This is a genomic window from Bacillus sp. MMSF_3353 (genome assembly GCF_030733445.1).
Lineage (GTDB): Bacteria > Bacillota > Bacilli > Bacillales > Bacillaceae_G > Bacillus_A > Bacillus_A wiedmannii.
The window spans coordinates 1-92576 of sequence record NZ_JASHJA010000016.1; the positions used below are offsets into that span (position 1 = coordinate 1).

Below are 92576 nucleotides of genomic sequence, written 5' to 3' on the forward strand. Positions count from 1 at the left end.
TTCCGCAGTAGCTCAGTGGTAGAGCTATCGGCTGTTAACCGATCGGTCGTAGGTTCGAGTCCTACCTGCGGAGCCATTATGCTTCCATAGCTCAGCTGGTAGAGCACTTCCATGGTAAGGAAGAGGTCACCGGTTCAAGCCCGGTTGGAAGCTTGGGAAGAGTTTTGAAATTTTTGGCCCGTTGGTCAAGTGGTTAAGACACCGCCCTTTCACGGCGGTAACACGGGTTCGAATCCCGTACGGGTCACCACTTTTGGAGGATTAGCTCAGCTGGGAGAGCACCTGCCTTACAAGCAGGGGGTCGGCGGTTCGATCCCGTCATCCTCCACCATATATATTTTAAATGTCGGAGGGGTAGCGAAGTGGCTAAACGCGGCGGACTGTAAATCCGCTCCTTCGGGTTCGGCAGTTCGAATCTGCCCCCCTCCACCATTTTATTTAAAATAACCTGAGAGGGTTTATTTTTTTGAAAAGATAACCATACTAGTAAATATTAATGGGCTATAGCCAAGCGGTAAGGCAACGGACTTTGACTCCGTCATGCGCTGGTTCGAATCCAGCTAGCCCAGCCATTTACGAGCCATTAGCTCAGTTGGTAGAGCATCTGACTTTTAATCAGAGGGTCGAAGGTTCGAATCCTTCATGGCTCACCATTTTCGCGGAAGTAGTTCAGTGGTAGAATACAACCTTGCCAAGGTTGGGGTCGCGGGTTCGAATCCCGTCTTCCGCTTTATTACTAAGGGGCCTTAGCTCAGCTGGGAGAGCGCCTGCCTTGCACGCAGGAGGTCAGCGGTTCGATCCCGCTAGGCTCCATCTAAATAAAAAAGCTTACATCATATGATGTAAGCTTTTTTTGTATTTAAAAAGACAACTTTCATACTTGTCGTTTAAAATGAAGAAAATGTAAAAGTAAAGGATGGGGGATAATTGTGAAAGTTGTTATTGCATCTGATTCATATAAAGAAAGCTTAAAAGCTATAAAAGTATGTGAAGCTATTGAAAGAGGATTTGGAGCAATTTTTCCTAAAGCAGAGTACGTAAAAATACCAATTGGAGATGGAGGTGAAGGAACGGTTGATTCACTTGTGGATGCTACAGATGGAAGAATGATACCTCTTCATGTGACAGGACCGCTTAGAGAACGTGTACAAGCCTTTTACGGTATGTCTAAAGATAAAAAGACAGCGTTTATTGAAATGGCAGCAGCATCAGGATTACAACATGTTCCGGTTAAAAAGCGAAACCCACTTATTACAACGACTAAAGGAACCGGAGAGCTTATACTACATGCGCTAGACGAAGGAGCTGAGCACATTATTTTAGGACTTGGCGGAAGTGCTACAAATGATGGCGGAGCAGGTATGTTGTCAGCTTTAGGGGTCAGGTTTATAAATGGAAAAGGGGAAGTAATAGAGCCATCTGGAGGAACGTTACATTCGATTGTCGCTATTGATTTTTCATGCATGGATTCACGCTTACTGCATATAAAGATAGAAGCAGCATGTGATGTAGATAATCCGTTAGTTGGAATAAGAGGAGCATCTTTCGTATTTGGGAGGCAAAAGGGTGCGAATGCAGAGATGATGAAAGAGCTGGATGAGAATTTAAAGCATTATGCGAATATCCTTAAACAATACTTATCTTGCGACGTATCTAAAATACCTGGCGCAGGAGCCGCAGGAGGAATGGGAGCAGCTGTTATTGCAGTGTTAAAGGGAAACTTGCGGAGAGGAATTGAAATTGTATTAGACTATACAAATTTTGATAAGCATATAGAAGGAGCAGATTTAATTATAACTGGCGAAGGGAGAATAGATGAACAAACAGCATATGGAAAGGCACCTGTAGGTGTTGCGGAGCGTGCAAAGCATTTTCGTATTCCTGTCATTGCTATTGGAGGATCTGTATCTCCGAATTATCCAGCTGTTCATGAAAAAGGAATCGATGCAGTATTTAGTATTACAGCGAGTCCTATGACATTAGAAGAGGCATATAAAGTAGCGGAAGAGAATATCGAAATGACAGCAAAGAATATTGCCGCAGTATGGAAAATAGCATCAGAAAAACACTTCTAAATGTAGGAGTGTTTTTTATTATTATTTAATAATAATGATGGTAGTTGTTTCATTAAGTTAACTTTATACATAGAATAGTCTTGAAATTGGGTTTTTAAGGCGAATACAAGTGAATAATTTGTATATCCATACAGAAAAATGTCGAGTTGAGTCAGACTATATAAAAGATTTAAAATATTTAGTGAAGGCATAAAAGGGGGATACTATCTATGAAAAAAGAAATCTCAGTTATTGGAGTTCCAATGGATTTAGGACAGATGCGTCGCGGGGTAGATATGGGGCCGAGTGCAATCCGTTATGCAGGCGTAATTGAAAGAATTGAAGAAATTGGATATAACGTTAAAGATATGGGAGATATATGTATAGAGAGAGAAAAAGAAATAGATGTAAATACAAGCTTAAGAAACCTTACACAAGTTGCAACTGTATGTAACGAATTAGCAAGTAAGGTGGATCATATTATAGAAGAGGGACGTTTTCCACTTGTATTAGGTGGTGACCATAGTATCGCAATTGGTACATTAGCTGGTGTTGCGAAACATTATAAAAATTTAGGTGTTATTTGGTACGATGCACATGGTGACTTAAATACAGAAGAAACTTCACCATCTGGAAATATTCATGGCATGTCACTTGCAGCAAGTTTAGGGTATGGACATCAAACGCTTGTAGATTTATACGGGGCATATCCAAAGGTGAAAAAAGAGAATGTTGTCATTATCGGTGCACGTGCATTAGATGAAGGAGAAAAAGACTTTATTCGCAATGAAGGTATTAAAGTATTCTCGATGCACGAGATTGATCGTATGGGTATGACGGCCGTTATGGAAGAAACAATCGCTTATTTATCTCATACTGATGGTGTACATTTATCATTAGATTTAGATGGTCTTGATCCTCATGATGCACCAGGAGTTGGCACGCCTGTAATTGGTGGCCTATCTTATCGTGAAAGCCATTTAGCAATGGAAATGTTAGCGGAAGCTGATATTGTTACATCTGCTGAGTTTGTTGAAGTAAATACAATTTTAGATGAGCGAAACAGAACGGCAACAACAGCAGTTGCTTTAATGGGTTCTTTATTCGGTGAAAAACTAAAATAAATGTAAGAAAAGCAACTGAGAAGTTGCTTTTTTTATTTGAAAATAAGCGTATAATAATGATTTATATTATACTGTACGATAATAATGTTTGACATCTTACCAATTTAGACTAAAGGAGGGTTGTTTGTAATTGTCGTTTGTTTCATGTATGGTATAATTAACTAGTTGTTGGAAATACATACAGATAGAGCATAAAACAATATTTCAATATATGGATAGAATTGCTCGTAAGTAGGAGGAAGGGTTAGCATGCCTTTTGAAGATACGACCATTTTGAAATATCTTAGTACGGTATTAGATATTGCCGTTGTATGGTTTATTATATATAAGCTAATTCTCATAATCCGAGGGACGAAAGCTGTTCAACTTTTAAAAGGGATTACAGTTATTATTGTCGTTCGGATGATCAGTATTTTCCTTGAATTACATACGCTTTATTGGCTAACTGAGCAAGTATTAACGTGGGGATTTTTAGCCGTTATTATTATTTTCCAGCCAGAATTGCGAAGAGCACTTGAGCAGCTAGGACGCGGGAGTTTATTTTCGCGTACTGGAACTCAGGAGGACGATGAGCCTGAAATCGTTGCAACAGCGATAGCGAAAGCGACGGAATATATGGGAAAACGTAGAATTGGTGCATTAATTACTTTGTCAAAAGAGACTGGTATGGGTGATTATGTGGAAACGGGTATTCCGCTAAATGCAAACGTATCATCGGAATTACTCATTAATATTTTCATTCCTAATACACCTCTTCACGATGGAGCAGTAATTATGCAAGGAAGTACCATTAAAGCAGCAGCGTGTTATCTTCCGTTATCGGAAAGTCCTTTTATCTCTAAGGAACTAGGAACTAGGCATCGCGCTGCAATGGGAGTTAGTGAAGTTACTGATAGTATTACAGTAGTTGTGTCGGAAGAAACTGGCCAAATTTCTTTAACGAAAAATGGTAAGTTGCATCGTGATTTGAAGACAGAACAACTGAAAGATATGTTGTTAGCTGAATTTAGTGTGAACGAAAAAACGACTTCTTCGTCTTTATGGAATTGGAGGAGAAAGCGTCATGGATAAGTTAATGGAGAATCATTGGTTTCTAAAAGGGATCTCATTACTATTGGCGTGTATGCTTTTTATGTCAGCGACTTTAACTGAAAAAAATACGACATCGGGGATAATGCCTTTCGCAAATGATGCGAAAGAAACCTTAACTAATTATGCCATTAACCTTAAGTATGATGAAGAGAAATATATTGTAAGTGGTATTCCGTCAGAGGGCGTTAAGGTGAAGTTAGAGGGCCCAAAAGCAGCAGTTGCTACAGCAAAAGCGAAAAAACAATTTGATATACCAGTTGATTTGAGAGATAGCGAAAAAGGAACTTATGAAGTTTCTTTGAAAACGAACGGGCTTCCAGATGATGTGAAAGGAACAGTTCAGCCATCAACAATTAAAATTACTCTACATGAAAAAGCGAGAAAATACGTCCATGTAGACTTAAAATTATCAAATGAGGATCAAATGCCAGCGGGTTCTACTCTCGAAAAATCAAACATTAAACCTGATACTGTTGAGGTAGTTGGGACGAAAGAAGAAATTGAAAGTATTTCATCTGCTAAGGCGTATATTGATTTAAAAGGTGTTAATAAAACTGTTACAAAAACAGCCGAAGTTACATTATACAATAGAGAAGGAAAACGTTTAAATGTAAGAACGAGTCCATCTAAAATTAGTGTAACATTGAATGTGGCGACGCAAGCTACGGCCAATAATACTGAAAAAACTGTTCCTGTAGCGTATACGAAAAAGGGGAGTTTACCAGAAGGATTGGCCGTTACAAATATTAGCATTGAGCCGAGAGAAGTAACGATAGCAGGTCCAAAAGATATCTTGGATAATATACAATCGATAGAGGGGGTCGAAGTAGATCTTAGTCAATTGACAGAGTCTACAACATTCGATACCTCTGTTTTATTGCCAAAGGGTGTAACAAGTGCAAAACCGAATCAAGTGAAGGTTTCGGTAGGAGTGCAAAAAACAAAACAAACGAAAACAAGAACGATTGATGGTATATCAATTCAAAAAAATGGACTTTCTAAAGATGTTACGGCCCAGCTACTTTCGCCGCAAGATGGGAAGATAAGCGTTGATATTTCAGGAGAAACAAGTATAGTAGATAAAATAACAGCTGCTCAAATAACAGCAGCCATTAATCTGCAAAATGTATCTCCGGGGACGAAGGATGTTTCTATTCAAGTGAGCGGTCCTGGTAATATTTCCATAGAGCCAAAGCAAAAAAGTGCTAAAGTCACAATTGTGAAGAAAGAAAATCCAGACAAAGAAGTACAGGGTAACGGTGAAAAACCAGATTCAAATAATAACCAAGATAATCAAACTGAAAAACCAAAAAATCCTGAAACTGAACCTAAGCCTGACACGGAACAGGAACAAAATAAAGAAAAAGAAAAAGAAAAAGAAACTAGTCAAGAGCCAACAAAAGAAACTAGTCAAGAGCCAACAGTAGATAATCAAAAAGAGCCAGAAAAAGGAGCGAATCATAATGGGTAAATATTTTGGTACAGATGGAGTACGCGGGGTTGCGAACCAGGAGTTAACACCTGAATTAGCGTTCAAAATTGGACGTTTTGGTGGTTATGTATTAACAAAAGATACAGATCGTCCAAAAGTAATTATCGGCCGTGATACACGTATATCAGGACATATGTTAGAAGGAGCTTTAGTAGCAGGTCTATTATCAACTGGAGCAGAAGTAATGCGCCTTGGCGTTATTTCTACACCAGGTGTTGCTTATTTAACAAAAGCGTTAGATGCACAAGCAGGTGTTATGATTTCTGCATCTCATAATCCAGTACAGGATAACGGAATCAAATTCTTCGGTTCAGACGGTTTTAAATTAACAGATGAGCAAGAAGCAGAAATCGAAGCTTTATTAGACAAAGAAGTTGATGAACTACCACGTCCAACAGGTACGAATCTTGGACAAGTGAGTGATTATTTTGAAGGCGGACAAAAATATTTACAATATATTAAACAAACTGTAGAGGAAGATTTCTCTGGTTTACATATCGCTTTAGATTGTGCGCATGGTGCTACGTCTTCTTTAGCTCCATACTTATTCGCGGATTTAGAGGCTGATATTTCAACAATGGGAACTTCACCAAACGGCATGAACATTAACGATGGAGTAGGTTCTACGCATCCAGAAGTATTAGCTAAATTAGTAAAAGATAAAGGCGCTGATATCGGTCTTGCCTTTGATGGTGATGGTGACCGTTTAATCGCTGTAGATGAAAAAGGAAACATCGTTGATGGCGATCAAATTATGTTTATTTGTGCGAAGTACATGAAAGAAACTGGTCAACTAAAGCATAATACAGTCGTTTCAACTGTTATGAGTAACTTAGGTTTCTACAAAGCACTTGAAGCTAACAATATCACAAGTGATAAAACAGCAGTTGGTGACCGTTACGTAATGGAAGAGATGAAGCGTGGTGGTTACAACTTAGGTGGAGAACAATCGGGTCATATTATCTTACTTGATTACATTACAACTGGTGATGGAATGTTAAGTGCACTTCAACTGGTAAACATCATGAAAATGACGAAAAAACCATTATCTGAGCTTGCAGGTGAGATGACAAAATTCCCACAATTACTAGTAAACGTTCGTGTAACAGATAAAAAACTAGCATTAGAAAATGAAAAAATTAAAGAAGTTATTCGTGTTGTAGAGGAAGAAATGAACGGTGATGGCCGCATTCTTGTTCGTCCATCTGGAACAGAGCCACTTATTCGTGTAATGGCAGAAGCACCAACACAAGAAGTGTGTGACGCATATGTACATCGCATTGTAGAAGTTGTGAAAGCTGAAGTTGGCGCTGAATAATTCGATAAATTTATTGAAAAGGAGCACAAAAAGTGCTCCTTTTTCATATGTTTTATAGACGATGAAAAAAATTTCATTGACGGTTTATCCATGTTTGTTATAAGATGGTCTTGTTCTTTTTCTCAAAGGAAATATTGTAAATTATAGAAGCGCCAGAACTACAAGTAGTGTAGTTGACGAGGTGGAGTTTATCGAGATTTCGGCGGATGACTCCCGGTTGTTCATCACAACCGCAAGCTTTTACTTAAATCATTAAGGTGACTTAGTGGACAAAGGTGAAAGTGTGATGAGAGAAAAGGAACGGATGAAAACTAGCTGTATAAGTATATACGGACTTAAACCCAATCGAGAGGAAGGTGAAAGCCGTTACAAGCTTACAGGGCTAGCAATATGTAATCCGTTTTTTAGTATAAATAAAAATGGTATCGGACTATGTCGTTACATGTTCGCAGAGCAATGTAAGCATTTGTAACGGCGACTAAACATGTGTGGAATCGTAGGATTTATTGGAGAGCAAGATGCAAAGGAAATTTTATTAAAAGGTTTAGAAAAGCTAGAATATCGTGGATATGATTCAGCAGGTATTGCAGTACAAACAGGTAACGGTGTTGTTGTATACAAAGAAAAAGGTCGTATTGCAAAACTTCGCGAAATCGTAGATGAGAGCGTAGCAGCAAGCGTGGGGATCGGTCACACACGCTGGGCTACACATGGTGTTCCAAGCAAAGTAAACGCGCATCCGCATCAAAGTACATCAAAACGCTTTACACTAGTTCATAACGGTGTAATTGAAAACTATGAATTAGTGAAAAAAGAATATTTACAAGATGTAACGTTCGTAAGTGAAACTGATACAGAGATTATCGTACAGCTTATGGAACAACAAGTGAGCACAGGACTAAGTGTGGAAGAAGCGTTCCGTAATACGCTATCTCTTTTACATGGCTCTTATGCAATCGGATTACTTGATGCTGAAAATCCAAACATGATTTATGTTGCTAAAAACAAAAGCCCGCTATTAGTAGGTGTTGGTGACAACTTTAATGTTGTGGCGAGCGACGCTATGGCGATGTTACAAGTTACAGATCAATTTATTGAGTTAATGGATAAAGAAATCGTAATCGTAACGAAAGAAAGTATTACAATTAAAAACTTACAAGGTGAAACGATTGAACGTGCACCGTTTACAGCGGAATTAGACGCAAGTGATATTGAAAAAGGAACATACCCTCATTTCATGCTTAAAGAAATCGATGAGCAACCACTTGTAATCCGTAATATAATTCAAAAGTATCAAGATGAAAATGGCGAGATTGAACTGAATGCAGACATCCGCAATGCGATTTTAGATAGCGATCGTATTTACATCATTGCATGTGGAACAAGTTATCATGCAGGTCTTGTTGGAAAACAATTTATCGAGAAGTTTGCAAAAATGCCAGTTGAAGTGCATGTAGCAAGTGAATTCTCTTATAATATGCCATTATTAACAGAGAGACCATTCTTCATTTACATTTCACAAAGTGGTGAAACAGCTGATAGCCGTGCAGTACTTGTACAAACGAATGAAATGGGTCATAAAGCATTAACGATTACAAACGTACCTGGTTCTACACTTTCTCGTGAAGCTGATTATACACTTCCGTTATACGCGGGACCAGAAATCGCAGTTGCATCAACGAAAGCTTACACAGCACAGCTTGCGGTACTTTCAATTTTAGCTGCGGACATTGCTAAAGCGAAAGGCGAAGTTCTTGATTTTGATTTAACACACGAATTAGGACTTGTAGCAAATGCGATGATAGAACTTTGTGATCAAAAAGAAGAAATGGACGCATTAGCAAAACAATTTTTAGCAACAACTCGTAACTGTTTCTTCATCGGACGTAGCGTAGATTTCTACGTAGGATTAGAAGGTGCGTTAAAGCTAAAAGAAATCTCTTACATCCAAGCAGAAGGATTTGCTGGAGGAGAATTAAAACACGGTACAATCGCCTTAATTGAAAATGGTACACCAGTTATCGCACTTGCTACACAAGAGCACGTAAACCTTGGAATTCGTGGTAACGTGAAAGAAGTAGTAGCACGCGGAGCAAACCCATGTATCATCTCAATGAAAGGCTTAGAAATGGAAGGTGACAGCTTCGTATTACCAGCTGTACACGAAGCATTAGCACCGCTAGTAGCAGTTATTCCATTCCAACTTATTTCATACTATGCAGCACTTCACCGCGAGTGTGACGTTGATAAGCCACGTAACTTAGCTAAGTCTGTTACTGTTGAGTAGGAGATTGGTAGGTTAATAAATATAGCTTTAAAATAAATTTACGAATTTGTACCCCTTTAGATATTTTATCTAAAGGGGTATTTTTGTGCTGAAAAAGAACATCTAAAATTGGTAAGTGGATAGAACCCTATAGATTAAATTTTAACTTTATCAGATTCACTTTTATTTATCTGAATTTTCCGTTATCATTTTAAGTATTCGTGAACAATTTCCTTTATTACGACAAGAAGAGACAATAGATTCATGGACATTACAAGGGGGCTTATTATATGAAAGTGAAAGCAAAAACATATTTAAGTATAGAAGAGATTATTTCATTACCGGTCTTATCAAGTGCAAACATAAGTGATGATGGCGAAAACGTAGCATTTGTTAAGAAGAGCGCTAACTGGGAAGATAATACGTATAGAAATCATGTATGGATATATGAAGCAGATAAAGGGCAGAGTTACCCACTAACAAATGGGGATATAGATAGTATACATCCATTATGGTCTCCAGATTCCAAGAGCATTGCATACCTTAGCCCAAGCGGTGAGGGGGCTAATACAAATCAGATCTTTGTAAAATCAATAGAAGGTGGTAGTGAGGTTCAAATTACGGATGAGAAGGAAGGAGTTAATACATTCAAATGGGAGCCTACTGGTAAAGGTTTTTATTATATTGCACAGTCAAAAGAATGTGAGGAAATAAAGAAACGTAAGGGACTATATGGAGATTTTCACCATGTAGGTAAGGAACATCGGAATAATTGTTTATACTACGTTGAAATAGAAAAAGTGATACAAAATGATAAACAGGAACGGAAAGTTAGCGGTATTTATCAACTAACGAATGGTAAGGATTTTTATATACATAACTTTGATATTTCAAATGATGGGAAAAAGGTTGTATGTATGGCTACACCAAGCTTAAACGATTATATGAATGGTGATATATATATATTAGATGTTAGAGCTGGGGAACTACAAAAGATGAATATAGATAAGTTGTTAGGAGCGAGCGTCTGCTTTTCTCCTGAGGACGATAAAATATGTTACGCAGCAAGCATAAGAGAGAAGGATTACTATAGAAATCATATACAAGATAATACATTAGAGATATATGATATGAATACTGGAGAGGTAATTCAACCTTTAACAAATTTTGATAGTACGGTTATGCCATTACAGTGGACAGCTAAAGGGATTTTAATTAGATGGCAGGATAAAACGAATTATCGTATTGGATTGCTATGTGAGGATGGCACTGTGGAAATGTTAAGCGAAAAAGTAGATGGCTTTATAATGGATGCCTCTATAACAAGGGATGGCAATCATATAACCTATAATAAGGCTATAACGAATGAAACCTTTGAAATCTATTTGGATGATAAAAAAGTAACAAATGAAAATAGCTTTTTCGAAGGAAGGCTTAAAAGTAACAGAGAAATCATCTCATGGAAAAGTAGTGATGGACTGGAAATAGAAGGAGTTTTATCAACCCCAGTAGAGTTTGACGCAAATAAAAAATATCCCTTATTAGTAGTAATCCATGGTGGTCCGAATTGGGCGTCCTTTCCGATATTTTCAGACTGTTTTAATGAGAAATATCCGATTGAACAGTTTATCGAAAAAGGCTTTATCGTTTTAGAGCCAAACTATAGAGGAAGTTCTGGTTATGGTAATGAATTTTTAAAAGCAAACTATAGAAAACAAGGACTTGCTGATTATGATGATGTTATATCTGGAGTGGATGCACTAGTTGAAAAAGGGATTGTAGATAAAGAGAGAGTAGGGGTTATGGGATGGAGTAACGGAGGATATATATCAGCTTTCTGTTCTACATGTAGCAGTAGATTTAAAGCTATTTCAGTTGGGGGCGGCATTACGAACTGGAGTACCCATTATGTAAATACAGATATCCCTTACTTTATTAGCATGTATTTAGGAAATACTCCATGGAATGATCCAGAGGTATATAAGAAAACATCACCAATGACATATATTAAATCAGCCTGTACGCCTACCTTAATTCAACATGGGGAAAAGGATGTAAGAATTCCAATTACAAATGCATATGAGCTATATGAAGGGTTAAGAGATATGGAAGTTGATACGGAGTTAATTATATTTAAAGGAATGGCATATAGTTCGAATCAGCCAGGAATGAATGTGGCTATTATGAAGCAGAACTTGATGTGGTTTTCACACTATATTCTTGGAGAAAGCATGAAAGATTTTCGTACTATATAATGGATATCCGCACAGGGATTTTTCGTTGTGCAATTGTATCAGATTGTTGTAAACTGTATGCAAACCATTATTGAGAAGATTTAAATGATTATAGGGAACGGAATTCGGAGGACTAATATGACAGAGAATAAAAATGAGTTATCTGTAGAACAACGTGAAGAACTATTAAAAGTATTACAAGCTCGTTTTGAGAAAAACATGAACCGCCATGAAGGTCTTGAATGGGATAAAGTTGAAGTGAAGCTGGCTACTAATACTGAAAAATTATGGTCAATTTATGAAATGGAAGTAACTGGCGGTGAGCCGGATATTGTTGCTTATGATGAAGAGAAGGACGAGTATACTTTCTTTGATTGTTCAAAGGAGAGTCCTAAAGGGCGCAGAAGCCTTTGCTATGATCTTGAAGCGTTAGAGTCAAGAAAAAAACATAAACCAGAAAATAACGTTATTGATGTGGCAACTGCTATGGGTATTGAATTATTAACGGAAGAACAATATCGAGAGTTGCAACAGCTTGGGGATTTCGATATGAAATCATCAAGCTGGGTACAAACGCCTTCAGATATTCGAGAACTCGGTGGTGCTCTATTTTGCGATTATCGATTTGGACACGTTTTTGTGTACCACAATGGAGCAGATTCATATTATGCTGCTAGAGGATTTCGTGGCTCGTTAAGAGTTTAAATTTGGAGTAAATAAGAAAAAGAGCCTATACTTAGGCTCTTTTTCTTATTTATATTTTAAAAATAAACTGTTACTACGCAGTTTTACTTAATTTATATGTTTTATGGTTGTTTTTACGGAAAAGTTTAGGGAAAACATAGCCATCTAATCCAATACGTCCAGCGTTGTGACCTGCAACTAAAATGAACATAGTTAAAATAAGTAGATTTGGGTTTACACTAACAGTTCCACTTAGTAAAAATGAAAGATTCATTATAATTCCAAAGAATGCAGCAGTTTTTGTTAATCCACCTAAAATTAAACCTAGACCTACAAAAATTTCTCCCCATTGAACTAAAAAGCTAAATAGGTCTGCGTTTGGAAGAACAAAGTGTTGAAGGAAATCTGCCCACCAATTTTGTACGGCAGGGTGGTCACCTGACGCTTGAGCGATAGCGCCCTTTAGAAAACCACTTGCATCAAAAGATTGTCCGAAAACTTTTCCTATCCCAGCAGCGAGCCATGCATAACCTATGTAAAATCGTAAAAATAATAATATGAAAGCAGCACGTTTATCAGTTCTTAAAAAATTGATAACCATTGAAATCCCTCCAATATTCTATTTACATGTTTATTATATATCCATTGTGAAAAAATTCACAATGGATAAAGTGTGAACAAAAATTATGATTTTTCATTTGTACATAAAGTATTTGTAAATGAATTGTTTGGAGGGTGAACAATTCATGAAGGGAGCTCTTCACTAAAATATGTAGCTCCCATAGTAAACAGATTCATGTATGTTCTTTTAACTAGCTATTATTAGTTTATCTTGTCTTTTCCTTATTATTTCTCCGGTTTTATATAAGGAACAACTTGTGCAGTAACCCCTACAGAAGCACCGCGAATAAAGTCTTGGTTTTCTAATGCCTTAAAGTTTTCTGTTTTTCCTGTTAGCATAACCCCTAAGATTTTCACTTGATCGAATGGTTTGTCCTTGTTTGATTTTAAAAACTTCTGGATATCTTCGTCATGTCCATCGTCATCGTATTGGTTAAGTGAATCAACGAACTCTTTGTACGCTTTTTCAGGGGACTTGTCTGGATTAAATCCGTAAATTGGCATACCAGCGGGTCCTTTACTTTCATCTCCAATTGGTGAGGTCATGTATAACCATACAATGTTTAAGTTGTCTGGAATCTTCTCTTTAATTTCTTGTAGTGTGTAGGGCTGGTTGAAAGAGATAGCAACTTCGGCAACATAGTTGTTCATTTGTGAAACTTCCCCTAATTCATTTTGGACACCATCAAAATATTCCTTAATAGCGGGATTATAAAATGTTGCAAATTTTTTCTTTGTTTGTTTATCGTACTCATAGAACTCTTTATTGGACCAATAAAAACCAGGCGTTAATTCATTGGAATCGATATTGATACGGATCCAACCATAGGAGCTTGTTAATGTATTCCAAGGGACTACGTAACCATTAATATTTTTAGAACGATTTGATATAATATTGCCGCCAAACATGGATGAATTACTCGTTACTTGAGAGTTAATTTGTACATTCGGTTCTGCAATTGCGTTATGTAAAAAGAGTCGTTCGTGAAGCTTCGTAGAGCTTTTTGCTGCGAAGTAATTGCCAACTTTATAAAGTATAGGGATAAGTATGATTACAACGATCATAGAGGTAATGATACTTTTAAATAAATGTTTCCTTTTAGCTTTTTTTAATGCATCTTTTAAAGAAGTATCCATTAAGATTTTCCTCCTATTTTTGAGTGAACTGCTTTACGTGCACGATGTAACTTTTGTTTGACACTGTTTACTTGAATATCTAGTATTAGGGCGATTTCCTCATATGAAAAGTTGTAGTAGTACTTTAAAAAGAAAGCTTCTTTATATTCTAGTTTTATATCTTTTAATAGATAGAAAATCTCATCTTTATTTAAAACAGCGTCTAATTCTCGGTCTGTATATTGTAATTTTGAATAAATCTCTTCAGTTAAATAAATGTTTTGTTGCTCTTTTTTCCTTTTCAAGTCAATGTATTCGTTTAATGCGACTCTGAAAAACCATGGACGTATGTTACTCTCGGTTAGATTATCTAGCAATGTGTATACTTTATAGAAGGTATTTTGGATGATGTCTTCTGCATCTTCTTTTATAGCCCCTTTCGCTAATAGTAGTTTGAACACTTCCTCCCCTAAATTGATAAGATAGGAGGTCAATATATTTTCTTTTCCCATCACTTTTCCTCCCTACACTTATACAACGGATAGGTAATGATAAATGTATACACTTAAATTAAAATTTTGTTCTTTATACAAATAGAAAAGGCATATAACAATCATATGTTATATGCCTTTTCTAATATATACTTAGTAATTTATTTAGGTAATGTAAATTTAACTTTTTTACCTTGTGAAATATCTTTAGCTTCTTTATTTCTCATAGGTCCTAACTCAATCTCAAAGCTTTTGTCTTTCCAAATCTTTTCATACTGCTCTTGATCTAAAATATATACTTGTAGTAACTCTCCGGATGTTCCTGTTTTGACTGAAGCATTATAGTCATAATTTAATAGCATACCTTCATTAATCGTATATTGTGTACCATCATTCACTCTTAATGTAGAGCTTATAGGAGATAGTGAAACGTCTTGAGCATCTTTGTTATCAAGCTTGAATTTTACTGTTAACAGAACAAGACCGTTTTTAAAATTTGCAAAGCGTGGAGCTTCGACGGAATTTGGTGTGAATTGAGTGAATTGGTATCCGTCTAATGTAACATTAACAGCGCCTAATTCTTGGCTGTTATTAATACTTGATTTCTCTTTTAACATTTTTTTATCGCCCATGTTATTAGCTGTAGCTTTATCTTGGTAGAAAGTGTTATCTGTTGCAACCTTTTCAGCACCTTGTTTGTTTAAACTTAATGAAAAGCTTCCAGGACTTCCGATTGGAGCATCAAATTTTCCTTTATTAGCTTGTGCAGTTGGGACTGTGACTGAGACTGTTGAGAGACTTGAGATTTTCGCTAGATCATCTTTTCCGAATGGATACGCGATATAACCAGAAATAGTTTCCCCTGCTTTTACTAAGTAATCATTCGTTGGAGCAAGCTTAGTTGGTAGCTGATCTTCTTTTGGAATTAAATCTTTATAGTTACTATACGCTTTCTGCGCACCAGTAAATGACATGTCCAATGCTGGCATATAATAAATATCTTTAGCTGAACTATTTTTTACGCTGTAGTTCACAAGAATAACTCCGCCCTCTGTTTGACGATTAAACGGAATGTCGAAGTTTGTATGGAATCCATTTAATTCAACTAATGTGTAACCGTTCATTGATACTGAAACATCTTCAGCTTTATACACTTGTGGTTCCTTATTTTCAAAAAGAACTTTTGTTTTACCACCTGTTTCTTTTTCCATATAGGAAATCAGCTTAGAGTAATTGCTTGAGCTAGTAGCTGTATTTTCAGGCTTTTTATCTTCAGTTTTTTTATCTTCGGATTTTTTTTCTTCAGGTTTATTTTCTTTCGTTGTATCCGTTTTTTCTGTTTTGCTTTCTTTTGTTGTATTTTCTTTTTGTTCTTTATTTGTCGTATCGCTTTGACCACAGCCAGTTATTACAAACGCTGCTACGATTACTGTAGAAAATAAAGAAAGTAATTTTTTTGACATGTTTCTTCCCCCTATTTGTTTAAAACTAGTTGAGTCTGTATAATCAGACCGTTTTCAACTCTCACATTAGCCCCACATTTTATTATAAAAAATGTAGCCAGTATTTACCAGTGTTTTTCTAATTATTTTAATTATTTAGTTATTGTAATATATTAAAATTAGTGGAAGATCGCCATGGAATATCGATTTTTATTTTTTTATCATTTGAAATATTACATCATATTGGTATGATAGAAATAGAGATATATGGAAAGGGGACAAGGACTTAATATGTGGATGAGCTTGTAATGATTAGAAAATAGATAGATAAATTTTTCTCTCATAAGTGAGGGTTTATTTAGTTATCTGTAAATCATTCAAGGACTGCATATTTGGCTTGTACATCCCTTTTGTAAGGATAATGTGTAGGGAAATTCATATCTCTTATATAAAGTATGCGTCCTTTAAATTGGAGGAGTATATGATGAATCAATTAAAAAATAAAATAGCAGTTGTTACAGGTGTAAGTCGTCTAGATGGTATAGGCGCAGCGATTTGTAAAGAATTAGCTGGAGCAGGATATGATATATTTTTTACGTATTGGACAGCGTACGATAAAGAAATGCCTTGGGGCGTTGATCAAAGTGAACAAACACAATTAAAAGAAGAGTTACTAAAAAACGGTGTGAAAGTATCGAGTATGGAGTTAGATTTAACTCAGAATGATGCACCGAAAGAGCTTATAAATAAAGTTACTGAACAACTAGGCTACCCCCATATATTAATTAATAATGCAGCGTATTCTACAAATAATGACTTCTCTAATTTGACTGCTGAAGAATTAGATAAGCACTACATAGTAAATGTTCGTGCAACTACATTGTTAAGTAGTCAATTTGCCCGAGGATTTGATAAGAAATCTGGTGGTAGAATTGTGAATATGACGTCGGGACAATTTCAAGGGCCTATGGTTGGAGAGCTAGCGTATGCAACAACGAAGGGAGCTATTGATGCCCTTACGAGTTCGTTGTCAGCTGAAGTCGCCCACCTAGGTATAACAGTGAATGCAATTAATCCAGGTCCAACTAGTACAGGCTGGATGACTGAAGAGATAAAGCAAGGATTAAAGCCGATGTTTCCTTTTGGTAGAATTGGTGAGCCGAGGGACGCGGCAAGACTCATTAAGTTTTTAGTAAGTGAAGAAGCAGAATGGATTACTGGACAAGTTATTCATTCTGAAGGTGGATTTAAAAGGTAAAAAGAAGGTATCTCACCCTAGTGAGATACCTTCTTTTTTAATCTTTCTTCAATCTTCGTGCAACACTATTTCCTAAAGACTGCAACCCTTGAACGAGGATAATTAAAATAAAGACTGTTGCATACATTACTTCAGGTTCGTAGCGTAAGTGCCCGAATCGATATGCTAAATCACCAAGACCACCAGCACCTACAAGTCCAGCCATTGCTGTTGCGCCAATTAAGCCGATTGTTGCGATTGTTAACCCAAGTACAAGGGAGGGACGAGCTTCTTTCACCATAACGTGCCAAATGATTTTTATAGTAGAAACGCCCATCGCTTGATAAGCTTCAATAACACCACGATCCACTTCTAATAAAGCTGTCTCCATTAATCGTGCAATATAAGGGGCCGTGAATACGACAAGTGGTACGATGACACCTTGCACACCAATGGATGTTCCCATTAGAAACTTTGTAAAAGGTAAAATAAAGAATAGTAGAATAATAAATGGAAGAGAGCGAATAACGTTAATAATTGTATTAAGAATTGGATAAATGATTTTATTTTCGTGCTGTCCACCAGGTCTCGTTAAAACAAGCGTGACGCCAAGTGGTAGTGCAATAAGGATAGAGATGAATAGTGAAATAGATGTCATTTGAAATGTTTGAATGGTTGCTTCCCATATGACTTTACCCCATTCATCCAAAAAGGACTTGTTTCCCATAATCTATTCTACCTCCTTCTACGATGATCCCTTGCTCTTGTAAAAATGATAAAGCACGGTCTATTTCAGTTTTTTCACCTTGCATATGAATAATCAGTTTCCCATATGCTTCATGTTTTAGCTGTGTAATATTACCGGATAAAATATTCGGATACACTTGAAAGCGCTTTGTAGCGATAGCTAACGCTGGTTCGCCAGAAGAGTTCCCTATAAATGAAAGTGTTACGATTTCACCGGTTCTTTGTAGCTCTTTCTGTACGTCTTCAGGAATCTTCGCTGCAAATGCACTATTTACGAATTTTTTTGTTGTTGCATGTTGTGGGTTTGTGAATATATCCTTCACAGTCCCGCTTTCAACTACTGCTCCATGTTCCATAACAGCAACTCGGTCACATATACGCTGGATAACATTCAATTCATGTGTAATTAATAAAATTGTGATCCCGATTTCTTCATTAATCTTTAATAATAGGTCGAGAATAGATTCAGTTGTTTCTGGATCCAAAGCACTCGTTGCTTCGTCGCTTAATAACACTTCCGGTTCATGTGATAGTGCACGTGCAATGGCAACACGTTGCTTCTGGCCGCCAGAAAGTTCGCTCGGATATGCATCTTTTCGGTTAAAAAGATCGACAATACGTAAATACTTTTCTACCCTTTTTTCAATTTCATTTTTGGGAAGACCAGATAGACGTAACGGTAATGCGATATTTTCATAAACTGTCACAGTTTTAAGTAAGTTGAATCCTTGAAAAATCATTCCGATTTTTTGTCTCGATTTTGCTAGTTCTTTTGCTGATAAAGTTGTTAAGTCTTGGCCGTTTAGAATGATATTTCCTGTCGTTGGTTTTTCTAATAAATTTACACATCGAATTAATGTACTTTTACCAGCGCCACTATATCCAATGATTCCAAATACTTCGCCCTTTTTTACTTGAAGGGAAGTAGGTTTAAGAGCTTCTACATTCCCTTTTTTTGTTGTAAATACTTTGGATACATTTTTTAATTCAATCATTATCGTCAGCTCCTACCAAGATGGTAAAACTGAACCATCAAATTTTTTCTCGATAAATTCTTTTACTTCTTTAGATTGATAAGCTTTCTTTAATTTATTTACAACAGCATCATCTTTATTTTCAGTACGAACAACAACCCAGTTTACATATGGTGAATCTTTTCCTTCACGGAAAATAGAATCTTTCGCAGGGCTTAATTTTGCACCTAATGCAAAGTTTGTATTAATTGCAGCTGCTTTCACTTCACTTAGTTGTGTCGGTAATTGAGATGCCTCTAATTCAACAATTTTTAATTTCTTTGGGTTTTCAATTACATCTTTCGCAGTCGCTTTTTCTGTAGCCTTTGGATCCACTTTTAAAACGCCTGCTTTTTCAAATAGTTTTAAAGCTCGAAGTTCATTCGTTGGATCATTTGGTACAGCGATTGCGTCGCCCTCTTTTAAGTCTTTTACATCTTTTATGTCTTTAGAATATACGCCCATAGGGAATGTTACTGTTGAAAATACTTCAGTTAATTTCATATTGCGTTCAGCTTTAAATACGTCTAAATAAGATTTCGTTTGATAGCTATTTACATCGAGGCTTTTTTCATCTAAAGATACGTTCGGTGCTACATAATCATTAAATACTTTTACATCAATTTCGAGACCGTCTTTCGCTGCCACTTCTTTTACCTTTTCAAAAATTTGTTCATGCGGTCCACCCGTTACACCGACAGTAATCTTTTTCTCATCTAATGCTTTTACCTCTTTATCAGAATTAGCACCACATGCACCTAACAATAATACCGCTCCACTTACAATGCTCAATAATACTTTTTTCATCTATAGTTCCCCCTTCATATACGTTCCAAAATAAAAAGCACCTCTCAAAAATAAGAGAGGTGCCGAATAGACAAAATAGGTTCCTCTCTTATCTTCCAAAACGAAAACTCGTTTTGCAGGAATTAGCACCTTAGCTTATACGTCATAAGCTCGGTTGCCGGGCATCATCGGGCCAGTCCCTCCGCCACTCTTGATAAGAGTATGTGTATGTAGTTTTTTAATATGGTACTAATAGTAAATCTTACAAATAGAATTGTCAATATTATTTTCTGAATATATTTTATTTTAAGGTAATGGAAACATTCCCTTTTTTATGTCCCTTTTCCACATGCATATGAGCTTCAGCAATTTCTTCTAATCGGTAAGTTCTATCAATAACGGGCTTTAGTTTTTCCGTTTCGACTAGTTTTTTTAATAGAATCATATCCTCTTTACTTACCTTGGCCATCATTCCATTAACAGATACATATTTTCCATTGGATGTTAATGTATTTGTACAAAGGGATTTTTTATACTTCCCAACTGCATCAAATATAATATCGTAGCGCTCGCCCGGCTTAGTAAAATCTTCTTTCGTATAATCAATTACTTTATCGGCTCCTAAAGATTGAACGAGTTCAAAATTTGAATTACTACAAACAGCCGTAACGGTCGTACCGAAATATTTAGCAAGTTGTACAGCAGCTGTTCCTACTGATCCGGAGGCACCATATATGAGCACTTGTTGCCCTTTTTTTATACGGCCCTTTCTCAGGAAATGCAATGCTGAAGTTCCACCAAAAGGAATAACTGCCGCTTCTTCATACGTCACATTGGTAGGTTTTAATGTTATTAATCCACTTTCATGTACACATGTATATTCAGCATAAGCACCAGCATGAAGGCCAGTTAATGCAAAGATAGGATCTCCCTCTTTAAATTGAGTTACATCTGTTCCTATTTCTTCGATTTCACCGGATAACTCTACGCCGAGTATAGGGTTTCTCGGTTTTCTGAAACCTAATATGATCCGCATAGGAATCCAAAATAAGAGGGGACTATTAAAACCGCGTATTCTACAATCTCCAGTCGATACACTTGTTGCGTGAATTTTAATTAATACTTCGTTCTTTTTAGGTGTAGGTTTCTCTATATTTTGAAGCTGAAGAACGTTAGGTGGTCCATACTGTGTGCAAATGATCGCCTTCATAATGACCTCCTGAAATGAGTTATTGTTATTTACATCATATTTAAAACCTTCATTAAACATGTCGCTATATAGCGAATATAGATTAAAAATTATATAGATTTCATAGGAAAAGAGGTGATATTATTTTGGGAAAGGGGGCGACATTATGAAAAAAATTATTTTTGTTTCAAGTTTAGTACTTGCAATCAGTCTAGGGGTAGGGTGTAGTAATGAGAAAACAGCAAAGACGGATGAACCGAAAAAAGAATCAGTTCAAAAAGAAAAAGAATTAGCAGCGAAGGATGTTTTCAAGAAAACGAACGAAGCTTTTAAAAATGAAGAGCATGTAACGATGACATATGGTGTAGGGGTAAAAGCTGAGGGAACAGAGATGGATATATTAAAGGCTAAGATGCAATTAGAGCCAAAGACAAAGAATTCTCGTTCTGAAATGAATATTTCCGGTACAGATGTTGTAGTGTATACTGTGGATGGTAAAGTTGCTGGTGAGGTAAAAAACCCTAATACAGGAGAAGTTATAACCGTACCAGAGGAGCAATTAAACGCTGGTGGAATGAAAGCGACTCAAGATATTATAGATAAGTTAGAAGTACCAGCGGTAGTTTTAGATAAAATGAAGATGGAGAAAAGCGGAGATAAATATAAACTGAAATTTACATTAAAAGGGCAAGAAACAGAAAGTATGTTAACTAGCATGGATGAAACACAGAAGAAAATGTTACAAGCACAAAATGCGAAGATAGAAGAAGTGGATGCAGAATATATCATTACAAAAGATTTTAAATATGAATCAGCAAAGATAGACATGATTATGAGTAGTAACGGCAAGGATAAAGTACACATTATTACGAACGCAAAATATACGTCGTACGAAAAGTTTGACCCAATACAATTGCCGGCAGCAAAGTAATAGTTTTGATGAGGGGGGACCTAAAATAAGGTGCCCTCTTTTTTGTATACTTTCTTCATAGGAAAATAGGTACAATATGAAGAGGGAAAACTGTAGAAGAGGAGAGTGTCATTTGAAAAAAAGAAAGATAGCGGTGGTCATTGTGGCTTATACAGTGTTGCTTGCAACATCTGTAAATACATATAAAGAGCAACTAAAGCACCCTATTATGAGCGATGTAGGAAAGTTGCTTCCGACGAAAATTAAACGTGTTGAAAATGCTGAGGATGAACGTTCATTAAAACAGGTAGTGAAAGATGCAAATACTTCCGGAGAGAAAATTTCCATTGCAGGTATGCAACATAGCCAAGGAGGACAGACGTATTATCCGAACGGCACGATGCTTGATATGAAGGGGTATAATAAAATATTAGAATTTGATCCGGAGGAGAAGAGGATTAGGGTGCAAAGCGGTGTCACATGGAATGACATTCAAAAGAAAATCAATCCATATGGTCTTGCGGTTCAAGTAATGCAATCTCAAAATATTTTTACTGTTGGTGGTTCATTAAGTGTGAATGTACATGGGCGTGATATTCGTCATGAAGCATTGATTGATACAGTAGAGTCATTCAGATTGTTAATGGCAGATGGTACGGTACGTAATGTAAGTAGAGAAGAAAATGCAGAGCTATTTCCATATGTCATAGGTGGTTACGGGTTATTTGGTGTCATTTTAGATGTGACATTAAAGTTAACTGATGATGAATTATATGAAATGCATACGAGAATGATAGATTATAAAGAATACACATCTTATTTCAAAGATAAAGTGAAAAGAGATGAAAATGTTCGTATGCACTTAGCCCGTATTTCTGTTGCCCCCAATTCATTTTTAAAAGAGATGTATGTGACAGATTATACATTGGCGAAAAATCAAAATATGAGGGAAGAGTACAGTGAATTAAAAGAGGAAACTATTATAGCTGCACCGAAATTTTTACTCGGATTATCCCGTTATAGCGATTGGGGAAAGAATACATTTTGGGATATACAAAGAAGTTATTTTGAGCGTACAGATGGAGCGTATGAGACGCGAAATAATGTTATGAGGTCAGATAGTGCCTTTATGGAATATGAAAATCCGAATAGAACAGAAGTGTTACAAGAATACTTTGTGCCTATAGATTTCTTCACGGAATACATAGATGATTTACGTAACGTATTAAATGAAGAAGAGTTTAATTTGCTCAATATTACGATTCGTTATGTGGAAAAGAATGAAAATGCAGTTTTATCCTATGCGAAAGATGATATGTTTGCGCTAGTTCTTTTAATTAACCAAGGACGCTCAGAGGGTGAAATAAAGAAAACAGAAGATGTCATTCAGAAAATGATTGATGTTACTTTAAAACATAATGGTAGTTATTATTTACCGTACTATTCGTATCCAACGAAGGAGCAGTTAAAGAGGGCATATCCTCGTATAGAAGAATTTCTTCAGAAGAAAAAAGAAGCGGACCCAAAAGAGAGATTTGTGAATTTATTTTATAGGGAGTATACGAAATGACATATAGAAGATTTGTAGCGTCACAAAGCATAATTATGATGGCGGGAAGTATGGTATTTCCTTTTTACATTCTATTGCTTCGGAATGTTGGGAATAGCTTCTCGCAGTTTGGCTGGGCGTATGGCTTATTTGCTTTAACTTCAGCACTTGTATATCCATTAGTAGGAAAGATGTCTGATCGAGTAGGCGATCAAAAATTATTAATTATATATGCTTGGTCCATGGCAATATTAATGCTTTGTTTCCCGATTGCCACGGAAGTCTGGCATGTGTATATTCTTCAAATTGTAATGGGAGTTTTAGGTGCTGTGCAGCGTAATACCGAGAAGACGTCGTTAGCACGAAAGGTTGTGCAAGAAAATGCTGGTTATGAGATTGGAAAATATCATGTGTGGACATCGATTGGAGGAGCAATAGCAATTATTGCAACGGGATATTTAGTAGATTTCTTTACGATTGGCACCATTTTTTATATTGCATCTATCTTATATGTAGTGAGTGGGATTGTATTAAGTAGTAAAAAAATATAATCATCCCCATTTTTACCTGAATACCCTTTATTTGTTATACTAAAAGGGAAAATAAAAGAAAAGGGGACATTGCCTTTGATGAAATTTTTAATTTTAGCTATTCTCACTTTGTTTTTGATTCCATGGACAAGAAGCGGTAGTAAACTTCGAGCAGTGGATAAGAAAGGGGATGAGAAGGTTGTAAAGGGTAAGAAATCATCCATTTTAGTTATTCCTGTATTATTTTGGATAGGTATTGCAATCTATGAATATCTTTGGCTAATCGATGATCGAGCAGATTCGATTCTTACTCATTATGCCGTTGCAGTAGCAGTTTTAATTGGGCTTGTTTTATTTTCACAAAATCAAATAGGGAAATTAGAAGGTACGTTAAAGGGACTTCTAATGTTTGTTTTACTCGCAAGTTACGGCTATTTTGGTTATTTACACGATATAGTAATCACGCAAAAAAAATATGATTCTGTTGTGAAGATCGAGAAAGATATTTCAGAGCCGTTTACTGAAAATGATCAACCGTTTACAGTGCCGCCAAAGACAGCGGAGAATAAAATGAAAAAAGTATTTGGGGATATTCCGAAAGTAGCTTATTTTGAGCTAGGGGAATTAACGCCACAAATGGTAAATGGTGAGGCTTTATATGTAGCACCGATTGAAGTTTCAGGCTTTTTTAAAGCACGTAAAGCTGAGACAATTCCAGGGTACGTAACGATGTCAGGTACGAATCCTGATGCGGAAGCGAAACTGCATCTTGGTTATAAAATGAAATATGTGCCGAGCATGTTCTTCGGGAATAATTTAGAGCGTGTTGTAAGGCAAGCAGAACCAAATCTAATCTTTAAAGGGAAACCTAAATTTGAAGTGGATGATAAAGGGAAACCGTATTATACAATGACGTATGGGGAATTTATTTCAGGAAGATCTGGATTTGAGGTAGAGGGCGTTGTAGTAGTAGATGCACAAACAGGTGAAGTGAAAAGATATGATAAAGGAAAAGCGCCTAAATTTGTTGATGGTGTATTAAATCACGAGACCGCATCTACATTAAATACATACTTCGGTAAATATATTCACGGATTTTGGAATACGAAATTCTCGCAAACGGATATGAAGATTCCGACTGAGTGGGGAACGAAAGAAGGAGTTACACCAATTTTCGGTAAGGATGGAACGTTATATTACTTTACTGATTTCACCTCTCCAAAAGAGGGAGTAGATTCTGCGTTAGGTTACTCGCTTATCGATGCGCGTACAGGTAAGTTGTATTACTATAACGGAAAAGAAGTGAAGGGGATTATGGATGGTTCAGCTGCTTCGGAAGTAGTGGATAATTCCTTTAAGAGAGAGAAATGGCATGGAACGATGCCGGTTATTTATAACGTGTATGGTAAACCTTCTTGGATTGTACCTGTTATTGATGACGGGGGATTAGTACGTGCTCATACAGTTATCTATGCTTCTAATGCGAAAATATTTGCAACAGGTTCGACGCAAAAAGAAGCGCTTGAGAATTATAAAAATGCGCTGAGTGGAAGTGGAGATTCATTTAGACCGACTTCAAATGGTAAAGAAGCACAAAAAGAAGGCGTTGTACAACGTGTATATAAAGAAAAATCAGGTGAAAATACAATTGTGTATGTACTGTTAGAGAATGAACAAAAAGTATTTATGATACCGGTGAAGAAATTCCCATATGCTATGTTTACAGAAGTGGGAGATCCAATTCAAATCACATATTTAGATACAGGAGAGGCGATGTCTTCCGTATCTAAATTTACAAATAGCAATTTGAAAAAGTAAAGCGATAGAAATTCTATCGCTTTTTTTTACGGTATAAAACAGGAAAATGCACTATACTTGACGTATGTTTATGTTGTAACTATAATTGTTACGATTTAGTATTTATCGGAAAGGGTGAACGGAAAAAGTGAATGGAGTTAATCACGAAATATATAAACCTGTAAAGACAAATAGGTTATGGATGATTCTTGTATTAGGGACACTTACGGCGATTGGGCCATTATCTATTGATATGTATTTGCCTTCTTTACCAAAATTAACAGATGATTTACAAACAGGCGCATCTCTTGCACAGCTTACATTGACAGCTTGTTTGCTTGGGCTTTCAGTAGGACAATTATTTGTTGGTTCAATTAGTGACATTTATGGAAGGCGCAAACCTCTTATTATCGCTCTTATTATTTATGTTGCTTCTTCTTTACTTTGTGCTATTGCACCATCTATTTGGAGTTTAGTGTTATTGCGCTTCTTACAAGGGGCTTCAGGATCGGCCGGGATTGTTATATCACGTGCAATGGTACGTGACATGTATTCAGGTTCTGAAATGACGAAGTTTTTTTCACTGCTCATGTTAGTAAACGGAGCAGCGCCTATTTTGGCACCGATTATTGGGGGACAATTACTACAGTTCACAACATGGCGCGGTGTCTTCATCGTTCTCGGAGCAATTAGTGTATTCATGTTAATATCAGCTACTTTCGTATTACGTGAAACATTACCTCCTGAAGAAAGAGAAACAGGTGGTTTGTCAGGGACATTGGCGACGTATGGAAAACTGTTAAAAGATCGTTTGTTTATGGGATATGCATTATCACAAGGGCTAGTAACGGCGGCGATGTTTGCTTACATTTCGGGCTCACCATTTGTGTTGCAGAACATATACGGAGCATCACCACAGCAATTTAGCTTATTCTTTGCGATTAACGGTATCGGTATTATTATTGCTAGTCAGGTTACAGGCCGTTTAGCAGGGAAAGTGAATGAGAAAACGTTATTCGTTTCCGGTATTATTATTGCAGCTGTTGGTGGTTTATCTTTACTACTGACAATTGTACTAGGAATAGGTTTAATTGGTGTTTTATGTTCGTTATTCCTTGTTGTATCAAGTGTCGGGGTTGTATCAACAACTGGTTTCTCATTAGCGATGAGAAACCAGAAACAAGCTGCAGGAACGGCATCGGCTTTATTAGGTTTATTACAGTTCATTTCAGGAGCACTTGTTGCACCATTAGTAGGTATTGGCGGAAGCAATACCGCATTACCGATGGGGGTTGTGATAGCTCTTTGTGAAATTGGTGCTGTATTATGTTATCTATTTATGGCCAGAAGAAGTGAAAAGCAGTTTGAACTACAACAAAGACAAAATTTAGAGGCTTAACAAAAAAGAACTGATTCAAAGGGAATATTTGAATCAGTTCTTTTTTTCATTTCTTTGAAATACCTCATACATATTATTCATGATCGTATCATATAAAACAGCAAGTTTATCCCACACCCAGCGATTACTATCGACTTCTTTTTCCCCGCAGTCGATAATATCGGTATGGTCGGTAATTTTATACGCTTTTTTAACGATAATAGGAGCAATTTTCGGTATACGTGGGATTTCTTTTAAGATATCTGCGAAGTTTCCAATGTAGACATGACCGATGATTTCGATTGTTAATGATTTATCTGATATATTTAGCACGGTATGAAATTGATTTGTATGTTGTTGTTTTAAATATTGGGCTAACTTAAATGGAGCATGTTTCTTTTTTAATACGCGGCGAAGGCTCTCTGTATTTTCGATATGAAGTGATTTTTCACGAATAAGGACACGAATATCTTCTCCCATAAAAGGCATTGTGTTGTACATAGATGATTCTCCTTAAAAACTTACATATGTTTGCGTTATGCATATGTAAGTCTAGCATGGTTTGTTCTTTATGTGTGCTTACAGTTTTGTAAGGTGATGTAGTAAAGCAGTGCAAAAGTTATTTGTATAAAGTGACGATACTGTGACAAACATGTTGGTATATATGTTACGATGTCGTCTTAAGTGTAAAAAGTAGGATGTTCTCGGTATAATAACAAGTGGAGATAAAAGAAACTATAATGAGTAGTAGCTGTAGATAAAAGGAGAAGAAGAGATGAAGAAGGTTTTGGGTATTGCTGTAATGGGAAGTATGATCCTTCTAGCAGGATGTAATGGAAATAAAGATACGAAAGAACCGAAAGAAAAGGTAGAGCAATCTACTGAGCAAACAGAAGAGATGAAAGAATACCGTGCAGTACATGAAAAATACGATATGAAAATGAATAAAGAAATTAATAAAGCACTACAGTTATTTGAAGTGGCAAAAGAAAAGGGCGGTAAGGAAATAACGAATGCTACATATAAAGAAGATGTGCAAAAGGTAACGACTAGCATGTTAGAAGATATTGATAATATACGTAAAGAAATTCGTGTTCCAAAGTCGAAAGAGCAAGAACATGAGGTATACGCTGGTTTCTTGAATGAATCGGAACAAGCAATGAAAAAATTACAGAAGTTAGCTAAAGAAGAAGACTCATCATTGATTCGTGATATAGAAATTAACTTTGCAACAGCATCAACATACTATAAACGTTTTCAAGCAGAAACGAAAAAATAACCTTGCGTACGCGCAAGGTTATTTTTTCTTCTTACCATCTCCGTCTTCATCCTCGGATACTAATACATTTTGTTTTTCGTGAAATTCAGAGATTGTTTGTCCGGTAATATTATCGAATGGAGTATAAAAAGAAGTGATACGTTTCTTTTTAATAAAGAGTTTATCCCGCTATTTGCCGGGCAGTAAGACCCCCACCTCAAAGTTCAGTGAAAGCAAAGAAGTTAGGTAGGGGATCCACTGCCCCTAAAAGCCCGATTGGTTCAACTAATAATCAGTGGGGGATGCCCCCCACTGATTAAAGTTTCACTTTATAGACCCCGATGATGACAAGTATAACGATTGTTAATGGTAATCCTATAGTAGTAAGAAGTAAGGGATCCATCTTATAACTTCTTTAATATTATTTCTTTTTATTATAAGAGAAAACTGTAATTTCGATAAAATAAGCAAAAAACTGATTTTTCTAAATATATCCAATTTGATTGACTTTTCATTTTTTCAGAATTATAATTCAAAATATACAATTTGAACCAAATAATAATATAGCAATTTACTTATCCAGAGAGGTAGAGGGACTGGCCCTATGACACCTCAGCAGCGGGTTCTGTAACAGGAACACCGTGCTAATTCCAGCAAGCAAGTCTTGAAAGATAAGTGATGGGCCTTCGTTTATTAAGCCTTGATCTTATTTTTTAAGATCAAGGCTTTTTGTGTTTTAAGAAGCGGAAAAGTAATAGGAACAAATATGTCAATAAAACAAAGTAAATACATTTGTTTAGGGGGTTATTGAAGTGTATGTTATTAAAAAACTATCGGTTATGGTGTTCACGCTATGGGTCATTACAACAGTAACATTTTTGATTATGCATATCATTCCAGGGGATCCATTTTCATCAGATGCGAAAATCTTTCCTGAAGAAGTGATACAAAACATGAGAGCGAAGTATCACCTTGATGAACCGTTATGGAATCAATATGTTGCTTATTTAGATGGCGTAGTTCATTTTGATTTTGGTGAATCTGTTCAATCCACAGGTCAAGGTGTATCAGAAATTATAACGACAGGATTTGGTCCATCAGCGATTATTGGTTTACAAGCACTTGTTATTTCATTATTAGTCGGAATTGCAGCAGGTACATTTGCAGCTCGATATCATGGGAAAGTAATTGATTATAGTGTGAGCTTACTTGCGATTCTCGGTATTTCTATTCCAAGTTTTATTTTAGCACCACTATTTATACAAGTATTTGCTATACAATTTGAACTTTTACCAGTAGCGTCTTGGGGCACATTCGAACATACGGTATTGCCATCCTTCGCATTAGCGTTAGGACCAATCGCGGTTATTACAAGATTTGTTCGCTCTAATATGATTGAAGTTTTGCAGAGTGATTATATTAAGCTAGCGAGAGCGAAAGGCATACCAATTAAGAAAATCATTATAAGACATGCTCTTCGAAATGCGATTGTTCCGGTACTTACATTTGTTGGACCGTTAATGGCTGGACTTTTAACAGGAACTTTCGTTATTGAAAAAATATTTTCCATTCCTGGTCTAGGAAAATATTTTGTAGATAGCATTTTTAACCGGGATTATCCGGTCATTATGGGAACAACGATTTTCTATAGTGCATTATTAATTTCTTGTATTTTCATTACAGATATTATTCACCGTATTGTGGATCCGCGTATTCGTTCTATTACGTAAGGAGGGGGGCATTTAAATGGGAGCTTATGAAATCAATAAACAGTTATTAACGAATGAGGAGAAAAAAGAATTAACGATAAATAAAGATCAGCAAACGATTAGTCGAAAGAAGGAAGTGTTTCGCAAGTTTATATCAAACCCTATAGCAGTTTTAGGGGCAGTGACGTTATTACTAATTATTATTTTCTCACTGGTTGGCGAAAGTTTAACGGCATTTACTGCGAGTGAACAAGTAAAAGAAGCAACAAACCTCCCACCTAGTAGTGAGCATTGGTTCGGAACAGATGATTTAGGAAGGGACATATGGGCGCGCACCTGGGCTGGAGGGAAAATTTCACTAACAGTTGGATTAGTGGCAGCGGCTCTTGATATAGGAATAGGTGTACTAATCGGGGGCTTTAGTGGATATGTGAGAGGACGTAGTCGCCTTGGAACGTTAATTGATGAGTGGATTGTACGAGGGATTGAAGTGTTATACGGTATCCCATATTTATTAATTGTTATTTTATTATTAATCGTTATGAAACCAGGGCTTTTTACCATTATTATTGCCCTTGCATTAACAGGATGGATTGGCATGGCACGTCTCGTTAGGGCACAAGTATTATCTTTAAAGCAAAGAGAATTTGTTATTGCAGCAGAGCGATTAGGTACATCGCATATGAAGATTATATACGGACACATCATTCCGAATTTAACAGGCATTATTATCGTAAATTTATCATTTACAATTCCAGCAGCTATTTTCTCAGAATCATTTTTAAGCTTTATCGGACTCGGAGTACAATCACCAGCAGCGAGCTGGGGAACGATGACGAACGATGCACTTGGGACATTACTAAGCGGAGAATGGTGGCAATTATTCTTCCCAGCAATCATGATTGCACTCATTATGTTTGCATTTAATGCAATTGGTGATGGTTTGCAAGATGCAATTGATCCGAAGATTGTAAAACGGAATCGAAAGGAGAAAAAACATGGGACAGCTCTTATCTTTAGAAAACGTAACATTGGTCGTTGAAAAAGAGAGTAGTAAGCAAGCAATTGTGAAGCATGTTTCCTTTTCTATTAATGAAGGTGAAATCGTTGCACTTGTAGGAGAAAGTGGTTCAGGAAAAAGTGTTACAGCACAATCTATTGTCGGATTAAATCAAGAATCTATTCACATTGATGACGGAAGCATCTCTTTCCAATCTCAAAGGTTGACGAATTTACAAGAATCAGAATGGAATCAAATTCGAGGGAAAGATATTTCATTTATCTTTCAAGACCCTCTGTCCTCTTTAAATCCGACGATGAAAGTAGGAAGGCAAATTACAGAAGTGATTTTGCAACATGAGAAAAAATCGAAAAGAGAAGCAAAAGAAATTGCGATTAACTTATTAAATGATTTAGGGATACATGAAGCAGAGAAACGTTTTGAACAGTACCCACATCAATTAAGCGGAGGCATGAGGCAACGTATTTGTTTAGCAATTGCGTTTGCGTGTCACCCAAAGCTCGTTATTGCAGATGAGCCTACAACTGCATTAGATGTAACGATTCAAAAGCAAATTATGGGGTTATTAAAAGAGCGCAAAGAAAAACAAAATACGAGTATTTTATTAATTACACATGATTTGGCGCTTGTACGTGAAGTAGCTGACCGAGTAGTTGTGATGTACGGGGGACGTGTTGTTGAAAAAGGGACGATAAAAGAAGTGATAGGTTCACCTAAGCACCCATATACGAAAAGTTTATTGCAAGCTATTCCGAATATGGATGATTCCGAAAAGGTACTTAGGGCCATTGAGGGAACAACACCATCAATTGAAACGTTAAATAGCTTTGGGTGCCCATTTGTAAATAGATGCCCAGTAGCAATACAAGAATGTGTTCATCGTTTCCCTGATAGAACAGCATATTCTGGGGAACACAGTTCACATTGTTGGCAACATGTTCTAGAGCATGACCAAGCGAAATCAAAAGAGAAGGTGAATGCCTCATGACGACAGATTTAATTACTGTAAAGCAAGTAACGAAAACGTATGGAAGTAAAAAGAAAGAAATCATAGCGCTAAAAGATATATCACTTTCTATCCCGAAAGGAACAACGCTTGGCATTATTGGAGAAAGTGGTTCAGGAAAGACAACACTTGGTAAGCTCATAGCTGGGATCGAGAGCCCAACGTCTGGTCAAATTGATTATAACGGTCAAGTTGTTCACAAGTTGAAATCAGCTCATAAGCGAGATTTCTTGCAGAAAGTACAATTCATTTTTCAAGATTCAACAGCTGCATTAAATCCGCGCTGGAAAGTACGCGATAGCGTAACAGAAGGATATATTTCATTCGGTTTAGGTGATAAAGGATTGAAAGATGAGGTAGCAGGTGATGCGCTAGAACGTGTTGGATTAGATAGACGATATACTGATCGATACCCACACGAATTTAGCGGAGGACAACGTCAACGGATCGCTATTGCAAGGGCGTTATTATGTGAGCCAGAAGTATTAATCCTGGATGAACCAATTTCAGCGTTAGATGTTTCACTTCAAATCCAAATTGTGCACTTGTTGCAAAAGATTCAAAAGGAACAAGGCTATACATATTTATTTATCGCGCATGATTTACCGATGGTTCACTACTTATGTGAAAAAGTGGCTGTCTTATATAAAGGAGAACTTGTTGAATTTGGAAATACGGACGAAGTATTCCGTAATCCACAACATTCTTATACAAAAACATTATTAGCATCAACACCAAAAATTTCGGGTTAAAGGAGAATGTAGGATGAAGAAGTTTTTACTGTTTGTCATTATGACTGTTTTAGCGATTACTTCTGTCGCTTGTGGTAAGAAAGAGACGCAACAAGCAAGTGCTGGTAAGGGAGAAGGAGATCGATTAGTAACGAATATTGGTAGCGATCCATATACACTGGATTCCGCTATTGCAACAGATAGCACATCAGGTTATGTAATTGGACATTTATTCTCAAGCTTATATACGCAAGATAGTGATGGGAAATATCAAAATGAATTAGCAGAGAAAGAAGAAGTAAATGCAGATGGAACTGAATATACAATCCATTTAAAGAAAGATATTAAATGGTCAGATGGTTCTCCTATTACAGCAAATGATTTTGAATTTGCATGGAAGCGGTTATTAAATCCGAAAACGGGTTCTATGAATGGGACAGAAATGTACTTTATTAAAGGTGCAGAGGCGTATAATACTGGAAAAGGTGAAGAAAGCCAAGTTGGTATTCAAGTTGTTGATCCTCAAGCATTAAAGGTAACACTTGAGCACCCAGTTGCTTCTATTAAACAAAAATTAGCGAGTTCATTATTTATTCCATTATCTAAAAAATCAATTGATGACAACAACAAATTAAAAACAGATCCAAAAGAGTTAATTACAAATGGGCCATTCACGTTAAAAGAATGGAAGCATAACCAAGCAATTACAGTACAAAAAAATAAAGAATACTATGATAAAAAGGTAACATTAAAAGAAATTGAGTTTCGTATTATTCCAGATTCTAAAACAGCGTACCAATTATACAAATCAAAAGAATTAGATTTACTAAGTGGTTTACCACAAGAAATGATTGAGAAAGAAAAAGGAAATAAAGAATATAAGCGTGTTGCGGGATTCTCATCTTATATTTATTCGTTTAACGTAGAAAAAGAGCCATTCACAAATGCGAAAGTACGTAAAGCATTTTCATTAGCAGTTGATCGTAAGTTTATCGTTGAAAAACTGTATAAAAACAATGCGCAAGAAGCATATGCATTCGTTCCAGAAGGAGCAAAAACACAAAGTGGTCGTGATTTCCGTAAAGAAAAAGGTGATTACGTAAAATTTGATACAACAGAAGCGAAAAAATTATTAGAAGAGGGTATGAAAGAACAAGGTTGGTCTACATTACCTGAAGTAACATTAAAATTCACAACGGATACACAGCATAAAAAAGTAGCAGAAGCAATGCAGGAAATGTTTAAGAAAAATCTTGGTGTAGATATTAAATTAGAAAATAAAGAGTGGAAGAGTTACATCGATACATATAAGCAAAGTGATTTCCAATTAGCTTATATGGGATGGGGCGGTTCTTTATTAGACCCAATTACTAAACTAGATTTATATGCAGGTGATGGTCCAAACAACTATGCAAAATGGCATAATAAAGAATTTGACGCTTTAATCAAAGAAGCAGAAGTTGAACAAAATGAAGATAAGCGTTTTGATTTATTGCATAAAGCAGAAGATATTATGTTTACAGATTCACCGTTAATTCCAATTATATTCCCTTCTGATTCTTACTTACAAAAAGGATCAGTATCTGGACTTCAATATTATGTTGGATCTAAACCAGATTTAAGATATGCAAAAATAAAGAAGTAGGCAACCGCCTACTTCTTTATTTTATTTCTCTTTTATATTCTTTTTTCGTTCCATCAGAGAAGACAACTTCTAAATCAAACTTTTGGTAGTCTTTATCAAGTTTGAACACATTTACTACTTGATCGATTACTTCTTGGTCGGGAGTATCTTTATTAAATTTTAATTCTTGTAGAAGTGGGCTTAATTTTGTGATAGCCTCGTCTCCTGTTAATTTTACATCTGCTTTATGATCTTCAATTTTTGCTTCCATTTTTTTATCTGCTGCTACATTTTTATAGTCAGCTTCGTAGTCTTTCTTTGTATCTTGGTAGTCTGCCTTTAAATCGAATTCATTGAAGTTTAGTTTTAAATCAGCAGGAGCTTCATTCTTTGCCTCTTCTGTAGTCTTTTTATTAGAAGTTGTGTCTTCTTTAACAGGAGCTTTACATCCTGTTAATGCAGGTACTAGCATAAGAGCTAATAAAACTGATAGTAAAATTCTCATTAAAAATTCCTCCTTATGTAAATTCGTTCTATACAAGTTTTTCCCAAAATCATGTAATTATGTATGAGGTGAAAATAAATTATTACCCTATAGCCACAAGGGATAATCCGCAATTTAAATCAAAAATGATTTGTATGTATATGGTAAATTGAAGTTGTGAGGGGGTACTAACATGCATGAAGAATATAAAGAGATGATAAAACAAGCAATTGAATATAGAGGATCATTTACATGAGGAGCTTACAACAGAAAGAGTGGCGTCTCACAGTGCAGTATCGATGTACCATTTTCATCGCATCTTTCAAAGATATGTTGGGATGAGTGTAACGGATTATATTCGAGAGAGAAGGTTAACTCATGCTGCGCAAGCTTTAGTGTCAACGGAGAGGGCTGTTATTGATATTGCAGTACAATACGGCTTTTCCTCACAAGAGGCATTTACGAGAGCCTTTAAAAGAATGTTTCAATTGCCACCGAAGAAATATCGAAAGTACTTCCAGTCATTTTATATAGAAAGAGAGGGTGTTTCAATGCAAAAAGGTATACCGAAAGGATGGATCTTAAGTGGGAGTCATCCTGCTGAATATGAGATGGGTTTAGACTATGAAGTTGCCCATCAAGGAAAAGTATCTGCATACATAAAGGCAAAAGAGAATGTTACACATGGAGGATTTTCAACATTAATGCAAATGTTCCGAGCGGATAAATATGTAGGTAAAAGATTACGTTTAACAGCATTTGTTAAGAGTGAGAACGTAAGAGATTGGGCAGGATTGTGGATGAGAGTAGACGGAAAAGATACAGAACCACTCGCTATGGATAACATGCAAAATCGCCCAATTAAAAATACGAATAACTGGCAATCGTACTCGGTTGTATTAGATATAAAAGAAGAAGCACTTGGTATAGCATTTGGTGTCTTATTATCAGGGGAAGGTTGTGTGTGGCTAGATAGTATTCGATTTGATGAAGTGGATGAAAAAATTCCTTCAACAGATTTGGCTGAAAATTTTTATGAAACACTACTAGAAGAGCCAATAAATCTGCAATTTGAAGAGATAGAAAAGTAAGGAGAAAAGATATGTTCAAATATGCAAAACTAATAAGTATTAGTTTAGTAGTATCGTCTTGTATTATGGGAATTAACTATTTCATTAGCTATCTGTGGTCAGGGCATATACCTTCTTTGACGTGGAGAACATATTTGATGTTTATGTTTATATTTATGATGAGTTTTAGTTCGATGCAAAAAAAAGGGGAAGAGGATTATTGACAATAGTCTTCTTCGCCTTTCTTTCATTAACACAAATGTTCATAACTGTTTTCGGAAATGCAGGTATGATCTTTAATATAATTTCACTATCATTACAACTTGTAAGTTCGGGTGTAATTGTACCACATGAGATGCTTTCTAAAACATATCAAACAATCGGTGAATTATTTCCCGCAACATATGCAGCGAATGGCTATTATACAATAATATTTGGGGGAGTAAGTTTAGAGAAAAATATTATTTCATTATTAGTCATTATATTAGTTACACAATTGGTAGCAGTAATTACTGTATCTATAAAAGGAATAGTAAAGAGAAGAAGCTATGTAGTTAAAGAAGTATAAAATAAAAAAGGTATCCTGCGATTGGATACCTTTTTTATTTTATTATTTTGTAACTTCTGTCCACTTGTAGTTAAATTCACCACCGAAGTCAGTTGTTACAAGCCCTTTAATAAATCCGCGTTGTAGGTAAGAACGACCTTGTTGGTATAAAGGAGCGACAGCACCATCTTGTAATAGGATTTTTTCAGCTTGCTTCATTGCTTCAAAGCGAGCCTTTTCATCGCTAGCTAAATCTGTTTTCACTTTATGAATGAGCTCATCATACTCTTTGTTAGAGTATTTATCGAAGTTATAAGCACTATCTGTTGTAAATAAATCTAAGAATGTAATTGGGTCAGCGAAGTCAGGGCCCCAGCCATCAATACCGATTTCATAGTCACCACTTAATAATAGTTTCAGCTGTTGTTTACGTGGTTGTGGTTTTAATGTCACTGTTAATCCATCTAGGTTCTTTTCTAGTTCACCTTTTAAATATTCACCAGTTTTTTTAGCTAAAGCATTATCACTTGTTAATAGTTCGATTGTTACTTTGTCAGTACCAAGTTCTTGTTTCGCTTTTTTCCAGTTTTCTTTTGCTGTTTTCACATCATCTTTGACTAGGTTTCCATTTTCTTTACGGAAGTCAGTGCCTTCTGGGCTTTTCGCGAATTTCGCAGGAACCATTCCTTCAGCTGGAACAGCACCGTTATTTAAAATTGTTTCTACGTATGCTTTTTTATTCATTGCTCCGTTAATAGCAAGGCGTGCATGTTGATTTTTTAATGTTTCATTTTTTTGATTGAGTCGTAAAAATTGAATACCAACTTCAGCACGGTCCTTGAAGTTTGGATCGCCCTTATATTTATCAACAAACTCTGCAGTTAAAGCAACGCGATCAATTTGTCCTGAATCGTATAAGTTAACTTCTGTAGATTTATCTTTAACGACATTGAAGTTGATTTCTTCTAATTTTACAGTTTTAGCATCCCAATAGTTGGGGTTCTTCTTCAATTGAAAGCTTTGCTCGTGTTTCCAGTTATCTAATATGAAAGCACCGTTGTAAATTAAATGATTTGTTTCTAAACCATATTTATTGCCCTGAGATTTTAAGTAATCTTCATTAATTGGTAAGAATGTTGAGAATGTCGTTAAGCTTAAGAAGTAGGGAACAGGACGGTCTAGTTGTACTTCTAACGTTTTATCATCAAGAGCTTTGACACCTAGTTGATCAATTGGCAATTGTTTCTGGCTTATTTGTTTCGCATTCTGTATATCGAAGAATAAGAATGCATATTCAGCTGCTGTATCAGGATTTACGGCACGTTGCCAAGCGAAGACAAAGTCCTTTGCTGTAACTGGAGTACCGTTTGACCATTTTGAATCACGCAGGTGGAATGTATATTTTGTTTTATCGGGACTAAGGTCAACCGACTCAGCAACACCAGGAATTGGTTTGTTATCTTCTCCCATTGCATATAAACCTTCAAAAACATTGCGCATTACGCTCATGGATTCCCCATCCGTTGCTTTTGCAACATCCATTGTTGGAATTTCTGAAGCGAATGATAAGTTAATTGCCTGTTTATCATTTGCTTTCGCTCCGCTTGCATGATCTTTATTTCCTCCGCAAGCAGTTAGTAATAGACTTGCCCCTAAAACAGATGCAACAACAGGTACAACTTTTTTCTTCATTGTTCGTTCCTCCCTAAATGTGTTGTTCGTAACGTCGTAATGTCCACGTTTTGAAGTGTAGCTATAGAAGAAGAGAAAACCTATTATAGATATGTGTATGTAGGTAATCAGGTGTTCTATATGTATATACATGTTGATCTATAATCTATCGTTATATGTTTCAACGTAGTAGACGTTATATTTTGATGGTGAAATATTTTGTTTCTTTGATTATTTAGAATATTAACACTGGAAAGAACTATATGTCAATAATAAAAATAGATTGTTAATTTCTTAGAATAATATATTAAAAAAGCAGATTTCCTCGCATTAGGGAATCTGCTTTTAATATGTTTTGCTAAAAAAACAATTGGTGTGGGCTAATAATCAGTGGGGGATGAAGAAAACCCCACTGATTAAAGTTTCGCTTTATTTTTCAATTTTGGCCCATTTGAAGTTTAATTGACCTGCAAAGTCTACTTGCACAATTCCTTTCACATAAGAACGTTCTAAATAAGATTCGCCTTTTTGGTAAAGAGGAGCGATAACAGAGTCTTTAAATAATATTTTCTCGGATGCTAGTAATGCTTCCCAGCGAGCTTTTTCATCACCGGCTAAAGTTGTTTTCACTTTTGCTATTGTTTCATCGAACTCCTTATTAGAGTAATGATCTAAGTTGTAAGGGTTATTCGTTGTAAATAGCTCAAGGAATGTAATTGGATCAGCAAAGTCAGGGCTCCAGCCGTCAATTCCAATTTCGTAGTCACCTTTTAATAAAAGTGAAACTTGTTGTTTACGTGGTTGTGGTTTCACATTTACTGTTAATCCATCTAAATTCTTTTCTAGTTGTCCTTTTAAGAACTCACCAGTTTTCTTATCAAGGTCAGCATCACTTGTTAATAATTCTAATGTTATCTTTTCAGAACCAAGCTCTTGTTTTGCCTTTTTCCATAATTCTTGAGCAGATTTTGTATCAACCTTTGTTAAATCGCCGTTTGCAGCACGGAAGTCTGTTCCGTCAGGTCCTTTTGCAAAGTTTTTCGGCACGAGACTAGAGGTTGGTGTAGAGCCGTCATTTAATAACGTATGTACAAAGGATTTTCGATCAATTGTTTGATCGATTGCTTGGCGTGCAGAAACGTTTTGAAGTACTTTGTTTTGTTGATTCATACGTAGAAACTGTACCCCTACGTTTGGCCGTTCTTTAAAGTTAGCATCCTTTTTATATTTATCAACGAAGTCAGATGTTAGTTTGATACGATCTAATTGTTTTGACTCGAATAAATTTACTTCTGTAGATTTTTCTTTTACGACGCTAAAATTGATTTCTTCCAGTTTGACAGTATCTTTATCCCAATAGGTAGGGTTTTTCTTAAATTTAAAGCTTTGCTCATGCTTCCAATCGCTTAGTGTAAAAGCTCCGTTGTACAAAATTGTATTGTCTTCTAAGGCATACTTATCACCTTGTGCTTTAAAGAATTCCTCGTTAATTGGTAGAAATGTTGGGAACGCTGTTAAGCTTATAAAGTACGGAACAGGACGTTCCAATTCTACCTCAAACGTATGGTCATCAATTGCTTTTACACCAAGTTGATCGGCTGGAAGTTCTTTGTTGTTAATTTTTGTTGCGTTTTTAATATCAAAGAATAGAAATGCATATTCAGAGGCTGTTGCTGGATCGACAGCTCTTTGCCAAGCGAAGACAAAATCTTTTGCTGTGACAGAAGTGCCGTTTGACCATTTTGAATCTCGCAGGTGGAATGTGTATTTCGTTTTATCGCCACTTACTTCATGAGATTTCGCAACGCCAGGGACAGGTTTGTTACCTTCACCAAGATTATACAAACCTTCAAATACGTTTCTCATTACTTGACCAGAATCAGTATCTGTAGCACGAGCTGTATCCATTGTTCGTATTTCAGTAGGTGAAGATAAGTTTAAAACCTGTTTACTAGGCGCCTCGTCTTTTGCATTTGCTCCGCTTGCTTCGTTTTTATAACTACCGCAACCAGTTAATAAAATACTTACTCCTACAACTGATGCAATACCGGGTACAAACTTCTTTTTCATTTGATTTTCCTCCTAAATAATTAAGTTTGGATGATGATGAGGGAAATGAAAAATAAAAAATCCCTCTTTTCATATTGAGAAAGAGGGATTTTTACGTACAAGTTATGCACCCGTATATAAACGAAGTCCCTCATTCTATCTTTCAAGCACAATGCTTGCAGGAAGTGGCACAGTATTCAAAATGAACCTGTTGCCGAGGTTTCAAAGGGCCAGTCCCTCCACCTCTCTTGATACAATGAGTAAACGAATAAATTTTATTAATTTTTGTGTTTCTTTGATAATTCAAAATCTTACACCTTGGATGATGAAGTGTCAACCAATCGGGATATAGTTTAAATTTTCAGTTTTATTTAACGAGAAAAACCACTGCATATGGCAGTGGTTTTTCTACTAGAAGTTAAAGTTATCTGGATCTGGACCAACGCGACGATCTTCATTTAGAGCTTGAATTGCTTTCATGTCATCAGCACTTAATTCAAAATCGAATATATTTGCATTTTCAATAATGCGATGTTCTTTAATAGATTTAGGGATTGTTACAACTTCATTTTGTAAATCCCAGCGTAAAATAATTTGTGCAGTTGATTTATTATATTTTGTCGCAATGTCTTGTAATGTGGAGTTATCCAGTAGTTGTCCCTGCATTAATGGTGACCAAGCTTCAAGCTGGATGTTATGTTCTTTACAGAAAGCGTGTAATTCTTCTTGTGCTAAACGTGGGTGGTATTCCACTTGATTGACCATTGGCTTAATTTCAGCGATTTCAAATACGTCTTGTAAGTGGTGAATGTGGAAATTACTCACACCGATAGCACGAACACGGCCATCTTTATAAAGTTTTTCTAACGCTTTCCATGATTCAGTATATTTCCCTTTTACAGGCCAATGTACTAAATATAAATCTAAATATTCTAGACCTAATTTTTCTAATGTAGTTTCAAATGCTTGGAGTGTCGTTTCATATCCTTGATCGCTATTCCATACTTTTGATGTAACAAATAATTCTTCACGTGAAACACCTGATTCACGAATCGCTTGTCCAACGCCTTCTTCGTTTTGATAGATTGCTGCAGTATCGATGCTGCGATAGCCATTTTTAATTGCTGCTTTTACAGATTCAATTACTTCTGAACCATCTTCTACTTTAAAAACACCTAAACCGAACCAAGGCATTTTTACACCGTTATGTAATGTTGTATAGTCTTTTAAACCTGTTAAATTCATATTATTTCCCCCTAGCTTTTTTGTTTGTTGCTTCTACTGCTTTTTGAATTGCCTCTGAAAAATTATATTCATATAAAGCTTTGAGACCTTCAGCTGTGGAACCACCTGGTGTTGTTACTTGTTCGCGGAGGTTAGCTGGATCTTGCGTTTGTTCAAGCATAGAAGCAGAGCCGGAAATCATTTGAATGACAAGGTGTTTTGCGGTTGCTTCATCGACTCCATAATTTTTTGTTGCTGCAATTAAGCTTTCAGCAAAGTAATAAAGGAAAGCTGGTGCACTTCCAGTAATTGCAGTAAGCTGATGAACTTCTTCCTCAGTGCAAAGTTGCGAAGTACCAATGCCTCTTAAAAGCAGTTGCAAGGTTTCTTGATGCATCTCGTTTACTGATTGTCCTGTTGTATATAAGGAGATTGACTTCCCAATTTCAGCAGCTGTATTTGGCATAATCCAAGCAACAGGCGTGTCCTTAGGGAGTCTAGCTTCTAAATAAGATGGACCAATGCCAGCAGCTACCGTTACGACAAGTTGATTCGATAGTAACGGAGATAGCTCCGCTAATAATTCTTCATGTGCAGAAGGCGGCATTGCTAAAACAATCGTATCAACAGATGTAACATGCTGCTTCCAATCTGTTGTGATAGACACATTATATCGCGCTCGTAATTGTTCTAGCTTTTCTACGTTGCTGCGGTTAGAAACGATAATTTTTTCGATGTATTCTTTGCTTGTTTTAAGTAATCCGGAAAATATAGCTTCTGCCATACGACCAGCACCAATAAATAGAATTCGATGTTTAGTTAGCATATCCTTTATTCCTTTCTAGTGGAGATATGTTATAAAAAACGATACCATTTTTAAGAGAATTTTGTAAAAAGAAAAGACTTATTGTGAAAAGGATGGAAATGGAGGGAGGAGGGTTAATATAAATAAGGTTATAAAAATTATTATACTTAAAAAATAGTTGTAATAAAAAATCCCTGAAGCATAACTGCTTCAGGGGTTAATAGATTATAAGTTTATGCTTTTGTCATACCTAACAATACAGCACCGCCGATAATTAAAACACTACCTAGTGCAATAAAGATCAATTGACGTTTTGTTTTCTTTTCACCTAAGAAGACAATCGCACCGAATGTTGAGATAACGATTCCAGTTTGAGATAATGGGAAGCTTGTTGCTACTCCGACACGTGGTAATGAAAGAAGTAAGAATAAGTTTCCAGTTCCCCATAGTAAACCAGATAAAGCATTACGGATTGCATATTTGTTAAATGGTTTATGTTTAGATGTCAGTACAACCGCACCAACAAACATACCAACTGCTTGTGGTAAAATAGCAGACCAACCATCGATATTATACCAACGAATAATAATTACATATACAAGGTAACCGAAAGTAGAAACAATTAAAGTAAGAAGTCCTTTTTTCAATTGTCCTGGTGGCTGTGCATTTTCTTTGTCATCTAGTGATGTGAATACAACACCAACTACGATTAATAGGATTGCAATCGTTCCCAGAACAATCGTTGTTGTAGTAGTCCACTCACGGAAAGCGATAACCCCAAAGATAGAAGTTGCAACAAGTTGCATACCAGTAGAAATCGTTACAGTAGTTGAAACACCTAGTTTTTCAACTGTTTTTAATTGGTTTACTTGTCCTAAAGCCCAGAATAAACCTGAAATAAAACCAACAATCAAGACTGTCATTGTTAAAGCTGGTTGAGTAAATACATACATAATTGTTGCGAAGAATAGAGCACCGATTGTCATACCTACCGTTTGGCTATATGCACCACCGCCCATTTTTACGCTTACTAATAAGATGTTTCCCCATGCAATTGCAGGAAGAAGCGCTAATAAAATGTCCATTACAAGACTCCCTTCGGTTTTCTATACCAATATAATTACATATCGTTCTAACGATCGGTAATGCCCCACTACTAGAGTAGAAGATTACCGATCGCTAAAACAGGATGAAGAATTCACGATATAAATGCGTTTTCATTTCTTCATTTTTTGAAACACCTCCATATAATAACAGGAAATTGCCTATTTTAGAAAGTGAATTCAAATAAAATGTATATTTTAATAAAAGGTAAAATTCAGTTATTTCCCGGTGGTATATTTTATTTCCTAAGAAATAAAGAAGCAGCTTCGATAAAAGCTGCTTTAAGAGTTAGTAATTCTTTTATTAATAAGCTGAATACATAGCAGAAATAGGAGTGACATACTAATAGTGATAACTACAAGTGTCCAAGCGAGCTGCATATTACTTGCATCAATCGCCATGTAAATTGCAGTTGGGATTGTTTGAGTTTTACCAGGAATGTTCCCAGCAAACATGAGTGTAGCACCGAACTCACCGAGCGCACGAACAAAGCTCAAAATCATTCCGCTTAGTAAGGCGGGAAATGCAAGCGGAAGTGTAACGTGCAGAAAAACTTGATATTCACTTGCACCAAGGTCGCGAGCACTTTCTTCAATTTGTATATTTGCAATAGAAAATCCCGTTTTTGCTGATTGATACATGAGCGGAAATGCAACAACTGTAGAAGCGATGATCGCAGCAGTAGATGTGAACATAATGGACTGCTGAAATATTGATTCTATCCACGTTCCAATGGGACTATTATTTCCAAAAATGATAATGAGAAAAAAGCCGATTACAGTTGGCGGAAGTACCATTGGTAATAAGAAAATAGTTTCTAATATTATTTTATATCTCCATGAGGAGCGTGCTAACACCCTTCCAATAATCGTCCCTAAAATTGTAACGATAATGGTGGCGCATGCAGCTACTCGTATAGATAGAAAGATTGGTGAAAAAATAGCATCAAAGCTCATGGCAATTATAATAGGACTGTAAATCCATATTTTTTAAAGATAGATTGTGCATCTTTTGACTGCAAATACTCATAAAATGAAGTCGCCTCTTTCTTGTGCTTAGATTCTTTTATAACACCTAAAGGATAGTGGATTGGCTCATGCGAAGTAGCTGCTGCTGTCTCACCAATCTTTACTTTGTTTGAAATAAGAGCATCTGTTTTGTATACAATACCAGCATCGACATTACCTGTTTCTACATATGTTAACACTTGGCGAACATCTTTTGTAAATACGATTTTATTTTGAATGTCATTCCAAAGATTTTCATGCGTGAGAGAAGCCTTTGCGTATTTTCCCGCGGGTACAGATTCAGGTGTACCAAGTGCGATTTTCTTAATTTTTTCATCTTTTAAATCTTGAATTTTCGTAAGAGAACTATCTTTTGGGACAACTAGAACAAGTTCATTTCCAAGAAGATTTTTCCCTTCTTTTTCATTAATGAATCCTTTTTTTACAAGAGTTTGGAATTTATCTTCGGCTGCTGAGAAGAATAAATCAGCAGGTGCGCCTTGTTCAATTTGTTGTTGAAGTGCACCAGAAGCACCGAAGTTAAAAGAAAGTTTAATATTAGGTTCTTTTTCTTTATATTTTGTTTCAATTTCTTTTAGTGCATCTTGTAAGCTTGCAGCAGCTGATATAGTAAGTTCTACTGCTTTTCCTTCTTTAGCAGTTGATTTCTCTTTCTTTTCGCCGCTTGTACATGCGGCACTAAATATAAGAAGAAAAGAAAGTATAAGTGCTCCGATGGATCGTAATGTAAACTTGTTCATAAAAAAATCCCCTTTCGTTTTGATATATTCAATCATATCTAATTATAACTAATTATAACTAGATATGATTAGTTATAATTGAATATAATTTGAACGATATAGTTGTTTTTTAATATAGGAGAAATATTCTTTTCTTTGTTACAATGAAGGAAGAAAGTGAGGAATCGTCTATGGATCATCATTCCTACACAACGGAAGAAGTAGCGAAGCGATTAAAGGTATCAAAATTAACTGTATACGATCTAATTAAAAAAGGAGAACTTCCTTCTTATAGAATTGGTAGACAGATGCGCATTGATGCAACAGATTTAGAACAATATATAAAGCAAATGAAAACAGGGAAAATACAAGGTACTCCTGTAAAGAGCGAAGATAGTAGGGGCTTGGATACATGTATTATTAGCGGACAAGAACTAACGTTAGATATGTTGGCAAAACGTATAGAAAATCGCCTGCTAAGTTCAAACATATTAAGGGCATATCAAGGTAGTTTAACGAGTTTAGTAAAAATGTATCAAGGAGAAGGAAATATCGTTAGCTTACATTTGTTTGATGGAGAAACAGGTACATATAATGTTCCGTATGTAAAACGTATTTTAGTGGGACAACCATGTACGATGATTAATTTATTAGCAAGGAACGTTGGGTTTTATGTGCAAAAGGGAAATCCGAAAAATATAAAAACATGGGCTGATTTATCTCAATCATCTATACGATTTGTAAATCGAGAAAAAGGTTCTGGCATTAGGGTGTTAGTGGATGAACAATTGCGCATTCAAAAATTAAATAAAGAGCGTATTAGTGGATATGAATGGGAAGAGTCGAATCATCTTGGTGTTGCCACGCAAGTCGCAAATGGAAAAGCTGACGTAGGAGTAGGTTCAGAAAAGTTTTCACAGATTGTAAATGTAGACTTTATTCCAATCATGAAAGAACAGTATGATTTAGTGATTTTGAAGAATAAAGAAAATGAAGAGCTGATCGAAGTCGTGAAAGATATTCTGCAATCGGAAGAATTTCATAATGAATTAAAAGCGATTGGCGGATACGATATGACGAAAACAGGTCAAGTTATATATGAAATAAAGTGAAACTTTAATCAGTGGGGGTTTTCTTCATCCCCCACTGATTATCAGCCCTCACCAATCGGACTTTAATGGGCAGCCCGACCCCCACCTAAATTCTTTGCTTTCGCTGAATTTTGAGGTGGGGGTCTTACTGCCCATTAAAGCGGGACAAACTAAAAAGCTGCTTGTCTATAAGACGAGCAGCCTTTTCTATATATAAAGGGGTTTGGGGAAACAAAGTATTAAACAAGACCTTGAGCAAGTGTGTAAATGAAGGCTGTAAGAAGAGTCGCTCCACTTGCAAGTCCGATAAAGTCTGATTTGTTAAATGTAATGTTGTTCATTATAATCTCTCCTTATTTATTTATTTATTTAATGTAGTTGCAACAGCTTTTGCATCGACAAGTGCGGATAGCACCATGCCCATTGTATTTAAAAATTTGTTTGATTTCATTTTGTTCATCATGCGTATCCGCTCCTTTTCGAATTGTTGTTGCCCTGCTTTATGTCTTAATTATAGGAAATATGATCGCCTGCAACTATCGAATTAGCTTACGGGAGACTTACATTTTTGTAAGAAAAAAAGACATTCATGTAAGAATGTCTTTTAAAGCATATTGATATGATGATGCTCTTCAATTGTTTTTAAAAAGCTACGCATTGAATTCATCATATAACTATCTTTACGGCGTATGAAAACCGTTGAAATACTACCATATTTTTCAGGGATTGCATGACAATGTACTTTACCAGCTTTAGAAAGATGGTGGACAGCAGACTGTGGTACGAGTGTAATTCCAAGGCCGAGTGCAACACTGTTTAATATCGTTTCTAATATATTAAATTCCATAATTCTTTTTGGGAGCAAACCTTCATCTTTAAGCCATCGTTCTAGTTTGGAACGGTATCCACATCCTTGGTTAAAAACGAGTAGGGGCGTTGTTGTAAATTCTTCTATATGAAAAGCTTTATTTTGTGTTACAAGCATTAATTTTTCTGTACTAACATCGTATTGTTCAATTAGTGGGTGTTTAATAGGCCCTGATATAAAGGCACCATCTAATTGATGATCAAGTACTTCTCTAATCAATGCTTCTGTTAGACCCGCTTGTAATGATAAATCGACATTCGGATAGCGTTTATAGTAAGAAGATAAAATGGTAGGTAATGTACTTACTGTTTCGACTGTACCGATTTTTAATATGCCAGAGGGAGTTTCACTATCTAAAAATACTTGTTTTAGCTCGTCAACATCTTGCAAAATTTTATTAACATAAACGAGCATTTTTCTTCCTTCAGCTGTTAAAGTCATGCCTCGTTTATGACGATAAAAGAGCGGTGTTTTTAGTTCGTTCTCTAGTTGTTTAATACGTGCAGTTACATTTGATTGTACGTAATTTAATTCCTTTGCTGCGCCACTTACACTACCTTTGTCGGCAACGTTCTGGAAGATTTGTAAATCTCTTAATTCCATAATGTGATCCTCCTTGATGTTAACTATCATTATAAATGATAGTTAACATCATTTTGAATCATTTTACGTGATATATTTTTTCTTTTACAATTCTCTTTGTGCAAATAGAAAGAAGTGGGGGATTGTGGTGAAAAAAGGTCAAATGATAATAGGGGCTTTAGCATGTTTAATTGCAAGTATGTCGTGGGGAGCAATGTTTCCGGTTGCTGATCATGCGCTAGAATACATAGATCCATTTTATTTTTCGCTTATTCGCTATGGAGCAGTGGCGATCGTACTGATTGTATTGTTGTTAATGAAAGAAGGAAAACAGGCATTTCGTTTAGAGGGAAGAGGAAAGTTACTCGTCTTTTTCGGAACGCTGGCGTTTACTGTATATAATGTACTTATATTTTTAGGTCAAATGTTAATGGGAAAATCAGGTGTGATGGTAGCCTCCATTATGGAAGCACTGATGCCGATGATTTCTATTTGTATTCTATGGGGATATAAGCATGTAAAACCGAAAAAGTATATGATAACGAGCATGATTATCGCTTTTGTAGGGGCTGTATTCGTTATTACGAAAGGGGATATGAGTTTCTTTTTAACATTGAAAGATAACATGTTTTCGCTGGCCTTTATATTTGTTGGGGTTGTAGGTTGGGTTATTTATACGATGGGTGGTCAAACGTGTAGCGATTGGTCAACATTACGTTATTCTACGTTGACGTGTGTATTCGGTACGACTGTCACAGGGATTATAACTGTAATCATTACATCGTTTGGATACGTATCGGTTCCGAATATGGGAACGATTTCTATCGTGAAATATGATTTATTGTTTATGATGACATTACCAGGTATCGTAGCGTTACTTGCTTGGAACTATGGTGTGAAAATTTTATCGTCCATTAATGGGATTTTATTTATTAATTTTGTACCAATCACGACTTTAGTTATTATGATGATGCAAGGATATCGAATAACAATGTTTGATATTATAGGGACTTTACTTGTTATTGCAGCACTTATTCGCAATAACGTTTGTCAGAGAAAAGAAGAAAATATAAACAAGCGAAGTTTACAAGAAGAGCAATTACGTCAAGCTGTTTAATAGGCAATTGGAGGATTTCACATGTTAGAAAGTTTATTGTTTTTCTTCGCCGTCGGAGTTGCCTGCGAGCTTGCAGCAATTAACCGAAATGGTCGTAAAAAGATAAAACAACAAGCTGAGCTGATACAGCTTTTAAAAGAATTGAAAGAAAGAAAAATGTAAAAAGACGACCGGGCATAGACGGTCGTCTTTTTCTATATAAAGGGGAAAGGGGACACAAAGTTATACAAGCGTAGCAGCGTAAATAAAAGCAGTAAGAAGAAGAGAGCCACTAGCTAATCCTAAAAAATCTAATTTGTTAAAAGTGATGTTATTCATGATGCATTCTCCTTACTTGTTTAATGTAGAAGCAACAGATTTTGCATCGATTAGAGCGGAAAATACCATGCCCACTGTATCTGAAAAATTGTTTGATTTCATTTTGTTCATCATATGAATCCGCTCCTTTTCGAATAGTTGTTGTTTCTTTCTGACTTAATTGTATGAAATATTTGGGGAAGTAACTATCGAATTAGCTTACAAGAAAATTACACTTTTGTAAGAATTGAAATGTAACAATTAATACTTAAAATTATTACCAACTCCTAAAACTTAGTGTTATAATCGTTATAAGAAAATGATTATAATTCGGATATTCAGAAAGGAACGAAACAAATGTATAAACCAATTACATTTTTGTTGAAATATATATTTAAAACAGCTGGGAAAGTAGAAGTGCAAGGAAGAGAAAAGTTACCAGAAGGTGGCCCATATGTTGTTGCATGTACACATACAAGTTTTATGGATGTATTAATGTTAGCCACAGGGATGTACCCGACCCAAATTCATTACATGGCAAAAAAAGAGTTATTTGAAGGGAAGTTCAAAAATTGGTTCTTTAAAAATGTGAATGCATTCCCTGTAGATCGTACGAATCCAGGACCGAGTACACTCAAAATTCCGTCACGCCTATTAAAAGAAGGGAAAGTAGTAGGGATTTTTCCGAGTGGGACACGATCAACAGAAGACGTTTCATTAAAAGCTGGGGCTGTTACGATTGCATTGCGTTCTAATGTCCCGTTAGTACCGGCAGCTTATGTTGGTCCATCAAGTGTAAAAGAATTAATAAAAGGGAAAAAGGCACAATTAATTTTTGGCGACCCAATTCAAATTGATGCTGAAGAACAAATAGATCGAAAGACAGCTATGAAAATGATGACAGATCAATTAAATGAGAAGTTTGATGAGCTAAAGGAAACTTTGCAATCAAATCAAAAGTAAGAAAAGACGACCGGGCATAGACGGTCGTCTTTTCTATTACTATTTATAATAAAGGGGAAAGGGGACACAAAAGTTATACAAGCGTAGCGGCGTAAATAAAAGCAGTAAGAAGAAGAGAGCCACTAGCTAGTCCTAAAAAATCTAATTTGTTAAAAGTGATGTTATTCATGATGCATTCTCCTTACTTGTTTAATGTAGAAGCAACAGCTTTAGCATCGATTAGAGCGGAAAATACCATGCCCATTGTATTTAAAAAATTGTTTGATTTCATTTTGTTCATCATATGAATCCGCTCCCTTTCGAATAGTTGTTGTCCTGTTTCTGACTTAATTGTATGAAATATTGAGGAGAGTAACTATCGAATTAGCTTACAGGAAAATTACACTTTTGTAAGAAAAACGAATGAAGGTGTAATGATGAGAAAGTTTGACATATGTTCGTGGAATTCATTAAGTTAAAAGTAGAGGTGAGTGTATGGCCAATATTAAAGATATTGCAAAGATGGCGGGAGTTTCAGTTACAACTGTTTCGAGAGTGTTGAATGATCACCCATATGTAAGTGAAGAAAAAAGGAAAGCGGTTATGGAGATAGTTGAGAAGTTGAATTACTCACAAAACGCAAATGCCGTTCATTTATCAAAAGGGAAAACGAATATTGTTGGTGTAATTTTACCGTATATTAATCATCCATGTTTTGATGCGATGGTGGGCGGGATGATGGAGGTGGCGTTAGCTCATAATTACAGAGTGCTACTTTGCCAAACGAATTATAATAAAAAAGAAGAAATGAAAAGTTTACATATGTTAAAAACAAAACAATTGGATGGCCTTATTATTTGTTCTCGTGCGAATGATTGGGAAACGATAGAGCCGTATGCTTCCTATGGGACAATCGTTGCTTGTGAAGATAATGATATTTCAAATATCTCAAGTGTATATACGAATCATTCGGCAGCTTTTCAATTAGGAATGGATTATTTGATTGAGAAAAGTTATAAAAAAATTGGTTATTGTACGGGGAGGAAATTAGGTCCGAGTAGTCAAAAGCGTTTTGATGTTTATAAACAGCAATTGCAATCTATAGATGAAGAAGTGAATGAAGAATGGATTTTTACAGAATGTTTTACATTAGAAGATGGTGTGAAAGTGGCTCATAAATTAAAGGGGATGCAGCATCTTCCCGAAGCATTAATAGTAGCAGGAGATGAAGTTGCGATTGGGGTTATGACAGAAGCTGAAAAATTAGGTATTCAAGTTCCTGAGGATTTAGCGATTATTGGCTTTGATAATCAACCTATTTCGCAAGTGTTACAACTTACAACCATTGATCAAAATTTAAAGGAGATAGGTAAAAAGGCTTTTGAAATGTTTTATAGGCAAATAAGTGGTGAGAGTTCTAAACAAGAAAAGGTGGAAATTCCATACGAACTTGTGGAACGCTCTACTGTTTAGTTTTAATCCGTTATGTGTAAATTGCATAACGGATTATTTTTTTGAAATATCTTTGACAGGAAACGCGTTTCATACTTTATAAAGGAGTTACACCGGTCTGTAATAATCCATGGATTCTTTTCAAGAATAGTATTTGGAGGGATATGCATGAATGAACTTTTATTGAGTATGAAAAAGCATATAGAGGATGATGAAAAGATTTTGGCTTTTGTCGTAGGGATATTTGAGAAGGATAATTTTACGCTATCGTATCAACAAGGGATTTTTGCTGCTACTACTAGACGTCTTCTCTTTTATGGGAAATTTCCATACTATCCTGCAACATTTAAAGATTATTCATATTTGCATATAGATAGCATAGATTTTCGTCCGCATTTCGAATGTACTTGTAATCATGAAACCATTCGAGCTAAGTATATTCAGAAGGGGAATGTGGAGCGATTTGTCCGTACAGTTAGAGCGAATATGAATAATTAATCACCCCTTTGTTTAAACATAATATCCCGATCTGTAAGAGTAAAAATGTGCAATAAAAACAACTTCTAAACCTCTAGGAGATAGTGATACAATGTCAAATGGGGGGAGGTATGAACTATGGTTAATCAACGTATAAAGGAAATAACACTAATTACAATTGGTTCATTATTATTCGCAATTGGTATTAATTACTTTGCAATTCCAAACCGTTTATCAGAGGGTGGAATTATTGGTTTAACGGTTGTTACGTACTATTTATTTGATTGGTCACCGGGGATTGTAAACTTTGCTATAAATGCAATTTTACTAGCTATTGGTTATAAATTTTTTGATAAGAAAACGATGGTTTATACAATTTTAGGGATTGTAGAAACATCCTTGTTTTTATATGTTACGGAACATATTGAGTATCATGTAAATAGTGATACGTTATTAGCAGCTCTATTCGCTGGCTTATTTGTCGGTGTCGGATTAGGCTGTATGTTCAAAGCTGGAGGTACATCAGGAGGATCGGCAATTTTAGCTCGGTTAGCCAATCAATATTTAGGGTGGAGCGTTGGTAAAGGCGTACTTATTATTGATATTGTGGTAATTGCTGGTTCTGTATTTATAATAGGGCAAGAAAAAGCAATGTACACACTTGTTGCAGTATTCATCGGAGCGAAAGTGATTGATTTCATTGTAGAAGGAATGGATACAAAAACAGCTGTTACAATCATTTCAAATCAACCGGATTTAATCCGTGAAACTATTACGAAAAACATGACACGCGGTGTCACTGTATTAGAAGGACGCGGCGGATATACTGGTAAAAATAAAGAAGTGTTATATGTTGTTATAAATAAACAAGAGCTTGTTAAGTTAAAGCAGGTTATTAGTCGAGTAGATGAAGATGCTTTCGTTGTTATTCATGATGTACGCGATGTACTTGGCGGTGGCTTTAAAGCGAGCTAAAAGGTGAACGAGTAAATTCGTTCACCTTTTTTAATTCTTACAATAATGTAAGTGTAATGTAATGAGATTCAATAGTAGATTTTATTCCTTCTTTTTAAAATGGATGTATATATATCCTGCAGAGGAGGAAGATTGATTATGAAGAAAAAAATGATCACTACTATAATAGCGATGATAGTGATAGTAGTAATGTTACTGCCTACGAAACTTGGACCAGTTATCGATAAATATAATCCACTTTATAAGACGAAAGAATACTATACGGTCGTGAATACAATTGGTCAGCATATTGGTGATGAGTGGTATGAATATGAATTTATTGCATTTGACGAACGTGGAAGAGAACAAAAAATAAAGAAGACTGTTAAGCATATGTTAAAGAGAGATGAAGCGTTAAAGGTGTATGCAAAAGGACGCTACGGAGAGGCGATTGAAGAAATTGAAGCTGTAAATATTCCTATTAATGCGAAGAGTAAACTTTTAACGATGAGATAGCAGATTATACCCCCACCTATTTTTTGTCGAAAATAAAAATACTAGGTAGGGGTATTTTGGGGTTCATGAAAGAGCCTTAGTCAATATGAACTAAGGCTCTTTTTGTTATATAAAGGGGAAGGGGGGTACATTGTAGTAACATGAGTGAAAGGTATAAGAAGAGTAGCTACTAGCAATGTAATTTGGTTATGTGAGTGTTCTTCTTATTTGGCTTGCTTTCTAACTTTAGTGTACGAGATATAGGTAAGAGAAACTATCGAATTACATTACACATAGCTTACAAACATGTAAGTCTTCTGTAATGTAATTCGATGGTTAAAAGATAGTGAATTTCATATAGTGTAATTAGAAAGTCTCACTGTATTACTCTCTGTTTGTAATATTAATGAAGAATGAAAAACCAACTACTTTTTAATAGCCCTCATCTGTATTTAGATGAGGCTCTTTTTATAAACCTTACAACATTGTAAGGTTTACGTAAGTTAATTCGATAGTAAATTTGTCATATTTTTTGCATAATAGATACAAATAGATAAAATAATTAGGGATATAGTAAGAAGGGAGAAAACTGGGATGCGTAAAGAAGAAGTAGTGAAGTTTCCAATTAAAGATTTCTGTAGCTACTTTACTGTTGCCGTAGTATGTATTGGATTATTTGATATCATAACAAACTTAATTGTTAAATAATATAGATGATAAAACAAGAAGGGAGATCCTTTCTTGTTTTTTTTATGGGGGAATAAAGATGAAATGGATTGATAGTCATATACATGTTGACCAATATAAGGATGAAGAAAAAAGTAGATTACTTAAAGATGTGGAACATAGTAAAGAGATACAGGGGCTTATCGCGGTATCTATGAATTATCAATCATGTAAAGAAACTTTATCTTTAGCAAAGCGATATCCTTTTGTACATCCAGCAATAGGTTTTCATCCGGAGCAACCGATTCATAAAGAAGAATGTGAGCAAATTTATAAATTAATTGAAGAGCATGTAGAAGACATAGTTGCGATTGGTGAAGTAGGCTTACCGTATTATTTAAGAAAAGAAGATGAGCGTATTGCTATCAAATCATATATATCAGTGTTACAACGATTTGTTGAACTAGCTAGTAAATATGATTTACCCATTATATTGCATGCAGTGTATGAAGATGCTGATATTGTATGTGATTTACTAGAGAAATATAAAGTTTCATGTGCACACTTTCATTGGTTTAAAGGAAGTGAAACAACAATGAAACGGATGATGAGGAACGGTTATTATATTTCTATCACACCAGATGTTTTACATAAGGACAAAATTAGAAAAATTGTTTCGTATTATCCACTTGAATATATGATGGTAGAAACAGATGGACCGTGGGAATTTCACGAGGATGTTATGACGCATCCGAGAATGATTCGAGAGGTATTAAAGGAAATTAGTGTTATAAAAAACGTATCTGTTAATAAGGTTGCGAAAACGATATATGAAAATACGATTCAATTTTATTTGAAAGGATAGGAGCGTTACTCTTATCCTTTTTATTATGAAAATAATCAATGGGTTATTAATAACATGCCACGTTTTAGTTTAAGTTAAAAAAACCACCAAGCAAAATGCTTGGTGGTTTTGTATTAAGATTCTAATTTTTTCCCACGTCTTAATAACAATAGAAAGACAATGATGAAGAAACCAAGTATAAGGAAGAATCCATATTGTTTTATATAATCCATTACATCGCTTGCGCTTGTTGGTTTGTCAACGTGAATGCCGTCTTTATTAGTAGTAATATGAATATCTTGCATTTTCACTTCATTTGCTTCTTTTTGTAAATCAATCCATTCTATATTTGGAATGCTTTCTAGATCCTTTAATACTTCTTTTAATGGTTTCACACCTAAGTAAGGATGATAGAATGCACCAATAACTCCATCGGATAATTTAGCAACAGATACAGCACGTTCTTTCATCTTTGCAATAGCATGTGGCTTATCTTCTTCAATAAAGCCAACTGTTTCAGGCATTAATTTCATTCCGTGTAAAAATGATGGGGTACTTGTATAGAATGGTGAGTGCATGGATTTCCAAGTTGTATCACTTAACTGTAGTTGTCCTACATAAGTTGAAAAGTACCTTGATAATATTTCATATCCTTTTTGAGACATCGTGTAATGAGGTGCTTCAAATGCGACAGGATATAGTTTGGCATCTACAAGTTCTTGAATACCTTTTTCAATATGATCGGTCGTATACTTTTCTTCAAACTCTTCCCCTTTTTTTACATATGCATTATATGCTTCGATATTAGGGAAGTCATCTTTTGTTTTTGGTTTTTCATGCTTCGGTTGACGAATTGGTTGATCTGTTTTTACGTCCCAAAATTCAAAACCTTCCCCAGTTTCACTATCATAAAATTGATGCGTATAACCATGCATAATAATTGCTGCACCATCATCTTGCATAGAGCGTAAAAGATCGACTAGTTCGGGTTTATCTTTTAAATGCAGTGTTTTACCTGTATCAGGATCTTTATATACAGGAATAACAGTGATCATGTAAGGAATCTTTTTCTCTTTTAGTAATTCAGCAATTTCTTTTAATTGATTTATATCTGCGGCCGGATGAACGTCCTCAAGACGCAAATAAGCCTCTACTTTATTTGTCGTTGGCTTTTGTCCAAAGTAAGAAAATAACATTTCACCAACGTAATGAGACATCCAGTCAAAGAGGTGTGGCGTTGCGACGTAATAAGATGTTTCATGCTGAACGATTAGTGGGTTCTTGCTATTTGAACTTACAGCGTTAGCAAGAACAGTTCCATTTGTATCAAAAGATTGAATCAATCGTTCCTCTTCTAAAGTGTTTTTAAGCTTATGGCTTGGATATTCGATTTTATTAACTCGTATATCATCAGCCTTTAGGGTAATGAAAGAAAAGCGATGAGATAATTGTTCAACATTTTGTCCTAAAACTAATATTGGGCCTGAGAAATTTTCTAGAAGTTGCTTTGTTTCAATAGGAAACTCTTCTTTTTGTTCACCGATATAAACAATATGTGTATAAGAAGATGAATTAGTAATTTCATTAGCCTTTTTTAAACTTTTCGTAGTTATATCGTTTGTAAAATGTCCTAATTGGGTATTAAGGATTTGAATATTATTTGTAATTTTATCGTCTTGTGTACTGTATAAAACAAGTACTTTTGGTTTTGATGATGTTTGTGCAGAGGTGTGGATAGGGATAAGTAGTAAAATGCTGAACAAGAGTATGATGCACTTTTTCATTTGGTCTGCTCCTATTCTATATGTAGAGTTCAATTTAAAATTATATACAAAAAATACGTTGTAGTCTATGAAAGTTACATTTTTGCACGTATTTACCAGCTGTTTTTTCACAAAATCGGTCTAAAGCATGATGATAATATATATAGTTATTTGCTATGATAAAAGGGTAAGAGAATGATAGAATGTGGGTAATTGTAAAGGGAGGAAGGCTGAAAGGGGACAAATTTCAGCGGAGAAAGAGGTAGTGGTAGTGAAGAAATTCTTTGTAGGATTTTTAGTTGTTCTTGGGGTGTACTTATATTTCCAAGGAAAGTCTGAAGGAATGGGCAAGTTAGTGAATGAGACAAGCTATGTTGACTCAGAAGAAGCAAAACAAATGAAACAAATTATTATAGAGGAAGCAAAGAAAGTCAATCTTCCAGAATGGATACCTCTTACAATTGCTGAACATGAAAGCCGGTTAAATCCAAGAAGTATTGGAGATAACGGAACTTCATTCGGACTGTTTCAATTGCACCGTGGCGGTGGGCTTGCACCAGATCATTTAACTGATGAAGAGTTGAAAGATCCGCGCACAAATGTGCAAATTGCAATGCCGCATTTAATGAAAGGATATAAGCGCGGGGTGCAAAAAGGTTTGACTGATTTTGCATTACTAAAATATGTAGCAAATACATCTGGATGGCCAGGAAATTTAGGGCCAGAGTGGACGGATAATAACATGAAGTATAACATTGGATTAGAAGATGTGTACTATCGAAATAAAGGTGTAATCAAAGAGTAGGTTTTCTATACCTACTCTGTTTTTTTATGAATAATTGCATCTTTTTCGCTCGTGAAGTACTGCGCGAGTTGTATTTTCACGTCTTTTAGTTTTGTAGAAACTTGCGGTATTTTATATCCTACATATAATGGTGAAACGACGAACCTAGGAACAACTTTACAAATGATTTTTCCGTTTAAGTAATAGAAGAATAAGTTATAACTACTACATCCTTTATGGAAATCTGTCAGTATGTAACGTACAGTTTGCTGAATATAATTTGCCAGTTCATCTATGTATCCAATATCTGCAATAATGATATTAAATTCAGTAAAACCGATAATAGGACGATCTGAAATATTGAGTTCAATGCGTTCGTTTTTTTGTACAATGACTCCTCGGAAGTTGTCCTGTTCTACGTTACCGAGATAGTCTACATATTTCATTCCGATAATCTGCATGTGTGCATGATGCAAACTCCCGCCTGAGAATGGACCGTGATTTTTGTATAAAATCACAGATGTGAATTCTTCATTCTTCTGTAAGTCTAACCAATGTTTAATGGAGAAACGAATTAGCGATCTCATATGTTCTTCTGTATATGTTGCAATGTGGTCTTTACAATTATCGGTTTCGATTAGCACCGTTTGAAATGTATCTTTTAATGTAGGGAATTTGTTTTTCAGCCAAATAATTGAGCCCTCAGTTGCTAAAATATCCGTTAAATTTTCTCTGTCACAAAAAGGACATGCAGCGCTTCTATTCCGAATGCTTTCTGGTTTTTGTTTGCCAATATCGTTTAAAAAGTATAGTTGTTGTGTATCCATTTGTATATATGCCCCTTTAAAATATGTGTAAAAATCCCGATTAATACATTCGGGAAAAGGAGAAGGAAATCCTTTAAAAGGAATAGGAAAAATAAAAGACAAGATATCCTCATTACAATAGGGTACCTTGTCTTTTATTTTTTCTTTAATAATGTGTATGGATAATATAAATCATTTTTATTATGTTTCTTTTTTCTATTTTTTATTGTGTATAAGGCAATTGCTGTACTTGCGATTACAATAATGGCTTTCTTCATATTCATTTACCCCTTTTTTATTGTTGGTTTAATTCTTGGCTAACTGCTTTTGCATCAACTAGAGCATGTAAAATCATTTTTACCATGTTCATCATATTCCTTCACTCCTTTTTATAGTTCATTTAGTTCTTTTACAACTGCTTGTCCGTTCACTAATACCTCAAAGATTGCTTTTACGATTTCTTTCATCATGATCGTTTCCTCCTTTTGTTTGGCTCTCTTGTTTACATCTTTATTGTATAGGGAGGCATCTTTTCGTACTATCGCTTTCCATTACGTGAACATAACAGTTTTGTAAGATTTGATGTCACTTATTGAAATGTTTAGTCTATCTTCATTATTTTCAGAAAAATGACTATTCAAACATGAAATGGGAAAGTATAATAAAGAAGTAAGTATTAAATTCCGTACGAAAGAGGTGAATGAGATGAAACGTTCTTTAGCTGCACGTGCCAAATTTTTAGATTATATCTATTTTTGTCGTGCGATTTTTCATGATGTAGTTGTTAACGGGATACGTCTGTCCTTTTTTAACAATTGCATAGTAGCTATTGAACGATAGAAATCTCTTCACCCATTTTTAATAAACGTGTGAAAAGGGAGCTATTTGGCTTCCTTTTTCTATGTCGAAAACCACGGGGAATGTTTCTTTCCCATGGTTTTTTATATTGAAAGGAGTACGGAAAATGACAATTTGTAGTGTGAATAATGTAACGAAATCTTTTGGTGGAAACATCATATTTGAAAATATATCGCTTGAAATAAAGAATGGTGAACGTGTTGGATTAGTTGGTCGTAACGGTAGTGGGAAGACAACAATCTTTCAGCTTCTAACTGGAATGGAAAGTTTGGATGCAGGAGCCATTCATATGAAGAAAGGTACACGTATTGGTCATGTGGCACAAATTCCGAAATTTGATGAGGGTATGACTGTATATGATGTATTGAGTTCCGCTTTTAAAACAGAAAAGGAATTGGAAAGAGAAATGCGTGCTTTAGAAAAAAATATGGCGGAAGAACGGGAACCATCTGCTTTACAAAAATTAATGGAGAGATACGGAGTAATCCAAGAAAAGTTTGCGTTTCTCGGTGGTTATGAAATAGAAGCGAATATGATGAAGGTAGCAAATGGTCTACAGGTGACAGAACTATTTCCACGATCATTTTTGGAGTTAAGTGGTGGGGAACAAACAAAGGTAAGTCTTGCATACATGCTATTGCAGAAACCAGATTTACTTCTATTAGATGAACCAACCAATCATTTAGACTTATTTGCCGTAGAGTGGCTAGAGCAATTTTTAAAAGAATACAATGGAACAGTTATGGTCATTTCACATGATCGCTATTTCCTTGATGAAGTTGTAACGAAGATTTTTGATTTAGAAGATGGAGAGATTCACGTGTATCATACGAACTATTCTCAGTTTGTTGACGAAAAGGAAGAACGGTTGCTTCAGGAGTTTCAGGCTTATCAAGAACAGCAAAAGAAAATAAAGAAAATGAAAGAAGCAATTAAGCGACTACGTGAATGGGCAAATCAGGCGAATCCTCCGAATGAAGGATTGCATAAGAGAGCGAGAAGTATGGAACGTGCACTGGAACGTATAGAGAAACTAAAGAAACCTATTTTAGAACGAAAACAAATGGGACTTCAGTTTGAAGGGCAAGAGAGAAGCGGGAAAGACGTTGTTTTAATGAAAGAAGTGAGTAAAGGTTTTGCTGGCCATCCTTTATTTAACGAAGCGAATTTACATGTTCGTTTTCAAGAGCGTGCGGCGATCGTTGGCCGTAATGGTACAGGCAAGACAACGCTACTAAAGTTATTATTAGAAGAAATAAAACCAGACGCTGGAGAAATTCGAATTGGTAGTAGTGTGAAAATCGGTTATTTATCACAGCATGCGTACGGAAATATGAAGAGTAATGTATTAGAGGCTTTCAGGGAATATGTAGCTGTAACAGAGGGAGAAGCGAGACATATATTAGCTAAGTTTTTATTTTATGGTCCAGCGGTGTTTAAGAAAGTAACGCAACTGAGCGGTGGAGAAAAAATGAGATTAAGACTTGCGCAACTTATGTATCAAGATATCAATTTTTTAATTTTAGATGAGCCGACAAACCATCTCGACATTGAATCAAGGGAAGTTTTAGAGGAAGCTCTTGAGCAATATAATGGGACGATTTTAGCTGTTTCACATGATCGTTATTTTTTAAATAAGTTATTTGAAAAGACGTATTGGATTGATGAGCATAAATTATTTGAGTTTGCAGGGAACTACGCATGGGCTCGTCAAAAGTGGGAAGAAAAGCTCGAGAAACAAGTAATAAAGCAGCAACGCCAAGGAAGAAAAAGTATGGCAACAGCTCCTGTAAAAAAGAAAGAAGTTAGGAATGTTGAGGATATTGAAACGGAGTTAATGCATGTAGAAGAAGATATATATATGCTTGAGTGTAAGATGGAACATGTATTTGATGTTGAAATGCTTGAACAATTGTATGAAGAAAAAACGAAGAAAGAGTTGTTACGAGCGGATTTATATAATGAGTTAGAGAATATTGTGGAGTAAAAAGTAGAAAGCGAATCCCTTCAGCTTTGCTGAAGGGATTCGCTTTTTTATACTGATATTTTACTTTAAGAGAAAAATAAAAATTGTGTTTCACGTGAAACAGTAAATTTGATACATCTTTGTTCCGTAATTTGCATAGATTGTAAAACATAAATGATATTAGTTTTTTTTGATCGGTTACTTATTTCCCGAGACATAAGTATGTGTAACAGCGAATCAGGATTGAAAATAAAAAAACAGAGTTACAGCTTTACACGCTGAACTCTGTTTTCTTTTTGTGTCGTATCTTCCCTTGTTGAAATGATAATAGCGATCCCGAGCATAATAAAAAAAGCTAAAAAGAGGACGAACTTTGGGAAGAATGGGAATAGTAATAGCGCCCCGACTATCATAATTGTTAATAATACGTAGTGCAGGACGTATTGGAATAGGTTGTCCATGTTTTCGCCCCCTTTTTGGTAATTGGTTATTAGTAGTCTATGTTTCATATGGAACGAATAGAAGTGAATTTTTAATTTTTTAATAAGAAATAAAAGAGAGTGATTGACATGTTTAAAGGAAAGGAATAATCTTGAAATTAATTCATACTATTTTTATAGGAAAAATAAAGATAGTTACAGAAAGGAGGCCTATGTTCCTACATCTTTAAAAATTAGGAAGGTAAAGGTGAGAGTGCAATGAAAAATGTTTTTAAAGGAGCACTTGCTACATTTCTTAGTGTATCGGTATTACTAGCCGGATGTGGTCAAGAGGAAGCAAGTACAAATGAAGCCGGGAACGTACCAAAAGTAAAAGATGAATTTATTAAAGCAAGCGACAAAGCAAAAAGTCCTACAAAAGTAAAAGAAAGAAAAGATACTTTTGTAGTTGGAATGCCAAGTCCTGGAGGGATATTCCTTCCGCACTTTATGGAGAATGGATGGGATGGTAACATAACGCAGGCTATCTTTGCCCCTCTTGTTGGACTCGATAGGGAAGGAAAACCGATTCCAATATTAGCGAAGAAGTGGGATACTTCGGAGGATCAGCTTACATATACGTTCCATTTGAAAGATGATTTAAAGTTTAGTGATGGTTCACCGCTAACAGCAGATGATGTAGCATTTACATTAACGTTATTACATGATCCAACTTATAGTGGTGCGACTGATATAAGCCAAACAGCAATAAAAGGTGGGCAAGCTTATAAAGAAGGAAAGGCAACCTCTATTGAAGGAATTCAAATCATTGATCCGAAAACAATTACGATTACGACTGAAAAGGTAAATGCTCAAACATTATCATTAATCGGTGGAGAAGTTATATCTAAAGCTTATTATGGGAGAGAGTATAAACAAGGACACTTGGAGTACTTAAAAGAGTTATATGGAAAGCCGGTGGGAGCAGGAGCTTATAAATTGGATAAATATATTCCTGGTCAAGAGGTTCGATTTGTAGCAAATGAAAATTATTTTGAAGGAAAACCGAAGATTGAGCACTTTATTTATAAAATTACAAAGGGTGATACGAAGTTACAACAATTTCAAGCAGGAGAAGTAGATTATGATGGTTTTACGACAAACGTGGAGACCATTGAGCAATTAAAAGATTTAGGTTTTGCTAATATTAATGTGTATACAGGAAGCTCTTATGGCTACATTAAAATGAATTATAAGAAGCCATACTTTAAAGATAAACGTGTCCGCCAAGCATTTATTTACGGATTAGAGCGTCAAAAGGTTATTGATACGTATTTCCAAGGATATGCGTCACTCGTTAATGTACCGATTACGCCAGTTTCATGGGCGTATACAGAAGAGGGCATTAATAAATATGAGTATAATTTAGAGAAGGCGAAGAAATTACTGGATGAGGCTGGATGGAAAGCGGGTTCGGATGGAATTCGTGAAAAAGATGGACAAAAATTGAAAGTAAGTTATTTTGCCTCATCAGCAAGTAAAATAAATGATGTAATGATTCCTGTGATGAAAGAAGATTATAAAAAGTTGGGTGTAGAGTTTAACCCAGAATATATGGACTTTAATACGATGATTTCAAAAGTGATAAAAGGTGATTATGATTTAGCGATGGTATCTACGCCAATGATTGATGATCCGAGCGGAACGATTGAAGAGTTTGTTTCAACAAGTAAACGAAATTATGATGGATATTATAATCCGAAAGTAGATGAATTAGCTAAGCAAGCATTAGAAACGTTGGATATTGAAAAGCGAAAAGAAATTTATAAAAAGTTATATCAAGAATTAAGCGAAGACCCGCCTGTAATCTTCTTGAATAATAGCAAAGTGGTGTCTGCACATAATGCACGAATTCAAGGATTACAAGAAGATAACTATAACGGTATTTTATTAAGTTTACCTAAATTAAAGATAGAATAAAAATTTTCAAAATATTTATTTAGAAAGAATTGACAAAATATAACTGACGATATAAGCTAATAACCATAAAGTCTACTGGAAAGGTCGGAATAGGATTGTTACCCCTCAAAAACATCTATTTTTTTACGATTAAAACCGACTTTTCCGATTGACTATAAAATATTGCTGTGGGAGGCATACATAAGGCAAGCAATTCATAAGGTTTAATTATTAAAAAAGTTAGGGTGGGGACAATGAAGAAAAAGACAAAAAAATGGGCTGGTGTATTTTCAGTATTATTGAGTAGTTCGCTTGTGTTATCTGCTTGTGGGGGACAGGAAGATACGGCTTCTACAGAACCGGTAAAAAAGCAGGATTTAAAAGACGCTAAGATTGAATCAATTCCAGCTACAGATAAAAAGAAAAGTCCAGAGAAAGCAAATCAGCGAAAAGATACTTTTATTACAGCCATTTCTAAGCCAGGGGGAGTTTTCCTTCCATATTTCCAAGAGAATGGTTGGGATGGAAATGTAACATCTGTTATTTTTGCGTCACTAGTAGCAACAGACAAACAAAGTAAACCTATTCCGGATCTTGCAGAAAAATGGGATATTTCTGCTGACCAGTTAACATATACATTCCATTTACGTAAAAACCTAAAATTTAGTGATGGTTCGCCTTTAACGGCGGAGGACGTAGCATTTACATTAACACTACTTCATGATAAAGCGTATGAAGGTGGAATGGATATTGCCCAGTATGCTGTTAAAGGTGGCAAAGAATATAAAGAAGGAAAAGCAACTTCTATTGAAGGAATTCAAGTTGTTGATCCACAGACAATTAAAATTACAACTGAAAAAGTTAATTCACAGGCGCTAACTAATTTAGGTGGCCCAGTGCTATCAAAAGCTTATTATGGAAAAGATTATAAACAAAATACAAGTTTAGACTATTTAAAAGCATTATATGGGCAACCAATTGCAGCGGGTCCATATAAATTTGAAAAATATGTTCCAGGTCAAGAAGTACGCTTTGTTGCTAATGAAAATTATTATGCAGGTAAACCAAAAATCAAAAACTTTATTTATAAAATCACATCAGGTGATACTGGATTCCAATTATTCCAAACAGGTGAACTGGACTATAGTGGATTTAGAGCAAATCCTGAGAATATAGACCAATTAAAAGGATTAGAGTTTGCAAATATTAATCTTGAGTCATCAAGTGATATTGCTTATATCTATGTAAATAATAAGAAATCGTATTTGAAAGATAAGAAGGTACGTCAAGCACTTACTTATGGATTAGACCGTAAGAAGTATGTGGATACAGCTTTACAAGGATATGGATCTGTTGCTAACGTACCAATTGCGCCAGTTTCATGGGCATATACAGAAGAAGGTATTAATAAATATCCACACGACGTAGAAAAGGCTAAAAAATTATTGGATGAGGCTGGTTGGAAAGTAGGTTCTGACGGGGTTCGTGAAAAAGATGGTCAAAAACTAAAATTAACATACTACGCATCAAATACAGGTAAAACAAATGATATCTTTATTCCAATTGCAAAAGAAAGTTACAAAGAAATCGGTGTTGAATTAAATCCAGAGTTGATGGACTTTAATACGATGCTTTCAAAAGTAGGAAAAGGTGACTACGATTTAGCGGCAGTTTCAACACCAGGAATTAGTGATCCAAGTGAAGTTGTAAGTGATTACTTATCAACTAATCCAAAAAGTGATACGGGTTATAACAACCCGAAAGTAGATGACTTGATTGTAAAAGGTATAGGGACGACAGATATTGAAAAACGTAAAGCAATTTATAAAGAACTGTATAAAGAGTTAAGTGATGATCCACCAGTTATTTTATTAAACTATCGTAAACTACTTTATGCTCATAATGCACGTATAAAAGGAATTGATCCAGAAAAGTACGATAGCATTAGTTCCAACTTACCAGTGTTATCTATTGAACAATAAGGGTTGACCTAAATAATAGAAGGCGTTTTTTCATACAGCGATGGGATAGTAGCTGTTTTGAAAAAATGTTCTTCTATTTTTAAGTAAATAGGATTGGGGAGACAAAAGGTGAAAACATATATCGTTCGTAGGTTCCTTCAAATGATCCCTACATTGTTTGGTACATCTATTATTATTTTTTTCTTATTTGCACTTTTGCCGGGGGATTATATTGATTCAAATCCTAAGTTAACACCAGAGAGAGCTCAAGAGTTAAGGGAATTGTATGGCTTAAACAAACCAATTATTGAAAGATATTTTCAATGGTTAGTGAATGCTTTGCATGGTGATTTTGGATTTTCTCTACAGTATCAAGAACCTGTAACTTCATTACTTAATAAATTTATTTGGAATACATTTATCGTTGCTGTTGCAGCTTTATTTTTCACTTGGATTATTGCTCTTATTATTGGGGTTATTTCTGCAACAAAGCAGCACTCTTGGTTTGATAGATTGGTAACAATCGGTGTCTTTGCAGCAATGTCATTTCCATCATTCTTTATCGGATTATTTTTAATTAAATTATTAGCAGTTGATTTAAAGTTATTACCTATTGGTGGCATGATTGATATTGGAAGTAACTCAACAGGAATAGCATACATATTAGAAGTATTACGTCATATGATTCTACCTGTATTTATTTTAACGCTTCTTGGTGTAGGATCATTAACACGATATTTTAGAACTAGCATGTTGGATGTTGTTAGGCAAGATTATATTCGTACTGCTCGTGCAAAAGGTTTAAAAGAAAGAACCGTTATTTATAAACATGCATTGAAAAATGCAATTTTGCCAGCAATTACATTACTTGCTTTTGAATTACCTGGTTTATTTTCAGGAGCGATTATTATTGAACAGATTTTTAATTGGCCAGGGATTGGGAGTATTCAATTAGAAGCATTAAACTTCCGTGATTATACGGTATTAATGGCCTTTACAATGTTTCTTTCTTGTTTAACAATTATGGCTAATTTCTTAGCTGATATTGTATATGCGTTTGTTGATCCAAGAATTCGATTGAAGTAAGGGGGGGGAAAGATATGGAGACTATTACACCAATAATAGAGAAAAAGAAAGAACGAAAAAAGAGAAATGAATCATCACCATGGCGTCAAGCGTATAAAAAAATTAAGAAAAATAAGATGGCACTGTGTGGCTTATACGTTTTAATATTTATGTTTTTATTTAGTTTTATCGGTCCAATCTTTTCGCCGTATGCTGATGGGAAAGTACAAGTAACACAAATTAATAAACCACCCAGCCTGTCACATTGGCTTGGAACAGACCAGTTGGGACGGGATATTTTAACTAGACTTATGCAAGCAGGGCGTATTTCATTAACAATTGGTTTAGCGTCGATGCTATTATCCGTTATACTAGGAGCTTTATTAGGAGCAATTGCTGGTTTTTATCGAGGGGTTGTAGATCATTTAATTATGCGTGTTGCGGATGTGTTAATGTCCATTCCGGGATTACCGCTACTTATTATAATGGGAGCAATTTTATCAGAATGGAAATTACCATCGGAATACCGTTTATATGTTGTAATGATTATTTTAAGTTTAGTAGGATGGCCAGGACTTGCCCGGCTTGTGAGAGGACAAATTTTAACATTGCGGGAGCAAGCCTTTATGCAAGCAGCAGATGTATTAGGATTAAAGGATTCTCGAAAAATTATTCATCATTTAATTCCTAACGTCTTTCCGTTGCTTATTGTTGTAGCAACTTTGGGTGTTGCAGGTTCAATTTTGAGTGAATCCGCGCTAAGTTACTTAGGTCTCGGCGTCGTCCCACCTACACCATCATGGGGGAATATGATTAGCGCAGCTAACTCATTAATTGATTTCCAAAAGCGGCCGTGGTTATGGATTCCGCCTGGCTTCGCAATCTTTATAACAGTTGTATCAATTAATTTACTTGGTGATGCACTTCGTGATGCGTTAGATCCAAAGATGAGACGGTAGGTGAGAAGGTATGAGTAAAGCGGTAGTAGAGCTGAAAGACTTACAAACACACTTTCAGACAGAAGAAGGAACAGTAAAGGCTGTGAATCATGTTAGTTTTACAGTTCGAGAAGGTGAAACGGTTTGTGTTGTAGGCGAATCGGGTTGCGGGAAAAGTGTAACAGCTTTATCTATTATGGGACTTATTGCTGAATCAGGCAGTGTGGTAGGTGGAGATATCTTATATGAAGGAAAAAGTCTTTTAGGAATGAAAGAGAAAGAGCTTCGTAGTTTACGAGGAAATGATATTGCGATGATTTTCCAAGAACCGATGACATCGCTAAATCCTGTCTTCACTGTAGGTGAACAAATTGTAGAGACGTTAAGAGAGCATGAATTACTTAGCAAAAATGAAGCGTATAAGAAGGCAATTGAGTTAATTCGTAAAGTTGGTATAGCTCGTGCGGATGAAATCGTCCATTCTTATCCGCACGAACTGAGTGGTGGCATGTTACAACGTATTATGATTGCTGTTGCACTTAGTTGTAATCCGAAGTTATTAATTGCGGATGAACCGACAACGGCTCTTGATGTTACGATTCAAGCTCAAATATTAGACTTATTAAGACAAGTAAAAGAAGAATTTAAAACATCCATTTTATTAATTACACATGATTTAGGCGTTGTAGCTGAGATGGCTGATTACGTTGTCGTTATGTATGGCGGGAAAGTTATTGAAGAGGCACCAGTACTAGAAATATTCCAAAATCCGAAACACCCGTATACGAAAGGGTTGTTGAAATCAAAACCAGTGATGGGAAAACGAATAGATAAATTATATTCTATTCCAGGGCAGGTTCCTAATTTAGTTGGTTTGGATGAATTTTGCTACTTTAGCGGTCGTTGTGAGCATTGTATGGAAATATGTAAAGAAGAAGCGCCAAATCTGAATGTACATGATGAGAATCATAAAGTAGCTTGCTGGTTATATGAGGAGTGTGCGGGAGAATGAGTGAACCATTATTAGAAGTAAAAAACTTAAAAACATATTTCCCAATTAAAGGCGGCATATTTAGTAGAACGATTGGACATGTGAAAGCAGTTGATGGAGTAAGTTTTACTATTAATAAAGGCGAAGTGTTCGGTCTCGTTGGTGAATCAGGAAGCGGAAAAACGACGATAGGAAAAACAATTTTACGTCTCGTTCAAAAAACGGAGGGAGAAGTGAAGTTTAAAGGACACGATGTTCATTCTCTATCAAAAGAGGAATTGAGAAAACATCGTCCTAATATGCAGCTTGTGTTTCAAGATCCATTTAGCTCATTAAATCCGAGAATGAGGATTGGAGAAGCACTTGGCGAGCCGATGTTGGCTCACGGACTAGCGACGAAAGAAAATGTTCGTGAAAAAGTGACAGAAGTATTAGAGTTATGTGGCTTAGCCCCATATCATATTGACCGGTATCCTCATGAGTTTTCTGGTGGACAACGTCAGCGTATCGTTATCGCAAGAGCTATGGTATTAAATCCGGAATTTATAGTAGCTGACGAACCTGTGGCAGCACTAGATGTATCTATTCAAGCACAGATCATTAATTTATTTAGTGAGTTACAGGAGAAAAAGGGACTATCTTATTTGTTCATTTCTCATGATTTAAGCGTAGTAGAGCACTTATGTACGAAAATTGGAATTATGTATTTAGGAACGATTGTGGAAACAGCGCCGCGTGATGAGTTATTTACGAACCCACTGCATCCGTATACAAAAGCATTGTTATCAGCTGTGCCAATACCAGATCCAACAGTGAAGCGAGAGCGGATTATACTAGAGGGTGATATTCCAAGTCCAGCAAATCCACCTTCGGGTTGTCGCTTTCATACACGTTGCCCGTTTGCAACAGATATTTGTAAACAAACGGTACCAGAATTCCGTAATGTTGGTGAAGAGCATTTTGTTGCTTGTCATCATGTATAAAAGAAAAGGACCCTTTCAAATTGAAAGAGTCCTTTTTTTATTTACTAGATGAAGTTTGTTTCAATACAAATTTCTCGATTGCGTGAGCAACACCATGCTCATTATTTGTTAATGTTACGACATCACATAGTTTTTTTACATCTTCTTCAGCATTTCCCATTGCAACTGATAAGCCAGCTACTTGTAACATTGGCACATCATTAAAGTTGTCCCCGATCGCAATAGTATCTTCAATTGGTATATTGAAATAAGCAGCCATTTCTTGTAGACCGTTCCCTTTATGACCGTGCTTATCCATAATTTCTACATTAGTAGGAGCTGATGCCGTAACTGAAATATCAGTGTCTTCTTGTAACATGCTTAATAGCTGTGCACGATGCGCTGCATTAAATGTCAAAATGAAGAATTTAGATATTTCTAATTCTGGATTATTTACAACATCTTCGATTTTTTGGAAATCAGTAATTAAGTTTGATTTCTTTTGTTTTTCTGTAATTCTTTCAAGTTCTTCAAGTGTAACATCTAGTGCATGCTTGTTTTCTTCGAACGCTTGCATGACTTGATCTTGCCATGTATATGGAGAATAAACTCCTTTATTCGTATATAGCTTATAAGGAAAACCTTCAGATTCTAGTAATTTTGCAAGCTTGTATACTTTATCGTTTTGTAAACAACGCGAGTTAATTACTTTTCCATCCACATAAACAATTGCCCCATTGCTCGCTCCAACTGGAAGAGATAGTTTATATTCTTCCAATAATTTTAAAGCATCCTCTTTTGCACGACCAGAACAAATCATGACTATATGACCAGCCTCTTTTGCAGTTTGGATAGCTTGTAAGTTCTCCTTGGAGATTTCAAGATTAGATGATAGTAGCGTACCATCCATATCTAATGCGATTAATTTCAAAATGACCACCTCTTTGTTTTTATTATACATAGTTATATAGAGGAAACATATAAACTTATCTTGGAAAGATCGTATTTTATCTTGCGTGAACCATCAGTAAAAAGTTGATAGGCGCCATCTTATTACTTTGAATATGCACTTTAATTTGTAACAAAAATAGAGGTAGGTATGAGGGTGTTTCGTTATATGACTGTAATATTACAATAACATTACAAACGTCAACTTAGTAGAAAGTGCATTAAAACAGGGATTTTAAGGGTGTTTATAAAAAAACGTAAAAAAAGTGTAATAAAATTTACGTAATTATATTGCAACGTAACAATAGTTATGTTACATTAATGTTACAAACGTTACGTTAATAACTTTAATGTAACGCTAACATAAAAACTATGAAATAAACATTTCTTAGAAATTACATATAGATAACTTATTAAAAAGGAGGATACATAAAATGAAAGAGCAAGTATTACAAGTAACAAAAGGTGACTTCGTAGGATCAGCAAGTGGAGCAGTAGTATTAACAGCATTAATCGTATTTCTATCAAGCGTATTAGTATAATAGAAGTTTTGTAATAAAAGAAAAAGAGAGGAGAATGCAAAATGAAAGAGCAAGTATTACAAGTAACAAAAGGTGACTTCGTAGGATCAGCAAGTGGGGCGGTAGTATTAACGGCATTAATCGTATTTCTATCAAGCGTATTAGTATAATAGAAGTTTTGTAACAAAAGAAAATAGAAGGGAGAATGAAAGATATGAAAGAGCAAGTATTACAAGTAACAAAAGGTGATTTCGTAGGATCAGCAAGTGGAGCAGTAGTATTAACGGCATTAATCGTATTTCTATCAAGTGTATTAGTATAATAGAAGTTTTAAATCATACAAAATGAAAGGAGAATGAGGAATATGAACAGTGAACAAGTGTTACAAGTAACAAAAACAGATTTATTAGGATCATTAGGTGGAGCGGTAGTATTAACATCATTTATTTTATTCCTTGCAAATGTATTAGTATGAGACATATAAATACAATCATTCAAAAAAAATAAAGACTCTAGCATATTAGTAAGTAGTTAATATGTTGGGGTCTTTTTTGTTTTCCTCTCCTATATACCTTCAAGTATGAATATTCCCTCCGTCATATAAAGAGAAAAAAGTCGAATTTTATATGTAAGAAAAAAAGAGGAATTTGACAGAAAAGATAGAAAATTTTAAAGGTCAGAATTTGTTAGCTTGCTAACTAATTTCTATTAATTGATGTTGGAAGCGTTTTCGGTTGGTTTTAAGTATGAACCATTTAATCTATTTACAGGGGGATGAGGATTTTATGAAACAAAAATCTATGGATACGCTAGCTGCACAAATGGAGGACTTTTTTCCGGTACGTGATGTAGATCATTTGGAATTTTACGTAGGAAATGCAAAGCAATCAAGTTATTACCTCGCGAGAGCATTCGGGTTCAAAATTGTGGCTTACTCTGGATTAGAAACTGGTAACCGTGAAAAGGTATCTTATGTTCTTGTGCAAAAAAATATGCGTTTTGTTGTGTCTGGTGCTTTAAGTAGCGATAATCGTATCGCAGAATTTGTAAAGACACATGGTGATGGTGTAAAAGATGTTGCTTTACTTGTTGACGATGTTGACAAAGCATATTCGGAAGCTGTGAAACGTGGTGCCGTTGCAATTGCTCCACCTGTGGAATTAACAGACGAGAACGGTACACTGAAAAAAGCAGTTATTGGTACGTATGGTGATACAATTCACACGCTTGTAGAGCGTAAAAATTATAAAGGAACATTTATGCCAGGATTCCAACAAGTGGAGTTTAATATTCCATTTGCAGAGTCAGGTTTAATTGCTGTAGATCACGTAGTTGGTAATGTTGAGAAAATGGAAGAATGGGTTAGCTATTATGAGAATGTTATGGGCTTTAAACAAATGATTCATTTTGATGATGACGATATTAGTACAGAGTATTCAGCATTAATGTCGAAAGTTATGACAAATGGAAGTCGTATTAAGTTCCCTATTAACGAGCCAGCAGATGGAAAGAGAAAATCGCAAATTCAAGAATATCTAGAATTCTATAATGGAGCAGGTGTACAACATCTTGCTTTATTAACAAGCGATATCGTTAAAACAGTGGAAGCACTTCGTGAAAATGGTGTGGAGTTTTTAGATACACCTGATACTTATTATGATGAGTTAAGTGCGCGAGTTGGGAAAATTGATGAAGAAATTGATAGGTTAAAAGAATTAAAGATTTTAGTAGATCGCGATGAGGAAGGATACTTACTACAAATCTTTACGAAACCAATTGTAGATCGTCCAACTTTATTTATTGAAATTATTCAACGTAAAGGTTCTCGCGGATTTGGAGAAGGGAACTTTAAAGCATTATTTGAATCAATTGAAAGAGAACAGGAACGTCGCGGAAACTTATAAGATTTGTATCCACCAGCAAAAGTCTCTTTGCTGGTGGAAATTTCATTTTCATAGGGAGGAATCATGATGAAATTTGTTACATTTCGTCTTCCTTCGAAAGAAATGCGAGCTGGATGGCTTGAAGGTGACAAAGTAATTGATATGAATCTTGCTAGTGATGGAAAATTACCTTCTTCTATGTTCGCCTTTTTAGAGAAAGCGGATGAGTATGTAGAAGTATTGCGTAATATGGAGAATCCGGAAAAGGGTATATATTCCTTAGAGGAAGTGCAATTAGCGGCGGCAATTCCTAATCCGAGTAGTATTCGGGATTTTTACGCGTTTGAACAGCATGTAAAAACGGCCCGCGGCCGGAGAGGGCTAGAGGTTGTACCTGAATGGTACGATATCCCGGTTTTTTATTTTACGAACCATCGTGCTGTAATTGGTCCAGATGATTTTGTAATTGGTCCGAAGAAATCTAAAAAGCTTGATTATGAGTTAGAGATCGCTTGCGTAATTGGGAAAGAAGGAAGAAATATTTCTCGTGAGCAAGCAGAGGAATACATTTTTGGTTATTGTATTATGAACGACTGGAGTGCAAGGGACTTACAAGCAACAGAAATGAAGGTAGGACTTGGTCCAGCAAAAGGAAAAGATTTTGCAACTTCATTAGGAGCGCACCTTGTTACGAAAGAGGAATTGGATGTTTATCGTAACGGTGACCGTTATGAGTTAGAGATGACTGCTCATGTAAATGGAAAGCTATTATCAAAGGGGAACTTCCAAGATATTTACTATACATTTGCTGAAATGATTGAACGTGCTTCGGAAGACGTTACGTTATATCCAGGCGATGTGATTGGTTCTGGGACAGTAGGAACAGGTTGTGTTTTAGAACTGGGTACGGAAGAGTGGCTGCAAGATGGGGATGTTGTAGAACTTACGATTACTGGTTTAGGTACGTTACGTAATACGGTCAAAAAAGAAATGGAAGCAGGTGATGGGCATGTTTTATCGTCACATGGGGGAGCTACCTCATAAACGACATGTACAATTCCGTAAAAAAGATGGGTCGCTTTATCGCGAACAGGTAATGGGAACAAAAGGTTTTTCTGGTACGCAATCTATTTTGTACCATCATTATATGCCAACGGAAGTAGGTCATGCGGCATTATCTCATTCTTGTCAGTTGCAGTATGAAGAAGATGTAGCTCTTGCTCATCGTCATTTTCGCACGAAAGAAAATAAAAAAACTGGCGATGCAGTAAGCGGAAGGAATTTTATGCTTGGGAATGAGGATTTATTAATTGGAGTAGTGGCTCCAACAGAAAAAATGGACTATTTCTACCGTAATGGTGATGGTGATGAAATGTTATTTGTTCATTACGGAACAGGGAAAATTGAAACGATGTTTGGAACGATTCACTATCGAAAAGGTGATTATGTAACAATCCCAATTGGAACGATTTATCGTGTTATTCCAGATGAGGGAGAGACTAAGTTTCTTGTTGTAGAGGCAAATAGTCAAATCACAACGCCGCGTCGTTATCGGAATGAATATGGACAATTGTTAGAGCATAGTCCGTTTTGTGAGAGAGATATTCGTGGTCCTGAAAAATTAGAGACGTATGATCAAAAAGGTGAGTTTGTCGTAATGACAAAGTCGCGAGGCTATATGCATAAACATGTTTTAGGGCACCATCCGTTAGATGTTGTTGGTTGGGATGGCTATTTATATCCGTGGGTCTTTAATGTAGAGGACTTTGAACCAATCACAGGTCGTATTCATCAGCCACCTCCAGTACATCAAACGTTCGAAGGTCACAATTTCGTTATTTGTTCTTTCGTACCACGTTTATACGACTATCATCCAGAATCTATTCCGGCACCATATTATCATAGTAACGTGAATAGTGATGAAGTACTGTACTATGTAGAAGGAAACTTTATGAGCCGGAAAGGTGTGGAAGAAGGTTCTATTACACTTCATCCGAGCGGAATTCCTCATGGGCCGCATCCTGGGAAAACAGAGGGAAGTATAGGGAAGAAAGAAACACTTGAACTAGCTGTTATGATAGACACGTTCCGTCCGCTTCGTATTGTAAAGCAAGCACATGAAACAGAAGATGAAAAATATATGTATAGCTGGATTGAAGAAGGTTCACATACTGTGAAATAGGTAAAAAGAGGCATGCTCAATAAGTGAGCATGCCTCTTTTGTGGAATCGACATGTATAATAATACCAAAAAAAAATACGGAAAGATATATAGAAACAACGATAAGGATATTGTATGTTCCGAAAGATTTCTACTTATTTCGACAAAAGTATTGACTGGGGAAAGTGCAATGAGTAAAATAAAAAAGCGAATTAAAAATTTTCAGAAAATTTAAAACTTGGAGGAGCATGCTATGAAGCAAATTTTTCAAAAGAAGCCTATTGCAAAGCTAATGCAAGAGAGTAAGCAAAAGACGTTAGCAAGAACATTGGGTGCATTGGATTTAACTATGCTTGGAATCGGGGCAATTGTTGGAACAGGTATTTTTGTTCTAACGGGCGTGGTAGCAGCAAAACATTCTGGGCCAGCTATTATATTATCATTTGCGATAGCCGCGTTAGCCTGTGCCTTTGCTGCATTTTGTTATGCTGAATTCGCTTCTTCAGTTCCTGTCTCAGGCAGTGTGTATACGTACACATATGCGACGATGGGAGAGGTATTCGCATTTTTAATTGGATGGGACTTAATGCTTGAGTATTTACTCGCTACATCTGCTGTAGCAAACGGTTGGTCCGCTTATTTTCAATCTTTATTAAAGGGATTTGGGATCCATATTCCTACCATTCTCTCCTCGGCCCCTGGTACAGGAAAGGGTGGAATAATTGATTTGCCTGCGGTTCTAATTATTTTAGTAATGACAGTTCTTTTATCTAGAGGTGTTCGTGAAAGTGCACGAATAAATAACATTATGGTGTTTATTAAATTAGCGGTTGTTCTCATATTTATCTTTGCTGGTTTTAATTATGTAAAACCTGAAAATTGGACACCTTTTATGCCGTTTGGCTTAGATGGTGTAATGGCTGGAGCTGCTACAGTGTTTTTTGCATTCATAGGGTTTGATGCAGTTTCAACGGCAGCAGAAGAAGTGAAACGTCCACAACGTGATTTACCAATTGGCATTATTGCATCTTTATTAATTTGTACGGTTCTTTATATTGTTGTTTCACTTATTTTGACAGGAATTGTTCCATACGGACAGTTAAATATATCAGATCCAGTTGCTTTTGCACTTCAATTTATTGGACAAGATAGTTTAGCGGGAGTAATTTCAGTAGGAGCAATTACAGGAATCACAACAGTAATGTTAGTTATGATGTATGGGCAAGTACGTGTTTCGTATGCAATGAGTAGAGATGGATTATTGCCGAAGCGCCTTGCTAAAGTCCATCCAAAATTTAAAACACCATTTTTAAATACATGGACAACAGGAATTATTGCAGCACTTATTTCAGGATTAATAGATTTAAATGTGTTAGCGCATCTTGTAAATATGGGGACTTTATCAGCCTTTGCACTTGTAGCTGTTGCTGTTATTGTAATGAGAAGAACTCATCCGGATTTACCAAGAGCATTTAAGGCACCGCTTGTACCATTTTTACCAGCATTAACGGTGATTTTTTGTTTATATTTAATGCTTCAGTTATCCGGAACTGCTTGGATTAGTTTTGGGGTATGGATGGTTATCGGTATTGCAGTTTACTTCTTATATAGCCGAAAACATAGTGCTTTAAATAATAGTAAAGACGAAGAAGATGCAGCGAATTTATAAGTTGAAAAATCCATTCTAATTCTGTTAGGATGGATTTTTTATTCTGAAAATTTACATTTTTCTGATTGTGTATATAATATAATTGTTGGGGAACTGAGGGGGGAATGTATGAAAAATACGTGGCGTGAGTTAAGGGAGATGGACCGAAACATATGGATTCGGTTTATTGGCGAAACGTTAAATGGAATTGCAATGATGATGTTGATGCCTTTTTTTGCCCTATATTTAAAAGATAAGGTGGATTCGTTATTGGAAGTAGGGGTTATTATGGCACTTTCTCCGATTGCCGCAAGTTTCGGTTCTCTTCTCGGTGGGAGGATTGCTGATATATATGGAAGAAAGCCAATAATGATTTTTTCAATGGTGAGTAATGCTTTGTTCATGCTAGGTTTTTTATTTATAGAAGGATTTATTCCTTATGCTATTTTATCTATTTTTTTAGGGCTCAGCAATTCATTATTCCATCCCGCTGCATCAGCAATGGTTGCGGATGTAACAGCACCTGAAAAAAGAACAGAAGCATATGGTTTATTACGAATGGGGCACAATATGGGTGCTGCAATTGGCCCGATAATGGGTGCTTCAGTAGTTATGTTGTCGAAGAACCTTGTGTTTATTATTGCCTCGTCTACGATGTTATTTTATGCATTACTTGTATTCATTCTTATTCAAGAGACAATGCCAAAGAGTGCGAATAAAGAAGAAAATAAAGAAAAGGAATCAGAGGCGGTTTGGAAAATTGTAATGAGAGATAAGGCACTAATGATTTATTTGTTAGCAGGTATCATTATTTCGATGGGATTTTCTCAAACAGAGGGCATGTTGCCGCTGCACTTTGATAATGAAATGAAAGGCATTTTTGGAACTAACAATCCATATCCATATTTAATGGCTTTAAATGGACTATTAGTTGTGTTGTTCCAATTTCAAATTTCAAAATGGGCCACAGATAAACCTGTCGGAAAGACGATGTTATATGGTGCATGTTTGTTCGGTGTTGGTTTGTTCTTTATAGGATGGTTACCGAAGTGGTTTGGGGAATTTGATGCAAATGCTACGATTATTTTAATAACGTTGCTGTTCGTTTATGCCATATATACGTTAGGTGAGATGATTATGTCGCCTGTACAGATGACGTTTGTAGCGAATTTGGCCCCTGAGCACTTGAGAGGGACTTATATGGGAGCTGCCAGTTTGCAGTGGATTACAGGAGGCGCATTCGGTCCACTTCTTGGCGGTTTTTTATTGGATCGATTACTTGGCCACTTTCTATTTACAATTTTAGCTGTAGGGTGTGTAGTTGCAGGTATTGTATATGTTTCTTTAGATCGTCTCGTTGAGCAAAGGCAAAAAGGCACACTGACCAAACAGTCTTCTTAATGAGTAGATGACATACACAAAAAGGGGATTTCTACATATTTTAGGTACATAACTAGATTGGATTACAATTTTATCCCGCTATTTATGGGCAGTAAGACTTCCACCTCAAAATTCGGCGGGAGATAACTGTCCGATTGGTGCGGGCTGATAATTAGTGGGGATGGCCCCTCGTTAATTAAAGTTTCACTGTATTTTAGAATTTAATTTTGTATATTTATGAAGAAAGTTAAGTAGAAAAAGTATAGAAAACCAATAAGTGGTGTCATTTAATTATTTGTGGAAGTTACATTTTATTTCAAATAGGAACTACCTATTTTTATAAAAAGTGCTAAAATAGAAAAATGAAAACAATTGGTTAGGGTGATTTCAGTGACAAAAATTAAATTAGGTTTATTATATGGTGGAAAATCAGCTGAGCATCAAGTTTCGCTACAAACGGCTCTTGCTGCTATTAAAGCATTAAATCAAGATAAATTCGAGATTCATCCAATTTATATTACAGAACAAGGTCAATGGGTGCGCGGTGAGCGTATTGAAGGTGAAGTAACAGATGTTGAAGTTCTAAAAATGAGCGGTGCAGAAAATGCGATTTCTCCGTTATCATTAAGCACAGAAATCATTCCATCTGCAGCTTCTGAGGAAAATGCTATCGACGTTATTTTCCCATTATTACATGGACCAAATGGTGAAGATGGAACGGTTCAAGGATTATTAGAATTAATGAACATTCCTTATGTAGGAAATGGTGTTCTAGCATCTGCTGCTGGTATGGATAAAGTTGTTATGAAAAACATCTTTGCAGAAGCTGGATTGAAACAAGCGAAGTATGCATCGTTTATTCGTAGTGCATGGGAAAAAGATTGTGAAACAGCATACGAAAAAGTAGAAGAAGTTTTAGGATATCCTTGCTTCGTAAAACCAGCAAACCTTGGTTCAAGTGTTGGTATTAATAAGTGTAAAAATCGTGAAGAGCTTGAGAATGCATTTGAAGAGGCATTCCAATTTGATCGCAAAATTATTGTAGAAGAAAATATTGTTGGACGTGAAGTAGAAGTTGGTGTATTAGGTAATGATGAACCGAAATGTTCAGTTGTAGGTGAAATCGTACCGAAAAAGGACTTCTATGATTATAAGTCGAAATATATCGATGGCGATACAGCATTAATTATTCCGGCTGAAATGACAGAAGAAGAGTCTAATGTCATTAAGCGAGATGCAATTATTGCATTCCAATCGTTAGATAGTGCTGGCTTAACAAGAGCTGATTTCTTCTTAACGAAAGACGGAGAAGTATATATTAACGAAGTGAATACGATGCCAGGGTTTACGCCGTTTAGTATGTTCCCTCTACTATGGCAACATACTGGATTACCGTATCCGGAATTAATTGAAGAGCTAATTCGTTTAGCGATTGAGCGTCACGAAGAAAAACAAAAAATTAAATATACAATCTAACAAAAAAGGAGGGAGCACTATTCGCAGGAATAGTGCTTCCTCTATGTAAGGAGTGTTCTCATGATAAATCGAACGTTAAAACAAGTAGAACAGATGGTAAATGGTACGGGATTAGCAGAGCAATATGAGGGAATTACTATACAAGGAGTCTCTATTGATACGAGAAAAATTGAAAATGGAAACTTATATGTTCCGATTCAAGGTGAACGTTTCGATGGACATGCTTTTGTAGATAAAGCCGTTGAAAATGGAGCTGTGGCGACATTATGGATGAAAGATGTAGCAAATCCACCTGAGAATCTTCCCGTTATTTTTGTGGAAGACACGTTATCAGCATTACAAATGTTAGCGAAAAACTATCGCAATCAATTGGATGTGAAAGTTATTGGTGTGACAGGGAGTAACGGTAAAACATCTACAAAAGATATTGTAACAAGTCTTCTTGCGACTAAATTCAAAGTTCAAAAAACAGAAGGAAACTTTAATAACCATATTGGGTTACCTCTTACTATTTTAAACTTAGAAGAAAATACAGAAGTAGCTGTATTAGAGATGGGTATGTCCAGCCGAGGGGAAATTGAATTCTTATCTAAGTTAGCACGTCCAAATGCAGCTATCATTACGAACATCGGTGAGGCACATTTAATGGACTTAGGCTCTCGTGAAGCAATTGCTGAAGCGAAATTAGAAATTGTGACAGGATTACAAGAAGGTGGAGTATTCGTATATAACGGAGATGAGCCATTATTAACAAATCGTGTTCCTGAAATGAATTTAATAGCTGAAACAGTTACGTTTGGTGATGCTAGAGCAAATAATTACTATCCAACGACTGTAACATTACAGGCAACTGGGACACATTTTAAAATGAATAGAGAAGAAAATATTTCATTCTACTTACCAGTATTAGGAAAACACAATGTGTACAATACGCTTGCTTCAATGGCAATTGCGAAATATTTTGGTGTAACGTGGGAAGAGATGAAAGAAGGTTTAGTAACACTTCAAATGACAGGCATGCGTATGGAAATTGTAAAAACAAATAGTGGTTTAACAATTATCAATGATGCTTATAATGCAAGTCCAACGGCTATGGAAGCAGCGTTCCACCTAATGAATGGTTTAGATGGATTTGCTAAAAAAATTGTTGTACTTGGTGATATGCTAGAACTTGGTGATCAAGAAGTACAATTCCATTATGAGGTAGGTAAATTAATCGATCCAGCAAAAATCTCATATGTGTTCACATATGGTAAATTAGGGGCTCAAATTGCTGAAGGAGCGAAAATTAATTTCCCTATTGAGCGTGTAAAAGCGTATGATAATAAAGAGGAGCTAGTAAAAGAGTTACAAGCAGTAGTTGATGTGAAAGATGTTGTATTAATAAAAGCATCTCGCGGCATGAAATTGGAAGAAGTAATTACGATGTTGAAATAATTGGTGTATATAAATAGGGATGATAGATGCGAAAATAGAAGAAACTTATAATAAGCGCTTACAGTAAATATAAAAAAATAAAAGTGAAGAAAAAAACTCTGAATATGAAAATAAGGTAACAGTTGGGTTTGCTTTTTGCACATACAAAACTTATAATTGATAAAGTGTAATAACGTTTAGAAGTATTTTCGCGAAGAATATACGCCCGTTTATATACGTGAGCATTCAGGAAAAGGGCTTTTCCGCAAATTCGGAAAACGCCTTTTTTTAAATGATAAGTATAGGATAGAAAAGGAGAAGTAACATTGACAACATTTCGAGAATTAGGATTAAGTGAGTCTTTACTACAATCTGTTGAAAGTATGGGCTTTGAAGAGGCTACGCCGATTCAAGCTGAAACAATTCCACATGCATTGCAAGGTAAGGATATTATTGGGCAAGCGCAAACAGGTACAGGGAAAACAGCAGCATTCGGATTACCACTATTAGATAAAGTGGATACAAATAAAGAAGCAGTTCAAGGTATTGTTATCGCGCCAACGCGTGAATTAGCAATTCAAGTTGGAGAAGAGCTGTACAAAATTGGTAAACATAAACGCGTTCGTATTTTACCAATCTATGGTGGTCAAGATATTAACCGCCAAATTCGTGCTCTAAAAAAACACCCACACATTATTGTTGGTACGCCGGGTCGTATTTTAGATCATATTAACCGTAAAACACTTCGCTTACAAAACGTAGAGACAGTTGTTCTTGACGAAGCGGATGAAATGTTAAACATGGGCTTCATTGAAGATATTGAAGCGATTTTAACAGATGTGCCAGATACACATCAAACATTATTATTCTCAGCGACAATGCCAGATCCAATCCGTCGTATTGCTGAGCGTTTCATGACTGAGCCTCAACACATTAAAGTAAAAGCAAAAGAAGTAACAATGCCAAACATTCAGCAGTTCTATTTAGAAGTGCAAGAAAAGAAAAAGTTTGACGTGTTAACACGCTTATTAGATATTCAATCTCCAGAGCTTGCAATCGTATTCGGTCGTACAAAGCGTCGTGTTGATGAATTATCAGAAGCATTAAACTTACGTGGTTATGCAGCAGAAGGTATTCACGGTGACTTAACACAAGCGAAGCGTATGTCTGTATTACGTAAATTTAAAGAAGGTGCTATTGAAGTTCTTGTTGCAACAGACGTTGCTGCACGTGGTCTTGATATTTCAGGCGTAACACATGTATATAACTTCGATATCCCACAAGATCCAGAATCATACGTTCACCGTATCGGTCGTACTGGCCGTGCAGGTAAAAAAGGTATTGCAATGTTATTTGTAACACCACGTGAATCAGGACAATTAAAAAATATCGAGCGCACTACAAAACGTAAAGTTGATCGTATGGAAGCACCGACACTTGACGAGGCATTAGAAGGTCAACAACGTTTAATCGCTGAAAAACTTCAAAGCACAATTGAAAATGATAATTTATCATACTACAAGCGTATTGCAGAAGAAATGTTAGAAGAGAATGATTCTGTAACAGTAGTAGCTGCTGCTTTAAAAATGATGACAAAAGAGCCAGATACAACTCCAATCGCTTTAACGTCAGAACCACCAGTTGTTTCAAGAGGTGGCGGTTCTAAAAAACGCGGCGGTAACGGAGGCGGATACCGTGATGGTAACCGTAATCGTAGTCGTGACGGACGCGGCGGTGGCGATGGTCGTAACCGTGATCGCAATCGTGATGGTGGTAGCCGTGGTGGCGATGGCCGTAACCGTGATCGCAATCGTGATGGTGGTAGCCGTGGTCGTAAAGGTGAAGGTCAAGGTCGCCCTGGATCTTCAAATGGACGTGGCGAAAGAAAACATCATAGCCGTCCACAAGCTTAATAAAAAAGAGAATGCCCTTTGCTGGCATTCTCTTTTTTTATTTCTGTAATTGTACATACTACATAATAACTTGTGTAGAAAAGAGGTGCTACATGCTTGTAAGACTTGGATATGTTGCGATGAGTGTACATTTAAAGAATGCATCTCCATCTCAAACGATGACATATGCGCAGTTTCAACGAATTGGTGATCGAGAGGCTGCAATTCGTAAACTCGAAAGAATTGCTAATTCGAATTTAGAAAATTGTTTACGGTTATTAAAGCATAATAAAGGGCATGATATATCTTTCTTTCGGCTTAGTTCCAAGCTTGTTCCTTTAGCGAATCATGAGGAGTTGTTAGAGTGGAACTATATTCGCCCCTTAAAAGAAAATTTAAAAGTACTAGGTGATTACGCTATTCGAATGAATATGCGTATTGATTTTCATCCAGATCATTTCGTTGTGCTGAATTCACCTGAAGAGAATATTTTTAAACAATCTGTAAAGACATTGCAGATGCATAAAAAATTATTAAAAGGTATGGGGATTGAACATAAGCAACGATGCGTATTACATGTGGGTGGAGGTTATAAAGATAAGGAACTCGCATTAGAACGCTTTATAGAAAATTGGTCAAGTGTTCCAAGAAGTATCCAAGAGATGGTCATATTAGAAAATGATGATACGACCTTTTCTTTAGAAGAAACATTGTATTTAGGTGAAAAATTAGATATTCCAGTCGTGTTTGATTTGCATCACCATATGATGAATAATGATCGAGAAGATTGGCATGAAGATTGGGCGCGTGTTGTACATACGTGGGAATCGTCTTTGTTACCAGTGAAAATGCACATTTCTAGTCCTAGAGAGGGAAAAGACCCGAGAGCGCATGCGGACTTTATTGATGTAGATACTTTTTTATCTTTTTTAAAAAAGATAAAGGGAAGTGTTCCGCAAATTGATTGTATGATTGAAGCGAAGAAGAAGGATGAGTCTTTATTTCAACTAATGAGAGATTTAAGTAAACAAACAGATGTAGAAATTGTCGATGGTGCGAGCTTTTATATTAAATAAGCTCTGCACCATCGAATTTTTTTGTTAATAAAGGAGTGCAAATACCACCAATAATCAATCCTGTTAAATGGCTTATAGGGTTAGCGGAGGGATTGAAGAAAGTGAATAGTAGTAATATACATATCATGATTGAAAAAATAGCAATGTCTCTTGGATTGGAAGAACGATATCGACTATACAATAGAAATAATTGTGCACCTAGCAATCCGAAAATACCACCAGATGCCCCGGCATGAATATATTCAAGAGGCATAATGAGATAAGAAGAAATATTTCCAAGAGTTCCAGAAAGGAAAAAAATAATGATGAAAGAAAAGTGCCCTAGTTGTTTTTCAATAGAAGAGCCAAGCACAAATAAACAAATACTATTAGAAAGGAAATGTTGTAAGTCTACATGTACAAGTAAGGAAGTTATGAGACGCCACCATTCTCCTTTAGCGATATATTCATTGTAGGATGCCATGGGAAAGAGAAGAAAGTCGCCTAACATAATCATGACTAATTGTATGAGAAGTAAAGCGATGACGATTGGTTGTAAGGAAATGCGGGCAGAAGGTATTAGCATGTTGTGAGTATCACTCCTTTTGCATCAGAAAGATTCTCTGTTATTCTTACAATATGAAAAAAGAAAGCTAAATAGAAGAAGGGGATTTTGAAATGATTGTAGGGATTGGAATCGATATTATTGAATTGAATCGAATTGAAAAAATGCTAGATGGAAAACTTAAATTTATGGAGCGTATTTTAACTGAAAGTGAACGTAATGTTGCTAAGGAGCTGAAGGGAAGTCGCCTTACAGAGTTTGTAGCTGGAAGATTTGCAGCGAAAGAGGCGTATTCAAAAGCGGTAGGAACTGGTATTGGAAAAGAAGTGAGTTTTTTAGATATTGAAGTAAGGAATGATGATAGAGGTAAGCCGATTCTCGTTACAAGTACAGAGCATATTGTTCATTTATCAATTAGTCATAGTAAGGAATTTGCTGTTGCTCAAGTTGTTTTAGAAAGCTCGTCACGCTAGTCTGCATATTTTATATCTTTGTCTCATATATTTGATGTAGCGATAAGGAAGGTACATCTTCCATTCATTTATAGGGGCAAAGGGGCTGAAGTGATGAAAAGGCGTCTGTTTTTAGTTCTTGTCGGTTTATTAACCGTTTTTGTGTTGGCGGGTTGTATGGAAAAGAAACAAGATGATGTTGTGAGAGATTTAGAGGCGAAAGTAAAAGGGATGAAAAGTTATCAAGCTGAAGCAAAATTATCTATTAAAACAGGGAATGAGCCTCAGGAGTACAAGGTAGAAATATGGCATAAGGAACCTTCTTTTTATCGTGTGAATTTGCAGAATGCGAAAAAAGATCAAAGCCAAATTATTTTAAGAAATGAAGAAGGGGTATTTGTATTAACGCCAGCACTTAATAAGAGTTTCCGTTTCCAAAGTGATTGGCCGCAAAATAGTAGCCAGGCTTATTTATATGAATCCCTTGTGAGAGATATTTTGCAGGATAAGAAAAACCTTACTTTTGAAAAAACAGATAAGTATTATATTTTTAAAACAAAAACAAACTATCAACATCAAAACATGTTGCCGAAACAAGAGATTACATTGAAGAAAAGTGATTTAACACCAGTTTCGGTGAAGTTAATGGATAATGATCAAAATGTTCTTGTGAAAGTAGATTTCTCAAAAGTGAAATTTGATGCGAAATTTGATAAAGGTGCATTTGATACGAAACAAAATATGTCTAGAGCGCAAGTAGATGTTCAAACAACAGCGAAAGAAGACAAACCATTTGCTATTTTGTATCCGCGTGATACGCCGCAAGGTATGGTTTTGAAAGATGAAAAAGAGTTAAAGACAGACAGTGGCAAGCGTGCGATACTCACATACACTGGAAGTAAGAAATCCTTTACTTTGATACAAGAAAAGGCAAAAGTTGCAGAGGCTTCGTCAGCGATAAGTGTGAGCGGAGAATTGGTTGATCTTGGCTTTACAATTGGGGCATTGACGAAAGATTCTTTAACGTGGTCGCATAACGGAGTAGAATATATGCTCGTGTCTAAAGGTTTAGAGCCGAAGGAGCTATTAATGGTTGCTCGTTCAGTTACAGAGAAGCAAGTGAAGTAAACTTCTTAGACGTGGTGATATATGTGCACCACGTCTTTTCTTAGTTTGAAGGGTGGATTTCATAAAAGAAGCATATAAAAGAATAAGCTTCGCATATCGTGTATAAGGAAGTGTATTTATGGAAGAAGCACCATTTTACCGTGACACTTGGGTGGAAGTGGATTTAGATGCGATCTATAACAATATTACACACATTAAAGATTCCATTCCAAGTGATGTAGAGATTTTTGCTGTAGTCAAGGCGAATGCATATGGACACGATTATGTACCGGTAGCTAAAACGGCATTAGAAGCAGGGGCGACAAGGTTAGCGGTTGCCTTTTTAGATGAAGCTCTAGTGCTTCGAAGGGCTGGTATTACTGTGCCGATTTTAGTGTTAGGTCCTTCCCCGCCTCGTGATGTCAATGTAGCTGCTGAAAATGATGTAGCATTAACTGTTTTTCAAAAAGAATGGGTGGATGAAGCGATCAAACTTTGGGATGGTTCATCTACAATGAAATACCACATTAATTTCGATAGCGGTATGGGAAGAATTGGAATACGCGAACGGAAAGAATTAAAAGGGTTTTTAAAAAGTTTAGAAGGTGCGCCATTTTTAGAACTAGAAGGAGTTTATACACATTTTGCAACAGCGGATGAGGTGGAGACTTCTTACTTTGATAAGCAATATAACACATTTTTGCAGCAGTTAAGTTGGTTGAAAGAGTTTGGAGTGGATCCTAAGTTTGTCCATACAGCTAATAGTGCTGCAACGCTACGTTTTCAAGGGATTACATTTAATGCAGTACGAATTGGCATTGCGATGTATGGGTTATCCCCGTCTGTAGAAATACGCCCTTTTTTACCGTTTAAATTAGAACCAGCGCTATCACTGCATACGAAAGTTGCTCATATTAAACAGGTGATTAAAGGGGATGGGATTAGTTATAACGTCACTTACCGAACGAAAACGGAAGAATGGATTGCAACTGTTGCGATTGGATATGCAGATGGATGGCTTAGAAGATTACAAGGGTTCGAAGTGCTTATAAATGGTAAAAGGGTACCGATTGTAGGTCGAGTAACAATGGATCAATTCATGATACAGCTTCCTTGTGAAGTGCCGCTTGGTACGAAAGTTACACTCATTGGAAAACAAGGTGATGAGTATATTAGTGCTACTGAGGTTGCTGAATATTCTGGGACTATTAATTATGAAATTATTGCAACGATAAGCTTCCGTGTGCCGAGAATATTCATACGGCACGGCAAGGTTGTAGAAGTAATCAATTATTTGAACAATATATAGAAGGTAGTATGGTTTGCTTCTTGTCATTTGAGAGGACTGTTCATTGGTTAAGAATAAGCTCATTTTTGATGAGAAGCTTTTTACTTATCATTACTTTTAACATAATTTAACGTGAATTTTGCTGGGAAACTCTTTCGTTTCTTGTTTGTAATAAGATAAAAATAAAAGAATATGAATGTTTTGTTTGTGAATTGGAAAACATAAGCAAGGAATAAGGAAGTCTTTGCAACAGGCTCCATACAATGGTATTATTACAATAGGTGTCATATATATATTTGGGTGTGTAGTTGACGGTGGAGGTGTATTTTTGTGTCCGAATCAAGTGTAACTACTGAAATCGTGGTTCGGTTGCCAAAGCAAATGGTAACGGAATTGGACGGAATTGGAAAACAAGAGAATAAGAATCGCCATGAACTAATTTGCCAGGCAACACAACTGTTATTGCGTCAACATAAGACGAAGAAACGCTACCAACATGAATCAATGCGACGTGGGTACATTGAAATGGGAAAAATTAATCTTGGTATTGCATCGGAAGCTTTCTTAGCAGAGTATGAAGCAGCTCATACAGTAGAACGCTTAGTTAGCGGGGGGTAATATTTTGATTGTAAAACGCGGCGACGTGTATTTTGCAGACCTTTCCCCAGTTGTTGGTTCTGAGCAAGGAGGCGTTCGTCCGGTTCTTGTCATTCAAAATGACATCGGAAATCGTTTTAGTCCAACGGTGATTGTAGCGGCTATTACTGCACAGATTCAAAAAGCTAAATTACCCACTCATGTGGAAATTGATGCGAAAAAGTACGGTTTTGAGAGAGATTCTGTTATTTTACTTGAGCAGATTCGAACAATCGATAAGCAGCGCTTAACGGACAAAATCACTCACTTAGATGAAGTGATGATGATTCGTGTAGATGAAGCGCTACAAATTAGTTTAGGACTAATAGATTTTTAAATCGGCAGTTTAAGTTGCTCTCTTTACAGGGCAACTTTTTTTTATTATAGAGGAGGTTACGGTTGTATATGGAAATGGTAGATAATCGACAAGCGTTAATGAAAATGTTAGTGAAGGAATTAGGCTTTACCGAAAAGCAAGTTCGTCATGTTATTCAATTAACAGAAGAAGGTAACACAGTTCCATTTATTGCTCGTTACCGAAAAGAATGGACAGGCTCTTTAGATGAAGTGCAAATTCGTACAATTTTAGAGAGATGGCAATATATGATGCAGCTTGAAGATAGGAAAGAAGAGGTTCTTCGTCTTATTGATGAGAAGGGGAAACTGACAGGAGAGTTACGTCAGCAAATTGTTAAAGCTGTAAAGTTGCAAGAAGTAGAAGATTTATATCGTCCATATAAAGAGAAAAGAAGAACGAAAGCAACGATTGCAAAAGAAAAAGGACTAGAGCCGTTAGCTGAATGGTTATTGTTATATAAGAAAGAAGATCCAAATCAGAAGGCAGTGGAATTTATTAACGCAGAGAAAGAAGTGCAATCTGCAGAAGAAGCATTACAAGGTGCCCAAGACATTATTGCAGAAATCGTTTCAGATGAAGCAGCTTATCGTAGTTGGATTCGGAATGTTACTTTTAGAAAAGGTGTTATGTCTTTGTCCGTAAAAGATGAAGAGAAAGATGAAAAGAATATATATGAAATGTATTACAGTTATGAAGAACCGTTGCAGAAAGTAGTACCGCATCGTGTATTAGCGATGAATCGCGGTGAGAAAGAAGATATATTGAGAGTTTCTGTTGTTCCACCAGTAGATGAGATAGTAACTTTCTTATATAAGAGAGTAATTCGTGATAACGATTCTAAAAGTGCGCATTATGTAAAGTTAGCAATTGAGGATGGTTATAAACGATTAATTCAATCCTCCATTGAAAGAGAGATTCGAAAAGAATTAACAGAAACAGCTGAGGAACAAGCGATACATATTTTTTCTGAGAACTTACGTAATTTGTTATTACAACCTCCAATGAAAGGAAAGGTTGTGTTAGCTTTAGATCCTGCATATAGAACGGGTTGTAAATTAGCTGTTGTAGATGATACTGGGAAGGTTCTATATATTGATGTTATTTATCCGCATCCACCTGTTTGTAAATATGAAGATGCAAAAATGAAAGTTCTTTCTATTATAGATAAATATCAAGTTGAAATGATTGCGATTGGGAATGGTACAGCTTCTAGAGAATCGGAAGAATTTATAGTTGATGTATTACAAAATGTGAAACAAGAAGTCTTCTATATTATTGTGAACGAAGCTGGTGCGAGTGTGTATTCGGCCTCCGATTTAGCTCGTGAGGAATTTCCGAATTTACAGGTTGAAGAAAGAAGTGCTGTTTCTATTGGGAGACGTCTGCAAGATCCACTTGCTGAACTTGTGAAGATTGATCCTAAATCAGTTGGGGTTGGACAATACCAACATGATGTATCTCAAAAGAGGTTGAATGAATCATTAACATTTGTAGTAGAGACGGCAGTTAACCAAGTCGGTGTGAATGTAAATACAGCTTCAGTTGCGTTATTGCAATATGTTTCGGGTTTATCGAAAACTGTTGCGAAAAATATTGTGGCAAAGCGTGAAGAAGAAGGGAAATTTACAAAACGAACAGAATTAAAGAAAATACCGCGTCTAGGTGCGAAGACATATGAACAATGCATAGGTTTCTTACGTATATTAGAAGGGGCAAATCCGTTAGATCGAACGGGTATTCATCCAGAACAATATAAAAATGTTGAATTGTTATTGAAGAGTCTAGGGTTATCAAAAGATGACGTAGGGCAATTGCAATTACAAAAGAGCTTAGAAGAAGTGGAGATTTCTAAGTTATCGCAAGAAACGGGAGTTGGGGAGCCAACATTAGTTGATATTATAGATGCGCTCATTAGTCCAGAGCGAGACATGAGGGATGAGTTGCCTAAACCGCTTCTGAAAAAAGGGATTTTGAAATTAGAAGATTTAAAACGTGGTATGGAACTGGAAGGAACAGTTCGTAACGTTGTTGATTTTGGTGCTTTTGTTGATGTAGGTGTAAAACAAGATGGTTTAGTACATATTTCTAAACTAAGCAAACAGTATGTGAAGCATCCGTTAGATATTGTATCTGTCGGACAAATCGTCAAGGTATGGGTAGATGATATTGATACGAAAAAAGGTCGCGTTGCACTATCCATGTTGCCGATTGAATAGTAAGAGAAGAGAGCAGATGAAACTGCTCTTTTTTTATGGGATAAAACGTGTAATGGATTATGAGCTTTGATGTATTTTGCTATAATAAAACCAGCATTCATTTAGTAATTTAATTTGATACCGGTTTTTTTCAAAATATGCGCGTTGCATTTGTTTTTTTAGCCACGTAGGCATAGGAATCCCTCCTTGTTTAATCCTACTCTCAAAAATGTAAGGTACTATTGATGAGAGGTTGGTGAGTGGATTTCTATTCATGCTATATTTTTAGAAACCACGCTTCTTGAATGAGGATGGGTATATGTACTATTTAATATATGTATAAGGGAGGAGAAAAGTGTAAAAATATTTTTTAGTTTAGGAGGAATGAGAGTGGATGAGCAAGAAATACAGCGTCTGGTGGAAGAAGTATCACTACAATACTTCGGAATGCCATTTTTACATAGAGCTATGTTCAATAGTAGGTTGCGTACAACTGGTGGACGTTATCTATTGAATACACACAACATTGAACTGAATTATCGATATTACGAAATGTATGGGAAAGAAGAGTTAGTCGGAATCATTAAACATGAGCTTTGTCATTATCACTTACATATTACAGGAAGGGGCTATAAGCACCGGGATAGAGATTTTCGTGAATTGTTAAAAGAAGTTGATGCGCCACGCTTCTGTAAACGAATAATTAATGAAGAGAAGGAAAAAAAGGTTTATACGTATGAATGTATGGGCTGTTTGCTTCAATATGTAAGAAGACGTCAAATAAATACAAAAAGATATGTCTGCGGAAAGTGTAAAGGGAAACTGAACCTGATAAAGAAAACATCTTGACAGTGAAAACGCAATCCAGTATATTATAAACATGTCACGTTTGTACAAGATGTTGAGAAAAAACATCTTGACTTACGATAAGAAATTTTATAAGATACAAATTGTCTTTATTATTCCGCAGTAGCTCAGTGGTAGAGCTATCGGCTGTTAACCGATCGGTCGTAGGTTCGAGTCCTACCTGCGGAGCCATACAGAGAAGTACCCAAGTGGCTCAAGGGGCTCCCCTGCTAAGGGAGTAGATCGCTAACGCGGTGCGAGGGTTCGAATCCCTTCTTCTCTGCCATACATACTGGCCCGTTGGTCAAGTGGTTAAGACACCGCCCTTTCACGGCGGTAACACGGGTTCGAATCCCGTACGGGTCACCACTTCGGAGGATTAGCTCAGCTGGGAGAGCACCTGCCTTACAAGCAGGGGGTCGGCGGTTCGATCCCGTCATCCTCCACCATATAAATTATATAAATAGTATCATCGCGGGGTGGAGCAGCACGGTAGCTCGTCGGGCTCATAACCCGAAGGTCGCAGGTTCAAATCCTGTCCCCGCAACCAAATGGTCCCGTGGTGTAGTGGTTAACATGCCTGCCTGTCACGCAGGAGATCGCCGGTTCGACCCCGGTCGGGACCGCCATTTTAACTTCTGCTATTTGGCAGTTGTTTTTTATTGGACATTATGTTACAATAACATTTGTCTTTGGAAAGAAGATGAATATTTCGATGGGCTATAGCCAAGCGGTAAGGCAACGGACTTTGACTCCGTCATGCGCTGGTTCGAATCCAGCTAGCCCAGCCATTTACGAGCCATTAGCTCAGTTGGTAGAGCATCTGACTTTTAATCAGAGGGTCGAAGGTTCGAATCCTTCATGGCTCACTTTTGTTTTTTCCGCGCGGTCGTGGCGGAACGGCAGACGCGCTAGGTTGAGGGCCTAGTGGGGGAAACCCCGTGGAGGTTCAAGTCCTCTCGGCCGCATCAAAAAATCTTTTTAAAAAGTACTTGCATTTGAAAATGTAGTATGATAAGATAATTGAGTCGCCAAAATACAACGACGAAAAAACATCATGAATAAGCGCCCGTAGCTCAATTGGATAGAGCGTTTGACTACGGATCAAGAGGTTAGGGGTTCGACTCCTCTCGGGCGCGCCATAACGGGAAGTGGCTCAGCTTGGTAGAGCACCTGGTTTGGGACCAGGGGGTCGCAGGTTCAAATCCTGTCTTCCCGACCACGCGGGTGTAGTTTAGTGGTAAAACAAGAGCCTTCCAAGCTCTGGTCGAGAGTTCGATTCTCTTCACCCGCTTTTAGTTCTTTGAAAACTGAACGAAACAAACAACGTGAAACGTCAATTTTTATTTTTAGATGCTAGACAAACTAACTTT

The 92576-nt window shown here is 36.0% G+C and carries 90 protein-coding genes, 21 tRNA genes, 1 pseudogene and 3 riboswitches; of the genes and pseudogenes, 83 read left to right on the forward strand and 29 right to left on the reverse strand.

The window, feature by feature from the left end; all coding sequences use genetic code 11:
- Position 1 precedes the first annotated feature (1 nt).
- The 18 genes from RBB48_RS22755 to RBB48_RS22840 all read left to right on the forward strand — a co-directional run bounded on the left by RBB48_RS22755 (position 2) and on the right by RBB48_RS22840 (position 12285).
- Positions 2–76, forward strand: a tRNA-Asn gene (locus RBB48_RS22755).
- Positions 77–80: 4 nt separating this feature from the next.
- Positions 81–153 (forward strand) — tRNA-Thr (locus tag RBB48_RS22760).
- A 22-nt stretch (positions 154–175) separates the two neighbouring features.
- A tRNA-Glu gene (locus tag RBB48_RS22765) sits at positions 176–250 on the forward strand.
- 5 nt (positions 251–255) lie between these two features.
- A tRNA-Val gene (locus tag RBB48_RS22770) sits at positions 256–331 on the forward strand.
- A 17-nt stretch (positions 332–348) separates the two neighbouring features.
- A tRNA-Tyr gene (locus RBB48_RS22775) sits at positions 349–432 on the forward strand.
- A gap of 65 nt (positions 433–497) precedes the next feature.
- Positions 498–572: transfer RNA gene (locus RBB48_RS22780), tRNA-Gln, on the forward strand.
- Positions 573–577: 5 nt separating this feature from the next.
- Positions 578–653, forward strand: a tRNA-Lys gene (locus tag RBB48_RS22785).
- A gap of 5 nt (positions 654–658) precedes the next feature.
- Positions 659–730, forward strand: a tRNA-Gly gene (locus RBB48_RS22790).
- A gap of 10 nt (positions 731–740) precedes the next feature.
- A tRNA-Ala gene (locus tag RBB48_RS22795) sits at positions 741–813 on the forward strand.
- A gap of 116 nt (positions 814–929) precedes the next feature.
- Positions 930–2075 carry a glycerate kinase gene (locus tag RBB48_RS22800; RefSeq protein WP_097907824.1) on the forward strand — a complete coding sequence of 382 codons (1146 nt, stop codon included), beginning with the start codon at positions 930–932 and terminating at the stop codon, positions 2073–2075.
- 209 nt (positions 2076–2284) lie between these two features.
- A complete protein-coding gene (gene rocF, locus RBB48_RS22805) occupies positions 2285–3178 on the forward strand; it encodes an arginase (protein ID WP_088061671.1) in 894 nt (297 codons plus the stop codon).
- Between the two features lie 249 nt (positions 3179–3427).
- Positions 3428–4249 (forward strand): diadenylate cyclase CdaA, encoded by an 822-nt coding sequence (gene cdaA, locus RBB48_RS22810; protein ID WP_097907823.1) that lies wholly within the window; start codon positions 3428–3430, stop codon positions 4247–4249.
- Positions 4242–5741 (forward strand): CdaR family protein, encoded by a 1500-nt coding sequence (locus RBB48_RS22815; RefSeq protein ID WP_306008137.1) that lies wholly within the window; start codon positions 4242–4244, stop codon positions 5739–5741. Before cdaA ends, RBB48_RS22815 begins: the two co-directional genes overlap by 8 nt.
- Positions 5734–7080 carry a phosphoglucosamine mutase gene (gene glmM / locus RBB48_RS22820; RefSeq protein ID WP_088609461.1) on the forward strand — a complete coding sequence of 449 codons (1347 nt, stop codon included), beginning with the start codon at positions 5734–5736 and terminating at the stop codon, positions 7078–7080. Before RBB48_RS22815 ends, glmM begins: the two co-directional genes overlap by 8 nt.
- A 286-nt stretch (positions 7081–7366) precedes the next feature.
- Positions 7367–7552: a hypothetical protein gene (locus RBB48_RS22825; RefSeq protein ID WP_033659100.1), complete on the forward strand. Its 186-nt coding sequence runs from the start codon at positions 7367–7369 to the stop codon at positions 7550–7552.
- Positions 7553–7564: 12 nt separating this feature from the next.
- The gene (gene glmS / locus RBB48_RS22830) at positions 7565–9367 is read left to right on the forward strand and encodes a glutamine--fructose-6-phosphate transaminase (isomerizing) (protein ID WP_098230812.1); all 1803 of its coding nucleotides are present in this window, start codon (positions 7565–7567) and stop codon (positions 9365–9367) included.
- A gap of 269 nt (positions 9368–9636) precedes the next feature.
- Positions 9637–11601: a S9 family peptidase gene (locus RBB48_RS22835; protein ID WP_306008138.1), complete on the forward strand. Its 1965-nt coding sequence runs from the start codon at positions 9637–9639 to the stop codon at positions 11599–11601.
- A 117-nt stretch (positions 11602–11718) separates the two neighbouring features.
- The gene (locus RBB48_RS22840) at positions 11719–12285 is read left to right on the forward strand and encodes a DUF4256 domain-containing protein (RefSeq protein ID WP_306008139.1); all 567 of its coding nucleotides are present in this window, start codon (positions 11719–11721) and stop codon (positions 12283–12285) included.
- Positions 12286–12358: 73 nt separating this feature from the next.
- On the opposite strand, the gene RBB48_RS22845 is transcribed toward RBB48_RS22840, so the two are convergent.
- From RBB48_RS22845 to RBB48_RS22860, 4 genes are all read right to left on the reverse strand, one after another.
- The gene (locus tag RBB48_RS22845; RefSeq protein ID WP_306008140.1) at positions 12359–12865 is read right to left on the reverse strand and encodes a DoxX family membrane protein; all 507 of its coding nucleotides are present in this window, start codon (positions 12863–12865) and stop codon (positions 12359–12361) included.
- Between the two features lie 245 nt (positions 12866–13110).
- Positions 13111–14022 carry a sigma factor regulator N-terminal domain-containing protein gene (locus tag RBB48_RS22850; RefSeq protein ID WP_306008141.1) on the reverse strand — a complete coding sequence of 304 codons (912 nt, stop codon included), beginning with the start codon at positions 14020–14022 and terminating at the stop codon, positions 13111–13113.
- Complete coding sequence (locus RBB48_RS22855) at positions 14022–14513, reverse strand: RNA polymerase sigma factor (RefSeq protein WP_088061685.1); 492 nt, start codon at positions 14511–14513, stop codon at positions 14022–14024. Before RBB48_RS22855 ends, RBB48_RS22850 begins: the two co-directional genes overlap by 1 nt.
- Before the next feature lie 140 nt (positions 14514–14653).
- Positions 14654–15955 carry a DUF5068 domain-containing protein gene (locus RBB48_RS22860; RefSeq protein WP_306008142.1) on the reverse strand — a complete coding sequence of 434 codons (1302 nt, stop codon included), beginning with the start codon at positions 15953–15955 and terminating at the stop codon, positions 14654–14656.
- Positions 15956–16415: 460 nt separating this feature from the next.
- Between RBB48_RS22860 and RBB48_RS22865 the strand changes: the two genes are divergently transcribed.
- On the forward strand, positions 16416–17192 hold the full coding sequence (locus RBB48_RS22865; protein ID WP_088609465.1) for an SDR family oxidoreductase: 777 nt from the start codon (positions 16416–16418) through the stop codon (positions 17190–17192).
- A 37-nt stretch (positions 17193–17229) separates the two neighbouring features.
- On the opposite strand, the gene RBB48_RS22870 is transcribed toward RBB48_RS22865, so the two are convergent.
- The 4 genes from RBB48_RS22870 to RBB48_RS22885 all read right to left on the reverse strand — a co-directional run bounded on the left by RBB48_RS22870 (position 17230) and on the right by RBB48_RS22885 (position 20927).
- Positions 17230–17898 carry a methionine ABC transporter permease gene (locus RBB48_RS22870; RefSeq protein ID WP_097891809.1) on the reverse strand — a complete coding sequence of 223 codons (669 nt, stop codon included), beginning with the start codon at positions 17896–17898 and terminating at the stop codon, positions 17230–17232.
- The gene (locus RBB48_RS22875; RefSeq protein ID WP_306008143.1) at positions 17873–18913 is read right to left on the reverse strand and encodes a methionine ABC transporter ATP-binding protein; all 1041 of its coding nucleotides are present in this window, start codon (positions 18911–18913) and stop codon (positions 17873–17875) included. The genes RBB48_RS22870 and RBB48_RS22875 overlap by 26 nt, the downstream gene beginning before the upstream one ends.
- Before the next feature lie 12 nt (positions 18914–18925).
- On the reverse strand, positions 18926–19738 hold the full coding sequence (locus tag RBB48_RS22880; RefSeq protein WP_087984969.1) for a MetQ/NlpA family ABC transporter substrate-binding protein: 813 nt from the start codon (positions 19736–19738) through the stop codon (positions 18926–18928).
- Positions 19739–19823: 85 nt separating this feature from the next.
- Positions 19824–19938: riboswitch (SAM riboswitch) on the reverse strand.
- Positions 19939–20018: 80 nt separating this feature from the next.
- Positions 20019–20927, reverse strand: a complete 909-nt coding sequence (locus RBB48_RS22885; RefSeq protein WP_087984968.1) for an NAD(P)-dependent alcohol dehydrogenase — start codon at positions 20925–20927, stop codon at positions 20019–20021.
- Positions 20928–21072: 145 nt separating this feature from the next.
- On the opposite strand from RBB48_RS22885, the gene RBB48_RS22890 reads away from it, so the two are divergent.
- From RBB48_RS22890 to RBB48_RS22910, 5 genes are all read left to right on the forward strand, one after another.
- Positions 21073–21837: a hypothetical protein gene (locus RBB48_RS22890; RefSeq protein ID WP_097891800.1), complete on the forward strand. Its 765-nt coding sequence runs from the start codon at positions 21073–21075 to the stop codon at positions 21835–21837.
- Positions 21838–21949: 112 nt separating this feature from the next.
- On the forward strand, positions 21950–23386 hold the full coding sequence (locus RBB48_RS22895) for an FAD-binding oxidoreductase (RefSeq protein WP_097891797.1): 1437 nt from the start codon (positions 21950–21952) through the stop codon (positions 23384–23386).
- On the forward strand, positions 23383–23916 hold the full coding sequence (locus tag RBB48_RS22900) for an MFS transporter (RefSeq protein ID WP_048567287.1): 534 nt from the start codon (positions 23383–23385) through the stop codon (positions 23914–23916). The genes RBB48_RS22895 and RBB48_RS22900 overlap by 4 nt, the downstream gene beginning before the upstream one ends.
- 78 nt (positions 23917–23994) lie before the next feature.
- The gene (locus tag RBB48_RS22905) at positions 23995–25713 is read left to right on the forward strand and encodes a DUF3981 domain-containing protein (RefSeq protein ID WP_070169275.1); all 1719 of its coding nucleotides are present in this window, start codon (positions 23995–23997) and stop codon (positions 25711–25713) included.
- 127 nt (positions 25714–25840) lie between these two features.
- Positions 25841–27091: a multidrug effflux MFS transporter gene (locus tag RBB48_RS22910; protein ID WP_001014693.1), complete on the forward strand. Its 1251-nt coding sequence runs from the start codon at positions 25841–25843 to the stop codon at positions 27089–27091.
- A 33-nt stretch (positions 27092–27124) separates the two neighbouring features.
- On the opposite strand, the gene RBB48_RS22915 is transcribed toward RBB48_RS22910, so the two are convergent.
- Positions 27125–27571, reverse strand: coding sequence for a hypothetical protein (locus RBB48_RS22915; RefSeq protein WP_000282867.1), 447 nt, complete (start codon positions 27569–27571; stop codon positions 27125–27127).
- Positions 27572–27845: 274 nt separating this feature from the next.
- Between RBB48_RS22915 and RBB48_RS22920 the strand changes: the two genes are divergently transcribed.
- Entirely contained in the window at positions 27846–28349 is a 504-nt protein-coding gene (locus tag RBB48_RS22920) for a hypothetical protein (RefSeq protein WP_000756533.1), read from the forward strand.
- 18 nt (positions 28350–28367) lie between these two features.
- Here RBB48_RS22920 and RBB48_RS22925 read toward each other — a convergent pair whose 3' ends face one another.
- On the reverse strand, positions 28368–28502 hold the full coding sequence (locus tag RBB48_RS22925) for a DUF3951 domain-containing protein (RefSeq protein WP_097891821.1): 135 nt from the start codon (positions 28500–28502) through the stop codon (positions 28368–28370).
- A 398-nt stretch (positions 28503–28900) separates the two neighbouring features.
- Positions 28901–29006, forward strand: a riboswitch (SAM riboswitch).
- Between the two features lie 134 nt (positions 29007–29140).
- Between RBB48_RS22925 and RBB48_RS22930 the strand changes: the two genes are divergently transcribed.
- Genes RBB48_RS22930 through RBB48_RS22950 form a run of 5 tightly spaced genes read left to right on the forward strand, consistent with a single transcriptional unit; the run spans position 29141 to position 34440 of the window.
- On the forward strand, positions 29141–30058 hold the full coding sequence (locus RBB48_RS22930) for an ABC transporter permease (protein ID WP_306008144.1): 918 nt from the start codon (positions 29141–29143) through the stop codon (positions 30056–30058).
- 16 nt (positions 30059–30074) lie between these two features.
- Positions 30075–31079 (forward strand): ABC transporter permease, encoded by a 1005-nt coding sequence (locus RBB48_RS22935; RefSeq protein WP_088061701.1) that lies wholly within the window; start codon positions 30075–30077, stop codon positions 31077–31079.
- Positions 31036–32046: an ABC transporter ATP-binding protein gene (locus RBB48_RS22940; protein WP_088609470.1), complete on the forward strand. Its 1011-nt coding sequence runs from the start codon at positions 31036–31038 to the stop codon at positions 32044–32046. The genes RBB48_RS22935 and RBB48_RS22940 overlap by 44 nt, the downstream gene beginning before the upstream one ends.
- Entirely contained in the window at positions 32043–32816 is a 774-nt protein-coding gene (locus tag RBB48_RS22945; RefSeq protein ID WP_060486393.1) for an ABC transporter ATP-binding protein, read from the forward strand. The genes RBB48_RS22940 and RBB48_RS22945 overlap by 4 nt, the downstream gene beginning before the upstream one ends.
- Positions 32817–32829: 13 nt before the next feature.
- The gene (locus tag RBB48_RS22950; protein ID WP_097891795.1) at positions 32830–34440 is read left to right on the forward strand and encodes a peptide ABC transporter substrate-binding protein; all 1611 of its coding nucleotides are present in this window, start codon (positions 32830–32832) and stop codon (positions 34438–34440) included.
- A gap of 16 nt (positions 34441–34456) precedes the next feature.
- Here RBB48_RS22950 and RBB48_RS22955 read toward each other — a convergent pair whose 3' ends face one another.
- Complete coding sequence (locus tag RBB48_RS22955) at positions 34457–34924, reverse strand: YusW family protein (protein ID WP_088061704.1); 468 nt, start codon at positions 34922–34924, stop codon at positions 34457–34459.
- A gap of 172 nt (positions 34925–35096) precedes the next feature.
- On the opposite strand from RBB48_RS22955, the pseudogene RBB48_RS22960 reads away from it, so the two are divergent.
- The 3 genes and pseudogenes from RBB48_RS22960 (at position 35097) to RBB48_RS22970 (ending at position 36541) form a co-directional block, all read left to right on the forward strand.
- Positions 35097–35994 (forward strand): annotated as a pseudogene (locus RBB48_RS22960) (helix-turn-helix transcriptional regulator).
- A gap of 11 nt (positions 35995–36005) precedes the next feature.
- A complete protein-coding gene (locus RBB48_RS22965) occupies positions 36006–36197 on the forward strand; it encodes a hypothetical protein (RefSeq protein ID WP_097907321.1) in 192 nt (63 codons plus the stop codon).
- Entirely contained in the window at positions 36194–36541 is a 348-nt protein-coding gene (locus tag RBB48_RS22970) for an ABC-2 transporter permease (RefSeq protein WP_097891789.1), read from the forward strand. Before RBB48_RS22965 ends, RBB48_RS22970 begins: the two co-directional genes overlap by 4 nt.
- A gap of 42 nt (positions 36542–36583) precedes the next feature.
- Here RBB48_RS22970 and RBB48_RS22975 read toward each other — a convergent pair whose 3' ends face one another.
- From RBB48_RS22975 to modA, 7 genes are all read right to left on the reverse strand, one after another.
- Entirely contained in the window at positions 36584–38212 is a 1629-nt protein-coding gene (locus RBB48_RS22975) for a peptide ABC transporter substrate-binding protein (RefSeq protein WP_306008145.1), read from the reverse strand.
- A gap of 408 nt (positions 38213–38620) precedes the next feature.
- On the reverse strand, positions 38621–40261 hold the full coding sequence (locus tag RBB48_RS22980; protein ID WP_097907319.1) for a peptide ABC transporter substrate-binding protein: 1641 nt from the start codon (positions 40259–40261) through the stop codon (positions 38621–38623).
- 132 nt (positions 40262–40393) lie between these two features.
- Positions 40394–40498, reverse strand: a riboswitch (SAM riboswitch).
- A gap of 153 nt (positions 40499–40651) precedes the next feature.
- Positions 40652–41485 carry an aldo/keto reductase gene (locus RBB48_RS22985; protein ID WP_097891779.1) on the reverse strand — a complete coding sequence of 278 codons (834 nt, stop codon included), beginning with the start codon at positions 41483–41485 and terminating at the stop codon, positions 40652–40654.
- Position 41486: 1 nt separating this feature from the next.
- Entirely contained in the window at positions 41487–42290 is an 804-nt protein-coding gene (gene proC, locus RBB48_RS22990; protein WP_097891776.1) for a pyrroline-5-carboxylate reductase, read from the reverse strand.
- Between the two features lie 212 nt (positions 42291–42502).
- The gene (locus tag RBB48_RS22995) at positions 42503–43354 is read right to left on the reverse strand and encodes a GRP family sugar transporter (RefSeq protein WP_000353549.1); all 852 of its coding nucleotides are present in this window, start codon (positions 43352–43354) and stop codon (positions 42503–42505) included.
- 300 nt (positions 43355–43654) lie between these two features.
- Positions 43655–44329 (reverse strand): molybdate ABC transporter permease subunit, encoded by a 675-nt coding sequence (gene modB / locus RBB48_RS23000; protein ID WP_306008146.1) that lies wholly within the window; start codon positions 44327–44329, stop codon positions 43655–43657.
- 5 nt (positions 44330–44334) lie between these two features.
- On the reverse strand, positions 44335–45141 hold the full coding sequence (gene modA, locus RBB48_RS23005; protein WP_048542930.1) for a molybdate ABC transporter substrate-binding protein: 807 nt from the start codon (positions 45139–45141) through the stop codon (positions 44335–44337).
- A gap of 143 nt (positions 45142–45284) precedes the next feature.
- Between modA and RBB48_RS23010 the strand changes: the two genes are divergently transcribed.
- Entirely contained in the window at positions 45285–46232 is a 948-nt protein-coding gene (locus RBB48_RS23010) for a helix-turn-helix transcriptional regulator (protein WP_306008147.1), read from the forward strand.
- 218 nt (positions 46233–46450) lie between these two features.
- Here RBB48_RS23010 and RBB48_RS23015 read toward each other — a convergent pair whose 3' ends face one another.
- Complete coding sequence (locus RBB48_RS23015; RefSeq protein WP_001060018.1) at positions 46451–46552, reverse strand: DUF3948 family protein; 102 nt, start codon at positions 46550–46552, stop codon at positions 46451–46453.
- Positions 46553–46815: 263 nt separating this feature from the next.
- Positions 46816–47682 (reverse strand): LysR family transcriptional regulator, encoded by an 867-nt coding sequence (locus RBB48_RS23020; protein ID WP_262800295.1) that lies wholly within the window; start codon positions 47680–47682, stop codon positions 46816–46818.
- A 127-nt stretch (positions 47683–47809) separates the two neighbouring features.
- Between RBB48_RS23020 and RBB48_RS23025 the strand changes: the two genes are divergently transcribed.
- On the forward strand, positions 47810–48778 hold the full coding sequence (locus RBB48_RS23025; protein ID WP_141542691.1) for a DMT family transporter: 969 nt from the start codon (positions 47810–47812) through the stop codon (positions 48776–48778).
- 21 nt (positions 48779–48799) lie between these two features.
- Positions 48800–48940, forward strand: a complete 141-nt coding sequence (locus RBB48_RS23030; protein WP_000894064.1) for a YrzO family protein — start codon at positions 48800–48802, stop codon at positions 48938–48940.
- 60 nt (positions 48941–49000) lie between these two features.
- On the opposite strand, the gene RBB48_RS23035 is transcribed toward RBB48_RS23030, so the two are convergent.
- Entirely contained in the window at positions 49001–49096 is a 96-nt protein-coding gene (locus RBB48_RS23035) for a DUF3948 family protein (RefSeq protein WP_001060007.1), read from the reverse strand.
- Between the two features lie 336 nt (positions 49097–49432).
- Here RBB48_RS23035 and RBB48_RS23040 point away from each other — a divergent pair, with 336 nt between their 5' ends.
- Positions 49433–50038 carry a lysophospholipid acyltransferase family protein gene (locus tag RBB48_RS23040; protein WP_306008148.1) on the forward strand — a complete coding sequence of 202 codons (606 nt, stop codon included), beginning with the start codon at positions 49433–49435 and terminating at the stop codon, positions 50036–50038.
- Between the two features lie 73 nt (positions 50039–50111).
- Here RBB48_RS23040 and RBB48_RS23045 read toward each other — a convergent pair whose 3' ends face one another.
- Positions 50112–50207 (reverse strand): DUF3948 family protein, encoded by a 96-nt coding sequence (locus RBB48_RS23045; RefSeq protein WP_001060007.1) that lies wholly within the window; start codon positions 50205–50207, stop codon positions 50112–50114.
- Positions 50208–50512: 305 nt separating this feature from the next.
- Here RBB48_RS23045 and RBB48_RS23050 point away from each other — a divergent pair, with 305 nt between their 5' ends.
- The 5 genes from RBB48_RS23050 (at position 50513) to RBB48_RS23070 (ending at position 54926) form a co-directional block, all read left to right on the forward strand.
- Entirely contained in the window at positions 50513–51490 is a 978-nt protein-coding gene (locus tag RBB48_RS23050) for a LacI family DNA-binding transcriptional regulator (protein ID WP_087984956.1), read from the forward strand.
- A 147-nt stretch (positions 51491–51637) separates the two neighbouring features.
- The gene (locus tag RBB48_RS23055; protein WP_060486406.1) at positions 51638–51967 is read left to right on the forward strand and encodes a PH domain-containing protein; all 330 of its coding nucleotides are present in this window, start codon (positions 51638–51640) and stop codon (positions 51965–51967) included.
- A gap of 117 nt (positions 51968–52084) precedes the next feature.
- Positions 52085–52921, forward strand: coding sequence for a YitT family protein (locus RBB48_RS23060; protein WP_000248044.1), 837 nt, complete (start codon positions 52085–52087; stop codon positions 52919–52921).
- Positions 52922–53059: 138 nt separating this feature from the next.
- Positions 53060–53416, forward strand: coding sequence for a YxeA family protein (locus RBB48_RS23065; RefSeq protein WP_048563001.1), 357 nt, complete (start codon positions 53060–53062; stop codon positions 53414–53416).
- A 745-nt stretch (positions 53417–54161) separates the two neighbouring features.
- The gene (locus tag RBB48_RS23070) at positions 54162–54926 is read left to right on the forward strand and encodes a TatD family hydrolase (RefSeq protein WP_306008149.1); all 765 of its coding nucleotides are present in this window, start codon (positions 54162–54164) and stop codon (positions 54924–54926) included.
- A gap of 113 nt (positions 54927–55039) precedes the next feature.
- On the opposite strand, the gene RBB48_RS23075 is transcribed toward RBB48_RS23070, so the two are convergent.
- Entirely contained in the window at positions 55040–56689 is a 1650-nt protein-coding gene (locus tag RBB48_RS23075; protein WP_106102574.1) for a DUF2334 domain-containing protein, read from the reverse strand.
- Between the two features lie 250 nt (positions 56690–56939).
- On the opposite strand from RBB48_RS23075, the gene RBB48_RS23080 reads away from it, so the two are divergent.
- The gene (locus RBB48_RS23080; protein WP_262800298.1) at positions 56940–57473 is read left to right on the forward strand and encodes a lytic transglycosylase domain-containing protein; all 534 of its coding nucleotides are present in this window, start codon (positions 56940–56942) and stop codon (positions 57471–57473) included.
- Positions 57474–57484: 11 nt separating this feature from the next.
- Here RBB48_RS23080 and RBB48_RS23085 read toward each other — a convergent pair whose 3' ends face one another.
- Both RBB48_RS23085 and RBB48_RS23090 read right to left on the reverse strand, forming a co-directional pair.
- A complete protein-coding gene (locus RBB48_RS23085; RefSeq protein ID WP_048542911.1) occupies positions 57485–58279 on the reverse strand; it encodes a DUF4931 domain-containing protein in 795 nt (264 codons plus the stop codon).
- A 134-nt stretch (positions 58280–58413) separates the two neighbouring features.
- Positions 58414–58542 (reverse strand): hypothetical protein, encoded by a 129-nt coding sequence (locus RBB48_RS23090; RefSeq protein WP_002006681.1) that lies wholly within the window; start codon positions 58540–58542, stop codon positions 58414–58416.
- 421 nt (positions 58543–58963) lie between these two features.
- On the opposite strand from RBB48_RS23090, the gene RBB48_RS23095 reads away from it, so the two are divergent.
- Together RBB48_RS23095 and abc-f are read left to right on the forward strand one after the other, a co-directional pair.
- The gene (locus RBB48_RS23095; protein WP_046956655.1) at positions 58964–59098 is read left to right on the forward strand and encodes an RAxF-45 family protein; all 135 of its coding nucleotides are present in this window, start codon (positions 58964–58966) and stop codon (positions 59096–59098) included.
- Between the two features lie 124 nt (positions 59099–59222).
- Complete coding sequence (abc-f, locus tag RBB48_RS23100; RefSeq protein ID WP_088121129.1) at positions 59223–61103, forward strand: ribosomal protection-like ABC-F family protein; 1881 nt, start codon at positions 59223–59225, stop codon at positions 61101–61103.
- Between the two features lie 242 nt (positions 61104–61345).
- Here the strand turns inward: abc-f and RBB48_RS23105 are convergent, their stop codons facing one another.
- Positions 61346–61543, reverse strand: coding sequence for a hypothetical protein (locus RBB48_RS23105; protein WP_000369258.1), 198 nt, complete (start codon positions 61541–61543; stop codon positions 61346–61348).
- Between the two features lie 237 nt (positions 61544–61780).
- On the opposite strand from RBB48_RS23105, the gene RBB48_RS23110 reads away from it, so the two are divergent.
- The 6 genes from RBB48_RS23110 (at position 61781) to RBB48_RS23135 (ending at position 69398) form a co-directional block, all read left to right on the forward strand.
- Positions 61781–63481: an ABC transporter substrate-binding protein gene (locus RBB48_RS23110; protein WP_306008150.1), complete on the forward strand. Its 1701-nt coding sequence runs from the start codon at positions 61781–61783 to the stop codon at positions 63479–63481.
- Positions 63482–63714: 233 nt separating this feature from the next.
- On the forward strand, positions 63715–65442 hold the full coding sequence (locus tag RBB48_RS23115) for an ABC transporter substrate-binding protein (protein WP_141542687.1): 1728 nt from the start codon (positions 63715–63717) through the stop codon (positions 65440–65442).
- Between the two features lie 108 nt (positions 65443–65550).
- The gene (locus RBB48_RS23120) at positions 65551–66507 is read left to right on the forward strand and encodes an ABC transporter permease (protein WP_000860732.1); all 957 of its coding nucleotides are present in this window, start codon (positions 65551–65553) and stop codon (positions 66505–66507) included.
- A 14-nt stretch (positions 66508–66521) separates the two neighbouring features.
- On the forward strand, positions 66522–67445 hold the full coding sequence (opp4C, locus tag RBB48_RS23125) for an oligopeptide ABC transporter permease (RefSeq protein WP_000447957.1): 924 nt from the start codon (positions 66522–66524) through the stop codon (positions 67443–67445).
- 10 nt (positions 67446–67455) lie between these two features.
- Positions 67456–68436 (forward strand): ABC transporter ATP-binding protein, encoded by a 981-nt coding sequence (locus RBB48_RS23130; RefSeq protein ID WP_306008151.1) that lies wholly within the window; start codon positions 67456–67458, stop codon positions 68434–68436.
- On the forward strand, positions 68433–69398 hold the full coding sequence (locus RBB48_RS23135) for an ABC transporter ATP-binding protein (protein ID WP_001294493.1): 966 nt from the start codon (positions 68433–68435) through the stop codon (positions 69396–69398). The genes RBB48_RS23130 and RBB48_RS23135 overlap by 4 nt, the downstream gene beginning before the upstream one ends.
- Before the next feature lie 37 nt (positions 69399–69435).
- On the opposite strand, the gene RBB48_RS23140 is transcribed toward RBB48_RS23135, so the two are convergent.
- A complete protein-coding gene (locus RBB48_RS23140; RefSeq protein WP_000766409.1) occupies positions 69436–70308 on the reverse strand; it encodes a Cof-type HAD-IIB family hydrolase in 873 nt (290 codons plus the stop codon).
- A 451-nt stretch (positions 70309–70759) separates the two neighbouring features.
- On the opposite strand from RBB48_RS23140, the gene RBB48_RS23145 reads away from it, so the two are divergent.
- The 13 genes from RBB48_RS23145 (at position 70760) to uvsE (ending at position 83777) form a co-directional block, all read left to right on the forward strand.
- Positions 70760–70867: a DUF3948 family protein gene (locus RBB48_RS23145; RefSeq protein ID WP_000664237.1), complete on the forward strand. Its 108-nt coding sequence runs from the start codon at positions 70760–70762 to the stop codon at positions 70865–70867.
- A gap of 41 nt (positions 70868–70908) precedes the next feature.
- A complete protein-coding gene (locus RBB48_RS23150) occupies positions 70909–71016 on the forward strand; it encodes a DUF3948 family protein (protein ID WP_000664237.1) in 108 nt (35 codons plus the stop codon).
- Between the two features lie 35 nt (positions 71017–71051).
- Positions 71052–71168 (forward strand): DUF3948 family protein, encoded by a 117-nt coding sequence (locus RBB48_RS23155; RefSeq protein ID WP_000654250.1) that lies wholly within the window; start codon positions 71052–71054, stop codon positions 71166–71168.
- Positions 71169–71210: 42 nt separating this feature from the next.
- Positions 71211–71321, forward strand: a complete 111-nt coding sequence (locus RBB48_RS23160) for a DUF3948 family protein (protein WP_001083700.1) — start codon at positions 71211–71213, stop codon at positions 71319–71321.
- 310 nt (positions 71322–71631) lie between these two features.
- The gene (gene hppD / locus RBB48_RS23165) at positions 71632–72750 is read left to right on the forward strand and encodes a 4-hydroxyphenylpyruvate dioxygenase (protein ID WP_098230763.1); all 1119 of its coding nucleotides are present in this window, start codon (positions 71632–71634) and stop codon (positions 72748–72750) included.
- A 66-nt stretch (positions 72751–72816) separates the two neighbouring features.
- On the forward strand, positions 72817–73773 hold the full coding sequence (locus RBB48_RS23170) for a fumarylacetoacetate hydrolase family protein (RefSeq protein WP_000674024.1): 957 nt from the start codon (positions 72817–72819) through the stop codon (positions 73771–73773).
- Complete coding sequence (locus tag RBB48_RS23175) at positions 73739–74911, forward strand: homogentisate 1,2-dioxygenase (RefSeq protein ID WP_048542891.1); 1173 nt, start codon at positions 73739–73741, stop codon at positions 74909–74911. Before RBB48_RS23170 ends, RBB48_RS23175 begins: the two co-directional genes overlap by 35 nt.
- A gap of 231 nt (positions 74912–75142) precedes the next feature.
- Complete coding sequence (gene bcaP, locus RBB48_RS23180) at positions 75143–76558, forward strand: branched-chain amino acid transporter BcaP (protein WP_000809356.1); 1416 nt, start codon at positions 75143–75145, stop codon at positions 76556–76558.
- A gap of 108 nt (positions 76559–76666) precedes the next feature.
- Positions 76667–77938: an MDR family MFS transporter gene (locus RBB48_RS23185; protein ID WP_098230761.1), complete on the forward strand. Its 1272-nt coding sequence runs from the start codon at positions 76667–76669 to the stop codon at positions 77936–77938.
- A 369-nt stretch (positions 77939–78307) separates the two neighbouring features.
- Positions 78308–79393: a D-alanine--D-alanine ligase gene (locus RBB48_RS23190; RefSeq protein WP_000161438.1), complete on the forward strand. Its 1086-nt coding sequence runs from the start codon at positions 78308–78310 to the stop codon at positions 79391–79393.
- 60 nt (positions 79394–79453) lie between these two features.
- Positions 79454–80830 carry a UDP-N-acetylmuramoyl-tripeptide--D-alanyl-D-alanine ligase gene (murF, locus tag RBB48_RS23195; protein WP_306008152.1) on the forward strand — a complete coding sequence of 459 codons (1377 nt, stop codon included), beginning with the start codon at positions 79454–79456 and terminating at the stop codon, positions 80828–80830.
- Positions 80831–81135: 305 nt separating this feature from the next.
- Entirely contained in the window at positions 81136–82722 is a 1587-nt protein-coding gene (gene cshA, locus RBB48_RS23200) for a degradosome RNA helicase CshA (protein WP_000206596.1), read from the forward strand.
- Between the two features lie 92 nt (positions 82723–82814).
- On the forward strand, positions 82815–83777 hold the full coding sequence (gene uvsE / locus RBB48_RS23205; RefSeq protein WP_048542883.1) for a UV DNA damage repair endonuclease UvsE: 963 nt from the start codon (positions 82815–82817) through the stop codon (positions 83775–83777).
- Here uvsE and RBB48_RS23210 read toward each other — a convergent pair.
- Positions 83770–84342, reverse strand: a complete 573-nt coding sequence (locus RBB48_RS23210; protein WP_088061743.1) for a rhomboid family intramembrane serine protease — start codon at positions 84340–84342, stop codon at positions 83770–83772. The two genes, uvsE and RBB48_RS23210, sit on opposite strands and share 8 nt — an antisense overlap.
- Positions 84343–84434: 92 nt before the next feature.
- Between RBB48_RS23210 and acpS the strand changes: the two genes are divergently transcribed.
- The 6 genes from acpS to RBB48_RS23240 all read left to right on the forward strand — a co-directional run bounded on the left by acpS (position 84435) and on the right by RBB48_RS23240 (position 90378).
- Positions 84435–84794, forward strand: coding sequence for a holo-ACP synthase (acpS, locus tag RBB48_RS23215; protein WP_000635044.1), 360 nt, complete (start codon positions 84435–84437; stop codon positions 84792–84794).
- A gap of 156 nt (positions 84795–84950) precedes the next feature.
- Positions 84951–85901 carry a LolA family protein gene (locus RBB48_RS23220; protein ID WP_002096914.1) on the forward strand — a complete coding sequence of 317 codons (951 nt, stop codon included), beginning with the start codon at positions 84951–84953 and terminating at the stop codon, positions 85899–85901.
- Between the two features lie 118 nt (positions 85902–86019).
- Positions 86020–87189, forward strand: a complete 1170-nt coding sequence (gene alr / locus RBB48_RS23225; RefSeq protein WP_306008153.1) for an alanine racemase — start codon at positions 86020–86022, stop codon at positions 87187–87189.
- Positions 87190–87498: 309 nt separating this feature from the next.
- Positions 87499–87786, forward strand: a complete 288-nt coding sequence (locus RBB48_RS23230; RefSeq protein ID WP_000004570.1) for an antitoxin EndoAI — start codon at positions 87499–87501, stop codon at positions 87784–87786.
- 4 nt (positions 87787–87790) lie between these two features.
- On the forward strand, positions 87791–88141 hold the full coding sequence (ndoA, locus tag RBB48_RS23235) for a type II toxin-antitoxin system endoribonuclease NdoA (protein WP_000635963.1): 351 nt from the start codon (positions 87791–87793) through the stop codon (positions 88139–88141).
- A gap of 68 nt (positions 88142–88209) precedes the next feature.
- Complete coding sequence (locus RBB48_RS23240) at positions 88210–90378, forward strand: Tex family protein (RefSeq protein ID WP_306008154.1); 2169 nt, start codon at positions 88210–88212, stop codon at positions 90376–90378.
- Between the two features lie 57 nt (positions 90379–90435).
- Here RBB48_RS23240 and cmpA read toward each other — a convergent pair whose 3' ends face one another.
- On the reverse strand, positions 90436–90552 hold the full coding sequence (gene cmpA, locus RBB48_RS23245; RefSeq protein WP_001143642.1) for a cortex morphogenetic protein CmpA: 117 nt from the start codon (positions 90550–90552) through the stop codon (positions 90436–90438).
- A gap of 195 nt (positions 90553–90747) precedes the next feature.
- Here cmpA and RBB48_RS23250 point away from each other — a divergent pair, with 195 nt between their 5' ends.
- The 13 genes from RBB48_RS23250 to RBB48_RS23310 all read left to right on the forward strand — a co-directional run bounded on the left by RBB48_RS23250 (position 90748) and on the right by RBB48_RS23310 (position 92497).
- Positions 90748–91206, forward strand: coding sequence for a SprT family protein (locus RBB48_RS23250; RefSeq protein ID WP_000344252.1), 459 nt, complete (start codon positions 90748–90750; stop codon positions 91204–91206).
- 114 nt (positions 91207–91320) lie between these two features.
- A tRNA-Asn gene (locus tag RBB48_RS23255) sits at positions 91321–91395 on the forward strand.
- Positions 91396–91398: 3 nt separating this feature from the next.
- Positions 91399–91489, forward strand: a tRNA-Ser gene (locus RBB48_RS23260).
- Between the two features lie 8 nt (positions 91490–91497).
- Positions 91498–91572 (forward strand) — tRNA-Glu (locus RBB48_RS23265).
- A 4-nt stretch (positions 91573–91576) separates the two neighbouring features.
- Positions 91577–91652, forward strand: a tRNA-Val gene (locus RBB48_RS23270).
- Between the two features lie 24 nt (positions 91653–91676).
- Positions 91677–91753 (forward strand) — tRNA-Met (locus tag RBB48_RS23275).
- A gap of 3 nt (positions 91754–91756) precedes the next feature.
- Positions 91757–91832: transfer RNA gene (locus RBB48_RS23280), tRNA-Asp, on the forward strand.
- An 87-nt stretch (positions 91833–91919) separates the two neighbouring features.
- Positions 91920–91994, forward strand: a tRNA-Gln gene (locus RBB48_RS23285).
- A gap of 5 nt (positions 91995–91999) precedes the next feature.
- Positions 92000–92072: transfer RNA gene (locus RBB48_RS23290), tRNA-Lys, on the forward strand.
- Between the two features lie 16 nt (positions 92073–92088).
- A tRNA-Leu gene (locus RBB48_RS23295) sits at positions 92089–92171 on the forward strand.
- 97 nt (positions 92172–92268) lie between these two features.
- A tRNA-Arg gene (locus tag RBB48_RS23300) sits at positions 92269–92345 on the forward strand.
- A gap of 3 nt (positions 92346–92348) precedes the next feature.
- Positions 92349–92425: transfer RNA gene (locus tag RBB48_RS23305), tRNA-Pro, on the forward strand.
- Position 92426: 1 nt separating this feature from the next.
- Positions 92427–92497 (forward strand) — tRNA-Gly (locus tag RBB48_RS23310).
- The last annotated feature ends 79 nt before the right edge of the window (positions 92498–92576 follow it).

Bases quoted from the DNA above. Each gene is read 5' to 3' on its own strand.
- rocF (WP_088061671.1), top strand. From the start codon at position 2,285: ATGAAAAAAGAAATCTCAGTTATTGGAGTTCCAATGGATTTAGGACAG.
- cdaA (WP_097907823.1), top strand. From the start codon at position 3,428: ATGCCTTTTGAAGATACGACCATTTTGAAATATCTTAGTACGGTATTA.
- RBB48_RS22815 (WP_306008137.1), top strand. From the start codon at position 4,242: ATGGATAAGTTAATGGAGAATCATTGGTTTCTAAAAGGGATCTCATTA.
- glmM (WP_088609461.1), top strand. From the start codon at position 5,734: ATGGGTAAATATTTTGGTACAGATGGAGTACGCGGGGTTGCGAACCAG.
- RBB48_RS22825 (WP_033659100.1), top strand. From the start codon at position 7,367: ATGAGAGAAAAGGAACGGATGAAAACTAGCTGTATAAGTATATACGGA.
- glmS (WP_098230812.1), top strand. From the start codon at position 7,565: ATGTGTGGAATCGTAGGATTTATTGGAGAGCAAGATGCAAAGGAAATT.
- RBB48_RS22835 (WP_306008138.1), top strand. From the start codon at position 9,637: ATGAAAGTGAAAGCAAAAACATATTTAAGTATAGAAGAGATTATTTCA.
- RBB48_RS22840 (WP_306008139.1), top strand. From the start codon at position 11,719: ATGACAGAGAATAAAAATGAGTTATCTGTAGAACAACGTGAAGAACTA.
- RBB48_RS22845 (WP_306008140.1), bottom strand. From the start codon at position 12,865: ATGGTTATCAATTTTTTAAGAACTGATAAACGTGCTGCTTTCATATTA.
- RBB48_RS22850 (WP_306008141.1), bottom strand. From the start codon at position 14,022: ATGGATACTTCTTTAAAAGATGCATTAAAAAAAGCTAAAAGGAAACAT.
- RBB48_RS22855 (WP_088061685.1), bottom strand. From the start codon at position 14,513: ATGGGAAAAGAAAATATATTGACCTCCTATCTTATCAATTTAGGGGAG.
- RBB48_RS22860 (WP_306008142.1), bottom strand. From the start codon at position 15,955: ATGTCAAAAAAATTACTTTCTTTATTTTCTACAGTAATCGTAGCAGCG.
- RBB48_RS22865 (WP_088609465.1), top strand. From the start codon at position 16,416: ATGATGAATCAATTAAAAAATAAAATAGCAGTTGTTACAGGTGTAAGT.
- RBB48_RS22870 (WP_097891809.1), bottom strand. From the start codon at position 17,898: ATGGGAAACAAGTCCTTTTTGGATGAATGGGGTAAAGTCATATGGGAA.
- RBB48_RS22875 (WP_306008143.1), bottom strand. From the start codon at position 18,913: ATGATTGAATTAAAAAATGTATCCAAAGTATTTACAACAAAAAAAGGG.
- RBB48_RS22880 (WP_087984969.1), bottom strand. From the start codon at position 19,738: ATGAAAAAAGTATTATTGAGCATTGTAAGTGGAGCGGTATTATTGTTA.
- RBB48_RS22885 (WP_087984968.1), bottom strand. From the start codon at position 20,927: ATGAAGGCGATCATTTGCACACAGTATGGACCACCTAACGTTCTTCAG.
- RBB48_RS22890 (WP_097891800.1), top strand. From the start codon at position 21,073: ATGAAAAAAATTATTTTTGTTTCAAGTTTAGTACTTGCAATCAGTCTA.
- RBB48_RS22900 (WP_048567287.1), top strand. From the start codon at position 23,383: ATGACATATAGAAGATTTGTAGCGTCACAAAGCATAATTATGATGGCG.
- RBB48_RS22905 (WP_070169275.1), top strand. From the start codon at position 23,995: ATGAAATTTTTAATTTTAGCTATTCTCACTTTGTTTTTGATTCCATGG.
- RBB48_RS22915 (WP_000282867.1), bottom strand. From the start codon at position 27,571: ATGTACAACACAATGCCTTTTATGGGAGAAGATATTCGTGTCCTTATT.
- RBB48_RS22920 (WP_000756533.1), top strand. From the start codon at position 27,846: ATGAAGAAGGTTTTGGGTATTGCTGTAATGGGAAGTATGATCCTTCTA.
- RBB48_RS22935 (WP_088061701.1), top strand. From the start codon at position 30,075: ATGGGAGCTTATGAAATCAATAAACAGTTATTAACGAATGAGGAGAAA.
- RBB48_RS22940 (WP_088609470.1), top strand. From the start codon at position 31,036: ATGGGACAGCTCTTATCTTTAGAAAACGTAACATTGGTCGTTGAAAAA.
- RBB48_RS22945 (WP_060486393.1), top strand. From the start codon at position 32,043: ATGACGACAGATTTAATTACTGTAAAGCAAGTAACGAAAACGTATGGA.
- RBB48_RS22950 (WP_097891795.1), top strand. From the start codon at position 32,830: ATGAAGAAGTTTTTACTGTTTGTCATTATGACTGTTTTAGCGATTACT.
- RBB48_RS22955 (WP_088061704.1), bottom strand. From the start codon at position 34,924: ATGAGAATTTTACTATCAGTTTTATTAGCTCTTATGCTAGTACCTGCA.
- RBB48_RS22965 (WP_097907321.1), top strand. From the start codon at position 36,006: ATGTTCAAATATGCAAAACTAATAAGTATTAGTTTAGTAGTATCGTCT.
- RBB48_RS22975 (WP_306008145.1), bottom strand. From the start codon at position 38,212: ATGAAGAAAAAAGTTGTACCTGTTGTTGCATCTGTTTTAGGGGCAAGT.
- RBB48_RS22980 (WP_097907319.1), bottom strand. From the start codon at position 40,261: ATGAAAAAGAAGTTTGTACCCGGTATTGCATCAGTTGTAGGAGTAAGT.
- RBB48_RS22985 (WP_097891779.1), bottom strand. From the start codon at position 41,485: ATGAATTTAACAGGTTTAAAAGACTATACAACATTACATAACGGTGTA.
- proC (WP_097891776.1), bottom strand. From the start codon at position 42,290: ATGCTAACTAAACATCGAATTCTATTTATTGGTGCTGGTCGTATGGCA.
- RBB48_RS22995 (WP_000353549.1), bottom strand. From the start codon at position 43,354: ATGGACATTTTATTAGCGCTTCTTCCTGCAATTGCATGGGGAAACATC.
- modB (WP_306008146.1), bottom strand. From the start codon at position 44,329: ATGAGCTTTGATGCTATTTTTTCACCAATCTTTCTATCTATACGAGTA.
- modA (WP_048542930.1), bottom strand. From the start codon at position 45,141: ATGAACAAGTTTACATTACGATCCATCGGAGCACTTATACTTTCTTTT.
- RBB48_RS23010 (WP_306008147.1), top strand. From the start codon at position 45,285: ATGAAGGAAGAAAGTGAGGAATCGTCTATGGATCATCATTCCTACACA.
- RBB48_RS23015 (WP_001060018.1), bottom strand. From the start codon at position 46,552: ATGAACAACATTACATTTAACAAATCAGACTTTATCGGACTTGCAAGT.
- RBB48_RS23020 (WP_262800295.1), bottom strand. From the start codon at position 47,682: ATGGAATTAAGAGATTTACAAATCTTCCAGAACGTTGCCGACAAAGGT.
- RBB48_RS23030 (WP_000894064.1), top strand. From the start codon at position 48,800: ATGTTAGAAAGTTTATTGTTTTTCTTCGCCGTCGGAGTTGCCTGCGAG.
- RBB48_RS23035 (WP_001060007.1), bottom strand. From the start codon at position 49,096: ATGAATAACATCACTTTTAACAAATTAGATTTTTTAGGATTAGCTAGT.
- RBB48_RS23040 (WP_306008148.1), top strand. From the start codon at position 49,433: ATGTATAAACCAATTACATTTTTGTTGAAATATATATTTAAAACAGCT.
- RBB48_RS23045 (WP_001060007.1), bottom strand. From the start codon at position 50,207: ATGAATAACATCACTTTTAACAAATTAGATTTTTTAGGACTAGCTAGT.
- RBB48_RS23050 (WP_087984956.1), top strand. From the start codon at position 50,513: ATGGCCAATATTAAAGATATTGCAAAGATGGCGGGAGTTTCAGTTACA.
- RBB48_RS23055 (WP_060486406.1), top strand. From the start codon at position 51,638: ATGAATGAACTTTTATTGAGTATGAAAAAGCATATAGAGGATGATGAA.
- RBB48_RS23060 (WP_000248044.1), top strand. From the start codon at position 52,085: ATGGTTAATCAACGTATAAAGGAAATAACACTAATTACAATTGGTTCA.
- RBB48_RS23065 (WP_048563001.1), top strand. From the start codon at position 53,060: ATGAAGAAAAAAATGATCACTACTATAATAGCGATGATAGTGATAGTA.
- RBB48_RS23070 (WP_306008149.1), top strand. From the start codon at position 54,162: ATGAAATGGATTGATAGTCATATACATGTTGACCAATATAAGGATGAA.
- RBB48_RS23075 (WP_106102574.1), bottom strand. From the start codon at position 56,689: ATGAAAAAGTGCATCATACTCTTGTTCAGCATTTTACTACTTATCCCT.
- RBB48_RS23085 (WP_048542911.1), bottom strand. From the start codon at position 58,279: ATGGATACACAACAACTATACTTTTTAAACGATATTGGCAAACAAAAA.
- RBB48_RS23090 (WP_002006681.1), bottom strand. From the start codon at position 58,542: ATGAATATGAAGAAAGCCATTATTGTAATCGCAAGTACAGCAATTGCC.
- RBB48_RS23095 (WP_046956655.1), top strand. From the start codon at position 58,964: ATGAAACGTTCTTTAGCTGCACGTGCCAAATTTTTAGATTATATCTAT.
- abc-f (WP_088121129.1), top strand. From the start codon at position 59,223: ATGACAATTTGTAGTGTGAATAATGTAACGAAATCTTTTGGTGGAAAC.
- RBB48_RS23105 (WP_000369258.1), bottom strand. From the start codon at position 61,543: ATGGACAACCTATTCCAATACGTCCTGCACTACGTATTATTAACAATT.
- RBB48_RS23110 (WP_306008150.1), top strand. From the start codon at position 61,781: ATGAAAAATGTTTTTAAAGGAGCACTTGCTACATTTCTTAGTGTATCG.
- RBB48_RS23115 (WP_141542687.1), top strand. From the start codon at position 63,715: ATGAAGAAAAAGACAAAAAAATGGGCTGGTGTATTTTCAGTATTATTG.
- opp4C (WP_000447957.1), top strand. From the start codon at position 66,522: ATGGAGACTATTACACCAATAATAGAGAAAAAGAAAGAACGAAAAAAG.
- RBB48_RS23130 (WP_306008151.1), top strand. From the start codon at position 67,456: ATGAGTAAAGCGGTAGTAGAGCTGAAAGACTTACAAACACACTTTCAG.
- RBB48_RS23135 (WP_001294493.1), top strand. From the start codon at position 68,433: ATGAGTGAACCATTATTAGAAGTAAAAAACTTAAAAACATATTTCCCA.
- RBB48_RS23145 (WP_000664237.1), top strand. From the start codon at position 70,760: ATGAAAGAGCAAGTATTACAAGTAACAAAAGGTGACTTCGTAGGATCA.
- RBB48_RS23150 (WP_000664237.1), top strand. From the start codon at position 70,909: ATGAAAGAGCAAGTATTACAAGTAACAAAAGGTGACTTCGTAGGATCA.
- RBB48_RS23155 (WP_000654250.1), top strand. From the start codon at position 71,052: ATGAAAGATATGAAAGAGCAAGTATTACAAGTAACAAAAGGTGATTTC.
- RBB48_RS23160 (WP_001083700.1), top strand. From the start codon at position 71,211: ATGAACAGTGAACAAGTGTTACAAGTAACAAAAACAGATTTATTAGGA.
- hppD (WP_098230763.1), top strand. From the start codon at position 71,632: ATGAAACAAAAATCTATGGATACGCTAGCTGCACAAATGGAGGACTTT.
- RBB48_RS23170 (WP_000674024.1), top strand. From the start codon at position 72,817: ATGAAATTTGTTACATTTCGTCTTCCTTCGAAAGAAATGCGAGCTGGA.
- RBB48_RS23175 (WP_048542891.1), top strand. From the start codon at position 73,739: ATGTTTTATCGTCACATGGGGGAGCTACCTCATAAACGACATGTACAA.
- bcaP (WP_000809356.1), top strand. From the start codon at position 75,143: ATGAAGCAAATTTTTCAAAAGAAGCCTATTGCAAAGCTAATGCAAGAG.
- RBB48_RS23185 (WP_098230761.1), top strand. From the start codon at position 76,667: ATGAAAAATACGTGGCGTGAGTTAAGGGAGATGGACCGAAACATATGG.
- murF (WP_306008152.1), top strand. From the start codon at position 79,454: ATGATAAATCGAACGTTAAAACAAGTAGAACAGATGGTAAATGGTACG.
- uvsE (WP_048542883.1), top strand. From the start codon at position 82,815: ATGCTTGTAAGACTTGGATATGTTGCGATGAGTGTACATTTAAAGAAT.
- RBB48_RS23210 (WP_088061743.1), bottom strand. From the start codon at position 84,342: ATGCTAATACCTTCTGCCCGCATTTCCTTACAACCAATCGTCATCGCT.
- acpS (WP_000635044.1), top strand. From the start codon at position 84,435: ATGATTGTAGGGATTGGAATCGATATTATTGAATTGAATCGAATTGAA.
- RBB48_RS23220 (WP_002096914.1), top strand. From the start codon at position 84,951: ATGGAAAAGAAACAAGATGATGTTGTGAGAGATTTAGAGGCGAAAGTA.
- alr (WP_306008153.1), top strand. From the start codon at position 86,020: ATGGAAGAAGCACCATTTTACCGTGACACTTGGGTGGAAGTGGATTTA.
- RBB48_RS23240 (WP_306008154.1), top strand. From the start codon at position 88,210: ATGGAAATGGTAGATAATCGACAAGCGTTAATGAAAATGTTAGTGAAG.
- cmpA (WP_001143642.1), bottom strand. From the start codon at position 90,552: ATGCCTACGTGGCTAAAAAAACAAATGCAACGCGCATATTTTGAAAAA.